Origin of the sequence: Citrobacter sp. wls717 (genome assembly GCF_005280955.1) — a bacterium.
In the GTDB taxonomy this organism is placed as follows: domain Bacteria; phylum Pseudomonadota; class Gammaproteobacteria; order Enterobacterales; family Enterobacteriaceae; genus Citrobacter; species Citrobacter werkmanii.
This window is the reverse complement of the sequence record NZ_SZWW01000038.1, coordinates 57,672-173,014: the sequence shown is the minus strand read 5'-3', so window position 1 is coordinate 173,014 and position 115,343 is coordinate 57,672. Positions and strand designations below refer to the sequence as shown.

The window sequence follows — 115,343 nt, the reverse complement described above, 5'->3', positions numbered from 1 at the left end:
AGCAAGGGTATTTTCGTAACAGTCAGTGATTATTCACTGTGTCTTAGCTCCCACTTTCTTTTCTCTCCGCTTGGCTAAATGTAAAAAATTGGTTAAGACTGTGATCAGGTCAGACCACTTATTTTTATTTTTTACAGGGGAGTGTTATGAGTCAGGCTTTACCGCTGGTTACCCGCCAGGGCGATCGCATCGCCATTGTAAGCGGATTGCGTACGCCATTTGCCCGTCAGGCAACCGCATTTCATGGCATTCCCGCCGTAGATTTGGGGAAAATGGTTGTTGGTGAACTGCTGGCGCGTAGCGAAATACCCGCTGATGTGATCGAGCAACTGGTCTTTGGCCAGGTGGTACAAATGCCTGAAGCCCCCAATATTGCTCGTGAAATCGTACTGGGAACCGGTATGAATGTGCACACGGATGCCTACAGCGTAAGCCGAGCCTGCGCTACCAGTTTCCAGGCAGTAGCGAATGTCGCGGAAAGCCTGATGGCGGGGACAATTCGCGCCGGAATTGCCGGCGGGGCGGACTCGTCGTCTGTCCTGCCGATTGGCGTCAGCAAAAAGCTGGCGCGCGTGCTGGTGGATGTCAATAAAGCCCGCACAACAGGGCAACGCCTGAAACTGTTTTCCCGGCTGCGTTTACGTGACCTGATGCCTGTACCCCCCGCTGTCGCTGAATATTCCACCGGCTTGCGCATGGGGGATACGGCCGAGCAAATGGCGAAAACCTATGGCATTACGCGCGAGCAGCAGGATGCCCTGGCGCATCGTTCTCACCAACGTGCCGCTCAGGCATGGGCTGAAGGAAAGCTCGCCGATGAGGTGATGACCACCTACGCGCCACCGTTTAAAGATCCTCTTTCCGAAGATAACAATATTCGCGGCAACTCTACGCTGGCCGATTACGCCAAACTGCGTCCGGCGTTTGACCGAAAGCACGGCACCGTCACTGCGGCGAACAGTACCCCGCTGACGGACGGCGCAGCCGCCGTGATATTGATGACGGAGTCGCGTGCGAAAGAGCTGGGACTGGTGCCGCTGGGGTATTTACGCAGCTATGCTTTCACCGCAATTGATGTCTGGCAGGACATGCTGCTGGGACCGGCGTGGTCAACACCGCTTGCGCTGGAGCGAGCTGGACTGACGATGACGGATTTAACCTTGATCGATATGCATGAAGCCTTTGCCGCACAAACGCTGGCGAATCTTCAGTTGCTGGGCAGCGAACGTTTTGCCCGCGAAGTGTTGGGTAGGGCACATGCCACTGGCGAGGTTGATGACAGTAAATTTAACGTGCTGGGTGGGTCTATTGCCTATGGACATCCTTTCGCTGCTACCGGTGCGCGAATGATCACGCAAACCCTCAATGAATTACGCCGGCGTGGCGGCGGCTTTGGTTTAGTCACCGCCTGTGCGGCAGGTGGTTTGGGGGCGGCAATGGTTCTGGAGGCGGAATAATGGAAATGACATCGGCTTTTACGCTAAACGTGCGTCTGGATAACATTGCTGTTGTCACTATTGATGTGCCCGGAGAGAAAATGAATACCCTGAAAGCGGAGTTTGCTTCTCAGGTTCGGGCCATCCTGAAACAAATTCGCGACAACAAAGCGCTGCGCGGTGTGGTGTTCATTTCAGCGAAACCCGATAATTTTATCGCCGGAGCAGATATCAACATGATTGGTAGCTGCCGCAGCGCGCAGGAAGCCGAAACGCTGGCCCGCCAGGGGCAGCAGATTATGGCGGAAATCCATGCGTTGCCGATCCCGGTTATCGCCGCGATTCATGGCGCATGTCTGGGTGGTGGCCTGGAGATGGCGCTGGCCTGCCATAACCGTATTTGTACCGATGATGCTAAAACCGTACTGGGTTTGCCGGAAGTCCAGCTTGGTCTGTTGCCCGGCTCCGGCGGCACGCAACGCTTGCCACGCCTTATTGGCGTCAGTACTGCGCTGGATATGATCCTCACAGGGAAACAATTGCGCGCAAAACAGGCGCTTAAAGTGGGGCTGGTGGATGAAGTCGTGCCGCAGTCCATATTGCTGGAAGCTGCCGTTGAACTGGCTAAAAAAGACAATTCCTCACATCGGAGTCTGCCCGTACGTGAGCGGGTATTAGCGGGGCCGCTGGGGCGAGCGCTGCTATTCCGTATGGCCAGTAAAAAGACGGCGCAAAAAACGCAGGGAAATTATCCCGCGACGGAACGTATCCTTGAGGTCATTGAAACCGGCCTTGCCCAGGGAAGCAGTAGCGGTTATGACGCAGAAGCCCGCGCATTTGGGGAATTGGCGATGACATCCCAGTCTCAGGCGCTGCGACACATCTTTTTTGCCAATACCGACGTGAAAAAGGATCCTGGTAGTGATGCAAAGCCCGGTCCGCTAAACAGTGTCGGCATTCTGGGTGGCGGTCTGATGGGCGGAGGTATCGCCTATGTGACGGCCTGTAAAGGTGGCTTGCCAGTACGTATCAAGGATATTACTGCTAAGGGAATCAACCACGCGCTGAAGTACAGTTGGGATCAGCTTGAAATGAAAGTTCGTCGCCGTCATATCAAAGCCAGCGAGCGCGATAAACAGCTGGCGTTAATTTCTGGATCTACCGATTATCGCGGTTTTGCGCATCGCGATCTGGTTATTGAAGCCGTGTTCGAAGATCTGGCGTTAAAACAACAGATGGTGGCAGAAGTTGAACAAAATTGCGCACCTCACACTATTTTTGCTTCCAACACCTCATCTTTACCAATTAGTGATATTGCGGCTAAGGCTGCCAGACCTGAACAAGTGATTGGTTTGCACTTTTTTAGCCCGGTGGAAAAAATGCCGCTGGTTGAGGTCATTCCGCATGCAACGACCTCTGAGCAAACTATTGCAACAACCGTCAAGTTGGCGAAAAAACAGGGTAAAACACCGATAGTCGTCAGGGATAAGGCCGGATTTTACGTTAACCGCATTTTAGCGCCTTACATCAATGAAGCTATACGCCTGTTAACCGAAGGCGAGCGGGTTGAAGCCATTGACGCCGCGCTGGTTAAGTTTGGTTTTCCGGTTGGGCCAATCCAACTTTTGGATGAGGTTGGAATTGATACGGGCACTAAAATTATACCTGTGCTTGAAGCGGCGTATGGAGAACGTTTTAGCGCGCCTGCAAATGTTGTTGCTTCAATTTTGAATGACGATCGCAAAGGTAGAAAAAATGGTCGTGGTTTCTATCTTTATGGGGCGAAAGGGCGTAAAAGCAAAAAACAGGTCGACCCTGCAATTTATACGCTTATTGGCGCTCAGGGCCAGGCTCGACTCACCGCCACGCAAATTGCTGAGCGGTGTGTCATGTTAATGCTCAATGAAGCAGCTCGCTGTTTCGACGAGAAGGTCGTCCGCAGCGCGCGCGATGGCGATATCGGTGCTGTATTTGGTATTGGTTTTCCGCCATTCCTCGGCGGTCCGTTCCGGTATATGGATTCCCTCGGCGCGGGTGAAGTAGTTGCGGTTCTGCAACGGCTATCAACACAATATGGCTCGCGGTTTACGCCGTGTGAGCAGTTATTGCTGATGGCGGAACGCGGTGAAAGATTCTGGAATAGTAGGGAAACTGACCTGAATTCATGAGGTCAAAGGTAGGATGAATCCGCACTGAATGTATGGCTCATGCTCAAAATGTAAACAGAGATTGACTATACTTACGCCGTTGAGGTAAAAAACAGCGTTTCATTCGGTGAATGGATAAGGCACAATGCCGGCCACCATATCGTTACCACGGTCAATAGGGGCCGTGATTAACTGGTGTTGGTGATTCTGGTTAACAAAAGCGGTGCAATATGCAAGTTTTTATCATGCGTCACGGCGACGCGGCCCTCGATGCCGCCAGTGATTCGGTTCGTCCTTTAACCTCTTGTGGTTGTGACGAATCTCGCCTGATGGCGAACTGGCTGAAAGGTCAAAAAGTGGATATCGAACGTGTTCTGGTGAGCCCGTTCCTGCGAGCCGAACAAACGCTGGATGTGGTGGGGGAATGCATGAACCTGCCAAGCGGCGTGGATGTTTTGCCGGAGCTGACTCCCTGCGGCGATGTTGGTCTGGTCAGCGCCTATTTACAGGCTCTGGCCAATGAAGGTATCACCACGGCGCTGGTGATTTCTCACTTACCTTTAGTGGGGTATCTGGTGTCTGAGCTTTGCCCAGGCGAAACTCCGCCGATGTTTACCACGTCAGCGATTGCCAGCGTTACGCTTGATGAAAGCGGAAAAGGGGTTTTCAACTGGCAGATGAGCCCGTGTAATCTCAAAATGGCGAAAGCGATATAATTAGGCCGGATAAGGCACAACCGCCATCCGGAAAATAAAAGAGCCGCAAACGCGGCTCTTTCTGTTTTTCTGCATCAGGGAAGTTCTGGCGGCAGCCACTCTTCCACTTCAATCAGCACCAGCAGTGCGGCGTCGCCACCATACTCTTTCGGTGCCTGATGAAAGGCCATCACGTGCGGATGCTGTGCCAGCCAGAGAGGCGTTTGCTGTTTAAGAATATGCTTTCCGTGGCCATGCATAACGCAGGCGCAAAACACATGCTCACGACGACAGGCGGCGATCAGCGCGCCTAATTCCTGTTTGGCCTGTTGCTGGGTCAGTCCATGCAAATCAAGAAACAGCTCCGGGGAGTAGTCGCCACGGCGCATTTTCTTGAGTTCGAAATGGCTGACGTCGGCACGTAGATATCTTACCGGGCCGTCTGTGTTCAGCAACGGCTGAAATTCGTCAGAAAAATAGTGGCTGGCATCAGCCTGTTCCTGCAACAGCCTTTTAACCGGAACCTCGGTGATTTTTTTACGTAGCGGTCGGTGAACAATAGTGTCTTGCTTAATTTTACGCGTGCCGGTCATCAGCTGGCGAAACAGCGTCTGATCCTCCTCGCTGAGCGATGTTTTCTTTTTCATTCGAGAGTCTCATCTTTTATTTTCCGTTAGTTTAACCCGACTCGACGGGCATCCGATCGCTTAAAACGCAATTTTCGCGTTCAGGCCCGGTGTGGATGCTGATTTATCGCCGTCTTCGTGGCAAACTAGCCGCCGAAATTAATACGAGCATGCCCTGGAGGAATACGTGGATAAAATTTTCGTCGATGAAGCAGTGAGTGAACTGCATACCATTCAGGACATGTTGCGTTGGGCGGTCAGCCGTTTTAGCGCGGCGAATATCTGGTATGGCCATGGCACGGATAACCCATGGGACGAGGCCGTACAACTGGTGCTGCCGTCGCTCTATTTGCCGCTGGATATACCTGAAGATATGCGCACCGCGCGTCTGACCTCCAGCGAGCGCCATCGTATTGTTGAACGCGTGATTCGCCGCGTCAACGAGCGTATCCCGGTTGCTTATCTGACCAATAAAGCCTGGTTCTGCGGGCATGAGTTTTATGTTGATGAACGCGTGCTGGTTCCACGCTCACCGATTGGCGAACTGATCAATAATCGTTTTGCGGGCCTCATCAATGAGCAGCCGCAGCATATCCTCGATATGTGTACCGGCAGCGGCTGCATCGCTATTGCCTGCGCGTATGCTTTCCCGGAAGCCGAAGTGGATGCGGTGGATATTTCCACTGACGCGCTGGCGGTGACTGAGCACAATATTGAAGAACATGGTCTGATCCATCACGTGACGCCGATCCGCTCCGATCTGTTCCGCGATCTGCTGAAAGTGCAGTATGACCTGATTGTGACCAACCCGCCGTATGTCGATGCGGAAGATATGTCCGATCTGCCAAACGAATATCGTCATGAACCTGAGCTGGGTCTGGCGTCCGGTAGCGATGGGCTGAAACTGACTCGCCGCATTCTGGGGAACGCTCCAGATTACCTGGCAGATAACGGTATTCTGATTTGTGAAGTCGGAAACAGCATGGTACATCTGATAGAGCAATACCCGGATGTACCGTTTACCTGGCTGGAGTTTGACAACGGCGGTGACGGTGTATTCATGCTGACCAAAGAACAGTTAGTTGCTGCTCGCGAGCACTTCAGCATTTATAAAGACTAAATACACGCGCACAAACACAACACTCATAACGGAGCCGTGATGGCAGGAAACACAATTGGGCAACTCTTTCGCGTAACCACATTCGGCGAATCACACGGGCTGGCGCTCGGTTGTATTGTCGATGGTGTTCCGCCGGGCATTTCTCTGACAGAAGCTGACCTGCAGCACGATCTCGACAGACGTCGCCCAGGTACGTCGCGTTACACTACGCAGCGCCGTGAACCGGATCAGGTGAAAATCCTCTCAGGTGTGTTCGAAGGCGTGACCACCGGTACCAGCATTGGTCTGCTGATCGAAAATACCGATCAGCGTTCACAGGATTACAGCGCGATTAAGGATGTTTTTCGTCCTGGTCACGCCGACTATACCTATGAGCAAAAATACGGTCTGCGCGACTATCGTGGCGGTGGACGCTCATCCGCACGTGAAACAGCAATGCGCGTGGCGGCCGGGGCGATTGCCAAAAAATATCTGGCGGAAAAATTCGGCGTTGAAATTCGCGGCTGTCTGACGCAGATGGGCGATATCCCGCTGGAGATTAAAGACTGGTCTCAGGTAGAGCTTAACCCGTTCTTTTGCCCGGACCCGGATAAAATCGAGGCGCTCGATGAACTGATGCGCGGCCTGAAAAAAGAGGGCGATTCCATCGGAGCAAAGGTCAGCGTGGTGGCAAGCGGCGTACCTGCGGGTCTCGGTGAACCTGTCTTTGACCGCCTGGATGCCGACATTGCCCATGCGCTGATGAGCATTAACGCCGTTAAGGGCGTAGAGATTGGCGACGGGTTTGACGTTGTCGCGCTGCGCGGCAGCCAAAACCGTGATGAAATCACCAAAGACGGTTTCCAGAGTAACCATGCGGGCGGCATTCTGGGCGGGATCAGCAGCGGGCAGCAAATTGTTGCACATATGGCGCTGAAACCGACGTCCAGTATTACCGTTCCTGGACGCACGATTAACCGCTTTGGCGAAGAAGTCGACATGATCACGAAAGGACGCCACGATCCGTGCGTTGGGATCCGCGCCGTGCCGATCGCAGAGGCTATGCTGGCGATCGTATTAATGGATCACCTGCTGCGTCAGCGGGCACAAAACGCGGACGTGAAGACTGACATTCCACGCTGGTAATACATGAAAAAAACGGCACTTGCGGCGCTGGCTCTTTTTGCCAGCACCGCCTGCCTGGCGGCGACGCCCTGGCAGAAAATTACCCATCCGGTGGCGGGCAGCCCGCAGTCTATCGGCGCATTCGCCAATGGCTGTATTGTTGGCGCCGAGACGCTGCCTGTACAGTCTGAACACTATCAGGTGATGCGCACCGATCAGCGACGTTATTTTGGTCATCCGGATCTGGTGATGTTTATCCAGCGTCTGAGTAATCAGGCGAATAATCTGGGGCTGGGCACGGTGTTAATCGGCGATATGGGTATGCCGGCCGGTGGGCGGTTCAATGGCGGTCACGCCAGCCACCAGACGGGACTGGATGTCGATATTTTCCTGCAGTTGCCGAAAACGCGCTGGACCCAGTCACAACTGCTGCGTCCTCAGGCGTTAGATCTGGTCTCACGGGATGGCAAACATGTCGTGCCGTCGCTGTGGAAGCCGGAGATTTTCAGCCTGATTAGGCTGGCGGCAAAAGATAATGAAGTCACGCGCATTTTTGTGAATCCGGCGATTAAGCAGCAGCTGTGTCTGGATGCAGGGACTGACAGGGACTGGTTGCGTAAAGTGCGACCGTGGTTCCAGCATCGTGCGCATATGCACGTACGATTACGTTGTCCTGCTGACAGCCTTGAGTGCGAAGATCAACCGTTGCCTCCTCCAGGCGATGGCTGTGGCGCAGAGCTGCAAAGCTGGTTCGAACCTCCTAAACCTGGAACCACCAAGCCTGAGAAGAAGACACCGCCGCCGTTGCCGCCTTCCTGCCAGGCGCTACTGGATGAGCATGTACTCTAATGGATCATTTTGTCTCTCTGTTTATGGTGTCGCCACTGCTGTTAGGTGTGCTTTTTTTTGTGGCAATGCTGGCAGGTTTTATTGACTCTCTGGCCGGAGGCGGCGGTTTACTCACCATCCCGGCATTGATGGCGGCCGGAATGCCGCCCGCGCAAGCGTTGGCCACCAATAAGCTACAGGCCTGCGGGGGATCCATCTCTTCCTCGATCTATTTTATTCGCCGGGGCGTGGTGAATCTGGCGGATCAGAAGCTCAACATCTTCATGACTTTTGTCGGTTCCATGAGCGGCGCGTTGTTGGTCCAGCATGTGCAGTCCGACATATTACGCCAGATCCTGCCGGTGCTGGTTATCTGTATTGGCCTCTACTTTCTGTTGATGCCCAGAGTGGGCGAAGAAGACCTGCAGCGTCGGCTGCACGGTTTGCCTTTCGCGCTGGTGGCCGGGGGCTGTGTTGGGTTTTACGATGGCTTTTTTGGCCCGGCGGCGGGTTCGTTCTACGCGCTGGCTTTTGTCATGCTGTGCGGCTATAACCTGGCAAAATCGACGGCCCACGCCAAAGTATTAAATGCCACCTCGAATATCGGTGGACTGTTGCTGTTTGCCCTCGGCGGCAAAGTGATTTGGGCGACCGGGTTTGTGATGCTCATTGGCCAGTTCATTGGCGCACGGATGGGATCGCGACTGGTGCTCAGCAAAGGACAAAAACTCATTCGGCCAATGATCGTCATTGTCTCCGCCGTGATGAGCGCCAAGCTACTTTACGATAATCATGGACAGGAGATTCTCCACTGGCTGGGGATGAACTAATGAATAACACCCATCACTACGAACAGTTAATTGAGATTTTTAACGGCTGCTTTGCCGATGAATTTAATACCCGTCTGATTAAAGGCGATGACGAACCGATCTATCTTCCTGCTGATGCGGAAGTACCGTATCACCGTATCGTTTTTGCGCATGGTTATTACGCCAGCGCGTTACATGAAATTTCGCACTGGTGTATTGCGGGTAAAGCGCGTCGTGAACTGGTTGACTTTGGTTACTGGTACTGCCCGGACGGACGCGACGCGAACACGCAATGCCAGTTTGAAGATGTGGAAGTGAAGCCGCAGGCGTTTGACTGGCTGTTCTGCATGGCGGCGGGCTACCCGTTTAACGTCAGTTGCGACAATCTGAACGGCGACTTTGAACCGGATCGCGTGGTATTCCAGCGTCGTGTTCATGCCCAGGTGATGGAATATCTGGAAAAGGGGATCCCGGAGCGTCCAGCGCGCTTTATTAACGCGTTACAGAATTATTATCACACGCCTGAACTTAAGGCGGAACAATTCCCGTGGCCCGAAGCGCTCAACTGAAGCCGCCGCCACGTTTACAATGAGGAAAGAAGATGATCGCGGAGTTTGAATCACGCATTCTGGCATTAATCGACGATATGGTAGAGCACGCCAGCGATGATGAGTTGTTTGCCAGTGGCTATTTGCGTGGGCACCTGACGCTGGCCGTAGCAGAGCTGGACGCTGGCGAGGACCATTCCGCTGAGGCATTGTACACCAATGTGACCAGCAGCCTGGAAAAAGCGATTAGCGCAGGCGAACTTTCGCCGCGTGACCAGGCGTTAGTGAAAGAGATGTGGGACGCTTTATTTCAAAAGGCAACGCAATAATAATTACAGTGGATTGTGCCGGATGGCGACGCTAAGGCGTCTTATCCGGCCTACGTGGACTGACGATTCGGGTTCAGTTTGTAGGCCTGATAAGCGCAGCGCATCAGGCAATGATGAGAGAGTATTTTATTTCACCGCTTTACCCTTCAATAACTTCCTGACCCACAACCGATTCGGGTTCAGTGCCGCCAGCGTATTGGCATCCATAGGAATGGGTTCATCGCTCATTTGCGCTGCCAGAATTTCTGCACACAGCGGGGCTGAGCACAACCCGCGTGACCCCAGCGCGCCCAGCATAAATAGATCGGCATACACCGGGGCGCTTACCGCGTGCGCTTTGTTTTCGGCAAGCGTGGCGTACTGGCTGAGCGTGGCGTCAAAATCCGCGACATTGCCTACCATCGGGATGTGATCGCGCGTAGCGCAGCGGACCCCGCAGCGGGCGGCATGCGCACTGACATCCACCTCTTTTGCCCATGCGGCGTGCGGGAAGCAGTCGATTAAACGCTGACGATTTTGCTGCTGGTCGTCCTCGCGATACTCAGTCTCCTCACACCCGCGATGATAGCTGGCGCCAATGCAGTGTTGCTGGTTTTGCGGGTCATGCGGCGTGAGGTAACCGTCGTAGCACAACACCTGGCGCAGCGCTGACAGCGTAGGCGTGGTGGGGATATGACTCACCTGACCGCCAACGGAATAGACCGGTAACGACTGCGTCTGCTCAAAGCGGTTAATGCGATGGCCGTTAGCCAGAACCACCGCTTCGTGAGTGGCGGTTTCTCCACAGGCAAACTGCAATTGCCAGCTTGCTGTCTGGCGCGTCAGTGAGACCAACGTATGTTGGTAGCGGGTACGTAATCCCAGCGTTGTGGCATAGTCCAGTACGGCGGCGGTTAACTGCGCCGGGCACAGCCATCCACCGGCAGGATACTGAATCCCGCCGCACCCGGTTTCCACGCCTGTCGTTTGCAACACCTGCTGTGCGTCTACGCCGACGGCGAGTGCATCGGGCAGTTCAAGAGACAGCATTTGAGTGATTTTCTGCTGGCTTTTTTCATCCCAGGCGAGCTGCGTCACGCCGCACCAGTCATGTGCGAACTCAACCGGAAGGGCGTCATACAGTCGGCGGGCGAAGGTAAACGCGGTGGGGAAAAAGAGATTAATGGCCGCATCATGCTTGCTGAGTAACGGATAGAGCGCGCCCTGACGATTACCTGATGCGCCTGCGGCAGGTTTTGCGTCCGCGCAATAGAGCGTGACCTGCCAGCCGCGGCGCAGTAGCGCCAGCGACAGCAATGCGCTGGCGATGCCACCGCCAATAATAGCGGCGTCGCGCTTATCTGTGCCCATGCGCGTGAACCACGGAGCCGATGAAGGGAGCGCCAGAGTTTGTTCCATGACGCCACAAAGCATTTCGCGTTTGCGGCCAAAGCCTTTGCGTTTTTGCATTGTAAACCCGGCTTCCTGCAACCCCCGTCGCACAAAGCCTGCCGATGTGAAGGTGGCCAGCGTGCCGCCGGGGCGAGCCAGTCGGGCCATCGCGTTAAACAGCGTTGGTGTCCACATGTCCGGATTTTTCGCCGGTGCGAAACCGTCCAGGAACCAGGCGTCCACTTTTTGATTCAAAGAGTCATCCAGTTTACTGGTCAGTTCATTAATATCGCCAAACCACAGATCCAGCGTGACGCGCCCATCATCAAGAAGCAGACGATGGCATCCCGCCAGCGGCAGCGGCCACTGCTCTTGCAGTGCCGTGGCCCACGGAGCAAGCTGCGGCCAGTGCTGATGGGCCAGGGTCAGATCTTCACGCGTCAGCGGATATTTTTCGAAACTGATGAAATGTAATCTTTCCAGGGTAGCGTCAGGGTAGGTATCGCGAAAATCGGCAAATGCCTGCCAGAGCGTCAGGAAGTTAAGCCCGGTGCCAAACCCGCTTTCAGCCACCACGAAAAGGGGACGTGAATGCGCAGGAAATCGCTGTGCGAGATGATTCCCGCCGAGGAAGACGTAACGTGTCTCTTCCAGCCCGTTATCATTGGAAAAATAGACATCATCAAAATCTCGGGAAACAGGTGTACCCTCAGCGTTGAATTCAAGGTTGGCAGGTTGTATAGCGTATTGTTTCACGTAAGTTACTCGTCTGGCAGGCTGTGCCCCGATCTTAGCGATGAGTGCCTGGCTGCGCAAATTTCCACATTAAATGGCTGATCGGACTTGTTCGGCGTACAAGTGTACGCTATTGTGCCACTCGAAACTTTAAAATAGTGCGACTTACAGAGGTATTGAATGAAACGTGCAGTGATTACTGGCTTGGGCATCGTTTCCAGCATCGGTAATAACCAGCAGGAAGTCCTGGCATCTCTGCGTGAAGGACGTTCAGGGATCACTTTCTCTCAGGAGCTGAAGGACTCCGGCATGCGTAGCCACGTATGGGGCAACGTAAAACTGGATACCACTGGCCTCATTGACCGCAAAGTAGTGCGCTTCATGAGCGACGCATCCATCTATGCATTCCTTTCCATGGAGCAGGCTGTGGCGGATGCCGGTCTTGCTGCAGAAGATTACCAGAATAACCCGCGCGTTGGCCTGATTGCAGGTTCCGGCGGCGGCTCCCCGCGTTTTCAGGTGTTCGGCGCTGACGCAATGCGTAGCCCGCGTGGTCTGAAAGCGGTTGGCCCGTATGTGGTCACCAAAGCGATGGCGTCCGGCGTTTCTGCCTGCCTCGCAACGCCGTTTAAAATTCACGGCGTAAACTACTCCATCAGCTCTGCCTGTGCGACTTCTGCGCACTGTATCGGCAACGCAGTGGAACAAATTCAACTGGGCAAACAAGACATCGTGTTTGCTGGCGGCGGCGAAGAACTGTGCTGGGAAATGGCGTGTGAATTCGACGCCATGGGCGCGCTGTCTACCAAATATAACGATGACCCGTCGAAAGCTTCCCGTACCTATGACGCAAACCGTGACGGTTTTGTTATCGCGGGCGGCGGCGGTATGGTTGTGGTCGAAGAGCTGGAACACGCTCTGGCCCGTGGCGCGCACATCTACGCGGAAATCGTCGGTTACGGCGCGACCTCTGATGGCGCAGACATGGTTGCACCGTCAGGCGAAGGCGCAGTACGTTGCATGCAGATGGCGATGCACGGTGTAGACACCCCGATCGACTACCTGAACTCTCACGGTACTTCTACTCCGGTAGGCGACGTGAAAGAGCTGGGCGCAATCCGTGAAGTGTTTGGCGACAACAGCCCGGCCATTTCTGCAACCAAAGCGATGACTGGTCACTCACTGGGTGCGGCTGGCGTGCAGGAAGCTATCTACTCTCTGCTGATGCTGGAACACGGCTTTATCGCGCCGAGCATCAACATTGAAGAGCTGGACGAGCAGGCGGCAGGTCTGAACATCGTGACCAAACCGACCGAGCAGGCGCTGACCACCGTGATGTCCAACAGCTTCGGCTTTGGCGGCACTAACGCGACGCTGGTCATGCGTAAGCTGAAAGCGTAAGTCTGCAAGATGATGTAAAGGGGAGCCTGATGGCTCCCTTTTTTATTTATTCATTTTTTCGTACTCCGGCGCGATTTCTGCCGACCAGGCTTTGGCTCGTGTGATATCACCAGTGCTGTAGATTGGCTGTTCAAATTGATTATCCAGATCCCGCACGCGATAAATTTTCCAGCGACCTTCTTCCCAACGCGTATACACTTCCAGTTGCATGGGTGCTTCGCCTGCCGGCCCACCTAATTGTACTTCCACCTTTTCACCACCGAGAAAGGGCTGAGCCGCTCCAACCCGTAACAGCGGGATCCATTTGGGGTCGTAATCCTGCACGTACATAAAGTAGTCAGAATTTATTATTTCCTGCTCGTAAAGGCTGTCAATCAGCGCCAGACGGTCGATAACGTCTTTCGCCACATAACGTTGCATGAGCGCGGACGTATCTCGATCTTGTGTGTAGGCGGACATCCACGCGAGATAGAATTGTTTAACATCCTCAGTGCTGTCTTGATGAGGCGCATAGCAGCCGCAAAGCATCAGGATGAGAGCAATAAGCGAAAATGCTTTCATTACCGTGTCCCTAAAAATATATTCCGGCAAAAAAGATCGTTGAGTGTCCCCCTGATTGAAAACTATTTCCTCATTGTTAGTGCTTTTCTTCGATAATATAACCCTCTGTTTTGTGGATGCCTTCGGTGATTTCGATGTTGACAAGTTTAGCCCCTCACAGGCAGACTCCAGCTTCAACATTATCCTCTTGATAATGCGTAAGCGTTTAACGTTATCCAACGCACCTTAATCCTGAAAGTCAGGTAGAGGGGGCGTGGGCATTCCTCGCCTTACTCTGCATTTTGGAGTAACGCATGACAGCAGTAACCCAACAAGAAAAAACACCGTCGGCGAACTTTTCGCTGTTTCGTATCGCTTTTGCGGTTTTCCTGACCTACATGACGGTCGGTCTGCCTTTACCCGTCATTCCTCTGTTTGTGCACCACGAGCTGGGCTATGGCAATACCATGGTCGGTATCGCCGTAGGCGTACAGTTTCTGGCAACGGTCTTAACGCGTGGTTATGCCGGGCGCTTAGCCGATCAATATGGCGCTAAACGTTCGGCGCTACAGGGAATGTTTGCCTGTGCGCTGGCGGGCGCGGCGTGGCTTTTAGCCGCGCTATTACCTGTCTCTGTCCCGGTGAAATTTGCGTTGTTGATTGTCGGACGTCTGATCCTTGGCTTTGGCGAAAGCCAACTGCTCACCGGAACGCTGACCTGGGGGCTGGGGCTGGTTGGCCCAACGCGTTCCGGTAAGGTGATGTCGTGGAACGGGATGGCGATTTACGGTGCGCTGGCTGCCGGGGCGCCGTTGGGCTTGCTGATCCATAGCCACTTCGGCTTCGCGGCGCTGGCGGGAACCACGATGGTATTACCGCTGCTGGCCTGGGCATTCAACGGCACCGTTCGTAAAGTGCCTGCGCATGCCGGGGAGCGACCTTCACTGTGGAGTGTGGTCGGGCTTATCTGGAAACCGGGCCTGGGTCTGGCATTGCAGGGCGTGGGTTTCGCCGTCATCGGTACGTTTATTTCGCTTTATTTTGTCAGCAATGGCTGGACGATGGCGGGATTCACCCTGACCGCGTTTGGCGGGGCATTTGTGCTGATGCGCATTCTGTTTGGCTGGATGCCGGACCGGTTCGGCGGCGTGCAGGTCGCTGTTGTTTCATTGCTGGTTGAAACTGCGGGTCTGATCCTGCTGTGGCAGGCTCCCTCTGCCTGGGTTGCTCTGCTCGGGGCGGCATTAACCGGGGCCGGATGTTCGCTTATCTTCCCGGCATTGGGCGTTGAGGTTGTGAAGCGAGTGCCCGCGCAGGTTCGCGGTACGGCGCTGGGCGGTTACGCCGCATTTCAGGATATCTCCTACGGCGTAAGCGGCCCTGTCGCCGGGGTGCTGGCCACCGCGTACGGCTATCCCTCGGTATTCCTTGCCGGGGCGATATCCGCCGTGGTGGGAATTGTTGTGACGTTGCTGACTTTGCGAAAAGGCTAAGCGACCAGCCAGAAAATGGCTAACGCAATCATCAAGGCAATAAATATCAGTCCCGGTCGTGTCGACAGTGATTTAACCGTTTCAATCATCGGCGCGAATGGGCTGTAAATGGGCTGAGGATGGCGCGGATCGTTTAATTCCTGCTCCCGGTCACGTTCCACGCGGCGCAGGAAGATTTGGTTCAGCAAGTCCAGCACCTGAACCGTGGTCAGAATCGATTGTGGCTGGATCTGATACGTCTGCTGCGCGTACTCTTTGATTGACGTCAGCTCATTCGGCTCTAACGGCAGCTTCAGCGCCGCCTGCAGTGTTTGTAAGGTCGGGGCAGTTTGCAGACTGAGCGTCTGGCGCGCCTGCAGCCAGGTGACCAGATGCGAAAATTGTTTGGCGGGGATTAACTCTCCGCTTTTTACCCCAGACAGCTCCAGCATAGACTGCCAGATCATCTTACCGGATTCGCCTGTGGCCGCCGCCAGTTTGGTCACCAACTGGTTCAGCGTATTGTGCTCTGCGGGGAGTAACGGACGATCGGTAGCCGGACGCTGCTGCGGCTGCGGTATCGAAAGCTGACCCTGTTGCAACAGGGTCAGCACGTTCTTCAATTGCTCAGGCGTGAGTTGGCTAAGCGCCGTCTGCCCGTACTGCTGGCGGATAAAATCACTCACCGCCTGACGGTTATTTCCCTGACTCAATAGCTCCGTGAGCTGCGACAGCACCTGACGATTAGCATGGTTCTGTTGTGCGACTTCCAGCCGCTGGTTCAAATTTTGTTCGGCGGCGGGAAAGTGACGTGACTGCAACGGTGTATCACTTTTGACGCCCAGATCGTGTTTCATTCCGGCCCACACCTCAGCGCTTTGCTGCTGAGTGAGCGAAATCAAACGGGTAATCAGTCGTTCCAGCACGGTACGTTGTATCGTGGATAACGGTTGCTCACCTGCAACGGAGGGGGCATTTTGGCCTTCGCCGGGAGGGCGAGCGGGCGTACCTGAAATGGGCTGCATCGTCTCTGTTCCTTAAATCTGTGCTGACCAGGTCTCGCAGTATGCCTGGCGGCGAGATTATGGCACACTTGCCCGGTTAACTCTCGTTCTCAAACAGGTGCGAAAGACGTGAAAATCCTCGTTGATGAAAATATGCCCTATGCCCGCGAACTGTTCAGTCGTTTGGGGGAGGTCAAAGCGGTTCCTGGTCGTCCGATTCCCGTTGCCGAACTGGATGATGCGGATGCCTTAATGGTGCGCTCGGTGACGAAAGTCAATGAATCACTGCTCAGCGGAAAACCGGTTAAATTTGTCGGTACGGCAACCGCAGGCACGGACCATGTGGATGAAGCCTGGCTTGCGCAGTCGGGAATCGGTTTTTCCGCAGCGCCCGGATGTAATGCGATTGCGGTCGTAGAATATGTTTTTTCAGCGTTGCTGATGCTGGCGGAGCGCGACGGTTTTGCGTTACGCGATCGTACCGTGGGCATCGTCGGTGTTGGCAACGTGGGCGGACGTTTGCAGGCGCGACTGGAAGCGCTGGGGATCCGTACCTTGCTGTGCGATCCGCCGCGGGCCGATCGCGGTGACGAGGGCGATTTCCGCTCGCTGGACGAACTGGTACAGCAGGCCGATGTACTGACTTTCCATACGCCATTATTTAAAGACGGTCCGTATAAAACGTTGCACCTGGCGGATGACGCGCTGATTAGTCAGCTGAAGCCGGGCACCATTCTGATCAACGCCTGCCGGGGGCCGGTTATCGACAATACGGCATTACTGAATCGGCTTAACGCCGGGCAGGCGCTGAGCGTGGTGTTGGATGTCTGGGAAGGCGAGCCGGATCTCAATGTGGCGTTGCTGGAGAAAGCCGATATCGGCACGGCGCACATTGCCGGGTATACCCTGGAAGGAAAAGCGCGTGGGACCACGCAGGTCTTTGAGGCCTATAGTAAGTTTATTGGTCGCGAACAGCACGTTGCGCTGAACACTCTGTTACCTGCGCCGGAATTTGGGCGTATCACGTTGCATGGCCCGTTAGATCAGCCAACGCTGAAAAGGCTGGCGCATTTAGTGTATGATGTGCGCCGCGATGATGCGCCGCTGCGTAAAGTCGCTGGAATTCCGGGTGAGTTTGATAAACTGCGTAAAAATTATCTTGAGCGCCGTGAATGGTCGTCTTTATACGTGATGTGTGACGACGCAACGGCTGCCGCCTTGCTGTGTAAGCTGGGTTTTAACGCGGTTCATCACCCGGCACATTAATGTCTTCTTAATGCTCCCTGTCGAATAATGCGACAGGGACGCTTATGTATTTCTGGAGTAAATCACCATGTCTGAAGGCTGGAACATTGCCATTCTGGGCGCAACGGGCGCCGTAGGCGAAGCCCTGCTCGATACGCTGGCTGAACGCCAGTTCCCGGTCGGTGAAATTTATGCGCTGGCGCGTAACGAAAGCGCTGGCGAGCACCTGCGTTTTAACGGTAAATCGGTCATTGTTCAGGATGTTGCAGACTTTGACTGGACGCAGGCACAACTGGCATTTTTTGTCGCTGGCGCTGAGGCCACCGCTGCATGGGTGGAAGAAGCAACCAATGCCGGTTGCCTGGTTATCGACAGCAGTGGTCTGTTCGCACTTGAGCCTGACGTTCCGCTGGTGGTTCCGGACGTTAACCCGTTCGTGTTGGCAGATTATCGCAACCGCAATGTGATTGCAGTCCCTAATAGCCTGACCAGTCAACTGCTGTCTGCGTTGAAACCGCTGATTGATGACGGTGGTCTTTCACGTATTACGGTGACCAATATTCTGTCGGCCTCCGCGCACGGTAAAAAAGCGGTGGATGCGTTGGCAGGGCAAAGTGCGAAACTGCTCAATGGTATCCCGATTGACGAAGACGATTTCTTTGGTCGCCAGTTGGCATTCAATATGCTGCCGCTGCTGCCAGATCGCGAAGGTAGCGTGCGCGAAGAGCGTCGTATCGTCGATGAAGTGCGCAAAATTATGCAGGATGACGGTCTGCTTATCTCCGCTAGCATCGTACAGTCACCGGTATTCTACGGTCACGCGCAGATGGTGAATTTTGAAGCCCTGCGTCCGTTGGCGGCGGAAGAAGCGCGCGATGCGTTTTCTCGCGCTGAAGACGTGGTGTTGTCGGAAGAGACCGATTTCCCGACTCAGGTTGGCGATGCGTCTGGTACCCCACATCTTTCCATCGGCTGTGTACATAACGATTACGGTATGCCGGAGCAGGTTCAGTTCTGGTCCGTGGCAGACAACGTACGCTTTGGCGGCGCGTTGATGGCGGTGAAAATTGCGGAAAAACTTGTGCAGGAGTATCTGTACTAATGTCGGACCTGCAACAGCCGCTACCCCATAAAATTGCGCTGGGCATTGAGTATGACGGCAGCAAATATTATGGCTGGCAGCGCCAGAACGAAGTGCGTAGCGTTCAGGAAAAGCTGGAAAAAGCGCTTTCTCAGGTCGCGAATGAGCGTATCAATGTCTTTTGTGCGGGGCGCACGGATGCGGGCGTTCATGGCACAGGCCAGGTCGTACATTTTGAAACGCACGCTGTGCGTAAAGATGCCGCCTGGACGTTGGGCGTAAATGCGAATTTACCTGGTGACATCGCCGTGCGCTGGGTGAAAGCTGTACCTGATGATTTTCATGCCCGATTCAGCGCCACGGCTCGCCGTTATCGCTACATCATCTACAATCATCGGTTGCGCCCTGCGGTTTTGGGCAAAGGGGTAACCCATTACTATGAGCCGCTGGATGCTGAACGTATGCATCGTGCAGCCCAATGTCTGATAGGCGAAAATGATTTTACCTCGTTTCGTGCGGTGCAGTGCCAGTCGCGCACGCCGTGGCGTAACGTGATGCACATTAACGTTGAACGTTTTGGCGCATATGTGGTGGTGGATATTAAAGCGAATGCCTTTGTACATCATATGGTCAGGAATATTGTCGGTAGCCTGATGGAAGTAGGCGCCAACAACCAGCCGGAGAGCTGGATAGCAGAACTGTTAGCGGCGAAGGACAGAACGCTGGCAGCGGCAACGGCGAAAGCGGAAGGACTGTATTTGGTCGCGGTAGATTACCCGGACCGGTTCGACCTGCCAAAACCGCCAATGGGCCCGCTATTTCTGGCGGACTAATTTGAGTCGTATAAAGGCAAAACTATGGATCTGATTTACTTTCTTATTGATTTTATTCTGCACATTGATGTGCACCTGGCGGAGCTGGTCGCGGAATACGGTATCTGGGTATACGCGATTCTGTTTCTGATCCTGTTCTGTGAAACCGGGCTGGTAGTGACGCCGTTCCTGCCGGGGGACTCGCTGCTGTTTGTTGCCGGCGCGCTTTCTGCGCTGCCAACTAACGATCTCAATGTTCATCTGATGGTGGCGTTGATGATTGTGGCTGCGATTGTCGGCGATGCGGTGAACTACACGATTGGCCGGTTGTTCGGTGAGAAACTCTTTAGTAACCCGAACTCCAAAATTTTTCGTCGCAGCTACCTGGATAAAACCCATGCGTTCTACGAGCGTCATGGCGGGAAAACGATTATCCTGGCGCGTTTCGTGCCTATCGTGCGTACATTTGCGCCATTTGTTGCCGGTATGGGACACATGTCCTACCGCCACTTTGCGATGTATAACGTTGTAGGCGCGCTGCTGTGGGTATTGCTGTTCACCTACGCAGGCTATCTGTTTGGCGATCTGCCAATAGTTCAGGAAAACCTGAAATTATTGATTGTGGCGATTATCGTCCTTTCCGTATTGCCGGGCGTGATAGAAGTGATTCGTCATAAACGGGCTGCGTCACGGGCTGCAAAATAGAAAGTAACTCAGCGGTTCGACCACTTTTTTATCCAAAGTTTCGGGCTGTTATGTTTTAATGTGCAACATTCATGGTCTGTTAGGGGCAAAAATGGCATTATGCGCCCCTTATAACAAAGCTGACTAGGGTTCAGGCAGAAAGGTCACCAATGAGCTGGATTGAACGAATTAAAAGCAACATTACTCCCACCCGCAAGGCAAGCATTCCTGAAGGGGTGTGGACCAAGTGTGATAGCTGCGGTCAGGTTTTATACCGTGCTGAGCTGGAACGTAATCTTGAGGTCTGTCCGAAGTGTGACCATCATATGCGCATGTCGGCGCGCAATCGCCTGCATAGCCTGTTAGATGAAGGTACTCTTGTGGAACTGGGTAGCGAACTTGAGCCGAAAGACGTGCTGAAGTTTCGTGACTCCAAAAAGTACAAAGACAGACTGGCCTCAGCACAGAAAGAAACCGGCGAGAAAGATGCGCTGGTGGTGATGAAAGGCACCCTTCACGGCATGCCGGTCGTTGCGGCTGCATTCGAGTTCGCGTTTATGGGCGGCTCCATGGGGTCTGTCGTTGGCGCGCGTTTTGTCCGTGCCGTTGAGCAGGCGCTGGAAGACAACTGCCCGCTGATCTGCTTCTCCGCTTCTGGCGGGGCGCGTATGCAGGAAGCGCTGATGTCTCTGATGCAGATGGCAAAAACGTCTGCTGCGCTGGCGAAAATGCAGGAACGCGGTTTACCGTACATTTCTGTACTGACCGACCCAACGATGGGCGGTGTTTCCGCAAGCTTCGCGATGCTGGGCGATCTCAACATTGCCGAACCGAAAGCGCTGATTGGCTTTGCGGGTCCGCGTGTTATTGAGCAAACCGTACGTGAGAAACTGCCGCCGGGATTCCAGCGCAGCGAGTTCCTGATTGAAAAAGGCGCTATCGATATGATCGTCCGCCGTCCGGAAATGCGCCTGAAACTGGCAAGCATTCTGGCGAAGCTGATGAATCTTCCGGCGCCGAATCCGGATGAGCCGCGTGAAGGCGAAGTGGTACCTCCGGTACCCGATCAGGAATCAGAGTCCTGATAATATACTCTATGGATTTCGAGTTGCAGGTAGGCGTCAAGAGAGTTCATCCCGATGAGCTTGCACAGGCAAGTGATTCGGGTGAACGAGAGCAGCCAACAAGCCTGCAGCTTGAAAGACGACGAGTACAAAAGGGCAGGGCCAGTTGGCGCTGCCTTTTGCTTTTCTCAACGTAAAGAATCTACAGGCATCATGGACAATAAACGTATTCCTCAAGCCGCGTCGCCTCTGGCGTCGTGGCTTTCTTATCTGGAAAACCTGCACAGTAAAACCATCGATCTGGGCCTCGAACGCGTCAGTCAGGTGGCGCGTAAATTGGGCGTGTTGAAACCCGCGCCATTTGTCTTTACGGTGGCGGGCACCAACGGAAAAGGCACGACCTGCCGTACGCTGGAATCGGTGCTGACCGCAGCAGGTTATAAAGTCGGAGTATACAGTTCGCCGCATCTGGTGCGTTACACGGAACGCGTGCGCGTGCAGGGGGGGGAACTGCCGGAATCCGCGCATACTGCCTCGTTTGCTGAGATTGAAGACGCACGTGGCGATATTTCATTGACCTATTTTGAATACGGTACGCTATCGGCGCTCTGGTTGTTTAAACAGGCTCAGTTGGACGTAGTCATTCTGGAAGTGGGGTTAGGCGGTCGCCTTGACGCGACGAATATCGTCGATGCCGATGTTGCGGTCGTCACCAGTATTGCGCTTGATCATACCGACTGGCTGGGCCCGGATCGCGAGAGCATTGGTCGTGAGAAAGCGGGGATTTTCCGCGCAGAGAAACCGGCCATCGTTGGTGAACCTGAAATGCCATACACTATTGCGGATGTGGCGCAAGAGTGCGGGGCGATTTTGCAACGCTGTGGTGTGGACTGGCGCTATACGGTAACGGATAACGACTGGTCCTTTACGGACACTCACGGCACGTTGGCGCATCTGCCATTGCCACAGGTTCCACAACCGAACGCCGCGACCGCACTGGCTGCGCTGCGTGCCAGTGGTCTTGACGTCAGCGAGCAGGCAATTCGTGACGGAATCAAACAGGCGATTTTACCGGGGCGCTTCCAGATTGTGAGCGAGTCGCCGCGGGTGATTTTTGATGTTGCCCATAACCCGCATGCGGCGGAATATCTGACCGGACGTCTGAAAAAGTTAGTGAAAAGCGGGCGTGTACTTGCAGTTATCGGTATGCTACATGATAAAGATATTGCCGGTACGTTGGCCTGGTTAAAAAGCGTAGTCGATGCCTGGTACTGCGCGCCACTGGAAGGGCCGCGTGGCGCAACGGCAGAACAGCTGTTAGAACATCTGGGCAAAGGTGAAGCCTATGACAGCGTGGCGCAGGCATGGTCTGCGGCACTGGCCGAGGCGAAGCCAGAAGATACCGTGTTGGTGTGTGGATCGTTTCACACTGTCGCACATGTCATGGAAGTGATAGACGTGGGGAGAAGCGGTGGCGAGTAAGTTTCAGAATCGATTAGTTGGCACAATTGTGCTGGTCGCGCTTGGGGTGATTGTGCTCCCCGGGCTGCTTGACGGGCAAAAAAAACATTATCAGGATGAGTTTGCTGCGATCCCTCTGGTGCCCAAACCGGGCGATCGCGACGAGCCGGACATGATGCCTGCGGCAACGCAGGCGCTGCCAACGCAACCGCCTGAAGGGGCGGCAGAAGAGGTGCGCGCGGGCGATGCCGCCGCGCCATCGTTGGATCCGTCGCGTATGACAACGGCAAGTAGTGCGGAGTTAGATCCAGTCCCCGTACCTGTTGAACCGCCGAAACCTAAACCGAAGCCGCAACCCGTTGTCGCCACACCGGCGCCAGCGCCTGCGCCAGCTCCAGCGCCGAAACCGGTCGCTGAAGACGCGCCAGCCCCGACCGGCAAAGCGTATGTTGTGCAGCTCGGCGCGCTGAAAAATGCGGATAAGGTCAATGAGATCGTGGGTAAACTTCGTGGCGCGGGCTTCCGGGTATATACTTCCCCGTCAACGCCGGTACAGGGTAAAATAACCCGCATTCTCGTCGGCCCTGACGCCTCCAGAGATAAGCTGAAGAATTCGCTGGGCGAGCTACAGAAGATCTCCGGTCTGAGTGGGGTTGTGATGGGATATACCCCTAATTAAGGGGCTGTTTCATGCAGGCCGGATACGGTGTTTTCACCGTTTCCGGCCAGTGCCCGAAGAGGCATAAAACCGTATGGCGTTGAAGATTTTTTCAGCGCCATTTTTATTTACGCGTGGAAAGGAAATCCCTACGCAAACGTTTTCTTTTTCTGTTAGAATGCGCCCCGAACAGGACGACAGGGCGTAAAATCGTGGGACACTTATGGTCTGGATTGATTACGCCATTATCGCGGTGATTGGTTTTTCCTGTCTGGTTAGCCTGATCCGTGGCTTTGTTCGTGAAGCATTATCGTTGGTGACTTGGGGTTGTGCTTTCTTTGTCGCCAGCCATTACTACACTTACCTGTCTGTCTGGTTTACGGGCTTTGAAGACGAACTGGTTCGAAATGGGATTGCTATCGCGATACTGTTTATCGCGACACTTATCGTCGGCGCTATCGTTAACTTTGTGATAGGCCAACTGGTAGAGAAAACAGGTCTGTCGGGTACCGACAGGGTGTTGGGGATTTGCTTCGGTGCTCTGCGAGGAGCGCTGATCGTCGCCGCCATACTGTTCTTTCTCGATACGTTTACCGGTCTGTCGAAAAGTGAAGACTGGAGTAAGTCGCAGCTGATCCCGCAGTTCAGTTTCATCATCAGATGGTTCTTTGACTATCTGCAAAGCTCGTCAAGTTTCTTGCCCAAAGTATAAACTTTGGGTCGTTGCTGAACGAGGAAAAGACGTATGTGCGGTATTGTCGGTATCGCCGGTGTTATGCCGGTAAACCAGTCGATTTATGACGCGTTAACGGTGCTCCAGCATCGTGGTCAGGATGCTGCGGGCATCATCACTATTGATGCCAACAACTGCTTCCGCTTGCGTAAAGCAAACGGAATGGTGAGCGATATTTTTGAAGCGCGCCATATGCAGCGTTTGCAGGGCAATATGGGCATCGGTCATGTGCGTTACCCAACGGCTGGCAGCTCCAGCGCCTCCGAAGCTCAACCTTTTTACGTCAACTCACCGTATGGCATCACGCTTGCCCACAATGGCAACCTGACCAATGCGCATGAGCTGCGGAAAAAGCTGTTTGAAGAAAAGCGCCGCCACATCAATACCACTTCAGATTCTGAAATCCTGCTGAATATTTTCGCCAGCGAGCTGGATAACTTCCGCCATTACCCGCTGGAAGCAGACAATATTTTTGCTGCTATTGCGGCAACTAACCGCCAGATCCGCGGGGCCTATGCCTGCGTGGCGATGATTATCGGTCACGGCATGGTCGCCTTCCGCGATCCTAACGGCATTCGTCCGCTGGTGCTGGGGAAACGTGATATCGGTGATGGTCGCACCGAGTATATGGTCGCCTCCGAGAGCGTGGCGCTGGATACGCTGGGCTTTGAATTCCTGCGCGACGTTGCGCCTGGCGAAGCGGTATACATCACCGAAAAAGGCCAGCTGTTTACCCGCCAGTGCGCCGATAACCCGGTCAGCAATCCGTGCCTGTTCGAATACGTTTACTTTGCGCGTCCTGACTCCTTTATCGACAAGATTTCCGTCTACAGCGCGCGTGTGAATATGGGAACTAAGCTCGGCGAAAAAATTGCCCGCGAGTGGGAAGATCTGGACATCGACGTGGTGATCCCGATTCCGGAAACCTCATGCGATATCGCGCTGGAAATCGCCCGTATTCTCGGCAAGCCGTATCGTCAGGGGTTTGTGAAAAACCGCTACGTAGGGCGTACCTTTATCATGCCGGGCCAGCAGCTGCGTCGTAAATCCGTGCGCCGTAAACTGAACGCCAACCGTGCGGAGTTCCGTGATAAGAACGTGCTACTGGTGGATGACTCTATTGTACGTGGCACCACTTCAGAACAGATTATCGAGATGGCGCGTGAAGCCGGAGCGAAGAAAGTGTATCTGGCCTCTGCCGCACCGGAAATCCGCTTCCCGAACGTTTATGGCATCGATATGCCTACCGCGACGGAGCTGATTGCCCACGGTCGCGAAGTGGACGAGATCCGCCAGATAATCGGCGCAGACGGGCTTATCTTCCAGGATCTCAACGATCTGATTGAAGCCGTTCGCGCTGAGAACCCGGATATTCAGCAGTTTGAATGTTCAGTGTTTAACGGCGTCTATGTCACCAAAGACGTTGACCAGCAGTATCTCGATTTCCTTGACTCCCTGCGTAATGACGATGCCAAAGCGATATTGCGTCAGAATGAAGCGGAAAACCTTGAGATGCACAACGAAGGTTAATGTTTGCTCGCAAGCAAGGGCGCAACCCGCACCCTTGCTTGCAACTCCCCGTAAATTCCTGCAAAGTCGGCCCTGAAGCAAGCAAGGGCGATTAAACATGAAACGACTCATCATTGGTATTTCTGGCGCAAGTGGAGCGATTTACGGCGTGCGCCTGCTGCAGGTTTTGCGTGACGTTACTGATGTGGAAACCCATCTGGTGATGAGCGCCGCTGCCCGGCAGACGCTGGCGCTGGAAACGGATCTCTCTGTGCGCGACGTGCAGGCTCTGGCGAATGTGACTCACGATACGCGCGATATCGCCGCCAGTATATCCTCTGGCTCTTTTCAGACCGCCGGGATGGTTATCCTGCCCTGTTCAATTAAAACCCTTTCTGGCATCGTGCATAGCTATACCGATGGGCTGCTCACTCGTGCGGCTGACGTGGTATTGAAAGAACGTCGCCCGCTGGTGCTGTGCGTGCGCGAAACGCCATTGCATCTGGGGCATTTGCGGCTGATGACGCAGGCGGCAGAAATTGGAGCGGTGATTATGCCGCCTGTCCCGGCGTTTTATCATCGCCCGCAAACGTTAGATGATGTGATTAATCAAACGGTTAATCGTGTCCTTGACCAGTTTGATATTTCCCTTCCTCAGGACCTCTTCACCCGCTGGCAAGGGGCGTAAGCCGTTCCATCAGCGTGCAAAGAAACATCCGTTGCCCTGTTTCAGGGCAATTTTGTAACCGCGATCATATCCTCAACATTTAATTCGTCAAAACTCAACGAAACGCTGCGTTTCAACCGTCAGACCTGCTATCTTCAAAATCAGGACAATATTGCAACGTTTTATTAACATATTTAACGTCGAATATCCTCAACGACGCGAAAATGGCATAAGACCTGCATGAAAAAGTCTGCAAACACAACACAACGTAAAACATAATAAAATTACGCCACTTGAGGGTTATGTATGAAGAAGACGGTTCTTGCTTTGTCTTTGCTGGTAGGACTTTCCGCAACCGCGGCCAGTTACGCAGCACTTCCGCAGACAGTTCGTATTGGTACAGATACCACCTACGCGCCTTTTTCCTCTAAAGATGCCAAGGGCGACTTTGTCGGCTTTGATATCGATTTAGGAAATGAGATGTGTAAACGCATGCAGATCAAATGCACCTGGGTTGCCAGCGACTTTGATGCGCTGATCCCGTCGCTGAAAGCGAAAAAAATTGATGCCATCATCTCCTCGCTTTCTATCACCGAGAAGCGCCAGCAAGAGATTGCCTTCTCAGACAAACTTTACGCCGCAGATTCTCGTTTGATCGCCGCGAAAGGTTCCCCGATTCAACCGACTCTGGACTCCCTCAAAGGTAAACACGTAGGCGTACTACAAGGCTCAACTCAGGAAGCCTATGCCAATGATAACTGGCGCAGCAAAGGCGTGGATGTGGTGGCCTACGCGAACCAGGACCTGATCTATTCTGACCTGACGGCGGGCCGTCTGGATGCGGCATTGCAGGATGAAGTCGCGGCCAGTGAAGGTTTTCTTAAACAGCCGGCAGGCAAAGACTACGCTTTTGCCGGTCCTTCAGTTAAAGATAAAAAATACTTTGGCGACGGAACCGGGATTGGCTTGCGCAAAGATGATGCGGAGCTGAAAGCGGCTTTCGATAAAGCGCTGGGCGAACTGCGCAAAGACGGCACCTACGACAAGATGGCGAGTAAGTATTTTAACTTTAATGTCTACGGCGATTAATTCATCGACGTGGGGAGTTGGCTGCACCATGGCGGGTAACCATTATGGTGCATCATAAATTCAGTGCACTGTTTTGGTGCCTTTATCGCTGACTTAATAAGCATGAGTGCATACTTAAGCGCTTTTCATGCAAATAAATACCGCCGACAAGGTAGAATGCTTTGCCTTGTCGGCCTGATTAATGGCACGATAACTGCACCTGGTCCTGTAAAGATCCCCTATAAAAGACAGTCTGTTGAGGATAGTTATGAAAAAACTGGTGTTGTCTCTTTCTCTGGTCCTGGCTTTCTCCAGTGCTACCGCAGCATTTGCAGCCATTCCGCAAAAAATTCGTATCGGCACCGATCCTACTTATGCGCCGTTCGAATCGAAAAATGCGCAGGGTGAATTAGTCGGTTTTGATATCGATCTGGCTAAAGAGCTATGCAAACGTATTAATACACAATGTACCTTCGTGGAAAACCCGCTGGACGCGCTGATCCCTTCGCTAAAAGCGAAGAAAATCGATGCGATTATGTCTTCGCTTTCCATTACTGAAAAACGTCAGCAGGAAATCGCGTTTACCGACAAACTTTATGCAGCCGACTCGCGTCTGGTTGTCGCTAAGGATTCTGCTATTCAGCCGACCATTGAGTCGCTGAAAGGCAAACGTGTCGGCGTGCTGCAGGGCACCACTCAGGAAACGTTCGGCAACGAACACTGGGCGCCAAAAGGTATTGAAATTGTCTCCTATCAGGGACAAGACAACATCTATTCTGACCTGACTGCCGGGCGTATTGACGCCGCATTCCAGGACGAAGTCGCTGCCAGCGAAGGCTTCCTGAAACAGCCAGTTGGTAAGGATTACAAATTCGGCGGCCCGTCTGTGAAAGACGAGAAATTGTTTGGCGTGGGTACCGGTATGGGGCTGCGTAAAGATGATAACGAGCTGCGCGAAGCACTGAATAAAGCCTTTGCGGAGATGCGCGCTGACGGCACTTACGAGAAGCTGGCTAAAAAGTACTTCGATTTTGATGTTTATGGCGGTTAATCACCGCAGGTGCTGATAAAGCCCGTAGATTTTTGACGCGTTGAATTTATGTCTGATGGCGCTGTGCTCATCCGGCCTACGTTGATTTTGTAGGCCGGATAAGGCAACGCCGCCATCCGGCATTTAACGGTGAGTCTGAAATCAAAAGAGGCTTATTACTCCACCACACACGACAGGACAGGCAGCATGTTGTATGGCTTTTCAGGTGTTATTTTACAGGGCGCAATTGTTACGCTTGAGCTGGCTCTCAGCTCAGTGGTGCTGGCGGTTCTGATAGGCCTTGTCGGCGCGGCAGCAAAACTGTCGCAAAGCCGGGCGTTGGGGCTTATTTTCGAAGCGTACACCACGCTTATCCGCGGCGTGCCCGATCTGGTCTTAATGTTGCTCATCTTCTATGGATTACAAATCGCGCTGAATACCATTACCGATGCAATGGGGGTCAGCCAGATTGATATCGATCCGATGGTAGCAGGGATAATCACGCTCGGATTTATCTACGGGGCTTACTTTACCGAAACGTTCCGCGGCGCGTTTATGGCTGTGCCCAAAGGCCATATTGAAGCTGCGACGGCATTCGGCTTTACCAGTTCACAAATATTTCGCCGCATTATGTTCCCGGCGATGATGCGCTATGCCTTACCGGGAATTGGTAATAACTGGCAGGTTATTCTCAAAGCCACGGCGTTGGTATCACTGCTCGGTCTGGAAGATGTGGTGAAAGCCACTCAGCTTGCCGGGAAGAGCACCTGGGAGCCGTTCTATTTTGCCGTGGTGTGCGGGGTCATCTATCTGGTGTTTACCACAGTTTCTAATGGTGTGCTGCTGTACCTTGAGCGCCGTTACTCCGTGGGTGTGAAGAGGGCTGACCTGTGATTGAGATAATTCAGGAGTACTGGAAATCCCTGCTGTGGACGGACGGTTACCGCTTTACCGGTGTGGCAATTACTTTGTGGTTGTTGATCTCGTCGGTGGTGATGGGCGGCATACTGGCGCTGTTTTTGGCGATTGGTCGCGTTTCCAGCAATAAATTTATCCAGTTCCCGATCTGGTTATTTACCTATGTTTTTCGTGGCACGCCGCTGTATGTACAGCTGCTGGTGTTTTATTCCGGGATGTATACGCTGGAGATAGTCAAAGGAACGGACTTCCTCAACGCGTTTTTCCGCAGCGGATTGAATTGCACCGTACTGGCGTTGACGCTGAATACCTGTGCCTATACGACGGAGATTTTCGCCGGGGCGATTCGTTCTGTGCCACATGGTGAGATTGAAGCCGCGCGCGCTTACGGTTTCTCGTCATTCAAACTGTATCGCTGCATAATTTTGCCTTCCGCGCTGCGTATTGCGCTGCCGGCATACAGCAATGAAGTGATTTTAATGCTGCACTCCACGGCGCTGGCGTTTACCGCCACGGTGCCTGATTTGTTGAAAATCGCCCGCGATATCAACTCGGCAACGTATCAACCGTTTACCGCTTTTGGTATTGCCGCGGTGCTGTATTTGATTATTTCGTATGTCCTGATCAGTCTGTTCCGTAAAGCGGAAAAACGCTGGTTGCAGCATGTATCCTCTAAATAATTCGAGTAACACGATGTCTGAGAATAAATTAAACGTTATCGATTTACATAAGCACTACGGCGAACATGAAGTGCTGAAAGGGGTATCGCTGCAAGCTAATGCGGGTGATGTTATCAGTATTATTGGTTCGTCTGGTTCCGGTAAAAGTACCTTTCTGCGCTGCATTAACTTTCTTGAAAAACCGAGCGCTGGTTCTATTGTCGTCAGTGGGCAGAACATTGGACTGGTGCGTGACAAAGACGGCCAGCTCAAGGTTGCGGACAAAAATCAACTGCGTTTGCTGCGCACAAGACTAACCATGGTCTTTCAGCACTTTAATCTGTGGAGCCACATGACGGTGCTGGAAAACGTCATGGAAGCGCCGATTCAGGTATTAGGATTGAGCAAGCAGGAAGCCCGCGCTCGTGCGGTGAAGTATCTGGCTAAAGTGGGCATTGATGAGCGAGCGCAGGGTAAATATCCGGTGCATTTGTCTGGTGGTCAGCAGCAGCGCGTTTCTATTGCGCGAGCGCTGGCGATGGAACCGGAGGTGTTGCTGTTTGATGAACCCACCTCGGCGCTTGACCCAGAGCTGGTCGGCGAAGTGCTGCGCATTATGCAGCAACTGGCCGAAGAGGGGAAAACCATGGTGGTCGTGACCCATGAAATGGGGTTTGCCCGAAATGTCTCCACGCATGTGATCTTTCTGCATCAGGGGAAAATTGAAGAAGAGGGCGACCCGGAGCAGGTATTCGGCAACCCGCAAAGCCCACGCTTGCAGCAGTTCCTCAAAGGATCGCTGAAGTAATTCAGTTGCCCGGAGGCGCTATGCTTTCCGGGCCTACCGCTTTAACGCATCGCACTCCAGGCGATAAACCCAGTCGTCGTGCGCGACCCCATTAATTTCATACGCTTTTTCCAGCACCTGCGTTCGTACAAAGCCCGTCTTTTCCAGAACACGTATCGACCCCTTATTCTCTGCCAGCACGTAAGCATTTATCGCCGTGACGCCAGCCTGCTCCAGGGCATACTGACACACCGCGCGCACGGCTTCGCTGGCAATACCTTTCCCCTGCGCATGCGGCATGAGGGCGTAACCGAGGTCGGCCTCATGCGGATAAAGATGACTGATTTGCAGACCAATATCGCCGAGCGGCGTCGGGTTGTTATGCTCGCGAATAACAAATGTGTGCTGTGCGGCAAGGCGTCTGGCGAATAACAGACGCGTATCCTTTGCTGGGGCGATGTCGCCCATATAGCGCATGACTTCAGGGCTTTCACGCAGTCTCTGGAAAAATGACCAGTCAGAAAATTGAAACAAAGAGAGGGTAAGACGGGGAGTCGATATTTTTGCCATAACGTCGCCATTGCGGAAGTCAGATCTATAACCTTACCATCGCAACGGCGAATGTGAATAGCGCTTAGCAACTATCGGATAACATCCGCTAGCGCCTCTTCTAAATCGTACCAACGAAACGCAAAACCGGACGCTTCCAGGCGTTTGGGTAACGCCCGCTGTCCGCCGAGAACCAGCACGGAAGACTCGCCCATCAGTAGACGTATTACGCTGGCGGGAACGCGCAGAATGGCTGGGCGGTTTAATGCATGACCCAGTGCGTGGGCAAACTGCTCATTGTGTACCGGGTACGGTGAAACCATATTGAAGGGGCCACGCAGATCGTTATCCAGCAGCCAGATAATACCGTTGACCATATCATCAATATGGATCCAGGCCAGATACTGGCGTCCGTTACCAATCGGGCCGCCTAAACCAAGACGGAATGGCGGGACCATTTTCCCCAGAATCCCGCCAGCAGAGGCCAATACCACGCCGGTACGCAACATACACACGCGGGTTTTGTCACTTTGCGCTGTGCTGGCAATTTGCTCCCAGCGGGCGCACAGCTTATGGGTAAATTCGTTATGCGGCGGCTCTTCTTCCGTGACGACAACTTCGCCCAGATCGCCGTAGTAACCGGTAGCGGAACCGGATATTAACACCGCGGGCGGCGTCTCGCTGGCGTTGATTAAATCGACCAGTTTCTGCGTGATGCCCCAACGACTCTGGCATAGGCGCTCTTTTTGCTCAGCGCTCCAGCGCTTATCTGCAATAGGCTCTCCGGCAAGGTTAATCACGGCATCAATGCCATCGAGATTTTGCTGCTCTGCCAGCCCCTTCCATAACGTGACCCGAGAGTCGAGAATCTGACGCGCCTTATCAGGGGTACGTGTCACTACGGTTATCTGATGCCCCAGTTCGAGCAGGCGGGGGATCAGATGACGTCCAATCAGGCCAGTACCGCCGGTAATCAGAATCTGCATGTCGCCTCCCGGGTTACGTTTAGCGCTGCCAGCTCAGCGTCATGGATACTGAGTCGGCGTAACGCAATGCGTGAAGTTTATCGATCTCCACTTCAGCATAAGTGACCCAGTGATGTTCGCGTGCGATATCGAGCACATCTTGAGTTAATTTTTCTAATAGTGAGAAGCGGTTACTCTCCACGTGCGCAATGATGCTTTTGGTGATAGTGCGATAATTCAGCGCATCGTTGATATCTTCGCTGATACGGGCTTTGTCTGCCGGATAATGAATGGCAATGTTGATGACGATATCCTGGCGGTTAAGGATCTCCTCTTCTTTGATGCCGATAAAGGTGCGCAGACGAAGGTTTTTTATACGAATAATCGCGTCAGGTTGTGACATTGCAGGTTTCCTCCATGTATGAACCTATTCATGATACACGAGAATCGAACCGTGTTACCGCTTCTCACTCTGCGCTTGCTGCATGGCGCGTTCTGTAGCGGGCCGCGTACGGATGCGCTCATGCCAGTTATTAACCGCCGGGTAATTGTCGAGGTCGATACGCTGACGCTGGTGGGCATGAATCCATGGCCAGCAGGCTATGTCCGCAATGCTGTAGTGATCGCCCCCCAGCCAGGGGGAGGTTTCCAGACGTTTATTCATCACGTTGTACAGGCGCTGGGTTTCAACCTGGTATCTTTCAATGGCGTAGGGAATAGTCTGCGGGGCGTAATGACTGAAATGGTGATTCTGACCGAGCATGGGGCCCAGGCCGCTGACCTGCCAGAACAGCCATTGCAGCGTGGTGTGGCGCTCACGCAACTCACCGCTCAGCAGCTTGCCGCTCTTTTCCGCCAGATAGAGTAAAATTTCTCCGGACTCAAACAGGCTGATCGGGCTTCCACCATCCTGCGGCGCATTGTCGATAATGGCCGGGATTTTATTGTTCGGCGAGATCTGCAGAAAATCAGGACGAAACTGGCTACCTTTGCTGATATCGACATGAATCAGACGGTATTGCAGCTGCGCTTCTTCAAGAAACAGCGTGATTTTGTGACCGTTTGGCGATGGCGTGTAATAGAGATCGATCATTTTCAGCGTCCGTTTTGTCATGAACCGGGTCATTACAAGTATAGAGCCTGTTGGCGTGCGTGAGTTTTCATCAAGTGACAGCGAGAGAAAGACTCTATATTTTGAAGGCAAGCCAATACACTTCAGAGGACGTTATGAGCAAACCTGCAATTACGCTGTGGTCAGATGCCAATTTTTTCTCCCCTTACGTGCTGTCTGTTTATGTCGCTCTGCAAGAGAAAGGGCTACCTTTTACGCTGAAAACTGTTGATCTCAACAGCGGTGAACACTTGCAACCTTCATGGCAAGGTTATGCGTTGACGCGCCGCGTGCCGGTCCTGGAGATTGACGATTTCGAGCTGAGCGAATCATCAGCAATTACTGAGTTTCTGGAAGAGAGCTTTGCCCCGCCGCAGTGGGAGCGCATCTACCCACATGATGTGCAAAAGCGCGCGCGGGCTCGCCAGGTGCAGGCGTGGATCCGCAGCGATCTGATGCCTATTCGTGAAGAGCGCTCAACGGATGTGGTTTTTGCTGGCGTGAAAAAAGCGCCGCTGAGCGACGCCGGAAAAGCCAGTGCGGAAAAACTGTTCGCCACTGCGAGCAGTTTACTGAGCCATGGTAAACAGAATTTATTTGGCGAATGGTGTATCGCTGATTGCGATTTAGCGCTAATGCTTAATCGTCTGGTCCTTAACGGCGATGAGGTGCCAGAAGCGCTTGCAGAATATGCCACCTTCCAGTGGCAGCGCGCTTCAGTTCAGCGTTTTATCGCGCTTTCAGCGAAGCGTTCCTGCTGACCATCGGAGCGTAATCCAGTATCATTACAAGGTAATTTTCAACGAGGAGTGAGTGATGAAACTGATGTTCGCATCGGACATTCATGGTTCGTTGCCAGCCACGGAACGCGTACTCGAACTGTTTAGCGCAAGCGGTGCGCAATGGCTGGTGATATTGGGTGATGTTTTAAATCACGGACCGCGTAATGCGTTGCCGGAAGGCTATGCGCCCGCGCAGGTTGCAGAGCGGTTGAATGAACTGGCAGCGCGGATTATTGCGGTGCGTGGCAATTGCGACAGCGAAGTGGATCAGATGCTCCTGCATTTTCCGATAACCGCGCCGTGGCAGCAAATTCTGACAGAAAACCAGCGACTCTTTTTGACGCACGGGCATCTTTTTGGCCCGCAAAATATGCCAGCGCTCAGCGCGGGAGATGTACTGGTTTATGGCCATACTCATCTGCCGGTTGCCGAGTTGCAAGGGGATGTCTATCACTTTAACCCTGGCTCGGTAAGCATCCCGAAAGGAGGCTTTGCGGCAAGCTACGGGATTCTGGATGATAATGTTCTCAGCGTAATGGCACTCAATGATCAAAGTGTTATTGCGCAGATCGAGATTAATCCGTAATTTACCCCACAAACATAAACGCGCCGTAAGAGCGCCAGAAAAAAGAAGGTTTCCTGATGGTGGAACAGCGTCGTTTGGCAAGTACGGAATGGGTGGATATTGTGAATGAAGACAACGAAGTCATCGCACAGTCCAGCCGGGAACAAATGCGGGCGCAGCGCTTACGCCATCGTGCGACGTATATCGTGGTGCACGATGGTATGGGCAAAATTCTGGTTCAGCGTAGGACTGAGACAAAAGATTTTTTGCCCGGAATGCTGGATGCCACCGCTGGCGGTGTTGTTCAGGCTGACGAGCAGCTACTGGACTCAGCGCGCCGTGAAGCGGAAGAGGAGTTGGGGATTGCGGGCGTGCCGTTTGCCGAGCACGGTCAGTTTTATTTTGAAGACCAGAACTGTCGCGTCTGGGGCGGGCTGTTTAGCTGCGTTTCCCACGGGCCGTTTGCGCTTCAGGAAGAAGAGGTCAGTGAAGTTTGCTGGCTGACGCCGGAAGAAATCACCGCACGCTGCGACGAATTTACGCCGGACTCACTGAAAGCGCTGGCGCTGTGGATGACCCGCAACGCCAAGAATGAAGGGGCGAAAGCCGAAAAGCAGGAAGAAGCCGAGTAACGTCTGCTCATCCGGCCTACAGCGTCGAGAAATCATGTAGGCCGGGCAATCATTTTTTAATGGTAACCCATTATCTGCGCCCCAATCACCACCACGCTGGACATAATAAACAGCAGGCCCAACAGCGTGGCGCCTACTTTCAGCCAGTTACGAAAATCCACCCGACAAACGCCTAACGTTGCCATCAATGATGCCGACGTCGGATAGATAATGTGACTGAATCCGTCGCCAAACTGGAAGGCCAGTACGGTGACCTGACGGTTTACGCCAACCAGATCGCCCAGCGGCGCTAATAGCGGCATGGTCAATGCAGCCTGGCCAGAACCGGACGTGACGAAGAAATTAAATACCGCCTGGAACAGCAGCATAAACCATGCAGCGATAGCGTTATCCAGCCCGCTGATACCGTTGGCAATGCTGTGCAGCAGGGTATTTAATACGCTGGCTTCGCCCGCCTCTCCGTTACCGACCAGCAATAATATGCCCTTGGCGAAACCGACCAGCAGAGCGGGAGCAATCATCATTCGCGCGCCTTCAGTGAATGAAGATGCCATAACGTTGACCGTCATACCGTTGAGACGGAACACGACGCCGATGATGCCAATCACCAGTCCCATCGTGAAGAACTGGCTGGCGATCTCAGGAATAAACCACGCGTTGACGATAACGCCCCAGACGACCCAAATCATCACCGCCGTCAGTACCAGCAGCACCAACCAGTCGCCCAGCGTGAAGCGGCGTTCTACAACCTCGTCCTGCTGCTCGCGAAAAAAACGGTCTGACTCATGTACCCGGGAGAGAAGCGGATTTTTTTTGATGCGCGCTGCGTAGACCAGGGTGAAGGTCAGCCCTATCAGGGTCGCAACGACCCACACGACGATACGCAGACCGGAACCAGAGAGCACCGGGACGCCTGCAATACCCTGTGCGACCACTACGCAGAACGGGTTCATCCACGAACTGGCAAAACCAATCTGGGTAGCGATATAAGTGACCAGAACGGTGGTGATACTGTCGTAACCTAAGCGTACCATCAAAGGCGCGATAATAATGGCAAAGGCGACCGCCTCTTCGCCCATGCCAAACACCGCGCCGCCTAATGAGAAGAGAACAAACAGCACCGGGATAAACAGGACCTCGTTACCTCGCGTATGGCGAATGAGCGCCAGGATACCGTTATCAATGGTTCCGGTACGCATAACGATGCCGAATGCGCCGCCAATCACCAGCATAAACATAATAATGCCGACGGCGGTGCCGAATTTAGAGCCGGAGGTTAATCCTTCAAACGGAAAATTCATCAGGCCAGGGCGTTCATCTCCGGTGGTGAAAAACTGCACCCGGTGATACTGCTCTTCACCCGCATCGTTGGTCAGAATACGAAAAGAGTGGGGGTCGACAACATTACGGGTTTTGGTTTGCCCATCAACCTGATACTGCACTTCCTGGCTGTCGAACATCCCGACCGGAACAACCCATGTCGCCAGGCTGGTTAAAATGGCGACGAAAAAAATAATCACCAGCGTATCGGGCATCGCCCATTTTTTGGCTGGCTGTGATTCTGTGACTGCTGACATGAAAGACTATCCCTGTTGCAATGCAAAAGAGAGTAAGTATGCAAACAGAAGAATAGTTATTCATTGATGCAGCGCATCCTGGCAAATATTTCAGAATGTACCAAAGAAAGAACAGATATAAAAAAACCGGAAATATCAGCTATTTCCGGTTTGATAAGCAGAGGTGTTGCCGGATAAGAGATCCGGCACACCGCAGCAAATTACTTCTGCTGCTGGGATGACTGGATCGCGGTCAGGGCGATGGTATAGACGATATCGTCTACCAGCGCACCACGGGACAGGTCGTTCACCGGCTTGCGCATACCCTGCAGCATTGGCCCGATGGAGATCAGGTCGGCAGAACGCTGTACCGCTTTGTAGGTGGTGTTACCGGTGTTCAGATCCGGGAAGATGAACACGGTAGCGCGACCTGCAACCGGCGAGTTCGGCGCTTTGGATTTCGCTACGTCAGCCATAACCGCGGCGTCGTACTGCAGCGGACCATCGATCATCAGGTCAGGACGTTTTTCCTGCGCCAGACGAGTCGCTTCGCGAACTTTCTCTACATCGCTACCTGCACCAGAGGTACCGGTGGAGTAGGAAAGCATCGCAACGCGCGGTTCGATACCGAAGGCGATGGCGGATTCAGCGGACTGAATGGCGATTTCTGCCAGTTGTTCAGCAGTCGGATCCGGGTTGATCGCGCAGTCACCGTAAACGTAAACCTGTTCCGGCAGCAGCATGAAGAACACGGAAGACACCAGCGAGCTACCCGGCGCAGTTTTGATCAACTGCAGCGGTGGACGAATGGTGTTTGCGGTAGTGTGAACGGCACCAGAAACCAGACCGTCAACGTCGTCCTGCTCCAGCATCAGGGTACCGAGAACCACGTTGTCTTCCAGCTGTTCGCGGGCAACGGTTTCGGTCATGCCTTTGTTCTTACGCAGCTCAACCAGGCGAGCAACGTAGCTTTCGCGAACCACATCGGGATCAACGATTTCTACGCCAGCGCCCAGCTCAACGCCCTGAGAGGCCGCAACGCGGGTGATCTCATCCGGGTTACCCAACAGAACGCAGGTAGCAATACCGCGTTCAGCACAGATAGCAGCCGCTTTAACGGTACGCGGTTCGTCGCCTTCCGGCAGAACAACACGTTTGCCCGCTTTACGCGCCAGCTCGGTCAGCTGATAACGGAACGCCGGTGGAGACAGACGACGGCTGCGTTCAGAAGTCGCGGTCAGAGATTCAATCCAGTCAGCGTTGATGTAGTTAGCAACGTATTCCTGAACTTTTTCGATGCGCTCGTGATCGTCAACCGGAACTTCCAGGTTGAAGCTCTGCAGGCTCAGAGAGGTCTGCCAGGTATTGGTGTTCACCATGAATACCGGCAGGCCGGTAGCGAATGCACGTTCGCACAGTTTGTTGATGCGCGCGTCCATTTCGTAGCCGCCAGTCAGCAGCAGAGCACCGATTTCTACGCCGTTCATAGCAGCCAGACATGCTGCAACCAGCACGTCAGGACGGTCGGCAGACGTCACCAGCAGAGAACCTGCGCGGAAGTGCTCCAGCATGTGCGGAATGCTACGTGCGCAGAAAGTCACAGACTTCACGCGACGGGTGTTGATATCGCCTTCGTTAACGATGGTAGCGTTCAGGTGACGCGCCATATCGATTGCACGGGTAGCGATCAGATCGAAGCTCCATGGCACCGCGCCCAGAACCGGCAGCGGGCTGGATTCTTGCAGTTTAGCCGGATCAACTTTGATCACCTGCGCTTTGGAAGAGTCGTCGAAAATCTCGGACAGATCCGGGCGAGTACGGCCCTGGTCATCAACCGGCGCGTTCAGTTTGTTAACGATAACGCCAGTGATGTTGGTGTTTTTCGCGCCGCCGAAGCTGCTGCGAGTCAGTTCAATACGCTCGTTCAGCTGTTCCGGGGTATCGGTACCCTGAGACATCACGAAGACGATTTCCGCATTCAGCGTTTTCGCGATTTCGTAGTTCAGAGACTGCGCGAACTGATGCTTACGTGTTGGGACCAGGCCTTCAACCAGTACAACTTCAGCATCTTTGGTGTTCGCGTGATAATTCGCGATGATCTCTTCCATCAGCACATCTTTCTGATTGCTGGACAGCAGAGATTCAACGTGGCTCATCTTCAGCGGCTCAGCAGCTGGCAGGTTAGAGTTCGCACGAACGATAGTGGTAGTCTGGTCTGGCGCATCGCCACCGGCACGAGGCTGAGCGATGGGTTTAAAGACGCTCAGACGAACGCCTTTGCGTTCCATAGCACGGATCACGCCGAGGCTGACGCTGGTCAGGCCGACGCTGGTTCCGGTAGGGATCAGCATAATAATACGGGACACGGTTTATCCTCTTTCGTTACCGCCCATTTCAGGCGGGTTACAAAACAGCACCGCCAGCTAGGCTGGCGGTGTGAAATCAGGCAGTCAGACGGCTCGCGTCTTGCGCGATAACCAGTTCTTCGTTGGTTGGGATAACCACCGCAGGACGGGTACCTTCTTTGTTGATGAAACCAGATTTGCCGAAACGTGCGGCCAGGTTACGCTCGTGGTCAACTTCAAAGCCCAGAACGCCCAGTTTGCCCAGAGACAGTTCACGAACCATCGCTGCGTTTTCACCAATACCACCAGTGAAGACAACCGCATCCAGACGACCATCCATCAGCGCAGTGTAAGAACCGATGTACTTCGCCAGACGGTGGCAGTAAACGTCCATTGCACGTTTAGCGTCTTCTTTGGTTGTGTAGTTATCTTCAACATAACGGCAGTCGCTGGTGACTTCGGTCAGACCCAGCAGACCGGATTCTTTGGTCAGCATTTTGTTGATCTGGTCAACGCTCATGCCCAGGGTGTCGTGCAGGTGGAAGATGATCGCCGGGTCGATGTCACCGGAACGTGTACCCATCACCAGACCTTCCAGCGGGGTCAGACCCATGGAGGTATCAACACATTTACCGTTACGGATAGCAGATACAGAACCGCCGTTGCCCAGGTGGCAAGTGATGATGTTCAGTTCATCAACCGGTTTGTTCAGCATTTTTGCCGCTTCCTGAGTAACAAAGAAGTGGCTGGTGCCGTGCGCGCCGTAACGACGAACGCCGTGTTCTTTGTACAGGCTGTACGGCAGAGCATAGAGGTAAGACTCTTCCGGCATAGTCTGATGGAACGCGGTGTCGAATACAGCCACGTTTTTGTCTTTCAGGCTTGGGAAGGATTTCAGCGCTTCTGCGATACCGATCAGGTGAGCAGGGTTATGCAGCGGTGCGAAAGAGGCAGAATCTTTGATGCCCTGGATAACGGAATCATCGATAACCACAGAGCTGGTATACTTCTCGCCGCCGTGTACGATACGGTGACCGATAGCGGTCAATTGCGCAGACAATTCTGGTTTTTGTGCCAGAATAGTGTTAACGATAAAGTTCAGCGCTTCACTGTGAGCGGCGCCTGCACCTAAAGCCGCTTCTTGTTTACCGCCGTCCATTTTCCACTTGATGCGTGCTTCTGGGAGATGGAAACATTCGGCTAAACCAGAGAGGTATTCTTCACCGTTTACTGCATCGATGATGGCAAATTTCAGTGAGGAGCTACCGCAGTTCAGAACCAGTACTAACTTACTCGACATGGAAGTACCTATTTATGATACGTGGCTAAAAAAACGTCAGGGAGTCATAGAGCGTAGCGCATGATGATACCGACGTTTATGATTAACATCATGCGCCAGAGTCTTTTTGGGCACGATGGAATAAATACCTTTGAGTCTATGTCATTTTGCGTATTTTTCAGCCAGTGGCATACTGTATGCCAATTTGACGACTCAATGATTTTGGACTAAAGGCCTTACAGGCCGGCACAGGATACCTGAATGTGGGTATCAAAGACAAAATGTTTTGAACGATGTCCTTTATAGTTGTTGTTTTGCACAAATTTTTTAATTTTTATATGTGAAGTTGAGGTAACCGCCATGTCGACACCGGATAATCGTTCCGTCAATTTTTTTAGTTTGTTTCGCCGGGGGCAGCACTATGCGAAGACGTGGCCAATGGAAAAGCGCCTCGCGCCCGTATTTGTTGAGAACCGCGTCATCCGTATGACGCGTTACGCAATCCGTTTTATGCCGCCCATCGCTGTTTTCACCTTATGCTGGCAAATTGCTTTAGGCGGGCAGTTGGGACCCGCCGTGGCGACGGCGCTGTTTGCGCTCAGTCTGCCGATGCAGGGCATGTGGTGGCTGGGTAAGCGTTCTGTCACGCCGCTGCCGCCTTCAATACTCAACTGGTTCTACGAAGTTCGGGGTAAATTGCAAGAGGCCGGGCAGGCGCTCGCTCCGGTAGAAGGAAAGCCTGATTATCAGGCGCTGGCTGACACGCTTAAGCGCGCCTTCAAACAACTGGATAAAACTTTCCTTGATGATTTGTAATTGACCCCTGATTACGCATATAAAAGAAGGCACAAGATGCCTTCTTTTTTTTCATCGTAGTAGTAGTGATACAGGAGTCCCAAATGGAAATGACCAACGCTCAACGTCTGATTTTGTCTAACCAGTACAAAATGATGACTATGCTCGATCCCACTAACGCCGAGCGTTATCGTCGTTTGCAGACGATTATTGAACGCGGTTACGGCTTGCAGATGCGCGAGCTGGATCGTGAGTTTGGTGAGCTGACGGAAGAAACCTGTCGTACGGTTATCGATATTATGGAGATGTATCACGCATTACATGTGTCCTGGACTAATCTAAAAGACGCGCAGTCTATTGATGAGCGCCGCGTGACCTTCCTCGGCTTTGACGCTGCAACGGAAGCCCGTTTCCTCGGGTATGTACGGTTTATGGTCAATGTGGAAGGGCGTTATACCCACTTTGATGCGGGTACGCATGGCTTCAACGCCCAGACCCCGATGTGGGAAAAATATCAGCGTATGCTGAATGTCTGGCACTCTTGCCCGCGTCAGTATCACCTGAGCGCGAATGAAATTAACCAAATCATTAATGCCTGAGGGGGCGAGCGTGCAGTGCAAAGGTTTTCTGTTTGATCTGGATGGAACGCTGGTCGATTCCTTACCCGCAGTAGAGCGCGCGTGGTGCAACTGGGCCGATCGTTTTGGCCTCGATCACGCCGAGGTGCTCGGCTTTATTCATGGTAAGCAGGCCATTACTTCCCTGCGACACTTTATGGTGGGCAAGTCCGAGGCGGAGATTGCTGCGGAGTTCACCCGCCTGGAGCAGATCGAAGCGACGGAAACCGCGGGGATCACCGCGCTGCCAGGGGCGGTTGACTTGCTCAACCATCTCAACAAAGCGGGCATTCCATGGGCGATTGTGACTTCCGGTTCAATGCCGGTCGCACGGGCGCGTCATCGTGTCGCAGGACTTCCTGCTCCTGAAGTGTTTGTCACTGCCGAACGGGTAAAAAGAGGTAAGCCAGAGCCAGACGCCTATCTGTTAGGCGCTCAGCTACTGGGCCTGGCGCCACAGGAATGCGCGGTAGTCGAGGATGCGCCCGCTGGGGTGCTCTCGGGACTGGCGGCAGGGTGCCATGTAATAGCGGTAAATGCGCCAGCGGACACGCCGCGTCTGGATGAGGTCGATTTTTCGCTGACCAGTCTGGAACATATTTCTGTGACCAAGCAGCCCAACGGAAATGTGGTCGTTGTAAGAAATACCTGATCATGATTTAGCCCCAGATTGTTGGGGCTTTTTTATGGCAGAATCGCTCCATCCCTCTCATTTAACAAGGATATGTTGTGAACGGTGAATTGATATGGGTTCTCTCATTGCTGGCGATTGCCGTCGTCTTGTTTGCAACTGGCAGAGTGCGTATGGACGCGATCGCTTTGCTGGTCATTATTGCCTTTGTTCTGAGTGGAACATTGAGCATCACAGAAGCTTTTTCCGGGTTCAGCGATCCTAACGTTATTTTGATCGCGGCTTTATTTATTATCGGCGACGGTCTGGTGCGTACCGGGGTGGCGACGGTGATGGGGGCCTGGCTGGTGAAGGTCGCCGGCAGCAGTGAAGTCAAAATGCTGGTGTTGCTGATGATAACCGTGGCCGGGCTCGGTGCGTTTATGAGTTCGACCGGCGTGGTTGCTATCTTTATACCGGTTGTCTTAAGCGTTTCCATGCGCATGCAAATTTCTCCCTCACGTCTGATGATGCCGCTGAGCTTTGCCGGATTGATAAGCGGTATGATGACGCTGGTGGCGACACCGCCAAACCTGGTCGTCAACAGTGAGTTGTTACGCGAAGGACTTAACGGCTTCAGCTTTTTTAGCGTCACTCCGCTGGGGCTGGTGGTTCTGGTGCTTGGCATAATTTATATGCTGCTGATGCGCTTTATGCTGAAGGGTGAAGACTCCGGGCAGCCGGGAGACGGTTGGAAACGCCGGACTTTTCGCGATTTAATCAAAGAGTATCGCCTCACGGGGCGTGCCCGCCGTCTGGCGATTCGCCCTGGTTCACCGATGATTGGCCAGCGTCTGGACGACCTGAAACTGCGTGAGCGTTACGGAGCAAACGTGATTGGCGTGGAGCGCTGGCGGCGCTTTCGTCGCGTGATTGTTGATGTTAACGGGGTTTCTGAATTTCGCGCCCGTGACGTGCTGCTGATTGATATGTCTGCAGCGGATGTCGATCTGCGAGAATTTTGCAGTGAGCAACTGCTGGAGCCGATGGTGCTGCGCGGGGAATATTTCTCCGAGCAGGCGCTTGATGTGGGCATGGCCGAGATCTCACTGATCCCTGAATCGGAACTGATTGGCAAAACGGTACGGGAGATAGCCTTTCGTACGCGTTACGGTCTGAATGTGGTCGGCCTGAAACGCGATGGTACGGCGCTGGCAGGCGCGGTGGTGGATGAACCGTTGCTGATGGGGGATATCATTCTGGTGGTGGGTAACTGGAAGCTCATCACACTGCTGGGACAAAAAGGGCGCGACTTCGTGGTGTTGAACATGCCAGCTGAGGTCAGTGAAGCCTCCCCGGCGCACAGTCAGGCGCCGCATGCCATTTTCTGCCTGGTGCTGATGGTGGCCCTGATGCTTACCGATGAAATTCCTAATACGGTTGCCGCAATTATCGCCTGCCTGCTGATGGGGAAATTCCGCTGTATCGATGCCGAAAGCGCCTATAAAGCGATTCACTGGCCGAGCATTATTTTGATCGTCGGGATGATGCCCTTTGCACTGGCGCTACAAAAAACCGGCGGTGTCGATCTGGTAGTAAAAGGACTGATGGACGTCGGCGGCGGGTATGGCCCGTACATGATGTTGGGTTGCCTGTTCGTCCTGTGCGCGAGCATCGGGTTATTTATCTCAAATACTGCGACGGCGGTACTCATGGCGCCAATTGCTCTGGCGGCGGCAAAGTCGATGGGGGTTTCGCCGTATCCTTTTGCAATGGTGATTGCAATGGCAGCATCCGCAGCCTTTATGACACCGGTCTCTTCGCCGGTGAACACGCTGGTGCTGGGGCCGGGTAACTACAGCTTTAGCGATTTCGTGAAAATTGGCGTGCCGTTTACGGTGATCGTGATGGCGGTGTGCGTGGTGATGATCCCGATGCTGTTCCCATTTTGATTTTTATGTGCCGGATAAGACGTTGACGTCGCCATCCGGCAACATCGTTTAAAGCGGTGAATCCTGGCTGATCTCATCTAATGAGAGGTGAAAACTCGGGACAAACACCTCCATAAAATAGTCCATCTCTTCGCTGCGCCGCGACTCCAGCGTTTTTTCCAGCCGCGTTTTCGCCAACAAGAACTCATTATTGCCCGCCGAAAGCTCTTCCAGACACTTCAGATAAGCGCACAGCGCATCGGCCTGTTTGACGATAGATTTCTCTTCTTCGCTGTAAGCATGTTCATCAATCAGCGGAGCAAATATATCTCGTAGCTCGTCGGGCACCATATCGACCAGCTTTTGCTGGGCAATTTTCTCTATCGCTTTATATTCCTGGGCGATTTGTGAGTTGAAGTATTTTACCGGGGTAGGGAGGTCACCGGTCAGCACCTCTGAAGCGTCATGGTACATTGCCAACAGGGCAATGCGCTCTGCATTAAGCTGACCACCAAATTTACGGTTTTTGATCGCCGCCAGCGCATGAGCGACCATGGCGACTTGCAAACTATGCTCGGACACATTTTCGGTGCGCACGTTGCGCATCAGCGGCCAGCGGTTAATGAGCTTCAGACGGGAGAGGTGGGCAAAAAAATGGCTCTGCTTCATAACGACCCTTATATGATGGCAACCTAAGAGTCATTGTGCGCAGAGAAGGCTGTCAGATGCAAATACTCGTCATACTGATCCAACAGCCCGTGTTTTATTACAACTGGTGATACCCTGACAGGAAGCGCTCAAATTTACTCAGCGACATTTCGATATCGTCAATGCGCGGGAGCGTGACGATGCGGAAATGATCCGGCCACGGCCAGTTGAACGCCGTCCCCTGAACCAGCAGCACTTTTTCCTGCAACAGGAAGTCGAGCACCATTTTCTGGTCGTCATGAATGTTGAAGCGTTTAGCGTCGATTTTCGGGAACATATACAGCGCGCCGCGCGGTTTCACGCAGGAGACGCCGGGAATATCATTGAGTAACTCCCAGGCGCGGTTGCGTTGTTCATACAGGCGCCCGCCAGGCATGATAAATTCACTGATGCTCTGGTATCCGCCCAGCGCGGTCTGAATCGCATGTTGCGCCGGAACGTTAGCACATAAGCGCATAGAGGCCAGCATCTCAAGACCTTCGATGTACCCCTTGGCATGTTTCTTCGGCCCGTTCAGCACCATCCAGCCCTGACGGAAACCGGCAACGCGATAGGTTTTTGACAGGCCGTTGAAGGTAATAGTCAGCAGGTCCGGCGCCATCGCGGCGATCGAGTGGTGTTCAGCATCATCGTAGAGAATTTTGTCGTAAATCTCATCCGCAAAAATGATGAGGTTGTTCTGGCGAGCAATTTCAACAATCTCCATCAGCAGCTCTTTGGAATACACAGCGCCGGTTGGGTTGTTGGGGTTAATGATGACGATCCCACGCGTACGCGGGGTAATTTTGGCGCGAATGTCGTCAAGGTCCGGGAACCAGTCAGATGATTCGTCACACAGGTAATGCACGGCGTTACCGCCGGAGAGCGATACCGCTGCCGTCCACAGTGGATAATCAGGTGCCGGAACGAGCATTTCGTCCCCACTGTTCAGCAATGCCTGCATGGCCTGCACAATCAATTCGGAAACGCCGTTACCGATATAGATATCTTCCACGGTCACATCGCGCATCCCGCGGGCCTGGTAATGCTGCATGATCGCTTTACGGGCTGAATAAAGACCTTTGGAGTCGCAATATCCTTGCGCTGTTGGCAAATTGCGGATCACATCAACCAGAATTTCGTCTGGCGCTTCAAACCCGAATGGCGCCGGGTTGCCGATGTTAAGTTTCAGAACTTTATTGCCTTCTTCTTCCAGGCGCTTTGCTTCCTTCAGAACCGGGCCGCGAATGTCATAACAGACGTTTTCTAATTTGCTGGATTTTTCAATGGGGGACATGAACGTTGACCTTTTTAGCTGTGAATGCCACTCCCTGCCGTGGAAGTCAGCCCAGCACAATGTACTCCCACGACGGTAAGTTTTGAAGGGTCTTTAGTAGAAGATTTTGAAAATCCATGAAGTTATAATTAACTGTTAATAACTAAATAACGCAATTATCATGAAATAATGATCTGGTGAATTGTATAATGTTGGTGATATGTTTTGTAGTGTTGGTTTAGGTGTGGTGGTTTGTCTGGTCAAAAAAACTTAACTCTGTAAAGCAAAAGATCGCCGACACATAAGCGGTATGACGTCATTCGAAAATACTGAGGTTTTATCTGCGAGGGCTGTTATCGGCCTGATCCGTGCGTGGTACGGTGTGAATTCATTGTTAAGTATAATTAATGAATTGAAGGATTCTTAATTAATTATTATTTAATATTTAAATCGCATTAAATTGAATGGCCTAATAATACGAAAACCGCAGGTCAGACATAACCTCAGGTAGACTCGAATTATTCGCGATAACACTTATAAATATAGTGGTTTTAGGTTAAGATAAGTCTCATGAAATGGTGCGTAGTACGAATTTTACGATAATTCAAATGTTTGTTGGTTGTTCCTAACGTACTGAAAAGTTAGTTTTTAATGTGTAAATTATTGTTCGTTAAGTTTTTTTTAAATTTACAAAATTTACATGTTTTCCATTAGTCAGAATCATCCAGCAGCTAAAAATATGGCCCTTTCTCGTTGCTATATTCCGATGAGTGTCACGGTTATTATATAGCGTAGAAAGAGAATTGTTTCGTTTGTTAAACCAAATACATCCTTATTTTCACTTGGTTACACTAAGCGAAACTGCAAGGAAGGCAGATAACAAATGGAGTGGTTTGATTCTGAATGCACAGCATTAACCCGGTATGACCCGCGAGTAAGTGAAAAACTATGATAAATGCAAATCGTCCGATAATTAACCTCGACCTCGATCTGCTGAGAACCTTCGTTGCTGTTGCCGACCTGAATACCTTCGCGGCTGCGGCAGCTGCGGTATGTCGCACTCAGTCTGCGGTGAGTCAGCAAATGCAGCGTCTTGAGCAACTCGTGGGGAAAGAGTTGTTCGCGCGTCATGGACGCAACAAACTGCTGACCGAACATGGTATACAGCTGTTGGGTTACGCCAGAAAAATATTGCGTTTTAATGATGAGGCATGCTCATCATTAATGTTTAACAATCTTCAGGGAGTGTTAACTATTGGCGCTTCTGATGAATCCGCCGATACGATACTGCCTTTCCTGCTCAACCGTATAAGTTCGGTTTATCCGAAGCTTGCATTGGATGTAAGGGTCAAGCGCAACGCCTATATGGTGGATATGCTGAAGTCGCAAGAAGTGGATTTGGTGGTAACGACTAACCGTCCGGGCGATTTTGAATGCCTGAATCTGCGCACTTCGCCGACGCACTGGTATTGTGCGGCCGAATATATCCTGCAAAAAGGTGAGCCGGTCCCGTTGGTGCTGTTGGACGATCCGAGCCCGTTCCGCGATATGGTGTTGGCAACGCTGAATGCTGCGCAGATCCCGTGGCGCTTAGCGTATGTTGCTTCAACATTGCCTGCGGTTCGTGCTGCGGTCAAAGCCGGTCTGGGCGTTACTGCGCGTCCCGTTGAAATGATGAGCCCTGATTTACGCGTACTGGGGGCGGCGGACGGATTACCGCCATTGCCTGATACCGAGTATCTGTTGTGCTGCGATCCGGCTACGCAAAATGATTTAGCTCAGGTGATCTTTAACTCGATGCAGACATATCAAAACCCTTGGCAATACAATCAGTTTACCCCCGAAGGGGGAGATGATTCGCTCCTTATTGAAGGCGACTTCGAGTAACGCGTCACAAAAAACGTTTTAAAATGTAAGTGTAAAAAAAGAGCCGCTAATGATGAAAAAACATCCAGCGGCTCTTTTTTTGTGCAAATAACATTGGTTTATGTCATTTGCTATACTAAAACTTAACAAAATCAGCGGGTAAAAAAACAGCCTGCAAATAGGGTGAAAAATAATCAGCAGAAGTGTTAATTGTTTTCATGTTAAAAAACTAGAGAAATTGTTGCTGTTTTTTATGGTGAATTAACAAAAGCGTGTCACAGATCAAGAAAATACTCCCATTTAGGGGGAGGCATTAGTGTGAATTCCTGTCAAAATAGACGAGTATTATCTTTTTTACTTCACTACGGACACGATTCAACAACATTAAAAAAGACCGATGATGCAACCGAAATGGGTGTAAACAGCACTTTATGTTAATGAGGTTGGAGTAGTGTAAAATAATGTGAGGAAACTTTTGTTAAAGTTGACAAAAGGTTATAGAAAGGAGTAAAAAACCCCATCAATTGGCTGTATAAAATGGTTTTCTACAGTGATTGTAAGGTTTTTTTTATTCCTCCCCATGAATCGATGTGGCGTTCATCTGCCGAAAAGAGCAGAGAATTTGGCGCTACTTTTGATGAGTAAGCAATGAGTATGTCAACATCCACTGAAATCATCGCTCATCACTGGGCATTCGCTATCTTTCTTATTGTCGCCATTGGCCTGTGCTGCCTGATGCTTGTCGGCGGCTGGTTTTTAGGTGGTCGCGCGCGCGCGAGATCTAAAAACGTGCCGTTTGAATCAGGTATCGACTCGGTCGGCACCGCCCGCTTGCGCCTGTCTGCCAAGTTTTATCTGGTAGCCATGTTCTTCGTTATCTTCGACGTTGAAGCGCTGTATCTGTTCGCATGGTCAACATCTATCCGTGAAAGCGGTTGGATTGGCTTTGTGGAAGCTGCAATTTTTATTTTTGTGTTACTGGCTGGTCTGGTTTATCTGGTGCGTATTGGCGCGCTGGACTGGACGCCCGCGCGTTCACGCCGCGAGCGTATGAACCCGGAAACGAACAGTATCGCTAATCGTCAACGCTAACCGCGAGGCATTAAGATGGATTATACGCTCACCCGCATAGATCCTAACGGTGAGAACGACCGTTACCCCCTGCAAAAACAGGAGATCGTAACCGACCCCCTGGAGCAAGAAGTTAATAAAAACGTGTTCATGGGCAAGCTCCATGACATGGTTAACTGGGGCCGTAAAAACTCAATTTGGCCATATAACTTTGGCCTTTCCTGCTGCTACGTTGAGATGGTGACCTCGTTTACCGCTGTGCACGATGTGGCCCGTTTTGGTGCGGAAGTACTGCGTGCATCGCCGCGTCAGGCTGACCTGATGGTCGTGGCTGGAACCTGCTTTACCAAAATGGCACCGGTTATTCAGCGCCTCTACGATCAGATGCTGGAACCAAAATGGGTTATTTCCATGGGCGCATGCGCCAACTCCGGCGGTATGTACGACATCTATTCTGTGGTGCAGGGCGTTGATAAATTTATTCCGGTCGATGTGTACATCCCGGGATGCCCGCCGCGTCCAGAAGCGTATATGCAGGCTCTGATGCTGCTGCAGGATTCCATTGGCAAAGAACGCCGTCCGCTCTCCTGGGTGGTTGGGGATCAGGGCGTTTATCGCGCCAATATGCAGTCAGAACGCGAGCGTAAACGCGGTGAACGTATTGCTGTAACGAATCTTCGTACACCAGACGAGATTTAATTTGCGCCTGTCGGCAGCCGCACTTCCTTCGCTTATCACTACATAAATAGCGCGAAGCACTGCCGACTACCACGGACCATTTACAATGGTGAACAATATGACCGACTTAACCGCGCAAGATGCTGTATGGCAAACACGGGATCACCTTGATGACCCGGTCATTGGCGAACTGCGCAACCGTTTTGGGCCGGATGCCTTTACCGTTCAGGCGACTCGCACCGGGGTACCCGTTGTTTGGGTCAAGCGTGAACAATTACTGGAAGTTGGCGATTTCTTAAAGAGACTGCCGAAACCTTACGTCATGCTGTTTGACTTACATGGCATGGACGAACGTCTGCGTACGCACCGCGAAGGGTTACCTGCCGCGGATTTTTCCGTTTTCTATCACCTGATTTCTATTGAACGCAATCGCGATATCATGCTCAAGGTGGCGTTGTCTGAAAACGATCTGCGTGTACCGACTTTTACCAAACTGTTCCCCAACGCCAACTGGTATGAGCGTGAAACCTGGGAAATGTTTGGTATCGATATCGAAGGCCACCCGCATCTGACGCGTCTGCTGATGCCGCATACCTGGCAAGGCCACCCGCTGCGTAAAGATTACCCGGCACGTGCGACCGAATTCGATCCGTTTGAGCTGACCAAAGCCAAACAGGATCTGGAAATGGAAGCGCTGACCTTCAAACCCGAAGACTGGGGCATGAAGCGTGGTACCGAAAACGAGGACTTCATGTTCCTCAACCTCGGCCCTAACCACCCGTCTTCTCACGGCGCGTTCCGTATTGTGCTGCAGCTTGATGGCGAAGAAATCGTCGACTGCGTGCCTGACATCGGCTATCACCACCGTGGCGCTGAAAAGATGGGTGAACGTCAGTCCTGGCACAGCTACATTCCGTACACCGACCGTATCGAATACCTCGGCGGCTGCGTCAACGAAATGCCTTACGTACTGGCGGTTGAGAAACTGGCGGGCATCACCACGCCGGATCGCGTCAACGTGATTCGCGTTATGTTGTCTGAACTGTTCCGTATCAACAGCCACCTGCTGTACATCTCCACGTTCATTCAGGACGTCGGCGCGATGACGCCGGTTTTCTTCGCCTTTACCGATCGTCAGAAAATTTATGACGTGGTGGAAGCGATCACCGGTTACCGTATGCACCCGGCCTGGTTCCGTATCGGCGGTGTCGCACACGATCTGCCGCGCGGTTGGGACAAGCTGCTGCGTGACTTCCTCGACTGGATGCCAAAACGTCTGGATTCCTACGAGAAAGCTGCACTGCGTAACACCATCCTGAAGGGTCGTTCCCAGGGCGTTGCCGCCTATGGCAAGAAAGAAGCGCTGGACTGGGGTTGTACCGGTGCTGCGCTGCGTGCGACCGGTATTGATTTCGACGTGCGTAAAGCCCGTCCATACTCTGGCTACGAAAACTTTGACTTTGAAGTTCCGGTTGGCGGCGGCGTGTCTGACTGCTATACCCGCGTAATGCTGAAAGTTGAAGAGCTGCGCCAGAGTCTGCGCATCCTTGAGCAGTGCCTCAACAACATGCCGGAAGGCCCGTTCAAAGCGGATCACCCGCTGACTACGCCGCCGCCGAAAGAGCGCACGCTGCAACATATCGAAACCCTGATCACCCACTTCCTGCAGGTTTCGTGGGGACCGGTTATGCCGGCAAACGAGTCCTTCCAGATGGTGGAAGCGACCAAGGGTATCAACAGTTACTACCTGACCAGCGATGGCAGCACCATGAGTTACCGTACTCGTATCCGTACCCCGAGCTATGCGCACCTGCAGCAGATCCCGGTAGCGGTACGCGGCAGCCTGGTGTCCGACCTTATCGTCCATCTGGGTAGTATTGATTTTGTTATGTCAGATGTGGACCGCTAATTATGCACGAGAATCAACAACCACAAACCGAGGCTTTTGAGCTGAGTGCGGCTGAGCGTGAAGCGATTGAGCACGAGAAGCACCACTACGAAGACCCGCGTGCGGCGTCCATTGAAGCGCTGAAAATCGTTCAGAAGCAGCGTGGCTGGGTGCCGGACGGGGCGATCTATGCGATCGCGGATGTGCTGGGTATCCCGGCAAGCGACGTAGAAGGTGTTGCCACGTTCTATAGCCAGATCTTTCGCCAGCCGGTAGGTCGCCACGTGATCCGCTATTGCGATAGCGTGGTGTGCCATATCAATGGTTATCAGGGGATCCAGGCTGCGCTTGAGAAAAAACTCAACATCAAGCCGGGGCAGACGACCTTTGATGGTCGCTTTACGCTGCTGCCGACCTGCTGCCTGGGGAACTGTGATAAAGGGCCGAACATGATGATCGATGACGACACTCATGCTCACCTGACCCCGGAAGGCATTCCTGAACTGCTGGAGCGGTATAAATGAAAGATATTATCCGTACTCCCGAAACACATCCGCTGACCTGGCGTCTGCGTGATGACAAACAGCCAGTCTGGCTGGACGAATACCGTAGCAAAAACGGTTACGAAGGTGCGCGTAAGGCCCTGACCGGCCTGTCACCGGACGAAATCGTCAATCAGGTAAAAGACGCTGGCCTGAAAGGGCGCGGCGGCGCGGGCTTTTCCACCGGTCTGAAGTGGAGCCTGATGCCGAAAGACGAATCCATGAACATCCGTTACCTGCTGTGTAACGCCGATGAAATGGAACCGGGCACCTATAAAGACCGCCTGCTGATGGAACAACTGCCGCACCTGCTGGTGGAAGGCATGCTGATTTCCGCGTTTGCGCTGAAAGCGTACCGTGGTTACATCTTCCTGCGCGGTGAATATATCGAGGCGGCTGTGCATCTGCGCCGCGCGATTGCCGAAGCAACCGAAGCCGGTCTGCTTGGCAAAAACATCATGGGCACCGGTTTCGACTTCGAACTGTTTGTCCATACCGGGGCAGGGCGTTACATCTGCGGTGAAGAAACCGCGCTGATCAACTCCCTCGAAGGTCGTCGCGCTAACCCGCGTTCCAAGCCGCCGTTCCCGGCAAGCTCTGGCGCATGGGGTAAGCCGACCTGCGTTAACAACGTCGAAACCCTGTGTAACGTACCGGCCATCCTCGCCAACGGCGTGGAGTGGTATCAGAACATCTCGAAGAGCAAAGATGCGGGCACCAAGCTGATGGGCTTCTCCGGTCGTGTGAAGAACCCTGGCCTGTGGGAACTGCCGTTTGGCACCACCGCGCGTGAGATCCTCGAAGACTACGCGGGCGGTATGCGTGATGGCCTGAAATTCAAGGCCTGGCAGCCGGGCGGCGCGGGAACCGACTTCCTGACCGAGGCGCATCTTGACCTGCCGATGGAGTTCGAAAGCATCGGTAAAGCAGGCAGCCGTCTGGGTACTGCGCTGGCAATGGCCGTTGACCACGAGATTGGCATGGTACCGCTGGTGCGTAACCTCGAAGAGTTCTTCGCCCGCGAGTCCTGCGGCTGGTGTACGCCGTGCCGTGACGGTCTGCCGTGGAGCGTAAAAATTCTGCGTGCGCTGGAGCGTGGCGAAGGCCAGCCTGGGGATATCGAGACACTTGAGCAACTGTGTCGTTTCCTCGGCCCGGGTAAAACCTTCTGTGCACACGCACCGGGCGCGGTGGAGCCGCTGCAGAGCGCCATTAAATATTTCCGCGAAGAATTCGAAGCTGGCATCAAGCAGACCTTCAGCAATACCCACGCTATTGGTGGTATTCAGCCGAACCTGCTGAAAGAGCGCTGGTAATTGCAGGTTACCCCCTGCATCGCGATAAGTAATTCGATTAACGCTTAGTCCCTGACTAAGCCAACTGGAAGCATGCTGACTATGGCTACGATTCATGTAGACGGCAAAGAATATGAGGTCAACGGAGCGGACAACCTGCTGGAAGCTTGTCTGTCTCTCGGCCTTGATATTCCGTACTTTTGCTGGCACCCGGCGCTGGGCAGCGTCGGTGCTTGCCGCCAGTGTGCGGTGAAGCAATATCAAAACGCGGAAGATACGCGTGGTCGCCTGGTGATGTCTTGTATGACACCAGCCACCGAAGGCACCTTTATTTCTATTGATGACGAAGAAGCGAAACAGTTCCGCGAAAGCGTTGTTGAGTGGTTGATGACCAACCACCCGCACGACTGTCCGGTCTGCGAAGAGGGCGGTAACTGCCACCTGCAGGATATGACCGTCATGACCGGTCATAGCTTCCGTCGCTATCGCTTCACGAAGCGTACGCACCGCAACCAGGATCTGGGGCCGTTCATCTCTCACGAAATGAACCGCTGTATCGCCTGCTATCGCTGCGTACGTTACTACAAAGATTACGCCGATGGCGCGGATCTGGGCGTGTATGGCGCGCATGACAACGTCTACTTCGGTCGCCCGGAAGACGGTACGCTGGAAAGCGAATTCTCCGGTAACCTGGTCGAGATTTGCCCGACCGGCGTGTTCACCGATAAAACGCACTCCGAGCGCTACAACCGTAAGTGGGACATGCAGTTTGCGCCGAGCATCTGCCAGCAGTGTTCCATTGGCTGTAACACCAGCCCGGGCGAGCGCTACGGTGAACTGCGTCGTATCGAAAACCGCTACAACGGTACCGTTAACCACTACTTCCTCTGCGACCGTGGTCGTTTTGGCTATGGTTACGTGAACCTGAAAGACCGTCCGCGTCAGCCGGTACAGCGTCGTGGCGATGATCTGATCACGCTCAACGCCGAACAGGCGATGCAGGGCGCGGCAGATATTCTGCGCCAGTCGAAGAAAGTGATTGGTATCGGCTCCCCGCGTGCCAGCGTTGAAAGCAACTTCGCGCTGCGTGAACTGGTCGGCGCGGATAACTTCTATACCGGTATCGCCCAGGGTGAGCAGGAACGTCTGCAACTGGCGCTGAGCGTGCTGCGTGACGGCGGTATTCATACCCCGGCACTGCGTGAAATCGAGTCTTACGATGCGGTTCTGGTGCTGGGCGAAGACGTCACCCAGACCGGCGCGCGCGTTGCTCTGGCGGTGCGTCAGGCGGTGAAAGGTAAAGCACGCGAAATGGCGGCGGCGCAGAAAGTGGCCGACTGGCAGATTGCGGCAATCCTTAACATCGGTCAGCGCGCTAAGCACCCGCTGTTTGTGACTAACGTCGATAATACCCGTCTGGATGATATCGCTGCATGGACCTACCGTGCGCCGGTTGAAGATCAGGCGCGTTTAGGTTTCGCTATCGCCCACGCGCTGGATAACAACGCCCCGGCGGTTGACGGTATCGATCGTGACCTGCAGAACAAAATTGACGTGATCGTTCAGGCATTAGCCGGAGCGAAGAAACCACTGATTATTTCCGGCACCAACGCCGGTAGCGCCGAAGTAATTCAGGCTGCTGCCAACGTGGCGAAGGCGCTGAAAGGTCGTGGCGCTGACGTCGGCATTACCATGATTGCGCGCTCTGTTAACAGCATGGGTCTGGGTATGATTGGCGGTGGTTCTCTTGACGATGCGCTGACCGAGCTGGAAACAGGTCGTGCTGACGCCGTTGTGGTGCTGGAAAATGACCTGCATCGCCATGCTTCAGCAACGCGTGTTAATGCCGCGCTGGCGAAAGCGCCGCTGGTACTGGTTGTTGACCATCAGCGTACAGCAATTATGGAAAACGCCCATCTGGTGCTTTCCGCCGCGAGCTTTGCCGAAAGCGATGGGACGGTGATTAACAACGAAGGCCGCGCGCAGCGCTTCTTCCAGGTCTATGACCCTTCCTACTACGACAGCAACACCGTGATGCTAGAAAGCTGGCGCTGGCTGCACTCGCTGCACAGCACCGTGCAGAGCCGTGAAGTGGACTGGACGCAGCTCGACCATGTTATCGACGCGGTTGTTGAGAAGCTGCCGCAATTGGCTGGGATCAAAGATGCCGCGCCGGATGCAAGCTTCCGTATCCGTGGACAGAAACTGGCGCGTGAGCCGCACCGCTACAGCGGTCGTACCGCGATGCGGGCTAACATCAGCGTCCATGAACCTCGTCAGCCGCAGGATAAAGACACCATGTTCGCCTTCTCGATGGAAGGGAACAACCAGCCGTCTGCGCCGCGTTCACAAATTCCGTTTGCCTGGGCTCCGGGCTGGAACTCCCCACAGGCGTGGAACAAGTTCCAGGATGAAGTGGGCGGTAAACTGCGTCATGGCGATCCGGGCGTGCGTCTGATTGAAGCCTCTGCGGGCGGTATGGATTACTTCACTACCGTTCCGGCGAGCTTCGAAGCTCAGGATGGTCAGTGGCGTATCGCGCCGTACTACCATCTGTTTGGTAGCGACGAATTGTCCCAGCGTGCGCCGGTCTTCCAGACTCGTATGCCGCAGCCGTACATCAAACTTAACCCGGCAGACGCCGCGAAGTTGGGTGTTAATACCGGTACCCGTGTTTCTTTCAGCTACGATGGCAATACGGTCACGCTGCCGGTTGAAATCGCTGAAGGATTAACGGCAGGGCAGGTTGGTTTACCGATGGGTATGCCTGGCATCGCGCCGGTTCTGGCAGGTGCGCGTCTTGAGGATCTGCAGGAGGCACAGCAATGAGTTGGATTACACCCGATCTGATTGAGATCCTGCTGAGCATTCTCAAAGCGGTGGTGATTCTGCTGGTGGTGGTCACCTGCGGGGCATTCATGAGCTTTGGCGAACGTCGTCTGCTGGGTCTGTTCCAGAACCGTTACGGGCCGAACCGTGTTGGCTGGGGCGGTTCGCTCCAGCTGGTTGCGGACATGATCAAGATGTTCTTTAAAGAAGACTGGATCCCGAAATTTTCGGATCGCGTCATCTTTACCCTGGCGCCGATGATCGCCTTTACCTCGCTGCTGCTGGCTTTCGCCATCGTGCCGGTGAGCCCAAACTGGGTCGTTGCTGACCTGAACATCGGCATCCTGTTCTTCCTGATGATGGCAGGTCTCGCGGTATACGCGGTACTGTTCGCTGGTTGGTCGAGCAACAACAAATACTCGCTGCTGGGGGCGATGCGTGCTTCTGCGCAGACGCTGAGCTACGAAGTGTTCCTCGGACTGTCCCTGATGGGCGTGGTGGCGCAAGCCGGTTCATTCAACATGACCGACATTGTCAATAACCAGGCTGATATCTGGAACGTTATTCCGCAGTTCTTTGGTTTTGTCACCTTTGCCATCGCGGGCGTGGCGGTATGTCACCGTCACCCGTTTGACCAGCCAGAAGCCGAGCAGGAACTGGCCGACGGTTACCACATTGAATATTCCGGTATGAAATTCGGTCTGTTCTTCGTGGGCGAGTACATCGGTATCGTCACCATTTCTGCACTGATGGTTACCCTGTTCTTCGGTGGCTGGCATGGCCCGTTCTTACCGCCATTCGTCTGGTTCGCGCTGAAAACCGCGTTCTTCATGATGATGTTCATTTTGATTCGTGCGTCGTTACCGCGTCCTCGTTATGACCAGGTAATGTCCTTCGGCTGGAAAGTCTGTCTGCCGCTGACGCTCGTCAACTTGTTGGTAACGGCGGCTGTCATTCTGTGGCAGGCGCAATAAGGGACACAAAGACCATGACCTTAAAAGAATTGTTCGTAGGTTTCGGCACCCAGGTACGCAGTATCTGGATGATCGGCCTGCATGCGTTCGCGAAACGCGAAACGCAGATGTACCCGGAAGAGCCGGTCTATCTCCCGCCCCGTTTTCGTGGTCGTATCGTTTTGACCCGCGACCCGGACGGTGAAGAGCGCTGCGTTGCCTGTAACCTGTGCGCGGTAGCATGTCCGGTAGGCTGTATCTCTCTGCAAAAAGCAGAGACCAAAGACGGCCGCTGGTATCCGGAGTTTTTCCGCATTAACTTCTCACGCTGCATTTTCTGCGGTCTGTGCGAAGAAGCCTGTCCGACAACGGCTATTCAGCTGACTCCAGATTTCGAGCTGGGTGAGTACAAGCGCCAGGACCTGGTTTACGAGAAAGAGGATCTGCTGATCTCCGGTCCGGGCAAATACCCGGAATATAACTTCTACCGGATGGCAGGTATGGCAATCGACGGCAAAGATAAGGGCGAAGCAGAGAACGAAGCCAAGCCTATCGACGTCAAGAGCCTGTTACCGTAAGGAGAGGGGCAATGGAGTTCGCTTTTTATATCTGTGGCCTGATAGCCATTCTCGCAACCTTGCGGGTGATCACCCACACCAATCCGGTACACGCACTGCTGTATCTGATTATTTCGCTGCTGGCGATTTCCGGGGTGTTCTTCTCGTTAGGCGCTTACTTCGCCGGTGCGCTGGAAATTATCGTCTACGCGGGCGCCATCATGGTGCTGTTCGTGTTCGTGGTAATGATGCTCAACCTCGGTGGTTCTGAAATTGAACAGGAACGCCAATGGCTGAAACCGCAGGTGTGGATTGGTCCGGCGATTCTGTCGGCCATCATGCTGGTCGTGATTGTGTACGCCATTCTGGGCGTTAACGATCAGGGCATCGACGGTACGCCAATTAGCGCGAAAGCGGTCGGTATTTCCCTGTTCGGACCGTATGTACTGGCGGTCGAACTGGCTTCGATGCTGCTGCTGGCGGGCCTGGTTGTGGCCTTCCACGTGGGTCGCGAAGAGCGTTCAGGTGAAGTACTGAGCAATCGCACCGATGACCGTGCGAAAAGAAAAACGGAGGAGCACGCATGATCCCCTTACAACATGGACTGATCCTCGCGGCTGTCTTATTCGTGCTGGGCTTAACCGGTCTGGTTATCCGCCGCAATCTGCTGTTTATGCTGATTGGGCTGGAAATCATGATTAACGCCTCCGCGCTGGCCTTTGTGGTCGCCGGAAGCTACTGGGGCCAGACCGATGGTCAGGTGATGTACATTCTCGCCATCAGCCTCGCGGCTGCGGAAGCGAGCATTGGACTTGCGCTGTTGCTGCAACTTCATCGCCGTCGCCAGAACCTGAACATCGATTCAGTAAGTGAGATGCGTGGATGAACATGCTTGCCTTAACCATTATTCTGCCATTTATTGGCTTTGTATTACTGGCGTTCTCTCGCGGTCGTTGGTCAGAAAATCTGTCCGCTACCGTGGGCGTTGGCTCTATTGGCCTGGCTGCGCTGGTGACGGCGTTTGTTGGCGTTGACTTCTTTGCTAATGGTCAACAAGCCTACAGTCAGCCGCTGTGGACGTGGATGTCTGTCGGTGACTTCAACATCGGTTTTAACCTGGTGCTGGATGGCCTGTCGCTGACTATGCTCAGCGTGGTGACCGGCGTCGGTTTCCTGATCCACATGTTCGCCTCCTGGTATATGCGTGGAGAAGAGGGCTACTCTCGTTTCTTCGCTTACACCAACCTGTTTATCGCCAGCATGGTGGTTCTGGTACTGGCGGATAACCTGCTGCTGATGTATCTCGGTTGGGAAGGCGTGGGCCTGTGTTCCTATCTGCTGATCGGTTTCTACTACAGCGATCCGAAGAATGGCGCTGCGGCAATGAAAGCCTTCGTGGTGACCCGTGTCGGTGACGTGTTCCTCGCCTTCGCGCTGTTCATCCTCTACAACGAGCTGGGCACGCTGAACTTCCGCGAAATGGTCGAACTGGCGCCTGCGCACTTTGCCGACGGCAACAACATGCTGATGTGGGCGACCTTGATGCTGCTGGGTGGTGCGGTAGGTAAATCCGCGCAGCTGCCGTTGCAGACCTGGCTTGCTGACGCGATGGCCGGCCCGACGCCTGTCTCCGCGCTGATCCACGCCGCGACGATGGTTACCGCTGGTGTCTACCTGATTGCACGTACCCATGGTCTGTTCCTGATGACCCCGGAAATCCTGCATCTGGTGGGGATTATCGGTGCGATCACGCTGGTGCTGGCAGGTTTTGCCGCGCTGGTACAGACCGACATCAAACGCGTTCTCGCTTACTCCACCATGAGCCAGATTGGCTACATGTTCCTGGCGCTCGGCGTTCAGGCATGGGATGCGGCGATTTTCCACTTGATGACTCACGCCTTCTTTAAAGCGCTGCTGTTCCTGGCGTCCGGCTCGGTTATCCTGGCCTGTCATCACGAACAGAACATCTTCAAGATGGGCGGCCTGCGTAAATCTATTCCGCTGGTGTATCTCTGCTTCCTGGTGGGCGGCGCGGCGCTGTCGGCTCTGCCGCTGATTACCGCAGGCTTCTTCAGTAAGGATGAGATTCTGGCCGGTGCGATGGCGAACGGTCATATCAATCTGATGGTTGCAGGACTGGTCGGTGCGTTTATGACCTCGCTGTACACCTTCCGAATGATTTTCATCGTATTCCACGGTAAAGAACAAATTCACGCTCACGCCGGGAAGGGGATTACCCATCATCTGCCGCTGATTGTGCTGATGATCCTGTCCACCTTTGTTGGCGCGCTGATCGTACCGCCGCTGCAGGGAGTGCTGCCTGCAACGACCGAACTTGAGCATGGTCGCGTCATGACGCTGGAAATTACCTCTGGTATCGTCGCGATTGCGGGCATCCTGATCGCAGCATGGCTGTGGCTGGGTAAACGTACGCTTGTGACGTCGATTGCCAACAGTGCGCCGGGCCGTCTGCTGGGTACCTGGTGGTATAACGCCTGGGGCTTTGACTGGTTGTACGACAAAGTATTCGTTAAGCCGTTCCTGGGCATTGCCTGGCTGCTGAAACGCGACCCGCTGAACTCAATGATGAACATTCCGGCTGTCCTTTCCCGCTTTGCAGGTAAAGGCCTGTTGTTAAGCGAGAACGGTTATCTGCGCTGGTATGTGGCATCAATGAGCATCGGCGCCGTCGTTGTGCTGGCACTGTTGATGGTACTGCGTTGAGTTTGAGGGTTGGTATTGTGCCCGACACAACAAACCCAAAGAGAATTTTTAAAATTCGTTGAAAATCAGGTCCAAAAGGACAGGCGTTATCGGCAAAGTCAGAGTGGACACCGCCTGCGCACAGCAACCGGAGCGTACTGAAGTACGTGAGGGTTGCGAGCACAGCCGGGGTTCGCTATGACGAGTGAGATAGCCTGAACGGGACTTAAACAAGGAACAAAGATCACCATGTTATTACCTTGGTTGATATTAATCCCTTTCATCGGTGGCTTCCTGTGCTGGCAGACCGAACGCTTTGGCGTGAAGGTGCCGCGCTGGATCGCGCTGATTACCATGGGACTGACGCTGGCGCTTGGCCTGCAACTGTGGTTGCAGGGCGGCTATTCACTGACGCAATCTGCGGGTATTCCGCAGTGGCAGTCTGAGTTTGTCCTGCCGTGGATCCCACGTTTTGGCATCTCTATCCATTTAGCAATCGACGGCTTGTCGCTGCTGATGGTAGTGCTGACCGGTCTGCTCGGCGTTCTGGCGGTCCTTTGCTCCTGGAATGAAATCGAAAAATACCAGGGCTTCTTCCACCTGAACCTGATGTGGATCTTAGGCGGCGTGATCGGCGTGTTCCTGGCCATCGACATGTTCCTGTTCTTCTTCTTCTGGGAAATGATGCTGGTGCCGATGTACTTCCTGATCGCGCTGTGGGGGCATAAAGCCTCTGACGGGAAAACGCGTATCACGGCGGCGACCAAGTTCTTCATTTATACCCAGGCGAGTGGTCTGGTGATGTTGATTGCCATCCTGGCGCTGGTGTTTGTGCACTACAAAGCGACCGGCGTGTGGACCTTCAACTATGAAGAGCTGCTGAATACCCCGATGTCTCATGGCGTGGAATACCTGCTGATGCTGGGCTTCTTCATCGCCTTTGCGGTGAAAATGCCAGTGGTTCCGCTGCATGGCTGGTTGCCGGACGCGCACTCCCAGGCTCCGACCGCAGGTTCCGTTGACCTGGCGGGGATCTTGCTGAAAACCGCAGCCTACGGTCTGCTGCGTTTCTCTCTGCCGCTGTTCCCGAACGCGTCGGCGGAGTTTGCGCCTATCGCCATGTGGCTTGGCGTAATTGGTATCTTCTACGGCGCGTGGATGGCCTTTAATCAGTACGACATCAAACGTCTGATTGCCTATACCTCCGTATCCCACATGGGCTTCGTGCTGATTGCTATCTACACCGGCAGCCAACTGGCCTACCAGGGCGCGGTAATTCAGATGATTGCGCACGGTCTGTCCGCAGCCGGTCTGTTCATCCTGTGTGGTCAGCTGTACGAACGTCTGCACACGCGTGACATGCGTATGATGGGTGGTCTGTGGGGCAAAATGAAATGGTTGCCTGCGCTGTCCATGTTCTTCGCAGTCTGTACGCTGGGTATGCCGGGTACAGGTAACTTCGTTGGCGAATTTATGATTCTGTTCGGCAGCTACCAGGTGGTTCCGGTTATTACCGTGATCTCGACCTTTGGTCTGGTGTTTGCCTCTGTATACTCGCTGGCGATGCTGCATCGCGCTTACTTTGGTAAGGCGAAGAGCCAGATTGCCAGTGTAGAACTGCCAGGGATGTCGCTGCGTGAGCTGTTTATCATCCTGTTGCTGGTCGTGCTTCTGGTACTGCTTGGCTTCTATCCGCAGCCGATTCTGGATACCTCGCATTCTGCGATGAGCAACATCCAGCAGTGGTTTGTTAATTCCGTTACTACTACAAGGCCGTAAATCGCCATGACAATAACTCCACAACACCTGATTGCGCTGCTACCGCTGCTGATCGTCGGCTTGACGGTGGTGGTTGTGATGCTCTCCATTGCGTGGCGACGCAATCACTTCCTCAATGCCACGCTGTCGGTCATTGGGCTTAACGCCGCGTTGGTTTCGCTCTGGTTTGTTGGCCAGGCGGGCGCCATGGACGTCACCCCGCTGATGCGGGTTGACGGTTTCGCCATGCTCTATACCGGGCTGGTGCTGCTGGCGAGTCTTGCCACCTGTACCTTTGCTTACCCGTGGCTGGAAGGTTACGACGACAACCGGGAAGAGTTCTACCTGCTGGTGCTGATTGCTGCACTCGGCGGTATTCTGCTGGCAAATGCTAACCATCTGGCGGCGCTGTTCCTCGGTATCGAACTGATTTCTCTGCCGCTGTTTGGTCTGGTTGGCTATGCGTTCCGTCAGAAACGTTCTCTGGAAGCCAGTATCAAATACACCATTCTGTCTGCCGCAGCGTCTTCCTTCCTGCTGTTCGGTATGGCGCTGGTGTACGCGCAGTCTGGCAACCTGTCGTTTGTAGCGCTCGGTAAGAGCCTTGGCGACGGCATGCTGCACGAACCGCTGCTGCTGGCGGGCTTCGGTCTGATGATTGTTGGCCTCGGCTTTAAACTCTCGCTGGTTCCGTTCCACCTGTGGACGCCAGACGTATACCAGGGCGCTCCGGCTCCGGTTTCCACCTTCCTGGCGACGGCGAGCAAAATCGCTATCTTCGGCGTAGTGATGCGTCTGTTCCTGTATGCGCCGGTTGGCGACAGCGAAGCGGTACGTACCGTGCTGGGCGTGATCGCCTTTGCTTCCATCATCTTCGGTAACCTGATGGCGCTGAGCCAGACCAACATCAAGCGTCTGCTCGGTTACTCCTCCATCTCTCACCTCGGCTATCTGCTGGTGGCGTTGATTGCCCTGCAGAGCGGCGAGATGTCGATGGAAGCGGTTGGCGTTTACCTGGCCGGTTACCTGTTCAGCAGCCTCGGCGCGTTCGGTGTGGTCAGCCTGATGTCCAGCCCGTACCGTGGCCCGGATGCCGATTCTCTGTTCTCCTACCGTGGTCTGTTCTGGCATCGCCCGATCCTCGCAGCAGTGATGACGGTAATGATGCTGTCTCTGGCGGGTATCCCGATGACGCTGGGCTTTATCGGTAAGTTCTACGTGTTGGCGGTCGGTGTGCAGGCTAACCTGTGGTGGCTGGTTGCTGCCGTGGTGGTCGGTTCCGCGATTGGTCTGTACTACTACCTGCGTGTTGCCGTGAGCCTGTACCTGAGCGCGCCGCAACAGCTGAACCGCGATGCGCCGTCTAACTGGCAGTATAGCGCGGGCGGGATTGTGGTGCTGATTTCGGCTCTGTTGGTGCTGGTGCTGGGTATCTGGCCGCAACCGCTGATCAGCATTGTGCAGTTAGCGGCACCGCTGATGTAATACATCATGCTGTAAACAAAAAAGAGTCTGGGCAATGTCCAGACTCTTTTTTTTATCTATATTGTGATGCCATAGGTCTGAAGTTTCTGTATAAATTTAATCGCACCCTTAAAGTTTAAGTGGTCGCCATCCTGAAAGTCGTGACGAGTAAAGTCCGGGTCACCACTCATATCGATAAGTACAATATTTTCCTTATTTAATGTGATTTTTTGGTAAAATGAAAAAGCCTCATTGAACATTTCTTTATCAATGTTTTCTATATATTTCTGTGGCTGAGGGGGGAATACTATATACATAGCGTATTTATTCTTCTCAGCATTGTGGACCATTTTCTCAACATTACGAGAATTCGAACTCAATGATTCCTTATGACGAAAAAGTTTGGAGTGATTGCTGCCGCGCTGTATGCTGAGTTTGTCCATTTCTTCTTCGCACATTGAACTTTCATTTCTTTGCTCATCAATTAACATATGAAAGTCAAAGCTGAGATATTTATTGTTAACAATGTCTGTTATTGCAGCTATCAACTTTGCTTCGGATATAAATAAACTTAACAGGTTTTTTTCAATGCTACTGCTAATTGACGCTGGTTGATATATCTCATCATGATTGCTGGTGAAAATTTCTTCATCATATTGAATGTATGGGATATTATTTTTTTTGGCGAAAAATTTAAGCTCCTTAAATACGCCACTGTTAAAGGTGCCTTTACTTCTGGCCAATTCATGGTGTAAATCAAAAAAACTCGTGATATGAATATGGTTTTTTAACTTGCCACTCTGAGACAGATGTTCAGTGATAGCCAGGGCAAAGGCAGTATCACCACTTTTAACGGACATATTGGCTGTACAGGTAGCCAATTGCGTTGGTACACCCCACCAGGCATATGACGACCCGGTAACGACATTATCAATAATCTGTGTATTATATTTTTTGTATTCATGTTCCAGATACATGGCATATTTTTTGTTAGTCCCACAAGTCACACGTAGAGGACTATAGTAGATGTAAGAGAAGACATTCGCGCAGTCGAATTTTCTTCTTAAAATATGGCTTCCTTCATCATCATAGATGAGAATTTTAGTTGCATTATCGGGTGACGGATGATTGATGGACTGGATACAGTGTTCAACGTCTGCGGTGATGTCCAGATGTACAAGTTGTGACTGAAAACAATCCGCGATAATGGTACTAAAACTGAGATAATGACTATGGGTGCCATAAAAGAAAATCTTATATTGCGCGGAGCGCAGGAGCGTCATCCAGTATTCTGAAATTATAGGAAGAATAATGTCTACGTCTTTTTCAGTGATATCTCTTGTCGTGAGCGGTATGAGGTTATTGATTAAGGTGACAGATTGTTCATTCTCCTCTATATGTTGCTGGCCTGCGATTAAAGTATTCTTGATATTGTCGATGTCTAAATTAAGTTTGTATTTGGCCAGGGATTTTGCATGTTTTTGGAGATCTTTTATGAAACGGTGTTTATCCACGTCACTGCCTGCTTAGAAATGTGAAAATCATGTAGGATAATTGTTGAGGCTATTTTTTGACTCAACGGCTGATATCTAAAAGCGGCAATTTTTAATGATAATTAAAGGGAGGGTATGGTAAAGAGATTTTTTTGTGGGGGAACGACTCCCTTACTCGTTGGAGAACCGCAGAGTAAGGGGGGCTGGTTGGGCGTCAGGCTGAAAGCTGACGGCTCACCAGTGGACCGCTAATGTCTTTCGCTGCGCGCTCCATGACTTCCTGAATCACAGAAGAGAGCTCATTGACCTCAAATTTTGCCACATAACCATCAGCTTTAACCCGGCGAACGTGATCTTCATTGGCGCTACCGGAAAGCGAGGAGTGGATAACGACCGGGATTTTCTTCAGGCGTTCATCGGTCTTGATTTTACGGGTAAGCGTAAAACCGTCCATCTCCGGCATTTCCAGGTCGGTGAGCACCAGGGCTATCTTCTCAGTGATTGGCTTACCTTCCGCCTGCGCTTCTGCGGAAAGCTGCTGGATTTTTTCCCACGCATCCTTACCTGTCACATGCATCTGATGCGGGATTTCCATGGCGTTAAGCCCTTTCTCCAGCATCGCGCGCGCGACTTTCGAATCTTCTGCCACAATCGCCACCGCACCCGGCGTGATGTTGAATTTACTGGTTTTCAGGTCTGTCGCGCGTAAATCGTGATTGGACGGTACGATGTCGTAAAGAATTTGTTCAACATCGAGTACCAGCGCCAGGTTGTTGGTCTCTTTGTCGTCATCCAGGCAGGCGATACTGGTGATGTAGCGACCGTTGACGGCTTTCTCGGCGGTATGTACCTGTTGCCAGTCCAGACGCATAATGTTTTCCACTGACTCCACCGCAAACGCCTGTACGCTGCGGGCGTATTCCGTAATGAGCAGGATGTTGAGCCCGGTCTCTGGTTTACAGCCCGCCACCGCCGGCAGGTCAATCACCGGGATCACTTGATCGCGAATGTTCACCATACCTAACAGTGGAGCTTTCATTCCCGCCGGACGCGTAAACGTCGGCATCGGCACGATTTCACGCAGTTTGAATACGTTGATGCCAAACAGCTCTGATTTCTGCTCCTCGATGGATTTGCCGAGGCGAAACAGCAGCAGTTCAAAACGGTTAGACAGGGTTAGATTGGTCCTGTCATCAATATCTTTCTGGAAATTGTTCATCCTGTCCTCAGTGTGAAAGCCAGCCTTTTCTCTGTTATCGGCACTGAGGCGAAAAAATAGAGCGTTAAACGGTGAAAATGGCGAAATCGTGAGCCAGTTCTGTTGCCGGGAATAGCGTTCTGCACTCTTCGAGTAATCGCTGACAGCCTTTTTCATCGTAGCGTGAGCTAACGTGGGTCATGATCAAGCGTCCGACACCCGCTTTAAGCGCCAGTTGCGCGGCTTGTCGGGTTGAACTGTGTCCACGGCTATTGGCCTTCTCCTCCATTGACGCGTCCAGTGTAGTTTCATGCACCATCACATCCACGCCATTTGCCAGTTCGAAGGCACTTGCGCAAGGGCCTGTATCGCCGAAAATCGCCACGGATTTTCCCCTGGTGGCCGGGGCAAGAAAGTCGGCACCGTTAATTACGCGACCATCTTCCAGGACGATGGTTTTCCCGGCTTTCAGCTCCTGGAACCACGGACCGGATTTAACACCAGCCGCCTTCAGCGCACTGGCGTTTAGCGCACCTGGTTTGTCGTGTTCTTCAATGCGAAAACCATAGCATTCCAGCGGATGTTCCAGTGGATATGCCGTTACCTTACGCAGGCCGTCATCGACGATTTCACCCGCGGTGATTTCCACAATATCCAGAGGATAGTCAGTCCATGAACCGCTCAGACGCAAAGCGGTTTCGGTAAATTCCCGTAATCCTTTTGGGCCGTAAAGTGTCAGTGGCTTGACGTTCCCGGCCATCGAACGACTACACAGCAATCCAGGTAAACCAAACAGGTGGTCGCCATGCAGGTGGCTGATAAAGATACGGTCGAGTTTTCCCGGATTGAACGGTGTGGCGAGCATTTGATGCTGTGTTCCTTCGCCACAATCGAAAAGCCACAGCCCCGGCTGAGTCGGGTGTTGCAGATTGAGTAAAATTGCCGTTACATTGCGTGAGCGGGTAGGAACTCCCGCTGACGTGCCTAAAAATAGTAATTCCATCTTTGCGTTACACTTTTCGCCATCGCTAAGGCAGGGTGTTCAGGTTATCACAACAAAGGGGCAGACAATGATTCACTGGCAAGATCTCCACCATGCAAAGCTGAGTACACAAGAACTGTATGCCATTCTTCAGCTTCGCTGCGCGGTGTTTGTTGTTGAACAACAGTGTCCATATCAGGATGTAGATGGCGACGATCTGGTTGGCGAAAATCGGCACATTCTGGGCTGGCACAATGATGAGCTGGTGGCGTATGCGAGGATTCTGAAAAGCGATGACGATCTGGAGCCGGTGGTCATTGGCCGGGTGATAGTCAGCGAAGCGCTACGCGGCGCAAAACTGGGGCAACAGTTGATGACCCAGACGCTGGCGTCCTGTGCGCAACACTGGCCGCACAAGGCGCTGTATCTGGGCGCGCAGGCGCATCTGCAACCGTTTTATGCGCGCTTTGGTTTTATGCCGGTGACGGATATTTATGACGAAGACGGGATTCCGCACATCGGAATGGCGCGAGAGGCACATCAGGCTTAAACAGGCGCAAACGGTCCAGGTTGTCTATAGTTAGCGGATACGTCAATAGAAAGGGAGAATACAATGTCTTTTCAATCTTATGAATCACGTATCGATGATGATCTGGAACTCTTGAGCGAAACGCTGGAAGAGGTGTTGCGTTCTTCCGGCGATCCGGCCGATCAAAAATATCTTGAGTTAAAAGCGCGGGCGGAGCGGGCGTTAGAAGAGGTGAGAAATCGCGTCAGCCATGCTTCTGACAATTATTATTTCCGCGCGAAAAAGGCCGTTTGCCGGGCGGATGACTATGTGCATGAAAAACCCTGGCGCGGAATTGGCGTTGGCGCCACGGTCGGTTTAGTGATGGGATTATTGTTAGCGCGGCGATAAATTCCGCTCCGTCATCGCATTTGTTCGTACTCCCTAACTCGGGGTACTGCTTTTTCTGTTCAGTACCCCGTATAATGAGAGGTTTTTAACAGGGAGAGGTCCGCGTGCAATCAATCACTACTGCGCTGGAAGGTCTGATGCGTCATTTGTCGCAAGAGATACCGGCAGCACCTGGAATTCGTATTTACGACATACCTTTCCCTCTGAACGATGCGTTTGACGCTTTAGGATGGCTGGCCAGTCAACCCGTCTGGCCCCAGTTTTACTGGCAGCAGCGTAACGGCGACGAAGAAGCCGCTGTGCTGGGGGCTGTCGCCACGTTTTCCTCGCTGGCATCCGCTCAGCAGTTTTTACGTCAGCACGACAATCAACCTGACCTGCGTATCTGGGGCCTCAATGCGTTCGAGCCCCGGCACGGCAATTTGTTGTTACCGCGACTGGAATGGCGACGCTGCGCCGGAGTGGCGAGCTTACGGTTACACCTTTACAGTGATGTTTCGCTGCGTGAAGACGCCGCACGCGCGGTTGAATTTATTTCCACGCTGGCCAATGTTAAACCATTGCCCGCGCTGCGTTTGAGTTTGGCGGGAGAACAGCACTGGCCTGATAAAGCCGGTTGGATAGATCTGATAAAGCTTGCCACGCACACCATTAATGGGGAAGAACTCGACAAAGTTGTGCTGGCGCGAGCGACAGATTTACAGTTTTCACAGTCGGTGAATGCCGCTGCGGTAATGGCTTCCAGCCGTCGCCTGAACCTTAACTGCTACCATTTCTTTATGGCATTCTCTGCCGACTCCGCTTTTCTTGGCTCTTCCCCTGAACGTTTGTATCGGCGGCGCGACACGGCGTTGCGCACCGAAGCGCTGGCCGGAACCGTTGCCAATCACGCCGAGGATCATCGCGCCTGGCAGTTAGGCGACTGGTTGATGAAAGATGATAAAAACCAGCGCGAGAATATGCTGGTGGTCGAGGATATTTGCCAGCGGCTGCAAGGCTGTACGCAAACCCTTGATGTGCTCCCCCCGCAGGTGCTCAGACTGCGCAAGGTGCAGCATCTACGCCGTTGTATCTGGACGGAACTGAATCAGGCCGACGATACGCTCTGCCTGATGCAACTCCAGCCTACGGCGGCAGTTGCAGGCATTCCGCGTGAGCTGGCGCGCGAATTCATCCGGCAAAATGAACCCTTTGAGCGCGAGTGGTATGCCGGTTCTGCGGGTTATCTTTCTCTGCGCCAAAGTGAATTCTGCGTGTCATTACGTTCGGCGAAAATTAACGCCAACGTGGTCCGCCTGTATGCCGGCGCGGGGATCGTGCGTGGTTCAGATCCTGAGCAAGAATGGCAAGAAATAGACAATAAAGCGGCAGGGTTACGTACCTTATTACAGATGGAAGGATAGTGATTTCGTGTATATTTCCGATTCATATCAAAAATCCATTTATTCGATTCTCTATACTGTGTCGCAATATTGATACCGGACAATCTCATGTCAGTAAGCGCATTTAACCGACGCTGGGCGGCGGTCATACTGGAAGCACTCACTCGCCACGGCGTCAGGCATATCTGCATTGCCCCTGGCTCTCGTTCTACACCGTTGACGCTGGCAGCAGCGGAAAATCCTGCTTTTATCCACCATACCCATTTTGATGAGCGTGGTCTTGGGCATCTGGCTTTAGGTCTGGCAAAAGTGAGTCGCCAGCCAGTCACCGTGATTGTCACGTCCGGTACGGCAGTGGCGAACCTGTATCCCGCATTGATTGAAGCGGGCCTGACCGGTGAAAAACTGATTTTACTCACGGCTGACCGACCGCCAGAACTTATCGACTGTGGCGCTAATCAGGCGATTCGTCAGGCCGGCATGTTTGCTTCTCATCCGTCGCAAACGCTCTCTTTACCGCGCCCGACGCAGGACATTCCGGCGAGCTGGCTGGTGTCCACCATTGATAATGCCCTGGCCGCGCTGCATAGCGGGGCGGTTCATATTAATTGCCCCTTTGCGGAACCGCTGTATGGCGACATGGACGAAACGGGTATTGCCTGGCAGCAACGCCTCGGCGACTGGTGGCAGGACGACAAGCCCTGGCTACGTGAAGCGCGTCGGCTGGAAAGCGACAAACAACGTGACTGGTTTTTCTGGCGACAAAAGCGCGGCGTAGTCATCGCGGGTCGTATGAGCGCGGAAGAGGGCAAGAAAGTTGCGCAATGGGCGCAGATGCTCGGTTGGCCGCTGATTGGCGATGTCTTGTCGCAAACCGGACAACCCCTGCCGTGTGCTGACCTGTGGTTGGGGAATGCGAAGGCGGTGACTGAGTTACAGCAGGCGCAGATAGTGGTGCAGCTTGGCAGTAGCCTGACCGGAAAACGACTCCTGCAATGGCAGGCCAGCTGCGATCCGCAGGAATACTGGATTGTCGATAATATCGAAGGTCGCCTCGATCCGGCGCATCATCGTGGGCGCAGGCTGGTGGCGAAGGTGGGTGACTGGCTGGATCTACACCCGGCGGAAAAACGCCAACCCTGGTGCGTGGAAATCCCGCGCCTGGCGCAACTGGCATGGCAGGCGGTGGAAGCCCGTCGCGACGTGTTTGGTGAAGCGCAATTAGCCCATCGTATTCACGAGTATCTGCCCGAACAAGGGCAACTGTTCGTGGGTAACAGTCTGGTCGTGCGCCTGATTGATGCGCTGTCGCAGCTTCCGGCTGGTTTTCCAGTTTATAGCAACCGCGGCGCGAGCGGCATTGACGGTCTGCTGTCAACGGCGGCGGGCGTACAGCGCGCCAGCGCAAAATCAACGTTGGCTATCGTCGGTGATTTATCTGCACTGTATGACCTCAATGCGCTGGCGTTATTGCGTCAGGTTTCCGCGCCGTTTGTCCTGATAGTGGTCAATAATAACGGTGGGCAGATATTTTCCCTGCTGCCGACGCCGGCAAGTGAACGTGAACGGTTCTATCTGATGCCGCAGAACGTGCACTTTGAGCATGCCGCGGCCATGTTTAACCTCAAATATCAGCGCCCAGAAAACTGGGAGCAACTGGAGAGCGCGTTGACAAATGCCTGGCGTACTCCTGCGGCAACGGTTATTGAGCTGGTGGTGAACGAAACTGACGGGGCGCAAACCCTGCAGCAACTGCTGGCGCAGGTAAGCCATCTATGATCCTGCACGCCCAGGCGAGCGTTAGCCAGAGTGGATCACCCTGGCTGGTTTTCCTGCACGGGTTCTCCGGCGACTGTCGGGAATGGCAGACGGTCGGCGAAGCGTTTCAGGATTATTCGCGGCTGTATATCGACCTGCCGGGACACGGCAGTTCCGCCGACATCAAGGTGAGCGGGTTCAATGATGTTTGTATGCTATTGCGTAGCACCTTGCTTAGTTACAACATACTTAGCTACTGGCTGGTGGGATACTCTCTTGGCGGCAGAGTCGCGATGATGGCCGCCTGTCAGGAGATGCCCGGACTTTGCGGTCTGGTCGTTGAAGGTGGACATCCTGGTTTGCAAAGCGAGGAGGCGCGCGTTCAACGTCGCCTTTCAGATGGCCGCTGGGCCGCGCGTTTTCGCGCTGAACCGCTGCGTGAGGTATTTAATGACTGGTATCAACAGCCGGTATTTTCCTCGCTGAATGCGGCGCAAAGAGAGACGCTGGTCGATCTGCGTAGCCAGAATAACGGGCATACACTGGCGGCGATGCTGGAGGCCACCTCGCTTGCCGTACAACCTGATTTACGTGCGCGACTCACTGCGCGCACATTTCCGTTTTATTATTTATGTGGTGAACGTGACGATAAATTCCGCGCGCTGGCGACGGAAATGTCAGTACCAAACCATGTGATTCGTAATGCTGGACACAACGCGCATCGGGACAACCCCGCTGGCGTGGTGGACTGTCTGGCTCAGATTCTGCGTCGCTGACTATAGGACATTTTATGATCTATCCTGATGAAACAATGCTTTACGCACCGGTAGAATGGCACGATTGCTCTGCAGGCTATACCGACATTCTCTACGAGAAATCCACCGACGGTATCGCCAAAATCACCATTAATCGTCCGCAGGTACGCAATGCTTTCCGTCCTGTTACCGTAAAAGAGATGATCCAGGCGCTGGCGGATGCCCGCTATGACGATAACATCGGCGTGATCATTTTGACCGGTGCGGGTGACAAAGCGTTCTGCTCAGGTGGCGATCAGAAAGTGCGTGGCGACTACGGCGGATATCAGGATGACTCCGGTGTGCATCACCTGAACGTGCTGGACTTCCAGCGTCAGATTCGTACCTGCCCGAAACCGGTCGTGGCGATGGTGGCAGGGTACTCCATTGGCGGCGGCCATGTGCTGCATATGATGTGTGACCTGACCATTGCGGCGGAAAACGCCATCTTTGGTCAGACCGGCCCGAAAGTGGGTTCCTTCGACGGCGGTTGGGGTGCCTCTTATATGGCCCGTATCGTTGGTCAGAAAAAAGCGCGTGAGATCTGGTTCCTGTGCCGTCAGTACGATGCGCAACAGGCGCTGGATATGGGCCTGGTCAACACCGTGGTTCCGCTGGCGGATCTGGAGAAAGAGACCGTACGCTGGTGCCGTGAGATGCTGCAAAACAGCCCGATGGCGCTGCGTTGCCTGAAAGCGGCGCTGAACGCCGACTGCGATGGGCAGGCAGGCCTGCAAGAGCTGGCCGGTAACGCCACCATGCTGTTCTACATGACGGAAGAAGGTCAGGAAGGCCGTAACGCCTTTAACCAGAAACGTCAGCCTGACTTCAGCAAATTCAAACGGAATCCGTAATGCGTAGCGCGCAGGTATACCGCTGGCAGATCCCCATGGACGCGGGGGTGATTCTGCGCGACAGGCGGTTAAAAACGCGTGATGGGTTGTATGTTTGTCTGCGTGACGGCGAGCGTGAAGGGTGGGGAGAGATCTCCCCGCTGCCAGGCTTCAGTCAGGAAAGCTGGGAAGAGGCGCAAACCGAGCTGCTGGCCTGGGTGAAAGGCTGGCTGCAAGGGGATGCTTCTTTACCACAACTGCCTTCTGTCGCTTTTGGCGCAAGCTGTGCGCTGGCCGAACTGGCAGACGCTCTGCCGGAGGCTGCAGACTATCGTGCTGCGCCTCTGTGTACGGGCGATCCTGACGATCTGGTGCTGCAACTGGCGGATATGCCGGGCGAAAAAGTCGCCAAGATCAAGGTTGGGCTGTATGAAGCGGTTCGCGACGGGATGGTAGCCAATCTGCTGCTGGAGGCGATTCCGGAGCTGCATCTGCGACTTGACGCCAACCGTGCCTGGACGCCGTTGAAAGCCCAACAGTTCGCGAAATACGTCAATCCAGAGTATCGTGGACGCATTGCCTTCCTTGAAGAGCCATGTAAAACCCGCGATGACTCACGCGCATTCGCGCGTGAAACCGGCATCGCTATCGCCTGGGACGAAAGTCTGCGCGAAGCGGATTTCACCTTTGAAGCCGAAGAGGGTGTCAAGGCTGTGGTTATCAAACCGACGCTGACCGGTAGTCTCGACAAAGTGCGTGAACAGGTTGCGGCAGCGCATGCGCTTGGTCTCACCGCCGTTATCAGTTCATCTATTGAGTCGAGTCTTGGCTTAACCCAACTGGCGAGAATTGCCGCCTGGCTGACGCCGCAGACCATTCCGGGTCTGGACACGCTGAGTCTGATGCAGTGCCAGCAGGTACGCGCCTGGCCGGGTAGCGCGTTGCCGTGTATTGCCGTTGATGCGCTGGAACGCCTGCTATGACCTCATGGGAAACGCCTGCTAGCGCGAGCTTAGCGGGCACTGACTGGCCCTGGCGCGACTGGCGACAGGTTCGTGCGCAGGCGCCAGCCCTGCGCCTCAACGATGAAGTATTAAGCTGGAGTGAGCTTTGCACGCGCGTCGATCATCTGGCCTGCGGGTTTGCCGCTCAGGGCGTGGAAGAGGGCGATGGCGTCCTGCTCCGCGCATGGAATCATCCGCGAGCCTTACTGGCCTGGCTCGCGCTGCTGCAATGTGGGGCGCGGGTTTTACCTGTGAACCCGCAGTTGCCACAGTCGTTGCTTGACGCGCTGGTTCCGGACTTAACGCTACGTTTTGCGTTGGATCTGGAGGCGGCTACCGCGTTCCCGGGGCTGAATCCGTTGCAGATGCAGGCGCTACCTGGCGCACATGCCGCCGCCTGGTTGCCTCAGCGCTTGAGCACAATGACGTTAACCTCAGGTTCCACCGGATTGCCGAAAGCGGCGGTTCACACCTGTCAGGCGCATCTGGCAAGCGCGCAGGGGGTGCTGTCATTAATGCCGTTTGGCGCTGAAGATGACTGGCTGCTTTCATTGCCGCTGTTTCATGTCTCCGGCCAGGGTATTTTATGGCGCTGGTTGTTTGCCGGAGCGCGAATGACCGTGCGCGACAAGCAGCCGCTGGAACAAATGCTGATCGGCTGCACCCATGCCTCGCTGGTCCCTACTCAGTTGTGGCGCTTGTTGGTCAATAAAACACCGTTCACGCTCAAAGCGGTGCTGCTGGGCGGCGCGGCTATTCCTGTTGAGTTGACGGAGCAGGCGCGCGATCAGGGGATTCGCTGCTGGTGCGGTTATGGACTGACGGAATTCGCTTCCACCGTCTGTGCGAAAGAGGCGGATGGTCTGGCAGATGTCGGTTCAGCCTTAGCGGGCAGAGAAGTCAGAATCGTGGATGACGAAGTCTGGCTGCGTGCGGCCAGCATGGCGCAAGGCTACTGGCGCAACGGGCAGCTTACCCCTCTGGTTAACGCGGAAGGCTGGTTTGCCACCCGCGATCGTGGGGTGTTAAAGGACGGCAAATTAACCATTATCGGTCGCATGGACAATCTGTTTTTTAGCGGCGGGGAAGGCATACAGCCAGAAGAAGTGGAACGCGTGATTGCAGCGCATCCGCAGGTTCTGCAGGCCTTTATTGTCCCGTTAGAAGATAAAGAGTTTGGTCATCGTCCGGTGGCGGTCGTTGAGTATGACAGCAATGCTGGCGATGCCAATCTTGCAGAGTGGGTTAAAGATAAGCTGGCCCGTTTTCAGCAACCGGTATGTTGGCTGACGTTGCCGCCCGAGCTCAAAGCCGGAGGGATTAAAATCTCTCGTCGCGCGTTGGCGGATTGGGTAAGTGCTTCATCATTAACATTAAGAAAACATTAATTACATTTCTCATTTTTGCCATTCCGCAGCTATTGTCCTTTTGTTTATCTGCTAAAGTGTAACCTGATGTGAAATTCATTAACAAAAGGTGCGCAATGGAATAGCATGTTAAGAAGTCTTGCTGTCACAAGAAAGCAGGGAGGCTCTATATCGTACTTTGCGATAGCGGTGGTTCACTTAAGATGCTTGCTGAGGCGCAATCTTCCGAGCAGGTTAAACCCGGCGATCTTCTTTCACCGCTGAAAGACGCCCAGTATTGTGTTAATCGTGATGTATCTCGCGTGATTAAAATAATCGATGCCAGACAGTACATTTGTGACGAATGGGAGCGCCTGGTACGACTGTCGGCAGATAAATGAGCTCAGCGCTGGTGCTGGTCAGCAGGCAGAAAAATCGTCATTAAACCCGCCATGATGCACAGTACCCCAACCAGCGCCTTCACTGAAAATGTGCCCTGCCAGCCGGGCAGAATCATGGATGCGATCCAAACCAGAACATAGCTCAGGCTGAGCAGGGCATAAGCCTTGCTCAGGGCGAGCTGATGCAGGGCCTTATGCCAGCAAATTACCGACAGTAAATATCCCGCCAGCCCACTAAAAAGAGCAGCTGCGCCAACGTTAAGAGCGAATACGGCGGATAGAAATTTCAACGGTTGCAGCATCGGCGGCAAGTTATCCATCGCAAAGCCGAGACTCAGTTGGGCGGCCGAGGTGATAATAACGCTACATAATCCCCAAAATATGCCCATTACACCGCGCTCCCAAGAATGAATATGCCGGCGATTATCAGCCCCACCCCCAGCCAGTGGCGCGTTGCGACCGGTTCGCGCCAGATTTTCCAGGCGGCCAGCGTCACCCAGACAAAATTCAGGCTCAGCATGGGATAGGCGATGCCAACAGGGATATTCTGCAACACCACCAGCCACAGCAGCATAGCCAGGCCGAGGCTTGCCAGGGCCAGCCCAATCCATTGCGTAATATGGCGTTTTCGCCTGCCTGATGGTACCGGACGGGTTGCCTGCTTCTGGCATAACTGTCCGCATACGCTGAGCAGGCTGGCGAAAATTAAGACTATCCAGATCATTTCGGTCGATACTGAATCAGGACCAGGCGCCCCTGATTATCGATATAATCAGCGGGAGGAATGGCTAGTTGATTAATATCTTCATTCTTATCAATCGAGAGCACGAGGGTAATATTTCCTTGCTGACGGTGTTGGGCTAACCAGTCGACAAAGTCCGTCCGACTGACAAAGCGCCCCTGGGCATCCGGATAGTTGAGGCCGTATTTCAACTCGCCTGTTTGTCCGTATAGCATGATGTCGTCACGCTTCAGGCTCCAGGCCAGCCCCGCGGCGACGCCAACGCTGTCGGTGAGAATATAGCGGCTGGATTCCAGCGACTCTTTGGTCATCTCGACAAAAAACTGCGGTTGTTTAGATTCCATGACCCGATCGGGAATGGAGAAGCCAAACAACAGTGCCAGTCCTAATGGGCAAAACGCGGCAAATTGCCAGTTCTTCTCGCGGTTATTTAACGTATACCAGCCAAAGAGCGTCCAGGTGAGAAAAATACCCCATGCGCAAAAAACCTTATAGGTTTCGATATGCGACCAGATAGGCGTTTTCAACGGTCCCAGCGTGGAAACAATAAACGTGGCGATAATGCCCGCCACACCAAACAGAACGTTAATCCAGCCATTCACACGCAGCGCGGCTGAACCTTTTTGCGCGGCCTGCAGGCCGAACCGCGCCGTTAATATCGCCAACGGCGCGAAGCAGGAAAGAATATAGGTCGGCAGTTTTCCTTTTGCGATGCTGAAAAACAGGATCGGCATGATAATCCAGCTTAGCAGGTATAGTGTGCTGCGCGAAACATCGCGTTCCCGCCAGCCCGTGCGTAGCGCGCCGGGAAGCAGCCCGAGCCACGGTAACGCGCCAGCCAAAAGCACGGGAATGTAGTACCAGACAGGGGCTTTATGTTGGGCATCATCCTGGGCGAAGCGTTGAATGTGTTCGACCCAAAAGAAATAATGCCAGAAGTCCGGCTCACGCTGAGCAATCGCTACACCCCACGGCAGCACAATCACGACGCAGCCGACGACTGCCAGCAGGCCGTAGATGATCAGGTCTTTCCAGCGTTTTTGCACGAAAACCCACGGCAGTACGCTGAGCACAGGAACGGCAAGCGCCAGGAAACCCTTGGTCATCACGCCCATACCGCAGGTTAACCCTAACAGCAGAAAGGCGAGAATTTTGCGTGTTCTGGTAGTCGCTTGCATCCCCTCCCAAAAGCAGCACATGCCCGCCATCAGCCAGAGTGCGATCATAGGATCGAGTACCGCGTAGGTGCCGATGCCATAGACCGAAAAAAAGGTTAAAAAGATGACTGAAGAGAGTACTGCGGTACGCTTATCCTGCCATATTCGCATAGCAAGCCAGGCTACCAGTAGCGCAGTCAGCAAGGTGGCAAAAATCGCCCCCGCTCTGACGCCAAAATTATTGGCGCCAAACAGCCATTGCCCGATGCTGTTCAACCAGTATCCGGCAATCGGTTTTTCAAAATAACGCAGCCCTAAAAAGTGCGGAACGATCCAGTCGCCAGAGGTCAGCATCTCCCGACTGATTTCGGCATAGCGCGTTTCATCAGGCTGCCACAGCAGACGACTATTAATAGGTAAAATAAAATACAGCGCGATAAAAGCGATAAATGCCAGGGCGTTACGTACCGATTTCATTGTGTCATATCCACGGGTTGCTGACAGCCAAGCCATCCCTCTCTGCCGGGAATTTTCCCACGCACGATCCGCCCTGTTGGCAGCGTACTGATATCGTCCGGTAGCAGCTCCCCGAGCGGGCAAAACGTAATCCCCATGTCGGCAGCGCGAGTAAGCAGCTCGTCAAAATTCTGCTGAAAGGCGATACCTTCCACTTCTGCATGAATGGTGTACACCGGCGTCCCTCTGCTCATCCGGATGTGGGAGAGAATATAAGCGTTAAAGTCCACCGCCTGAACCTCCTGACCCACCACTTCATCCCATGTGGGTAATGTGACAGGAATTTGCGGCGTACCTGCTTTCCCGGACGCCAGCACAGGACGGAATAACGACGTTCCCCGACAGTCGCTGTTATAGCGCAGATGGAACGTTTCTTTGGCATGGACGACGCGGTCGTCGGCACGCCATCCCGCAACGGCGGAGCAGGTAACGGGCTGATTGATGATAGCTTCAAGGGCGGTAATGCCACGTGAAATATCGTCAATCAGCTCTTTGTCATTCCAGTTTCCGCTTCGCGCCTGCCAGGCATGGTGATCCCAGGCATGCAAACCGGTTTCATGAAGCAGGGCGGTTTGCGCAATAATTGCCGCATTGGCCTGGCCGATCTCTTTTCCCGGCCATGCTGTACCCGCCAGCAAAATATCCCACCCGTAGAGCGATGCTGCGTTTGAGCGCAGCATCTTCCACAGAAATTGTGGCTTCACAAGACGCCAGAGATGGCGTCCCATGTTGTCAGGTCCCACGCTAAAGAAAAAACTTGCCCGAACGTTATGTCGGTTCAATGTCTCCAGCAGGCGGGGCACGCCTTCGCGCGTCCCCCTGAACGTGTCGACATCAATGCGCAAGCCAACTTTGGTCATGATGTGTGTTCCGTGATATCCACACTGCGTAAGAAGAAGTCCAGCGTCTCTTCTACCGTTTCCTGCATCTCAATGGTGGGTTCCCAGTTCAGGCAACGTTTTGCGTTGCGAATATTGGGCTTACGATGCTCAACGTCCTGATAACCTTTACCATAGTAGCTGCTGCTTTCGACGTCGCGGAAACCGGCAAACGGCGGAAAATGCTGACGTAATGGATGTTTTTCAAAGCAGGAAAGCAGCATTTCTGCCAGTTCCTGAATACTCGCTTCGTTCTCCGGGTTACCGATATTGATAATCTCGCCGTCACAACGTCCGCCTTCATTTTCAATAATGCGGTACAGGGCTTCGATACCATCGCGAATGTCGGTAAAGCAGCGTTTTTGCTTGCCGCCTTCAATCAGCTTAATCGGTGAGCCTTCCACCAGATTGAGAATCAATTGGGTAATGGCGCGTGAGCTGCCGATTCGCGCGGCATTCAGACTGTCCAGACGCGGTCCCATCCAGTTAAACGGACGGAACAGGGTGAAGCGCAATCCCTCTTTTTCGCCGTATGCCCAGATCACGCGGTCCAGCAACTGTTTGGAAACGGAGTAGATCCAACGCGGTTTATTCACCGGACCGACGATCAGATTCGAGCTGTCCTCATCGAAGACTTTATCGGTACACATGCCGTAAACTTCGGACGTTGACGGGAAAATGATGCGCTTACGGTACTTCACGCAGTAGCGAATGATTTTCAGGTTCTCTTCAAAATCAAGCTCAAACACGCGCAGTGGGTTACGGGTATATTCGATTGGCGTGGCGATCGCGACCAGCGGCAATACGACGTCGCATTTTTTCACATGATATTCAATCCATTCGGAGTGAATACTGATGTCGCCTTCAACGAAATGGAAACGCGGATGTTGCAGGAAACGCCCAATGGCGTCGCTACCAATATCGAGTCCATATACTTCGTAATTGTCTTCTTGCAGCAGGCGCTCGGTCAGATGGTTACCAATGAAGCCATTAACGCCGAGGATCAGCACGCGAGTACGACGTTTGCTGGTGGTAACTGACTGGCTGTTCAGACGAGAACCGGGTACGAGGCCCAGAACCTGCGCCAGCTGTGAGCCCTGCATTGCAATACCATCGCCAGCTTGCCCGGTAATAATCTCCAGTGCGCCATCGACACAGGCGATCAGCAAAGGCGACACGGAGATGACGGTGCCAGGTTGGGCTGCAAGGCTATTTGTGCAAACACGCGATGACCAGACGGTGAACTTTTGCGTGCCGACATAGCTAAATGCGCCCGGCCACGGATCGCTGACAGCGCGGACCTGGTTATGCAGCTCCGCGGCGGGTTTGTTCCAGTCAAGGAAGCTATCTTCCGGTGTGCGGCGGCCAAAACAGGTAGCCTCTGCTTCCTGTTGAGGGCGTTCTGCGTAATCCCCCGTTTTAATCGCGGGCAGCGCCTGTTCCAGCAGGTGACGCGCAGCCTGGCACAATTTATGGTGCAGCGTTAACGCCACATCATCCGGAGAGATAGCGACAGACTGCTGGGCGATAATAGCGCCCGCATCCACGCGTTTGATCATGCGATGAAGCGTGACGCCGGTTTCGGTTTCGCCATTGACCAATACCCAGTTCAGCGGCGCGCGGCCGCGGTATTTCGGCAGCAGCGAGCCGTGCAGATTAAATGCTCCCTTAGGCGCAAGACTGAGGATCTCCTCACTCAGTAAATGGCGATAGTAGAACGAGAAGATAACATCGGGTGCCAGTTGGCTAATGCGCTCGATCCACAAAGGATGATTAACCTCGTCCGGGGCGTAAACCGGAATACCGGCGCTGGCGGCGAGGCGGGAAACAGAGCCAAAAAACGCTTTTTCACCCGGGTTGTCGGTGTGGGTAAAAATTGCGGCGATTTCATAACCTGCATCCAACAAGGCCTGGACACCCTGACATCCCATATCGTGATAGGCAAATACGACGGCTTTCATGCGCGGTTTTCCTCGGTTGACTGCGTGGTTTGTGGGCGGATAACGTGTTGAACAAAATAGCGGGGGCGGGCGCGGACATCGTTATAGATGCGACCGATATATTCGCCGAGTAAACCCATGCCGATGAACTGTGCGCCGATAAAGGTAAACAGGACGGCAAACAGCATGAATACCCCTTCCGCGGCCCACTGCGGGCCGAGCGTCAGGCGCAACACAACAAGCAGAACGGACAACGTAAAGCCCGTGGCGGCAATCACGCTGCCGAGCAGGCTCAACATACGTAACGGTGTGGTGGTCAGACAGGTCACCAGGTCATACATCAGGTTGATAAGACGCATGAAGCTGTATTTAGAATCACCAAATTCACGCTCTGCATGGTGTACCGGGATCTCCGTAGCGCGACGGGCAAAAATGTTGGCCAGAATCGGAATAAAGGTGCTGCGCTCCTGACAATGCAGCATGGCATCGACAATATGGCGACGATAGGCGCGTAGCATGCAGCCGTAGTCGCCCATTGCTTTACCGGTAGTACGCTGAATCAGGTGGTTGATCATGCGCGAAGCGGTCTTACGAAATACGCTGTCCTGTCGGTTCTGGCGTACCGTTCCGACCACATCGAAGCCTTCATCTGCGGTGGCGACCAGTCGTGGGATCTCCTCCGGCGGGTTTTGTAAATCGGCATCCAGCGTGATGATCAAGTCACCGCTGACATGGCTGAAACCGGCCATGATCGCCGAGTGCTGGCCGTAATTGCGGTTCAGCAGAATAGAAACAATATGGCTGTTCGGCGCCTGAGACGCGTCTATCATCAGTTGCGCGGAATGGTCGCTGCTGCCGTCATCGATCAGCAAGATTTCATACTCTTTGCCCAATTTTTCGCAGGCGGCGCTGGTACGTCTGATTAGCTCTGGCAGGCTTTCCTGTTCATTAAAAACGGGAATGACCACCGAGACTTTTTTGATCGGTGTTGCTTCAAACATGGTTATTGTCCTGCAATCTCGCGAAGTGCCGTAATAACTCGCTGGGTGTCAGTGGCGGTCATATCGGGGAACAACGGCAGCGAGCAGATGCGTGCGCTATTCCACTCTGTATTGGGCAGCGAAAGCGTGGTGAAGCGTTCGCGATAATATTTTTGCGTATGGGCCGCACGAAAATGCAGACCGGTGCCGATATTTCTGGCCTTCAGCGCTTCCATTAAGGCATCTCTGTTCAGGCCACAGCGCGCTTCATCAACACGAATGATAAACAGATGCCAGGCGTGAACGTGAGACCACTGGGGCAGGCTCAACGGTTGAAATGGCGTATCGGCCAGCGCCTGTTGATACTCCCGGGCAATTTGTGCGCGGCGTGAGTTCAGTTGCTCCAGTTTCTTCAGCTGTACCAGCGCGATGGCGGCATTGATATCCGTGAGGTTGTATTTGTATCCTGGCGCCAGCACTTCAGCCTGCGGCGCGCGGCCGTAGGTTTGTCGATCAAAAGCATCAACGCCCAGGCCGTGAAACTTCAGACTGCGAAGCCGCTGGGCAAGCTGGCCGTCGTCGGTAACAATCAGCCCACCTTCCGCACAGGTAATATTTTTGATGGCGTGAAACGAGAAAATAGCGGTGCCGTGCGCGCCGACATGACGATTCTTATATAACGTCCCTACGGCGTGCGCCGCATCTTCGATGATCGGAATGCCATAGCGCTCGCCAATGGCATAAATCGCGTCAAGATCGGCCGGGGCGCCTGCGTAATGTACCGGAACAATCGCTTTGGTTCGTGGTGTGATGGCCGCTTCAATCTGCTCTGGCGTGACCATGAGCGTATCACGATCAACGTCGACCATGACCGGCGTCGCACCCAGCAGGACAATCATATTGAGGGTAGAAACCCACGTCATCGATGGCGTGATGACCTCATCGCCCGCACCGATGCCCAGCGCCATTAGCGTGATGTGCATTCCAGCTGTGGCGGAGCAGACGGCGACGGCATGCTGATTTCCCGTGAGCTGGCAGAAGGCTTGTTCCAACTGCTGATTTTGCGGGCCGGTGGTTATCCATCCCGAGTCCAGAACCGCCTTCACTGCGGCAAGCTCTTCAGCTCCCATCGCCGGGCGAGAGAAAGGCAAAAAGTCAGACATCATTATTCCTTCAAGCCATTTAACGCACCGACGTTTTATTTTTCGCGATAAACAGGCGCGTCGTTAATTATTTATCAGGCTTCAAAGGTTAATGACTGAAGGTTAATTTATCCTTAAGAGTTTAAGGTTCGAGATATAAAGGAAAATAACGGTGTTTTTAATTTATTATTTTGAAATTAAATGAATTTTACAGAAATGGCGTGGCGTAAACGGCATTGCTGGTTGCTGTAGCCAGGTCAATGCAATGCCGCAATTCAGGAAGGTATTTTATGCCGCTATTAGAATGATAATTTACAGTAATCCTTTCAGGGTTAACGTTTTACGCGTGGCGACATTTAAGTCGTACGTGCCGAGATCTTCCGGTTTAACCCAGGCGAATGCCTGAAACTCTTCGTTAATGTTCACTTCACGATTCGCCGCGACACAATCAAAGATGAGGTAAATCATGTAAATCTCTTCCTGGCTGCCATCGGCATAGGTTTTGGTGCGAATATCATCACTGAAGGTCCAGGGGGTAATTTCTGACAACACGAGCTGTTCGCCCAGTTCTTCCCTTACTTCCCGACGCAAAGCCTCTTCAATGCGTTCGCCCGCTTCAACACCGCCGCCAGAAAGCGCCCACTGGCCGGGAAAAACGCCACGGTCATCAGCCATTTTGCACAGTAAATAACAGCCATTATTTTGAATTAATGGACAAACAATCGTTCTTTGGCGCATAGGTTGGGTCCTTGTAGGGGGATGCTGAGAATTCCATTGTGTACCCATCTTACCTTTTGCTGGCGGCAGAAAAAACGCTTCCGTGACGTTTAACCCTGCTTTATCAGGGGAGAAGGGGATGTTTGTTGAAAACGGGGGCCTGCTATGTCGATTCTGCAAATAGCCCTGGAATTTAACCTTAACTCAAACTTGTAAGTAGTATTTGGTTACAATATGCCATTGCATCGCTTTTTTAGCTCATTGATTCCTTGTCATCTGGCAGTACAATTCCTCGGTTTTGGGGCTATGTTTTGATTCTTGCTGGAAAGGATAGAAAATGAAAAAAACTTTAATGTTGGGTTTTGCCGGAATGCTGTTTGTTTCCGCGTCGGCGAGCGCAATTAGCATTAGTGGCCAGGCGGGCGAAGATTATACCAACCTTGGGTTTGGTATGGGGACTGAATCTACCGGACTGGCGGTCAGCGGTAACTGGATGCATAACGATGACGACGGCGATGCAGCCGGTCTGGGACTGGGTCTGAATATTCCACTTGGTCCGTTGCTGGCAACCGTCGGAGGGAAAGGTATTTATACTAACCCTAATGATGGTGATGAAGGCTACGCGGCGGCAGTTGGTGGCGGTTTGCAGTGGCCGATTGGCGATAGTTTCCGCCTGTTTGGCGAGTACTATTACTCTCCTGATTCGCTTTCCAGCGGTATCGACAGCTATGAAGAAGCCAATGCCGGTGCGCGTCTGACAATTATGCGCCCGCTGAGCATTGAAGCCGGTTATCGCTACCTGAACCTGGCGGGTAAAGATGGCAACCGCGATAACGCGATTGCTGATGGTCCGTACGTTGGGGTTAACGCCAGCTTCTGACATTTCTGGCGCGGCGTTCAGTCGCGCCTTCCCCCCTCCATGCGCTATAGTGTTTTCATCATAAAAGCAGGAGAACACGATGTTAAACGTGGAGATGCTATCCACCGGGGATGAAGTGTTGCACGGACAAATCGTCGACACCAATGCCGCCTGGCTGGCTGATTTTTTCTTTAATCAGGGATTACCGTTAACCCGCCGCAATACGGTAGGGGACAATCTTGACGATTTGGTCGCTATTCTACGTGAGCGTAGCGAACACGCCGATGTGTTGATCGTTAATGGCGGTCTGGGGCCGACCAGCGATGATTTAAGCGCGCAGGCGGCGGCAACGGCAAAAGGCGAGGGGCTGGTATTGCATGAAGCCTGGCTGGCCGAGATGGAGCGTTATTTCCGCGACCGTGGCCGCGTGATGGCGCCGAGCAACCGCAAACAGGCTGAGCTTCCTGCCAGCGCTGAATTTATCAATAATCCTGTCGGCACCGCGTGCGGGTTCGCCGTGAAGCTAAACCGCTGCCTGATGTTCTTTACGCCTGGCGTGCCATCGGAATTTAAAGTCATGGTTGAGCATGAGATTCTGCCGCGTTTGCGTGAGCGTTTTTCTCTGCCTCAACCACCTCTCTGCCTGCGATTAACCACCTTTGGCCGTTCCGAAAGCGATCTGGCGCAGAGTCTGGATCCGCTGCCTTTGCCGCCGGGAGTGACAATGGGTTACCGCTCGTCGATGCCGATTATTGAGCTGAAGCTGACCGGGCCTGATTCCCAACGAGACGCCATGCTGGCGCTGTGGCCTGAAGTGAAGCGGGTTGCCGGGCAGAATATGATATTCGAAGGTACGGAAGGTTTGCCGGCGCAAATCGCCCGCACGTTGCAGGAGCGACAATACAGTCTGACGCTGAGCGAACAGTTCACCGGTGGCTTAGTTGCACTCCAGCTCTCTCGCGCTAATGCTCCTCTGCTAGCGAGTGAAGTGGTTCCGTCTCAGGAAGAAACGCTGGCGCAAACGGCGCACTGGATTACCGAGCGACGCGCCAAACACTATGCCGGGCTGGCGCTGGCAGTATCGGCATTCGAAAGCGAACATATTAACTTTGCGCTGGCAACACCGGATGGGACACATGCCTTGCGCGTAAGGCTTAGCGCTAATCGCTACAGTTTGCCGATTCGTCAGGAAGTTTGCGCGATGATGGCGCTGAATATGCTGCGTCGTTGGCTAAACGGCCAGGATATCGCCAGCGAACACGGCTGGATAGAAGTGGTTGAATCGCTGACGATTTAAACATTGATTGGGAAGGCTACAAACCTTCCCAACCTGACTCACTCTGTAACATCGCCAGGCAATAGCCCGGTAATTAACTGAACCAAATTATGATCAATTCCATTTTCCAGCATCATGCGAGCGATACGTAAGGCTTCTTCTTGCGTACCTTTTTGCACTCCCTGTTCTAATCCTTGCTGTATCCCTTCTTGTAGGCCATGGTGGTGGCCTTCTTGTCTTAGCCTCTCTGCGATCGTCATCAACCTCTCCTTGTGATGGGGGGAACGTTCGGCAACCTCATGAATAAATGCGCTGACGTGAGAAACATTGCCGTATCGTAGCAGGTAATTTAATAGCGTTTGCAGTTGGCTGTCATTAGCGGTGCTTGTAACTAAAAGCGAGACCAGACGGTCCGCCATCCCCATCAAATCACGATCGCGAATATGTTTTTGCATTAATTCAAGCAACGCGACGCGCCGATGCTGCGCAATCTCATCGTCCGGTATTACGGTGATGTCCACCAGCGGGAAAGCCTCTGAATACAGTTGTCGTGCCAGCTTCAGCGTTTGCAAATCGCACATTTCACGTAATGCTGGAGGAAGGTGAATATCCAGAAAATCCCGAGCCATCTCAGGGTAAGACATTATCTTCTTAAAAACGGCATCATGCGGTGTAGCGGTGGTTGATTCATCCATGGTAGTCCGTCACCTGAAGGAGAAGATGGCATGACGGTACTCACTTTTAATCAGAGCTGCATTGGGGGATTTGGCTATTTGCGTGAGTGAATCAGAGATAAATACGCCCGATTGCAACGTATTCAGATAGGCGGAACAGAGTACGCAAAAATGCCCGGTAACAAACGCCACCGGGCAACAGAGTTAACCTAATGCTTTGGCAAGCAGGGTGATCGGATGTTCACAGCGAAGGCTTGTAGACATCTCTATCTGCCATTTACAGGTTTCACAGTCGGTGACAACGATATCGGCACCGCTTTCTTCAATCTGGCGGAATAACGGTGCGCCAATCGATTGTGACGTCGGGTAGTTTTCCTTTTTAAAGCCGTATGTTCCGGCGATTCCGCAACACTGAGAATCTAATACCGTCAGCTCCAGTCCCGGAATTTGGCGCAGCAGCTCCAGCGTGTAGAGCGTCCAGCCCATTTTCTCCATATGGCAAGGCGTGTGATAGACCACTTTCAGCGGTAGCGTCTTCAGCGGCAACGTTTTGCCTTCATCCAGCTTGCGCCACAGCCAGCGGGTCGCCAGCTCAATATGTTCGCGCAGGCCGGTGTTGTCGACGTCCAGCACTTCCGGGTACTCATCGCGGAGTGCAAAGGTACAGGTTGATGAGGTGGCGATCACCGGAATACCTTTCCCGTCAATTGCTTCCCTGAGCGAGGCCACGTTGCTGACCGCCTGCTTGCGCGCTTTATCGGTAAAGCCGTTGGCGATCAGCGGTACGCCGCAGCATTTCTCTTTGCTCAGCAGCTGTACGCCGGTTCCCATGGCGTTCAGGACCTTGATCAGGTCTTTGCCGAGTTGCGGATGGTTGTAATTAACAAAACAGCCGTGGAAAAAGGCGACCTGCTCCGGATACTGTGCCTGCTGTGCGGCAACGCTGCGATACCAGCGACGGAACGTACCAAAGGAGTATTTCGGCAGCGTACGGCGATGGTCGATTTTCAGCGCGTAGTCCAGCAACTGGCGTACCGGTTTCAGCGAGGTGGCGGTATTCACTATCGGCGCGAACGGGGTGGATACACTTCCCATTAAATCCGTATGGCTTAAAACAAAATTACGCAGCGATGGACGCGTAGTGTCATATTTGGCGCGCGCACGCTGGATGATATCGCCAATTTTCACATCTGACGGACATGCTACTTCGCAGCGCTTACAGTTGATGCAGTATTTCAGCGCATCGTCGTATAACGCGCCATCTTTCAGACGCAGACGCTCGCCGTCCGGTCCGGCCTGTTTTGGGCCAGGGTAGCCCGGATTGACGCGGCTTACCGGGCAGGCGGTGGTGCACACCGTGCACTTGATACAACTTTCAAAACGTGTGTCGCTCATTGCTGTCCTCCTGCACGTTTCGCAATGTCATGTGCGGCGTGTAAGGCGCTGACTGCACATACGCCGCCTCCGCAACCCTCGGCAATAGGGTCAAAACCACCGAGAACAGAACCGATGGCATACATGTTCTCTACCGTTTTCCCCGCCAGCGACGGGCGCAAAGTGGCATCGGTTGTGACGCCAAACTGTTGCCACGGTTGCGGATCGAAGACATCACGCTGATACCACTCGGCGCGGGTGGCGGTTTGCTGTACATCCAGTCCGAGGATCGGTTCGTGAATGGCCTCGCGCGTGGCGACCAGACCGCTGCTAAAAAAGCTGCCGCTGGCGAGCACGGCGAAGCGTGGACGCAACGGGATATCGGCATGGTTACGGGTCCAGACTTCACTGACGACGCCATCCTGACAGGTGATTTTCTTCACTTCATCACCCGGCATCCAGACACCGCCCTGGCGTACAAACTGGCGCTGTAATTTGTTGTGCAGACGCATACCCAGTACCGAAGGCGGTAGAGTCGGTAACAGCGTCAACGAGCAGGGAAGGCGCTCGTGAAGCCAGTGCCAAAGGCGCTCATCCGCCAGGCCGAAACAGGCTGGCATAATAATCATGTCGCAGGTTTTTGCCAGTGGCAGTAAAGCATCATAGAGCAGCGACCATTTATCTTCGTTGTCCAGCAGGCGCGCAATATTGACAGCGCGAAACTCGGTTGGATTATCACGCAGGACATCCAGTTCAGGCAGATCGATTTCCGCCGTCTCGACGCTGAGATTGCGCTGGCGCAGCGAGGCCGCGGCGAGATGCGCCTGAAAATCCAGTAAACCGCTGATACCGACAACGCAGATACGCTGTGCGGACAGTGGCCACACCGGAACTTCTGGGGAACTTAACCAGGTTGAGCGCAGGGTTCCCAACGGGGTTACGCGTTGATGTGACTGGTGTACTTTGCCCTGCAAATGCGTTCTGCATTCTTCCAGCAGATCCTGCGCCTGCTGGGCAAGATCCAGCACGTTCTGTGTTCCGATGATGCTATACGGATGCGTGGGCGCCTGAGTACGCAGCGCATTCAGACCGGCTTCTATCTCCATCACCGGTTGACCATCGGGCAAGTTGCTGAGCAAATCCAGTGAGCCGGAGGAAAAATGCAAGGCGCTTTGGCCGCGCGTGACAATCGTACAGCGCAACCCGCTTTTTTGCAGTTGCAGGCCGCACAGCAGTCCTGCCAGGCCGCCGCCGATAATGACGGTATCAAATTTCATCCTGGTGCTCCTTTTCCAGACCGCACAATCCCTGATAGACCCAGCGCGTGAATTCGCTTTCGCGCAGCGCGTCGCCCCAGGCGATAGGCTGCACGCCTTTCCAGCGCTCGTTGAGGAAATCGGAAAGCTGGGTAATAGATTGCGCAGCGGTGGTGACATTAAAACGTTGCAGCAAACCTGCGGCGCGGCAGGCGCACAATTCGCCCTGGCAGGTCCCCATACCAACGCGGGTACGGCGACGCAAATCCAGCAGGCTGTTGACGGTTAAATTCTCGACGGCGTATTGCACTTCGCCCGCAGTGACCGCTTCACATTCACAGACCAGGCTACGGTGCTGACGACCTTCGCTAAGCCACGCCGGGGTGCGATCGCCGTGACGGTAGACCGCCGAACCGCGCAACGGCGCGGGCAACGAAATTACGCGTTTCAGCGTGTGCTCGGTGGATTCCTGCGAGCCGGGCAGCGCGGTGTCTGCGGTGGTGCAAGGTTGAGAATTGCCCAGCTTACGGCAAACGGCATCGGTGGCCCATTCCGCCATCAGACGGTAGGTCATCAGTTTGCCGCCGGTAATGGTGATAAACCCATCCAGTCCGTCACGTTCAGCGTGATCGAACAGCACAATACCGCGGCTGACGTTACGACCGCTTGGATCGTCGTCGCTGGCGACCAGCGGTCGCACACCGGAGTAGGCGCGTAAAATGCGTGTTTTCGCCATAATCGGCGCCAGTTTCTCACCTTCGCGCAGCAGAATATCGACCTCTTCTGCGGTGACGCGGTTGCTGTCGATATCGTCGTAATCAATGTGCTGCGAGGTGGTGCCAATGAGCGAAATGGTATCGCCAGGCACCAGAATATCGGCGTCAGAGGGTTTACGGCAGCGGTTAATGACATGCTGGTTTATGCGATGATCCATAATCAGCAGCGATCCTTTGGCCGGGAACATCCGGATACTCAGATCGGCATATTCGGCAATGCGCTGGCCCCAGATCCCGGCGGCATTCACCACCACCGGCGCATGCAGGGACTGCATCTCACCCGTCAGATGATTGCGCACGTTAACGCCGCAAACCGTTGTCCCTTCGCGAATCAGCCCCGTCACTTCATGGGCCGTTAAGATAACTGCGCCATGCTCACGCGCATCCAGCATGTTGGCGGCGGTTAAGCGGAAGGGATCGACCGTACCGTCCGGCACTTTGACCGCGCCAATCAGCTGTGGGTTGACGGAGGGTTCGATAATGCGCGCCTGCTGAGGGTCAATCGCTTCTGCGCGAATACCGGCCTCTTCACAGGCGCGAATGAAGGTAGCCTGGAAGGAGAGCTCATCCTCCGGCAGGGTAATAAACAGACCGTCCGTCGGCTCAACGCAATGACGGGCGATACGTTTCAGAATCTGGTTTTCGCTGATGCACTCACGGGCAGATTCAGCGTCGGTGACGGCGTAGCGCGCACCGCTGTGCAGCAGGCCATGGTTACGTCCGGTCGCGCCCGTGGCGATATCGTGGCGTTCCACTAAGATGACGCGCAACCCGCGCAGCGCACAGTCGCGTGCGATCCCTGCACCTGTTGCTCCTCCGCCAATGATAATCACGTCACTAGTTTGCGAGTCGCGAGTTTTCATTGTTTTTCCTCACAGTTCGTTTTTTATCATTTAGCCACATAAAAAACATGAATTGTTTGATTTCGCGCATAATCGCTCATTATTCGAAAATGAAACGTGATTTCGTGCGCCTTTATGAACATTTGTCATAAATCTGTAACAATTTGTGCTGCGTTTCACATTTTTGTTAGGTATCTTTCCTTAACATCGCGGCCACACTGGAAGCGGTAGGGTAGTAATGACGAACTGCAGTGTTTACTTCGAATGAAAGACGGCCACGGAGGCTACGCTATGTTGAGTATTTTTAAACCAGCGCCACATAAGGCGCGTTTGCCTGCTACGGAGATCGATCCGACATATCGTCGATTGCGTTGGCAGATTTTCCTGGGGATTTTCTTTGGTTATGCCGCGTACTATCTGGTACGTAAGAACTTTGCCCTGGCGATGCCATATCTGGTTGAGCAGGGTTTCTCTCGCGGCGATCTGGGTTTTGCCTTGTCCGGTATCTCCATTGCTTACGGATTTTCGAAATTCATCATGGGGTCCGTTTCGGATCGCTCGAATCCGCGCGTTTTCCTGCCAGCAGGTTTGATTCTGGCTGCCGCAGTGATGTTGTTTATGGGCTTTGTGCCGTGGGCGACATCGAGCATTGCGATTATGTTTGTGCTGCTGTTCCTCTGCGGATGGTTCCAGGGGATGGGGTGGCCGCCGTGTGGCCGTACCATGGTGCACTGGTGGTCGCAGAAAGAACGTGGCGGCATTGTTTCCGTCTGGAACTGTGCGCACAACGTGGGCGGCGGTCTGCCTCCTCTGCTGTTCCTGCTCGGTATGGCCTGGTTCAATGACTGGAAAGCGGCGCTGTATATGCCTGCTTTCGGTGCGATTGTGGTTGCGCTGTTCGCCTTTGCGATGATGCGCGATACGCCGCAGTCTTGCGGTCTGCCGCCTATCGAAGAGTATAAGAACGACTACCCGGACGATTACAACGAGAAAGCCGAAGAAGAGCTGACCGCCAAGCAGATCTTCATGCAGTACGTACTGCCAAACAAACTGTTGTGGTACATCGCTATCGCCAACGTGTTCGTTTATCTGCTGCGCTACGGCATCCTGGACTGGTCACCAACCTACCTGAAAGAAGTGAAGCATTTCGCACTCGATAAATCATCCTGGGCCTACTTCCTGTATGAATACGCGGGTATTCCAGGCACGCTGCTGTGTGGTTGGATGTCGGATAAAGTCTTCCGTGGCAACCGTGGCGCGACCGGCGTGTTCTTTATGACGCTGGTGACTATCGCGACCATCGTTTACTGGATGAACCCGGCAGGTAACCCGAACGTTGATATGGCTTGTATGATTATCATCGGCTTCCTGATCTACGGCCCGGTCATGTTGATCGGTCTGCACGCGCTGGAACTGGCGCCGAAAAAAGCGGCGGGCACGGCGGCAGGCTTTACCGGACTGTTCGGTTATCTCGGCGGTTCTGTGGCGGCGAGCGCCATTGTCGGCTACACCGTTGACTTCTTCGGCTGGGACGGCGGCTTTATGGTGATGATTGGCGGTAGCGTGCTGGCGGTCATTCTGCTGGTGGTCGTCATGATTGGCGAAAAACGTCACCACGAAGAAGTACAGCTGAAACGTAACGGGGGCTAATTAATGAAAACCACATTGAAAAGTCTCAGCGTGGCGCTGATGCTGGCTGGTATGGTCGTTAGCAGTGCGGCGGTCGCCGCCGATAAAATCGTGATTGCGCATCGTGGGGCAAGCGGTTATTTACCGGAGCATACGCTGCCCGCGAAAGCGATGGCCTATGCTCAGGGCGCGGATTATCTGGAGCAGGATTTGGTAATGACCAAGGATGACCATCTGGTCGTCCTGCATGACCACTATCTGGACCGCGTCACCGATGTCGCTGAGCGTTTTCCGAATCGTGCGCGTAAAGATGGACGTTATTACGCCATCGACTTTACGCTGGACGAGATCAAATCGCTGAAATTTACCGAAGGCTTTGATATCGAGAATGGCAAAAAGGTACAGACTTACCCTGGGCGCTTCCCGATGGGTAAATCTGATTTCCGCGTGCACACTTTCGAAGAAGAGATTGAGTTCGTTCAGGGACTGAATCATTCAACCGGTAAAAACATCGGCATTTACCCGGAAATGAAGGCGCCGTGGTTCCATCACCAGGAAGGGAAAGACATCGCAGCGAAAACGCTGGAAGTGCTGAAAAAGTATGGGTATACCAGCAAAAACGACAAGGTTTACCTACAGTGTTTTGATGTCGCGGAGTTAAAGCGCATTAAAAACGAACTGGAACCAAAGATGGGGATGGATCTCAATCTGGTGCAGTTGATTGCGTACACTGACTGGAATGAAACCCAGGAGAAAAAGCCGGACGGTAGTTGGGTTAATTACAACTATGACTGGATGTTTAAACCGGGTGCCATGAAGCAGGTGGCGCAGTATGCGGACGGCATTGGGCCGGACTACCACATGCTGGTTGATGAGAAGTCGAAAAAAGGCAATATCTCGTTAACTGGCATGGTTCAGGACGCGCATCAGAACAAGATGGTGGTGCATCCTTATACTGTTCGTGCCGATCAGCTACCGGATTACACCACTGACGTAAACCAGCTGTATGACATTCTGTATAACAAGGCGGGCGTTGACGGGTTGTTCACCGACTTCCCCGACAAAGCAGTGAAATTCCTGAATAAAGAGTAATGGCACAAGGCCTGTGATGCACCTCCGGTCACAGGCCTTATTGGATAACGTTATAAACTGTTAGATAAGGCCGTCTGCTGTCAACATTTCCATACAAGCCTGCAGGAGAAATAAAGGGCTGCCGTCCACCGGCGGCTCTTTTGCCAGTAACGATATCTGTCGATAGAACGTCGGCTCCAGCGCCACCGAGCGTATCTCCCCGCCAACGGCTTTCAGCGTTAACTCCGGTAATAACGCAATACCCAGCCCCTGACGAATAAAACTCATCGCGGTATCCGGATGGTTAAATTCGTATTTAATAACCGGCTCGATACCTTTCTCTTTAAATAGCGTCATGATGCTTAATTCATAGCGACCTTTACTGATAATCAGCGGTTCTCCCACCAGTTGTTCAACCGTAACCGCGGTATGGGCTGCCAGAGGATGGCTTTCGGGAACTACAACGGTAAATTTATCGCGATAGACCGGTACGCAGTACATGCCGCTCACCGGAAAATGCACAAATCCGGCATCAATGTCCCCACTGCGCAGGGAATCAACGATCGCCGTGCTGTTCTCTTCGAAGGGAATGATTTTGATGTGCGGATGATGCTGCTCGAAGTGGTGGATAATGCCCGGTAAAATGCAGGCGCAGGCACTGGGAAAGCAGCCGATGCGCAGGGTTCGGGCTGGGTTTTTTCGCTCCTGCTCGGCAATTTCTTTCACCGCGTTGGTTTCTGCAACGATCATGCGCAGGTGCGGAACGATCCGCCTTCCAACCGGGGTGAGCTGAATGTCTTTACGGCGCTCGCGGATAAGACATTCGACTCCCAACTCTTCTTCAAGCGCCGAAATGGCCTGGCTTACAGCGGATTGGGTCATATACAACCGCTTACTGGCTTCGGTAAAACCGCCGCATTCAAGCACGGTAAGCAGGGCGTGGATCTGGGTTAATGTCATTAGCTCCCTCTAATTAACAATATTAAAACGATTAATTTCTCTAATATGATGAATCTGTTTACACTTGCGGTCTACCGTATAAATCACATTTTGACGCACCTCTCCGTTGCTCAGTTGAGCTGAGCGTTGCCTGCGTGCGCCGTCTGGACAGGCTGTCGAATATGAAAGAAAAACTGTGGACGAAAGATTTTTGGGCAATCACGATAATTAGCTTCATTATATTCTTTGTGTTTTATGTCCTGCTCACGTTATTACCGATCTATATTTCGGATCGCCTGCACGCCACGCCAGATAAAGCCGGCTTATTGGTCACCTTCTTTTTAGGTGCCGCAATTGTTGTGCGTCCGTTCGCCGGGCAATGGGTGGGGAAATATTCGAATAAAACGATTCTGGTGCTCTCTTCTCTGGCCTTTTTGGTTGTCACTGCGCTGTATCCTGTTTGCCACTCAATTGAATCGCTGCTGTTTATTCGGGTGCTTCATGGAGTGACGTTTGGCGTCATTACCACGGTAAAAGGAACGATTTCCGCGCGGCTGATACCGGCCTCCCGACGTGGGGAGGGCATCAGTTTTTTCTCGTTGGCCATGGGGCTGGCAATGGTTGTGGGGCCGTGGGTAGGGCTGAATATGGCACGCTGGGAAGCTTTTACCACCGCATTCTGGCTGTGTAGCGCGGTTGCCGTACTGGGTATTATCCTGTCATTGATCGTCGCCGTACCGCCGGTCATCCGTCATGCCGACGGCTCAAAACCGAAGCTGGGATTTGCGGCAATGTTTGATCGCGCAGCGCTGCCTTTCGCGATGGTGACGTTTTTCATGACTTTCTCCTATGCGGGTGTTTCTGCTTTTCTTGCGCTGTATGCGCGCGAGTTGGATCTGATGGCCGCCGCCAGTAATTTCCTGTTGTGCTACGCCATTTGTCTGATGATCTGTCGAACCTTTACCGGCAATATTTGTGATAAAAAGGGGCCGAAATACGTGGTATATCCGTGTTTGCTGGCCTTTACCATCGGACTGGTGGCGCTTGGCTACACCAACGGCAGTATCATGATGATTATTGCCGGGGGATTAATCGGCATTGGTTACGGTTCCGTCACGCCGGTATTCCAGACACAAATTATTAGCTCGGTGGAGCCGCATAAAATTGGCATCGCCAATTCGCTTTTCTTCAATGCGATGGATGCGGGAATGGCGATCGGCGCGTTCATTATGGGGATGATGGTCGAGGGCGTGGGCTATCGGGCGATTTATCTGGTAGGGGCGCTGCTGGTGGTTTTAGCCGGGGCGCTGTACATTGCGCAGATGAAGCGCCGCGGGGCGATGCCGTTAGTTAGCGCACACGAAGTGCACTAACCGTTACAGCTCGATTTCAATATCGCCTTTTGCCCGGCAACAGCAGGGCAATATTTCGCCCGGCTGAATAAAGGCCAGAGGCTCGGCGATCCAGTCCACCTGTCCCGCCACCAGGCGGGTACGGCAGGAACCACAGTAACCCTCACGACACTGGTATTCGACTTCAACATTGTGCGATTCGAGTGCGGCAAGCAGGGAGGGGTGTTCATCCTGGCACAGCAGCTGTGTGCCAGAGATGCGCAGAGTAACGCGGCCCATTAGAGCTGGAAGTTACTCAGATCGTCGGTATCAACCTCGGAGTCGATCTGGCCGACCAGATAAGAGCTGACTTCCACTTCCTGCGGCGCAACCTGTACGTTATCGGACACCAGCCAGGTGTTGATCCATGGGATCGGGTTAGAACGCGTCCGGAACGGCAGATCCAGCCCAACAGCCTGCATACGAATGTTGGTGATGTACTCAACGTACTGGCACAGAATATCTTTGTTCAGACCGATCATCGAACCGTCACGGAACAGATAGTCCGCCCACTCTTTCTCTTGCAGCGCGGCCTGCACGAACAGGTCATAGCACTCTTGCTTACACTCTTCTGCGATTTCCGCCATCTCTGGGTCGTCTACACCGCTGCGCAGCAGGTTCAGCATGTGCTGTGTACCGGTCAGATGCAGGGCTTCGTCGCGGGCGATCAGACGAATAATTTTCGCGTTGCCTTCCATCAGTTCACGTTCGGCGAAGGCGAAGGAGCAGGCGAAGCTGACGTAGAAGCGAATGGCTTCCAGCGCGTTCACGCTCATCAGGCACAGGTACAGCTTTTTCTTCAGCTCACGCAGATTCACGACAACCGTTTTGCCATTAACGCTATGGGTGCCTTCGCCGAGAAGATGCCAATAGCTGGTCATCTCGATCAATTCGTCATAGTAGCTGGAAATGCCTTCCGCGCGCTTCTGGATCTGCTCGTTGGTGACGATATCGTCAAACACCACCGCCGGATCGTTGACGATGTTACGGATGATATGGGTGTAAGAACGCGAGTGGATCGTTTCAGAAAACGCCCACGTTTCGACCCAGGTTTCCAGTTCAGGAATCGAGATTAACGGCAGCAGCGCGACGTTCGGGCTACGTCCCTGAATGGAGTCCAGCAGCGTCTGATACTTCAGGTTGCTGATGAATATATGCTTTTCATGCTCCGGCAGCGCCTGGAAGTCGATGCGATCGCGGGAAACATCGACCTCTTCCGGACGCCAGAAGAAAGAGAGCTGCTTTTCGATCAGTTTTTCGAAGATGTCATATTTTTGCTGATCGTAGCGGGCGACGTTCACCGGCTGGCCGAAGAACATCGGTTCCAGAAGCTGATCATTTTTCGTCTGTGAAAAAGTGGTGTATGCCATTAATGTGAATCCTTTGTGGGATGAGCGCCGGATGCGGTACAAACACCTTATCCGGCCTACAAACCGTGCAATCGTAGGCCGGGTAAGCGTAGCGCCACCCGGCAATATTCATCAGATCTTACATGCGCCGCTTTCGCAGCCATCGTCCTGAATGGACGGCACCAGATCGTCCTGAGTATCTTCCGCGCCATCGCGGGTGTTCTGATAATACAGCGTTTTGACGCCAAATTTGTAGGCGGTGAGCAGGTCTTTCAGCAACTGCTGCATCGGCACTTTTCCTGATGGGAAACGCGTCGGATCATAGTTGGTGTTGGCGGAAATCGACTGATCGATAAACTTCTGCATGATACCTACCAGTTGCAGATAACCGTCGTTGCTCGGCATTTCCCACAGCAGTTCGTAGGCGTCGTGCAAGTGTTCGTAGTCCGGCACGACCTGACGCAGAATCCCATCTTTAGACGCTTTGATGCTCACGTAGCCGCGCGGTGGTTCAATACCGTTGGTCGCATTAGAGATCTGCGAAGAGGTTTCCGACGGCATCAGCGCAGAGAGCGTGGAGTTACGCAGGCCGTGCGTCTTGATGGACTCGCGAAGCTGCTCCCAGTCCAGATGCAGCGGCTCGTCAGAGATAGCATCAAGGTCTTTTTTATAGGTATCGATCGGTAAAATACCCTGGGAGTAAGTGGTTTCGTTAAACCACGGGCACGCGCCTTGCTCTTTTGCCAGCTCGTTAGAGGCTTTCAGCAGGTAATACTGAATGGCTTCGAAGGTTTGGTGAGTCAGGTTATTGGCGCTACCGTCAGAATAACGCTTACCGTTTTTCGCCAGCCAGTAGGCGTAGTTGATGACGCCAATACCCAGCGTACGACGGCCCATTGCGCCGCGTTTGGCGGCCGGGATTGGGTAATCCTGATAATCCAGCAGCGCATCCAGCGCGCGTACCGCCAGTACGGCCAGCTCTTCCAGCTCGTCCAGACTGTTGATAGCACCCAGGTTAAATGCGGATAGCGTACACAGCGCAATTTCGCCGTTTTCGTCGTTCACGTCGGTCAGTGGTTTGGTCGGCAGGGCGATTTCCAGACACAGGTTGGACTGGCGCACCGGCGCAACAACCGGATCAAACGGGCTGTGGGTGTTGCAGTGGTCAACGTTCTGAATGTAGATACGGCCGGTAGAGGCACGTTCCTGCATCATCAGGGAGAAAAGTTCAACCGCTTTCACGCGCTGTTTACGGATGCTGTCGTCGTTTTCATATTGGGTGTACAGTCGTTCGAACTCGTCCTGGTCGGCGAAGAACGCATCATACAGGCCCGGGACGTCGGACGGGCTGAACAGGGTGATGTCGCCGCCTTTCAGCAGACGGGTATACATCAGCTTGTTGATCTGCACGCCGTAGTCCATATGACGCACGCGGTTGCCTTCAACGCCGCGGTTGTTTTTCAGCACCAGCAGGCTTTCGACTTCCAGATGCCACATCGGGTAGAACAGGGTGGCCGCACCGCCGCGCACGCCGCCTTGCGAGCAGGATTTCACCGCGGTCTGGAAGTGCTTGTAGAACGGAATACAGCCAGTGTGGAACGCTTCACCGCCACGAATCGGGCTACCCAGCGCACGGATGCGGCCGGCGTTGATACCGATACCGGCGCGCTGAGAAACATATTTCACGATAGCGCTGGAGGTGGCGTTGATGGAATCCAGGCTGTCGCCGCACTCGATCAGTACGCAGGAGCTGAACTGGCGGGTTGGGGTACGCACGCCGGACATAATTGGCGTCGGCAGAGAAATTTTGAACGTTGAAACGGCATCGTAGAAACGTTTTACATATTGCAGACGCGTTTCACGTGGATAGTTAGAGAACAGGCAGGCCGCTACCAGAATGTAGAGGAACTGCGCGCTTTCATAAATCTCACCGGTGACACGGTTTTGCACCAGATATTTACCTTCTAACTGCTTCACCGCTGCATAGGAGAAGGTCATATCACGGTCGTGTACGATGAACGAGTCCATCTGCTTGAACTCTTCTTCCGTGTAGTCTTCCAGCAGATGATTGTCGTATTTGCCCATTTCAACCATTTTCACGACATGGTCGTAAAGTGCAGGCGGTTCAAACTCGCCGTAGGCTTTTTTACGCAGGTGGAAAATGGCCAGGCGGGCAGCCAGGTACTGATAATCCGGTGCCTCGCGGGAGATCAGGTCGGCGGCTGCTTTGATGATCGTCTCATGGATATCGGACGTTTTGATACCGTCATAAAACTGAATATGAGAGCGCAGCTCGACCTGAGAAATCGATACGTTATTCAGTCCTTCTGCCGCCCAATCCAGAACTCGGTGGATTTTGTCGAGATTGATGCGCTCTGTACTACCATCACGCTTTGTCACCAGCAGACTCTGATTCATGTGGTTTTTTACCTGTCCGTGAAAGAAAAAATATCCCCCATATTATCCACAGAGTCATGTTGTGACTAAGTCTGTGGATAAATACTATATGTAGGGGTTGTTTGATAAAATAGACGCTATATGGTGAGTATTCTAGTAGGGATTCTTTTCAGCACAAGAGTTGATTTTGACGTTAAATTGAGGTTGCAAAAGGGTAAGAATCGCTAAGTGCGCGTCTTATAAGGCCTGGCGGGGATGTCAATAATTGAGAAAAAAAATAGAAAATTTGATCGAGTGCTGATTTCTTCATCTAAGGCGAAGAAAGTTCTTATGATCTGGCACAGGAATTGTAGGCCTGATAAGCGAAGCGCCATCAGGCCCTGTTCCTGTCAGCATGCCGAATAGCAGCGTTGGACGCCTTATCCGGCCTACAGGAAGCGGTTAATCAACGCTGGCAGTGGTATGGACCATATAGTTCACATCTACGCCCGGACCGAGTTTAAAGCTGTTGGTGATCGGGTTGTAGTGCAGGCCGGTCATATGACGCTCTTTCAGCACGGTCTGATCTACCCACTGTAATAACTCTGCAGGCTTAATAAATTTTTTCACATCATGCGTGCCTTTCGGCACCATGCGCAAAATATATTCCGCTCCGACCACGGCCATCAGCCAGGATTTGCCGTTGCGGTTAAGCGTGGAGAAAAACACTTCGCCGCCCGGTTTGACCAGCCTGGCGCAGGCGCTGACCACCGACTGCGGGTCCGGCACGTGCTCCAGCATTTCCATGCAGGTCACCACGTCATACTGGTGCGCATGTTTTTCCGCATGCTCTTCGACGGTTTCCTGGACGTACTCGACCTGGATACCGCTCTCCAGCGCATGCAGTTTTGCTACCTGTAACGGTTCAAAGCCCATATCCAGGCCCGTGACGGTTGCGCCTTCGCGCGCCATACTTTCCGCCAGAATGCCGCCGCCGCAGCCAACGTCGAGTACCTTTTTACCAAACAGACCGCCTGAGCGCTCAGTGATGTAGCCCAGACGCAGCGGGTTAATGCGGTGCAGTGGCTTAAATTCCCCCTCAAGGTCCCACCAGCGTGACGCGACTGCTTCAAACTTGGCAATTTCTTCATGGTCAACGTTGTGGCTTACCGGGGGTTTTTCGGCATTCATTGGGGCTTCTACTCCTAAATTTGCGATGCAAATGAGTATATCAGCCTGACGGGATGAATAAAGCCTCTGTCAGGGGGAATCCATTTACCTGAATCTGTGCGAATGTGTTATAATTTGCGACCTTTGAATCCGGGATACAGTAGAGGGATAGCGGTTAGATGAGCGACCTTGCGAGAGAAATTACACCGGTCAACATTGAGGAAGAGCTGAAGAGCTCATATCTGGATTATGCGATGTCGGTCATTGTTGGCCGTGCGCTGCCAGACGTCCGAGATGGCCTGAAACCGGTTCACCGTCGCGTACTTTACGCCATGAACGTATTGGGCAACGACTGGAATAAAGCCTATAAAAAATCTGCCCGTGTCGTTGGTGACGTAATCGGTAAATACCACCCTCATGGTGATACCGCCGTTTACGACACCATTGTTCGTATGGCGCAGCCATTCTCCTTGCGTTACATGCTGGTAGATGGTCAGGGTAACTTTGGTTCTGTCGATGGCGACTCCGCAGCGGCGATGCGTTATACGGAAATCCGTATGTCGAAAATCGCCCATGAGCTGATGGCTGACCTGGAAAAAGAAACGGTTGATTTCGTCGATAACTACGACGGCACCGAACAAATTCCTGACGTCATGCCGACCAAAATTCCTAACCTGCTGGTGAACGGTTCGTCCGGTATCGCGGTAGGTATGGCAACCAACATTCCGCCGCACAACCTGACGGAAGTGATCAACGGCTGTCTGGCATACATTGACGATGAAGACATCAGCATTGAAGGGCTGATGGAGCATATTCCGGGTCCGGACTTCCCGACCGCCGCGATCATTAACGGTCGTCGTGGTATCGAAGAAGCCTACCGTACCGGTCGTGGCAAAGTGTACATTCGCGCCCGCGCGGAAGTCGAAGCCGACGCCAAAACCGGCCGTGAAACCATCATCGTCCATGAAATTCCGTATCAGGTGAACAAAGCGCGCCTGATCGAGAAAATCGCCGAGCTGGTAAAAGACAAACGCGTTGAAGGCATCAGCGCGCTGCGTGACGAGTCTGATAAAGACGGTATGCGCATCGTGATTGAAGTGAAACGCGATGCGGTCGGGGAAGTGGTTCTGAACAACCTTTATTCCCAGACCCAACTGCAGGTTTCTTTCGGTATCAACATGGTTGCGCTGCACCATGGTCAGCCGAAGATCATGAACCTGAAAGATATTATTGCCGCGTTTGTACGTCACCGTCGTGAAGTCGTAACGCGTCGTACTATCTTTGAACTGCGTAAAGCCCGCGACCGTGCGCATATCCTTGAAGCGCTGGCGATTGCGCTGGCGAACATTGACCCAATCATTGAACTGATCCGTCGCGCGCCGACCCCGGCAGAAGCGAAAGCTGCGTTGGTTGCACGTTCGTGGGAACTGGGTAACGTGTCCGCCATGCTGGAACGTGCCGGTGATGACGCCGCGCGTCCTGAATGGCTGGAGCCGGAATTTGGCGTGCGTGACGGTCAGTACTACCTGACTGAACAGCAGGCCCAGGCGATCCTGGATCTGCGTTTGCAGAAACTGACCGGCCTTGAGCATGAAAAACTGCTCGACGAATACAAAGAGCTGCTGGAGCAGATCGCTGAACTGCTGCATATTCTGGGCAGCGCAGATCGTCTGATGGAAGTTATCCGTGAAGAGATGGAGCTGATTCGCGAGCAGTTCGGCGACGAACGTCGTACCGAAATCACCGCCAACAGCGCTGACATCAATATCGAAGATCTGATTAGCCAGGAAGATGTTGTCGTGACCTTGTCTCATCAGGGCTACGTGAAATATCAGCCGTTAACCGATTACGAAGCACAGCGTCGTGGCGGTAAAGGCAAATCAGCAGCACGTATTAAAGAAGAAGACTTTATTGACCGCCTGCTGGTGGCCAACACCCATGACACGATCCTCTGCTTCTCCAGCCGTGGTCGTTTGTACTGGATGAAGGTTTATCAGTTGCCGGAAGCCAGCCGTGGCGCGCGTGGACGTCCAATCGTCAACCTGCTGCCATTGGAAGCGAACGAACGTATCACCGCTATTTTGCCGGTACGCGAGTACGAAGAAGGTGTGAACGTCTTTATGGCGACTGCCAGCGGTACCGTGAAGAAAACCGCGCTGACCGAGTTCAGCCGTCCGCGTTCCGCCGGTATCATTGCGGTTAACCTGAACGAAGGCGACGAGCTGATTGGTGTTGACCTGACGTCCGGTAGTGATGAAGTCATGCTGTTCTCTGCCGCGGGTAAAGTAGTGCGCTTTAAAGAAGATGCCGTTCGTGCGATGGGTCGTACCGCGACCGGCGTACGCGGTATCAAGCTGGCAGGCGAAGACAAAGTCGTTTCTCTGATTATTCCGCGCGGCGAAGGCGCTATCCTGACCGTGACGCAAAACGGCTACGGTAAGCGTACCGCGGCAGAAGAGTATCCGACCAAGTCTCGTGCGACTCAGGGCGTTATCTCCATCAAAGTGACCGAGCGCAACGGCTCTGTTGTTGGCGCAGTACAGGTTGAAGATACCGACCAGATCATGATGATCACCGATGCAGGTACGCTGGTGCGTACTCGCGTGTCGGAAATCAGCGTAGTAGGGCGTAACACCCAGGGCGTGATCCTCATCCGTACTGCGGAAGATGAAAACGTCGTGGGTCTGCAACGCGTTGCTGAGCCGGTTGATGATGAAGAACTCGACTCCATCGACGGAAGTGCCGCTGAGGGCGACGAGGATATCGCGCCTGAAGCAGAAACCGATGATGATGCAGCGGATGACGCTGACGAGTAATTGAGATGTTATGAAAAGGGCCGGAGAAATCCGGCCCTTTTTTTAATTCATGCGTTCCACAATCATTGCGATTCCCTGACCGCCACCAATGCACAGCGTGGCAAGCCCAAGCGTTTGATCGTGTGCCTGTAGCGCATGCAGCAGCGTAACCAGAATTCGTGCGCCGCTGGCGCCAATAGGATGTCCCAGCGCAATGGCCCCGCCGTTGATGTTAACCTTTTGCGGATCGAACCCCAGCGTTTTGCCGACGGCAAGAAACTGCGCGGCAAATGCCTCGTTGGCTTCGATAAGATCGATATCGGACAGCTGCAGCCCGCTCAGCTGTAGCGCTTTTTGCGTGGCCGGAACCGGCCCCATCCCCATCATCGCCGGTGCCACGCCGCCGCTGGCCCAGGCTTTGATCCGCGCCAGCGGTTTCAGCCCTGCCGCCAGTGCCGCAGACTCTTCCATTACCACTAATGCCGCCGCACCGTCGTTGATCCCCGAAGCGTTGCCTGCGGTGACGGTTCCTGTTTTATCAAAGGCCGGGCGTAAGGCGGCGAGCCCTTCCGCCGTTGAGTCAGCTTTGGGGAACTCGTCGCGCTCAAAGATGATGGTTTTTTTACGGGACGACACGCTGACGGGCACGATTTCAGCCTCGAATGCGCCGGATGTGATGGCAGCCACGGCTTTACGTTGTGACTGCAGTGCCAGTTCATCCTGCATTTCGCGGCTGATGCCGTACTCTTTGGCGACATTTTCTGCGGTGATCCCCATGTGGTACCCATGCTCGGCGCAGATCAGGCCGTCGCGCAGAATAACGTCTGACAATTGCCCATCACCAAGACGATATCCCCAGCGGGCCTTTGCGTCTAACAGGTAGGGGGCCTGGCTCATGTTTTCCATCCCTCCCGCCACGATCGCCTGAGCTTGTCCTGCCTTAATTGCGAGGGCGGCAAGCGCTACGCTTTTCAGGCCCGAGCCGCACACTTTGTTGACGGTAAAGCCGCAAACGGTGTCGGACAGGCCGCTTTTTAACAATGCCTGACGCGCCGGATTTTGTCCGAGTCCTGACTGCAACACGTTGCCCATAATCACCTCGTCCACGCGTTGAGGGTCAAGGTGAGCACGCTCAAGTGCGGCTCTAATGACGGTGGCTCCAAGCTCGACGGCACCCGTTGTTGCCAGTGCGCCGTTAAAACTGCCGATTGCGGTACGTGCCGCGCTGACGATGACACAGTTTTTCATTTTTCAGTTCCTTTTAATAAGTTGTTGCCGTCAGAACAGGGTCAATCCAATAACAAAAATGACGCCGGAGAAGAGCAGGGCGGTGATGCAGTACCCCATAATGTCGCGCACGCCCAGCCCGGCGATGGCCAGAGCCGGTAGCGCCCAGAATGGTTGTGCCATGTTCATCCACTGCTCCCCGTAGGCGATGGCCATCACTGATTTGCCAAGATCGGCACCCAGCGCCTGCGCCGCAGGCATGACGAACGGTCCCTGAATAACCCAATGGCCGCCGCCGGACGGCACGGCAAAGTTAATCAGCGCTGAACTGAAGAAGGTCATCAGCGGGAAGGTATCTTTGTTGGCGACGTTAATGAAAAACTCGGTAATAAGCCCGCCGAGACCGGAGTGCTCCATCATCAACTGAATACCGGCGTAGAAGGGGAATTGCACCAGAATCCCGGCGGTGCTACGTGCGGCAGCGCTGACGGCGCGCATATAGGCCATCGGTGTTTTATGCAGCAGCAGACCGGCAATCATAAACATCAGGTTGACGGTATTGATAGTGATGTTGAAACCTTTCTCGGCAAAGTAGATGCCCAGATAGGCAATACCTAATGCACCGATGATCAGTGCCAGAATGCGGCTTTCTTCCAGTTTTTCCGACGGCGGCGCGTCTGGCGGTAGCTTCTTCTGAAAATCAGCTTCTTCCAGTAATAGTTTCGGATCGATGCTCACCACATCTGCAGGTTTTGGCGTCATCATGCGCGTGATGAACGGCATTACCACAATCAGCGCCACGGTGATGAAGATATTGAAGCCGGTGAACAGGGTGTCCGCGACGGGAATTAATCCCGCTATGTGCTCGACCGGGTTGCCAGGCGTTGCCGCCAATAAAGGCATTGAGCCGGAAAAACCACCGCCCCAGGTCAGGAAGCCGATGTAGGCGCAGGCAATCAGTAACGGATAATCGGAACCCGGTACCCGACGAGCGACTTCGCGGGCGAACATCGCCCCGACCACCAGACCGAATCCCCAGTTGATAACGCAGGCAACCGAACCAAAAAAAGTGACCAGCATTACGCCCTGAGCGGGGGTTTTGGCAGCGGATGCCGCCGTACGCAGCAGGCTTTTCACCGGCCCGGAACTGGCTAACGCATGGCCGGTCACGATGATTAGCGCCATCTGCATGCCAAACGCCAGCAGGTTCCAGAAACCGTCACCCCAGAATTTCACCATGCTGATGGGCGTCTGTGGCGTTAACCATAGCGCGATGCCGAAGGTCAGCAATGTTAACAACATGGCAAAAATCAGCGGGTCGGGCAGCCAGCGGCTGACCACCCGTGTCATAAAGCGAGCGATGCGGCCAATCATGCGTCACCTCGCAGGATGAGCAGATCGTCGGCAATAGCAAACTGCGCTTCGGTTTTTTCACGCAGCGTGGCGATATCACATCCTTCGACAATTTCAGTCAGCCACATTTTGCCGTCAATAAAGCGGAATACGGCAAGTTCAGTGACCAGCATGTGCACAGCATGCTGCGCGGTGAGCGGCATGGTGCATTGCCGCAGGATTTTTGCTGAGCCGTCTTTCGCGCAATGCTCCATGGCAATAATGACTTTCCGTGCACCGGTCACCAGATCCATAGCGCCCCCCATGCCGGGCACCATCTTGCCGGGAACCACCCAGTTGGCAAGGTTTGCCTGCTCATCGACCTGTAACCCACCCAATACACAGGCATCAACGTGACCGCCGCGAATCAACGCGAACGACATGGCGCTATCAAACATCGCCGCGCCTGGCAAAATACCGCACGGTTGGCCGCCCGCGTTTACCAGGTCAGGATGCGCGGTGGTCACTGGGCCCAGTCCCAGAAAACCATTCTCAGATTGCAGCGTAATGTGAATATCTGCAGGCAAGTAGTTGGCTACCATGGTTGGCAGGCCAATACCTAAGTTGACGATATCGCCATCGCGAAGCTCTTGCGCCACCCGGCGCGCAATACGTTGTTTAGCATCCATGATTAGCTCTCCTGTGGAATGACGATATGGTCGATAACGGCGCCGGGGGTAACAATCTGGTCAGGCTGCAGCTCGCCTGTTTCAACCATTTCATCCGGTTCAACCAGCGTGATGTCAGCGGCGAGAGCAATCAGAGGGTTAAAGTTTCGGGCGCTGAGCTGGTAGGTGAGGTTGCCAAGCATGTCAGAGCGATGGGCGCGAATAAGCGCTAAATCGGCGCGCAATGGGCGTTCAAGAAGCCAGGTTTTGCCCTCGAGCGTGATGGTCTGCTTACCATCTTCCACGATGGTGCCAACGCCGGTAGGCGTCAGAAAACCACCAAGACCCGCGCCGCCGCAGCGAATTTGCTCGATCAGGGTACCTTGTGGAACCAACTGTACGTCCATCTCGCCGGCAATCATGCGACGACCGGTTTCCGGGTTGGTGCCAATGTGCGAGGCAATGACTTTGCTCACCCGCCCATTGACGATCAGTGGCCCGATACCGGTATCGACAAATGCAGTATCGTTAGCAATCAGCGTCAGATCTCTGACGCCGGATTCCAGCAGGGCTTCAACCAGGCGAGGCGGTGTGCCTACCCCCATAAAACCACCGACCATGATGGTCATGCCGTCACGAAAGAAGCCTGTAGCGTCTTGTAAGGTAATCAGTTTTGTTTTCATTATGTTTCCCTTTTGCATACTCCATTTTGGGTACGCTCAGGGAAGTGCAAGCAGAATGCCAGGATGCTTTAAAAGACGTATTAATCTTTAATCGTTTGAATTTATTAATGTATTTCTATATTTCTAACGGGGAGGTAAAGCGAGGGGCTATGCAGAATTTTGCGCAGTGTGCAAAATTCTGCATAGCAAATTTGCGTATCAGGAACCCGAAGGGTCGATGCCGTACTCTTGTAATTTATACATCAGGGCGCGTCGGCTAATCCCCAGCATCAACGCCGTGCGGGTGCGGTTGCCGTCCTGACTGTCGAGGACTTCGAGTATAATGCGTTTTTCCTCACGCTTAATCTCTTCTTTCAGATTGCGCTCCCCGGAGTGAGTCGGTTTTGTCTCTGTCGTGGCGCTCACCGGGTTGCGGAAAGCGTCGGGGAGATCGTCGGCAAAAATTATCGCGCCAGTATTCATAATGACGGCACGTTCGATGACGTTTGACAGTTCACGAATGTTACCCGGCCAGGACCAGGCGGCGAGCATCGACATTGCCGTCGGGTCGATCTCGATAATATCGCGCTGATTTTCAGCGCTGAATTTTTGTAAAAAGTGGTTGGCGAGTAAGGCAATGTCTTCACGACGCTCGCGTAAGGGAGGCAAAGTTAAATGGATAACGTTGAGCCGGTAAAACAGGTCTTCGCGAAACGTTCCTTCCTTCACCATGGTTTGCAGGCAGCGGTTGGTGGCGGCGACGATACGAATATCAACGCGAATGGTCTGGTGCCCGCCGATGCGTTCAAACTCTCTCTCCTGCAAAATACGCAGCAGTTTGGCTTGTAACACCAGCGGCATCTCACCAATTTCATCAAGCAACAGCGTTCCCTGATGAGCGCGCTCGAATAACCCCTGACGCAACGCCTGTGCCCCGGTAAAAGCGCCTTTTTCGTGACCAAATAGCTCGCTTTCCAGCAGCGACTCCGGCAGAGCCGCGCAGTTAACTTTGATAAATGGGCCATTGGCGCGTTTGCTGTTGTAGTGAATGGCGCGGGCGATCAGCTCTTTTCCTGTGCCGCTTTCACCGCTTATCAGGACATTGGCCTGTGAGAGGGCGATTTTCGCTGTGTCTTTACAGATATCCATCATACGCGGACTGTTGGTCAGAATATGCCCCCACTGCCAGCTGGTGCTCAACGCTTTGTGCAGATTGCGGATTTCCTGTTTCATCTCCTGCAGTTGCAATGCGCGTTGAATCACCATGCTAAGCTCGTCGAGATCAAAGGGCTTAATCACGTAATCAAATGCGCCGCTACGTAGCGCTTCTACGGCGGTTTCGACTTCGGCATACGCGGTCATCAGAATGACAGGGATACGTGGTTGCTGGGCGCGCATCACTTTCAGCGCGTCGATGCCGTCCATCTCCGGCATGCGAATATCCATCAGCACGACGTCTGGCTGCGTTTCGCTAAACAGGCTCAGCGCGGCTTTCCCGTCGCTGGCGCAATGCGTTTCATGCCCTTGCAGGGAAAATGCGGTGGCAAGCATACGGCGAACATTTTCTTCATCATCAACGATGAGAATACGGTATGTCGTTTTCATTCTGACGGATTTCCCAGCGGGTTAAGAGGTAAAATCAGAGTGAATATCGCCCCACAGCCAGGCTGGCTGGTTACGTGGATATCCCCCTGATGCGCATTGATAATGCGCTGGCTCAGCGCCAGTCCAAGACCAGTGCCTGATGCTTTCGTCGTAAAAAAGGGATCGAATATTTTCTTCTGAATGGCGAGATCGATACCATTGCCATTATCTTCAATCATCACGGCCTGTTGTGAGGCCGAGTATTGCCAGGTGCGAATGCGAATTTCGCCTCGCGCAGCGATCGCCTGTACTGCATTGATTAAAATGTTGAGGATCACCTGCTTGAGGAGTTCGCGATCGGCGACGATCGGCGGCAGGCTAGGATCTAATTCCGTGGTAAAACCAATCCGTGCCTGAAGGCCGGCGGTTTGCACCAGGATTAGCGTCTCTTCAATCAACGCATTGAGCTGAATCTGCTGCCACTGGCTTTGTCGCGGACGTGAAAAATCTAACAGCTGTTGAATAACTTTATTGATGGAATCAATTTCGTTAAGCACAACAGATAAATACTCCTGATGTTCCGGCAGGGAGGTTTGCTGGCGGATGATCTGGACGTAGCCACGGATTGCGGTCAGCGGGTTTCTCACTTCATGCGCGACCCCGGCCATCAGTTCACCCAGAGTGGCGAGCCTTTCGGTTTGCGCCAACCGTCGCTGAGTCTCTTTCCGGGCGGTTAAATCGGAGAAAATAACCAGCGCGCCAATCAGTTCGCCGTGTGCGTTATGGATCCGGCTGGTGGTAACACTTATCTCAATGGTGCGTTCACGTCCCGGAAAGCTAATCTCCTGAGCCACGTGCTCAGTACCGTGCTCGAGAGTATCCAGTACCGGGCTATGAAACTGCGTGTTGGCAAACAGCGTCGCATAAGATTGACCCACCAGCTCATGCAGCGAGTAGCCCGTTATCTGCTCTGCCGCCGGGTTCATGGTGGTGACGTCACCTTGTCTGTCGATGGCGATCACACCATCTGCGGCATTTTCAATAATCAGATCGTTGAGGGTTTTGGTGTCCCGTAGCGTTTGCGCCAGCGCATTAACGCTACGGCTGATTTGTCCCAACTCGCCGGGGAGTTCAGGCAGTCGGGCGGGCGTTTTTTGTGCCAGCGTTGAGAGTCCATCAGTGATAATGTCGATATTCGCACTGAGTCGGCGTGAAAAATGCACGATCAACAGCAGGCTAAAGATGAGCCCGGTAACCAGTACGGCAATTATCCTGACGTCCATTCTCCAGGCCTGCTGGCGAATATCTTGGGTTAGCTCATTGGCCCAGATGTACCCAATAACCTCTCCCTGGCGCTCTATTGGGATCATGGAGTTGAGTATGTCGCCACGAACCTGTCGCCCTGAATAGACCACTGGCGCATTGCTACTCATCACTTCGCGTCCCGGATGATCGTCGGTGATAGTGATACCTACATTGCTCTGATACAGCGCAGAGGGCGCGTAGGTGATAATGGCATCCAGCGCTTTGTGGTAATACCCTGCGCCAACGCCGGGAAACGCCCGGGTAATTCGCTCGGTAACAGGAGCTAACTCATGATTCAGCGCCCGAATGCGCTCTTCGCGCGGCAGGTTATCGTAGTCGTTAAAGCTGTCGCCCAGTGCATCATTTAGCAGCGCTATGACTGATGACAGTTTTTTCTCTTTTTCAGATAAGACTGCTGAACGGCCTTCAGTTTCTACGATATAACCTATGGATATCGTCGGAATGATGACCATCAGAATGGCCATCATGATCATTTGGTTGCGTAATCGTCGTGGATATAACCGACGAGCCAGCCATCTCAGGTCGCGCATTCTGACATCCGTGCAGTGTGTTTCAGGCAAACGACGATTATCACGGGTTAAGACAACGGTTTCAGAGCGGTGTATCATATTCCCGTAAAGAGAGGGCATTGCGACGCCGGACATTTACCGCTACCTTAACCACACTCTATTAATGCCCTGAGGCGGAGCTTCGCCCCTTTGAAATACCTTGCTTCCGTTCATTCAACCCTAAAAGTCTCACGCTACCTGTTCAGAGCGTTGGCGCTCCTGATCTGGTGTCTGATCGCTTTTGCCTCCGTGTTCTACATTGTGAACGCGCTGCACCAGAGAGAGTCTGAGATCCATCAGGAACTTAACCTCAGCTCCGATCAGGCCCAGCGTTATATCCAGCGCACATCGGATGTTATTAAAGAGCTGAAATATATTGCCGAGAATCGCTTAACGGCGGAAAACGGCGTGATGTCGCTGCGGGCGCGGGATGACAAAACCGTCGTACCTAATTTTGAGCCGCTGTTTGCCGACTCCGACTGTTCGGTGATGGGCAACGCCTGGCGAGGTTCTCTGGAGTCGCTGGCGTGGTTTATGCGCTACTGGCGCGACAATTTTTCTGCTGCCTATGATTTGAATCGCGTATTCCTGATCGGCAGCGATAATCTCTGTATGGCGAACTTTGGTCTGCGTGAGATGCCCGTCGAACGTGACCAGGCCCTGAAAGCGCTGCATGAGCGCATTATTAAGTATCGCAATGCGCCGCAGGATGAAAACGGTAATAACCTGTTCTGGATTAGCCAGGGGCCGCGTCCTGGAGTGGGCTATTTCTATGCGCTGACGCCGGTTTATCTTGCCAACCGTCTGCAGGCGCTGCTGGGCGTGGAACAACCTATTCGCATGGAGAACTTCTTCACGCCGGGCAGTTTGCCGATGGGGGTGACCATTCTCGATGAAAATGGTCATGCGCTGATTTCGCTCACCGGCCCTGAGGGGAATATTAAGGCTGAACCACGCTGGATGCAGGAGCGTTCCTGGTTTGGCTATACGCCGGGTTTTCGCGATCTGGTGCTGAAGAAAAATCTCCCGCCGTCATCGCTGAGCATTGTGTACTCTGTTCCGGTTGATCTGGTGCTGGAGCGGATCCGCATGATGATCCTGAACGCTATTCTGCTGAATGTGCTGGTCGGCGCGGCATTGTTTATGCTTACGCGTATGTATGAGCGGCGTATTTTTATTCCTGCGGAAAGCGATGCTCAGCGCCTGGAGGAACACGAGCAATTTAACCGTAAAATCGTGGCTTCCGCGCCGGTGGGGATTTGTATTTTGCGCACGCTGGATGGCATTAACATCCTGAGTAATGAACTGGCGCATACCTATCTGAACATGCTGACGCATGAAGACCGGCAACGGTTAACGCAAATCATCTGCGGCCAGCAGGTTAATTTTGTCGATGTGCTGACCAGTAACAATACCAATCTGCAAATCAGCTTTGTGCATTCGCGCTATCGCAATGAAAACGTGGCAATTTGCGTCCTGGTTGACGTCAGTGCGCGCGTTAAAATGGAAGAGTCGTTGCAGGAGATGGCCCAGGCGGCGGAACAGGCGAGTCAGTCCAAATCGATGTTCCTTGCGACAGTGAGCCATGAGCTGCGTACGCCGCTGTATGGCATTATCGGTAACCTCGATTTGTTGCAAACCAAAGAGTTACCCAACGGGGTGGATCGCCTGGTGACGGCGATGAATAACTCTTCCAGCCTGCTGTTGAAAATTATCAGCGATATTCTCGATTTCTCGAAAATTGAATCTGAACAGTTGAAGATTGAACCGCGCGAGTTCTCACCGCGTGAAGTGATGAGCCATATTACGGCAAACTATCTGCCGCTGGTGGTGCGTAAGCAGTTGGGATTGTACTGTTTTATCGACCCGGATGTGCCCGTCGCGTTGAATGGCGATCCTATGCGTTTACAGCAGGTGATCTCCAATCTGCTGAGTAACGCGATCAAGTTTACCGATACCGGCTGCATTGTGCTGCATGTGCAGTGTGACGGTGATTACCTCAGTATCCGTGTGCGTGATACCGGGGTGGGTATCCCCGCCAAAGAAGTGGTCCGTTTGTTCGATCCTTTCTTCCAGGTGGGCACTGGCGTACAGCGTAATTTCCAGGGAACCGGGCTCGGTTTGGCTATCTGTGAAAAACTGATCAGCATGATGGATGGCGACATTTCCGTTGATTCAGAACCGGGAATGGGCAGCCAGTTTACGCTCCGTATTCCTCTTTATGGCGCCCAGTATCCGCAGAAAAAAGGCGTAGAAGGACTGGCTGGCACCCGTTGCTGGCTGGCGGTGCGCAACGCATCGCTGTATCGCTTTGTCGAATCCAGTCTGATGCGTAACGGGGTGACCGTGCTGCGTTATGAGGGGCAGCGCCCGGATGCTGATGACTTGTTGGTTGCCGACGATGTGCTGGAACAGGCGTGGCAAGGACGTGCCGCGGTGATTTTCTGCCGTCGCCATATTGGGATTCCGTTGGAAAGGGGGCCAGGGGAGTGGGTGCACAGCGTGGCGTCACCGCACGAACTGCCCGCGCTGCTGGCGCATATTTACAGCGTTGATCTGGGGAGTGAAGAACTCTCGACGGCGTTACCCGCTCCGGATAAAGTCGGCGCTACCAACGATGACATGATGATACTGGTGGTCGACGATCATCCTATCAACCGGCGTTTACTTGCCGATCAACTGGGATCGTTGGGATATCAGTGTAAAACGGCAAATGACGGTGTCGATGCCCTCAATGTACTGAGTAAAAACCATATCGACATCGTGCTGAGCGACGTCAACATGCCAAACATGGATGGTTATCGCCTGACTCAGCGCATCCGCCAGTTAGGTTTAACGTTGCCGGTTGTGGGCGTGACGGCAAACGCGCTGGCTGAAGAGAAGCAGCGGTGTCTGGAATCCGGTATGGATAGCTGTCTTTCCAAGCCAGTGACATTAGATGTATTGAAGCAAACGCTGACGGTCTATGCGGAAAGAGTGAGGAAGGCGCGGGGATAAAGATGCCGGATAGCGGGGTTTGCCTTACCAGGCCTACGGAACAAACTGTTCGTAGGCCTGATAAACGCAGTGCCATCAGGCAGTTAATTACTCTTTATCTGAAGGACTCAGCGTCACGGAAGAGAGGTAATTCAACAGCGCGATATCGTTTTCCACACCGAGTTTCATCATCGCCGATTTTTTCTGGCTGCTGATGGTTTTAATACTGCGGTTGAGCTTTTTGGCAATTTCAGTCACCAGGAAACCTTCGGCAAACAGGCGCAGAACTTCGCTCTCTTTCGGTGACAGGCGTTTGTCGCCATAGCCACTGGCGCTGATTTTTTCCAGCAGACGAGAAACGCTTTCCGGAGTAAATTTCTTCCCCTTTTGCAGCGCGGCCAGCGCTTTCGGCAGGTCTGTTGGCGCGCCTTGCTTCAGGACAATCCCTTCAATATCGAGATCCAGCACCGCGCTCAGGATGGCCGGGTTATTGTTCATGGTCAGTACAATAATCGACAGGCTCGGGAAATGGCGCTTGATGTATTTTATTAACGTGATCCCATCACCGTATTTATCTCCCGGCATGGAGAGGTCGGTAATCAACACATGAGCATCTAACTTAGGCAAATTGTTGATCAGTGCTGTGGAGTCTTCAAATTCGCCGACAACATTAACCCACTCGATCTGTTCAAGTGATTTACGAATACCGAACAGTACAATCGGGTGGTCATCGGCAATAATTACGTTCATAGTGTTCATGTATTGGGCTACCTTGCTACAGCAAGCTCTTGACGTATGCGTCAATGTCGCTGATGTATTTTTCTATACCTGGAGCATCTTTCTCTTGAATAAGATGTTCCAGCGCTTCACATAACTGCTTGCCGGGTACCAGATTAAGCATGGCAAACACGCCTTTCAGGCGATGAGCCGTTTGGGCTAACGCAGCGAAATCACTGATTGCTGCCTCAGTATACAACCTCTTAACATCATCCGGTACTGTGTCTACAAAGAGTGCATAGTAACCGCTGGCATGAAGTTCGGCGTTTGCATCTCCGCCGAGGGGGAGCTCCTGGAGCTCTTCTTGTGCCAACTGCTCTTCTATCAGCTCGAGGACAGCTTCCTGCATAGCATTGCTCATATTAAAGTTGACGCGCAGCTGGCCGGGGCCAATTTTCCGTACGCCAGACTCATCATCGCTTAAAAGCAAGCCCGAGGC

The 115,343-nt window shown here is 53.4% G+C and carries 103 protein-coding genes and 1 pseudogene (1 of these 104 only partly in view); 63 read left to right on the top strand and 41 right to left on the bottom strand.

Annotated features, from left to right (window positions below; translation table 11 throughout):
* Positions 1–146 precede the first annotated feature (146 nt).
* The 3 genes from fadI (at position 147) to sixA (ending at position 4,299) form a co-directional block, all read left to right on the top strand.
* Positions 147–1,457: an acetyl-CoA C-acyltransferase FadI gene (gene fadI, locus FDX09_RS19095; RefSeq protein WP_069323371.1), complete on the top strand. Its 1,311-nt coding sequence runs from the start codon at positions 147–149 to the stop codon at positions 1,455–1,457.
* Positions 1,457–3,604: a fatty acid oxidation complex subunit alpha FadJ gene (gene fadJ, locus FDX09_RS19090; RefSeq protein WP_137347702.1), complete on the top strand. Its 2,148-nt coding sequence runs from the start codon at positions 1,457–1,459 to the stop codon at positions 3,602–3,604. The genes fadI and fadJ overlap by 1 nt, the downstream gene beginning before the upstream one ends.
* 209 nt (positions 3,605–3,813) lie before the next feature.
* Complete coding sequence (sixA, locus tag FDX09_RS19085; protein ID WP_038642383.1) at positions 3,814–4,299, top strand: phosphohistidine phosphatase SixA; 486 nt, start codon at positions 3,814–3,816, stop codon at positions 4,297–4,299.
* A 74-nt stretch (positions 4,300–4,373) separates the two neighbouring features.
* On the opposite strand, the gene smrB is transcribed toward sixA, so the two are convergent.
* Positions 4,374–4,925: an endonuclease SmrB gene (gene smrB, locus FDX09_RS19080; protein ID WP_006683613.1), complete on the bottom strand. Its 552-nt coding sequence runs from the start codon at positions 4,923–4,925 to the stop codon at positions 4,374–4,376.
* Between the two features lie 166 nt (positions 4,926–5,091).
* On the opposite strand from smrB, the gene prmB reads away from it, so the two are divergent.
* The 6 genes from prmB to FDX09_RS19050 are packed head-to-tail and all read left to right on the top strand — an operon-like array spanning position 5,092 to position 9,642.
* The gene (gene prmB, locus FDX09_RS19075; protein ID WP_038642381.1) at positions 5,092–6,024 is read left to right on the top strand and encodes a 50S ribosomal protein L3 N(5)-glutamine methyltransferase; all 933 of its coding nucleotides are present in this window, start codon (positions 5,092–5,094) and stop codon (positions 6,022–6,024) included.
* A gap of 39 nt (positions 6,025–6,063) precedes the next feature.
* Positions 6,064–7,149 (top strand): chorismate synthase, encoded by a 1,086-nt coding sequence (gene aroC / locus FDX09_RS19070; protein WP_038642369.1) that lies wholly within the window; start codon positions 6,064–6,066, stop codon positions 7,147–7,149.
* Positions 7,150–7,152: 3 nt separating this feature from the next.
* On the top strand, positions 7,153–7,977 hold the full coding sequence (gene mepA, locus FDX09_RS19065) for a penicillin-insensitive murein endopeptidase (protein ID WP_038642368.1): 825 nt from the start codon (positions 7,153–7,155) through the stop codon (positions 7,975–7,977).
* Positions 7,977–8,786, top strand: coding sequence for a sulfite exporter TauE/SafE family protein (locus FDX09_RS19060; RefSeq protein WP_137347701.1), 810 nt, complete (start codon positions 7,977–7,979; stop codon positions 8,784–8,786). Before mepA ends, FDX09_RS19060 begins: the two co-directional genes overlap by 1 nt.
* Positions 8,786–9,334, top strand: coding sequence for an elongation factor P hydroxylase (locus FDX09_RS19055; protein ID WP_038642365.1), 549 nt, complete (start codon positions 8,786–8,788; stop codon positions 9,332–9,334). Before FDX09_RS19060 ends, FDX09_RS19055 begins: the two co-directional genes overlap by 1 nt.
* A gap of 32 nt (positions 9,335–9,366) precedes the next feature.
* On the top strand, positions 9,367–9,642 hold the full coding sequence (locus FDX09_RS19050; protein ID WP_038642363.1) for a YfcL family protein: 276 nt from the start codon (positions 9,367–9,369) through the stop codon (positions 9,640–9,642).
* Between the two features lie 126 nt (positions 9,643–9,768).
* Here the strand turns inward: FDX09_RS19050 and mnmC are convergent, their stop codons facing one another.
* Positions 9,769–11,769 carry a bifunctional tRNA (5-methylaminomethyl-2-thiouridine)(34)-methyltransferase MnmD/FAD-dependent 5-carboxymethylaminomethyl-2-thiouridine(34) oxidoreductase MnmC gene (mnmC, locus tag FDX09_RS19045; RefSeq protein WP_170973251.1) on the bottom strand — a complete coding sequence of 667 codons (2,001 nt, stop codon included), beginning with the start codon at positions 11,767–11,769 and terminating at the stop codon, positions 9,769–9,771.
* Positions 11,770–11,928: 159 nt separating this feature from the next.
* On the opposite strand from mnmC, the gene fabB reads away from it, so the two are divergent.
* Positions 11,929–13,149, top strand: a complete 1,221-nt coding sequence (fabB, locus tag FDX09_RS19040) for a beta-ketoacyl-ACP synthase I (RefSeq protein ID WP_038642358.1) — start codon at positions 11,929–11,931, stop codon at positions 13,147–13,149.
* 42 nt (positions 13,150–13,191) lie between these two features.
* Here fabB and FDX09_RS19035 read toward each other — a convergent pair whose 3' ends face one another.
* Positions 13,192–13,710 carry a YbjP/YqhG family protein gene (locus tag FDX09_RS19035; RefSeq protein ID WP_137347699.1) on the bottom strand — a complete coding sequence of 173 codons (519 nt, stop codon included), beginning with the start codon at positions 13,708–13,710 and terminating at the stop codon, positions 13,192–13,194.
* Between the two features lie 293 nt (positions 13,711–14,003).
* Here FDX09_RS19035 and FDX09_RS19030 point away from each other — a divergent pair, with 293 nt between their 5' ends.
* A complete protein-coding gene (locus FDX09_RS19030) occupies positions 14,004–15,182 on the top strand; it encodes an MFS transporter (protein ID WP_038642354.1) in 1,179 nt (392 codons plus the stop codon).
* Here the strand turns inward: FDX09_RS19030 and flk are convergent.
* Positions 15,179–16,186, bottom strand: a complete 1,008-nt coding sequence (gene flk / locus FDX09_RS19025) for a flagella biosynthesis regulator Flk (protein WP_137347698.1) — start codon at positions 16,184–16,186, stop codon at positions 15,179–15,181. The genes FDX09_RS19030 and flk overlap by 4 nt on opposite strands.
* A gap of 108 nt (positions 16,187–16,294) precedes the next feature.
* Between flk and pdxB the strand changes: the two genes are divergently transcribed.
* The 15 genes from pdxB to hisP all read left to right on the top strand — a co-directional run bounded on the left by pdxB (position 16,295) and on the right by hisP (position 30,562).
* Positions 16,295–17,431, top strand: coding sequence for a 4-phosphoerythronate dehydrogenase PdxB (gene pdxB / locus FDX09_RS19020; protein WP_137347697.1), 1,137 nt, complete (start codon positions 16,295–16,297; stop codon positions 17,429–17,431).
* Between the two features lie 67 nt (positions 17,432–17,498).
* Positions 17,499–18,512 carry an aspartate-semialdehyde dehydrogenase gene (locus FDX09_RS19015; protein ID WP_087857354.1) on the top strand — a complete coding sequence of 338 codons (1,014 nt, stop codon included), beginning with the start codon at positions 17,499–17,501 and terminating at the stop codon, positions 18,510–18,512.
* Positions 18,512–19,324, top strand: a complete 813-nt coding sequence (gene truA / locus FDX09_RS19010; protein WP_038642347.1) for a tRNA pseudouridine(38-40) synthase TruA — start codon at positions 18,512–18,514, stop codon at positions 19,322–19,324. Before FDX09_RS19015 ends, truA begins: the two co-directional genes overlap by 1 nt.
* A 24-nt stretch (positions 19,325–19,348) precedes the next feature.
* Complete coding sequence (locus tag FDX09_RS19005) at positions 19,349–20,008, top strand: DedA family protein (protein ID WP_003028140.1); 660 nt, start codon at positions 19,349–19,351, stop codon at positions 20,006–20,008.
* A 149-nt stretch (positions 20,009–20,157) separates the two neighbouring features.
* Positions 20,158–21,072 (top strand): acetyl-CoA carboxylase, carboxyltransferase subunit beta, encoded by a 915-nt coding sequence (accD, locus tag FDX09_RS19000; protein WP_038642345.1) that lies wholly within the window; start codon positions 20,158–20,160, stop codon positions 21,070–21,072.
* A gap of 192 nt (positions 21,073–21,264) precedes the next feature.
* Entirely contained in the window at positions 21,265–22,533 is a 1,269-nt protein-coding gene (folC, locus tag FDX09_RS18995; protein WP_085047807.1) for a bifunctional tetrahydrofolate synthase/dihydrofolate synthase, read from the top strand.
* Entirely contained in the window at positions 22,523–23,191 is a 669-nt protein-coding gene (gene dedD / locus FDX09_RS18990; RefSeq protein ID WP_137347696.1) for a cell division protein DedD, read from the top strand. Before folC ends, dedD begins: the two co-directional genes overlap by 11 nt.
* Before the next feature lie 202 nt (positions 23,192–23,393).
* Positions 23,394–23,882: a colicin V production protein gene (gene cvpA, locus FDX09_RS18985; protein ID WP_005129678.1), complete on the top strand. Its 489-nt coding sequence runs from the start codon at positions 23,394–23,396 to the stop codon at positions 23,880–23,882.
* 33 nt (positions 23,883–23,915) lie between these two features.
* Positions 23,916–25,433: an amidophosphoribosyltransferase gene (gene purF / locus FDX09_RS18980; protein ID WP_005129677.1), complete on the top strand. Its 1,518-nt coding sequence runs from the start codon at positions 23,916–23,918 to the stop codon at positions 25,431–25,433.
* Positions 25,434–25,530: 97 nt separating this feature from the next.
* The gene (locus FDX09_RS18975) at positions 25,531–26,100 is read left to right on the top strand and encodes a UbiX family flavin prenyltransferase (protein ID WP_038642336.1); all 570 of its coding nucleotides are present in this window, start codon (positions 25,531–25,533) and stop codon (positions 26,098–26,100) included.
* Between the two features lie 285 nt (positions 26,101–26,385).
* Entirely contained in the window at positions 26,386–27,168 is a 783-nt protein-coding gene (gene argT, locus FDX09_RS18970) for a lysine/arginine/ornithine ABC transporter substrate-binding protein ArgT (RefSeq protein WP_006683634.1), read from the top strand.
* A gap of 247 nt (positions 27,169–27,415) precedes the next feature.
* Positions 27,416–28,198, top strand: a complete 783-nt coding sequence (gene hisJ / locus FDX09_RS18965; RefSeq protein ID WP_003028120.1) for a histidine ABC transporter substrate-binding protein HisJ — start codon at positions 27,416–27,418, stop codon at positions 28,196–28,198.
* Between the two features lie 186 nt (positions 28,199–28,384).
* Positions 28,385–29,071: a histidine ABC transporter permease HisQ gene (locus FDX09_RS18960; RefSeq protein WP_038642334.1), complete on the top strand. Its 687-nt coding sequence runs from the start codon at positions 28,385–28,387 to the stop codon at positions 29,069–29,071.
* Positions 29,068–29,775: a histidine ABC transporter permease HisM gene (hisM, locus tag FDX09_RS18955; RefSeq protein WP_038642332.1), complete on the top strand. Its 708-nt coding sequence runs from the start codon at positions 29,068–29,070 to the stop codon at positions 29,773–29,775. The genes FDX09_RS18960 and hisM overlap by 4 nt, the downstream gene beginning before the upstream one ends.
* A gap of 13 nt (positions 29,776–29,788) precedes the next feature.
* Positions 29,789–30,562: a histidine ABC transporter ATP-binding protein HisP gene (gene hisP / locus FDX09_RS18950; protein WP_038642330.1), complete on the top strand. Its 774-nt coding sequence runs from the start codon at positions 29,789–29,791 to the stop codon at positions 30,560–30,562.
* 33 nt (positions 30,563–30,595) lie between these two features.
* On the opposite strand, the gene FDX09_RS18945 is transcribed toward hisP, so the two are convergent.
* From FDX09_RS18945 to yfcG, 4 genes are all read right to left on the bottom strand, one after another.
* Positions 30,596–31,111, bottom strand: coding sequence for a GNAT family N-acetyltransferase (locus FDX09_RS18945; protein ID WP_074458484.1), 516 nt, complete (start codon positions 31,109–31,111; stop codon positions 30,596–30,598).
* A gap of 71 nt (positions 31,112–31,182) precedes the next feature.
* Complete coding sequence (locus FDX09_RS18940) at positions 31,183–32,076, bottom strand: TIGR01777 family oxidoreductase (RefSeq protein WP_085047810.1); 894 nt, start codon at positions 32,074–32,076, stop codon at positions 31,183–31,185.
* Positions 32,077–32,095: 19 nt separating this feature from the next.
* On the bottom strand, positions 32,096–32,458 hold the full coding sequence (folX, locus tag FDX09_RS18935; protein ID WP_038642324.1) for a dihydroneopterin triphosphate 2'-epimerase: 363 nt from the start codon (positions 32,456–32,458) through the stop codon (positions 32,096–32,098).
* A 54-nt stretch (positions 32,459–32,512) separates the two neighbouring features.
* Positions 32,513–33,148, bottom strand: a complete 636-nt coding sequence (gene yfcG, locus FDX09_RS18930; RefSeq protein WP_069323632.1) for a GSH-dependent disulfide bond oxidoreductase — start codon at positions 33,146–33,148, stop codon at positions 32,513–32,515.
* A gap of 134 nt (positions 33,149–33,282) precedes the next feature.
* On the opposite strand from yfcG, the gene yfcF reads away from it, so the two are divergent.
* Genes yfcF through yfcD form a run of 3 tightly spaced genes read left to right on the top strand, consistent with a single transcriptional unit; the run spans position 33,283 to position 35,145 of the window.
* Positions 33,283–33,927: a glutathione transferase gene (gene yfcF, locus FDX09_RS18925; protein WP_085047811.1), complete on the top strand. Its 645-nt coding sequence runs from the start codon at positions 33,283–33,285 to the stop codon at positions 33,925–33,927.
* Between the two features lie 55 nt (positions 33,928–33,982).
* Positions 33,983–34,534, top strand: coding sequence for a phosphodiesterase (gene yfcE / locus FDX09_RS18920; RefSeq protein WP_069323380.1), 552 nt, complete (start codon positions 33,983–33,985; stop codon positions 34,532–34,534).
* A gap of 56 nt (positions 34,535–34,590) precedes the next feature.
* Positions 34,591–35,145, top strand: coding sequence for an NUDIX hydrolase YfcD (yfcD, locus tag FDX09_RS18915; protein WP_006683645.1), 555 nt, complete (start codon positions 34,591–34,593; stop codon positions 35,143–35,145).
* Between the two features lie 56 nt (positions 35,146–35,201).
* On the opposite strand, the gene yfcC is transcribed toward yfcD, so the two are convergent.
* The 3 genes from yfcC to ackA all read right to left on the bottom strand — a co-directional run bounded on the left by yfcC (position 35,202) and on the right by ackA (position 40,346).
* Positions 35,202–36,722, bottom strand: coding sequence for a putative basic amino acid antiporter YfcC (gene yfcC, locus FDX09_RS18910; protein ID WP_137347695.1), 1,521 nt, complete (start codon positions 36,720–36,722; stop codon positions 35,202–35,204).
* A gap of 200 nt (positions 36,723–36,922) precedes the next feature.
* Positions 36,923–39,067: a phosphate acetyltransferase gene (pta, locus tag FDX09_RS18905; RefSeq protein WP_038642314.1), complete on the bottom strand. Its 2,145-nt coding sequence runs from the start codon at positions 39,065–39,067 to the stop codon at positions 36,923–36,925.
* A gap of 76 nt (positions 39,068–39,143) precedes the next feature.
* The gene (ackA, locus tag FDX09_RS18900; protein ID WP_006683648.1) at positions 39,144–40,346 is read right to left on the bottom strand and encodes an acetate kinase; all 1,203 of its coding nucleotides are present in this window, start codon (positions 40,344–40,346) and stop codon (positions 39,144–39,146) included.
* A 339-nt stretch (positions 40,347–40,685) separates the two neighbouring features.
* On the opposite strand from ackA, the gene yfbV reads away from it, so the two are divergent.
* From yfbV to FDX09_RS18880, 4 genes are all read left to right on the top strand, one after another.
* A complete protein-coding gene (yfbV, locus tag FDX09_RS18895) occupies positions 40,686–41,141 on the top strand; it encodes a terminus macrodomain insulation protein YfbV (RefSeq protein WP_038642312.1) in 456 nt (151 codons plus the stop codon).
* Between the two features lie 83 nt (positions 41,142–41,224).
* On the top strand, positions 41,225–41,719 hold the full coding sequence (locus FDX09_RS18890; RefSeq protein WP_038642310.1) for a YfbU family protein: 495 nt from the start codon (positions 41,225–41,227) through the stop codon (positions 41,717–41,719).
* Positions 41,712–42,389 (top strand): sugar phosphatase, encoded by a 678-nt coding sequence (locus FDX09_RS18885; protein WP_087051296.1) that lies wholly within the window; start codon positions 41,712–41,714, stop codon positions 42,387–42,389. Before FDX09_RS18890 ends, FDX09_RS18885 begins: the two co-directional genes overlap by 8 nt.
* Before the next feature lie 77 nt (positions 42,390–42,466).
* Entirely contained in the window at positions 42,467–44,299 is a 1,833-nt protein-coding gene (locus tag FDX09_RS18880; protein ID WP_038642308.1) for an SLC13 family permease, read from the top strand.
* A gap of 48 nt (positions 44,300–44,347) precedes the next feature.
* Here the strand turns inward: FDX09_RS18880 and yfbR are convergent, their stop codons facing one another.
* Positions 44,348–44,947, bottom strand: coding sequence for a 5'-deoxynucleotidase (yfbR, locus tag FDX09_RS18875; RefSeq protein ID WP_042307093.1), 600 nt, complete (start codon positions 44,945–44,947; stop codon positions 44,348–44,350).
* Between the two features lie 97 nt (positions 44,948–45,044).
* The gene (alaA, locus tag FDX09_RS18870) at positions 45,045–46,262 is read right to left on the bottom strand and encodes an alanine transaminase AlaA (protein ID WP_005129483.1); all 1,218 of its coding nucleotides are present in this window, start codon (positions 46,260–46,262) and stop codon (positions 45,045–45,047) included.
* Positions 46,263–47,189: 927 nt separating this feature from the next.
* On the opposite strand from alaA, the gene lrhA reads away from it, so the two are divergent.
* The 14 genes from lrhA to nuoN all read left to right on the top strand — a co-directional run bounded on the left by lrhA (position 47,190) and on the right by nuoN (position 63,866).
* Positions 47,190–48,128 carry a transcriptional regulator LrhA gene (gene lrhA / locus FDX09_RS18865; protein ID WP_038642304.1) on the top strand — a complete coding sequence of 313 codons (939 nt, stop codon included), beginning with the start codon at positions 47,190–47,192 and terminating at the stop codon, positions 48,126–48,128.
* A 627-nt stretch (positions 48,129–48,755) separates the two neighbouring features.
* A complete protein-coding gene (gene nuoA / locus FDX09_RS18860) occupies positions 48,756–49,199 on the top strand; it encodes an NADH-quinone oxidoreductase subunit NuoA (RefSeq protein WP_003028077.1) in 444 nt (147 codons plus the stop codon).
* A gap of 15 nt (positions 49,200–49,214) precedes the next feature.
* Positions 49,215–49,877, top strand: a complete 663-nt coding sequence (nuoB, locus tag FDX09_RS18855) for an NADH-quinone oxidoreductase subunit NuoB (protein ID WP_003028075.1) — start codon at positions 49,215–49,217, stop codon at positions 49,875–49,877.
* A gap of 85 nt (positions 49,878–49,962) precedes the next feature.
* Positions 49,963–51,765: an NADH-quinone oxidoreductase subunit C/D gene (nuoC, locus tag FDX09_RS18850; protein ID WP_006683659.1), complete on the top strand. Its 1,803-nt coding sequence runs from the start codon at positions 49,963–49,965 to the stop codon at positions 51,763–51,765.
* A 2-nt stretch (positions 51,766–51,767) separates the two neighbouring features.
* A complete protein-coding gene (gene nuoE / locus FDX09_RS18845; protein ID WP_006683660.1) occupies positions 51,768–52,268 on the top strand; it encodes an NADH-quinone oxidoreductase subunit NuoE in 501 nt (166 codons plus the stop codon).
* Entirely contained in the window at positions 52,265–53,602 is a 1,338-nt protein-coding gene (nuoF, locus tag FDX09_RS18840; protein ID WP_003839356.1) for an NADH-quinone oxidoreductase subunit NuoF, read from the top strand. Before nuoE ends, nuoF begins: the two co-directional genes overlap by 4 nt.
* A gap of 81 nt (positions 53,603–53,683) precedes the next feature.
* Positions 53,684–56,410, top strand: a complete 2,727-nt coding sequence (nuoG, locus tag FDX09_RS18835) for an NADH-quinone oxidoreductase subunit NuoG (RefSeq protein WP_137347694.1) — start codon at positions 53,684–53,686, stop codon at positions 56,408–56,410.
* Positions 56,407–57,384, top strand: a complete 978-nt coding sequence (gene nuoH, locus FDX09_RS18830; RefSeq protein ID WP_003028063.1) for an NADH-quinone oxidoreductase subunit NuoH — start codon at positions 56,407–56,409, stop codon at positions 57,382–57,384. Before nuoG ends, nuoH begins: the two co-directional genes overlap by 4 nt.
* A gap of 14 nt (positions 57,385–57,398) precedes the next feature.
* Positions 57,399–57,941: an NADH-quinone oxidoreductase subunit NuoI gene (gene nuoI / locus FDX09_RS18825; RefSeq protein WP_003028062.1), complete on the top strand. Its 543-nt coding sequence runs from the start codon at positions 57,399–57,401 to the stop codon at positions 57,939–57,941.
* 11 nt (positions 57,942–57,952) lie between these two features.
* Positions 57,953–58,507: an NADH-quinone oxidoreductase subunit J gene (gene nuoJ / locus FDX09_RS18820; RefSeq protein ID WP_003028059.1), complete on the top strand. Its 555-nt coding sequence runs from the start codon at positions 57,953–57,955 to the stop codon at positions 58,505–58,507.
* Positions 58,504–58,806: an NADH-quinone oxidoreductase subunit NuoK gene (gene nuoK / locus FDX09_RS18815; protein WP_006683663.1), complete on the top strand. Its 303-nt coding sequence runs from the start codon at positions 58,504–58,506 to the stop codon at positions 58,804–58,806. The genes nuoJ and nuoK overlap by 4 nt, the downstream gene beginning before the upstream one ends.
* Positions 58,803–60,644, top strand: coding sequence for an NADH-quinone oxidoreductase subunit L (gene nuoL / locus FDX09_RS18810; RefSeq protein WP_069323385.1), 1,842 nt, complete (start codon positions 58,803–58,805; stop codon positions 60,642–60,644). Before nuoK ends, nuoL begins: the two co-directional genes overlap by 4 nt.
* Positions 60,645–60,872: 228 nt before the next feature.
* Positions 60,873–62,402: an NADH-quinone oxidoreductase subunit M gene (gene nuoM, locus FDX09_RS18805; protein ID WP_003027692.1), complete on the top strand. Its 1,530-nt coding sequence runs from the start codon at positions 60,873–60,875 to the stop codon at positions 62,400–62,402.
* 6 nt (positions 62,403–62,408) lie between these two features.
* Positions 62,409–63,866, top strand: a complete 1,458-nt coding sequence (gene nuoN, locus FDX09_RS18800) for an NADH-quinone oxidoreductase subunit NuoN (protein WP_038642295.1) — start codon at positions 62,409–62,411, stop codon at positions 63,864–63,866.
* A 56-nt stretch (positions 63,867–63,922) separates the two neighbouring features.
* On the opposite strand, the gene FDX09_RS18795 is transcribed toward nuoN, so the two are convergent.
* From FDX09_RS18795 to rbn, 3 genes are all read right to left on the bottom strand, one after another.
* Positions 63,923–65,359 carry a hypothetical protein gene (locus FDX09_RS18795; RefSeq protein WP_137347693.1) on the bottom strand — a complete coding sequence of 479 codons (1,437 nt, stop codon included), beginning with the start codon at positions 65,357–65,359 and terminating at the stop codon, positions 63,923–63,925.
* Between the two features lie 193 nt (positions 65,360–65,552).
* Positions 65,553–66,557, bottom strand: coding sequence for a chemotaxis protein (locus FDX09_RS18790; RefSeq protein WP_038642291.1), 1,005 nt, complete (start codon positions 66,555–66,557; stop codon positions 65,553–65,555).
* A gap of 64 nt (positions 66,558–66,621) precedes the next feature.
* Complete coding sequence (gene rbn / locus FDX09_RS18785) at positions 66,622–67,539, bottom strand: ribonuclease BN (protein WP_085047815.1); 918 nt, start codon at positions 67,537–67,539, stop codon at positions 66,622–66,624.
* A 67-nt stretch (positions 67,540–67,606) separates the two neighbouring features.
* Here rbn and FDX09_RS18780 point away from each other — a divergent pair, with 67 nt between their 5' ends.
* The 9 genes and pseudogenes from FDX09_RS18780 to pmrD all read left to right on the top strand — a co-directional run bounded on the left by FDX09_RS18780 (position 67,607) and on the right by pmrD (position 75,955).
* On the top strand, positions 67,607–68,068 hold the full coding sequence (locus tag FDX09_RS18780; protein WP_038642287.1) for a GNAT family N-acetyltransferase: 462 nt from the start codon (positions 67,607–67,609) through the stop codon (positions 68,066–68,068).
* 63 nt (positions 68,069–68,131) lie between these two features.
* Positions 68,132–68,437: a stress response protein ElaB gene (gene elaB / locus FDX09_RS18775; RefSeq protein WP_006683669.1), complete on the top strand. Its 306-nt coding sequence runs from the start codon at positions 68,132–68,134 to the stop codon at positions 68,435–68,437.
* A gap of 104 nt (positions 68,438–68,541) precedes the next feature.
* On the top strand, positions 68,542–69,840 hold the full coding sequence (menF, locus tag FDX09_RS18770) for an isochorismate synthase MenF (RefSeq protein WP_085047816.1): 1,299 nt from the start codon (positions 68,542–68,544) through the stop codon (positions 69,838–69,840).
* 87 nt (positions 69,841–69,927) lie between these two features.
* On the top strand, positions 69,928–71,598 hold the full coding sequence (gene menD / locus FDX09_RS18765; RefSeq protein WP_137347692.1) for a 2-succinyl-5-enolpyruvyl-6-hydroxy-3-cyclohexene-1-carboxylic-acid synthase: 1,671 nt from the start codon (positions 69,928–69,930) through the stop codon (positions 71,596–71,598).
* Positions 71,595–72,353 (top strand): 2-succinyl-6-hydroxy-2,4-cyclohexadiene-1-carboxylate synthase, encoded by a 759-nt coding sequence (menH, locus tag FDX09_RS18760; RefSeq protein ID WP_137347691.1) that lies wholly within the window; start codon positions 71,595–71,597, stop codon positions 72,351–72,353. Before menD ends, menH begins: the two co-directional genes overlap by 4 nt.
* Positions 72,354–72,367: 14 nt before the next feature.
* Complete coding sequence (menB, locus tag FDX09_RS18755; protein WP_038642278.1) at positions 72,368–73,225, top strand: 1,4-dihydroxy-2-naphthoyl-CoA synthase; 858 nt, start codon at positions 72,368–72,370, stop codon at positions 73,223–73,225.
* Complete coding sequence (menC, locus tag FDX09_RS18750; protein WP_038642276.1) at positions 73,225–74,187, top strand: o-succinylbenzoate synthase; 963 nt, start codon at positions 73,225–73,227, stop codon at positions 74,185–74,187. The genes menB and menC overlap by 1 nt, the downstream gene beginning before the upstream one ends.
* A complete protein-coding gene (gene menE, locus FDX09_RS18745; RefSeq protein ID WP_137347690.1) occupies positions 74,184–75,596 on the top strand; it encodes an o-succinylbenzoate--CoA ligase in 1,413 nt (470 codons plus the stop codon). The genes menC and menE overlap by 4 nt, the downstream gene beginning before the upstream one ends.
* 95 nt (positions 75,597–75,691) lie before the next feature.
* A pseudogene (gene pmrD, locus FDX09_RS18740) lies at positions 75,692–75,955 on the top strand (signal transduction protein PmrD).
* Positions 75,956–75,957: 2 nt separating this feature from the next.
* Here pmrD and arnF read toward each other — a convergent pair.
* The 8 genes from arnF to nudI form a co-directional block, all read right to left on the bottom strand.
* Entirely contained in the window at positions 75,958–76,344 is a 387-nt protein-coding gene (gene arnF / locus FDX09_RS18735) for a 4-amino-4-deoxy-L-arabinose-phosphoundecaprenol flippase subunit ArnF (RefSeq protein ID WP_137347689.1), read from the bottom strand.
* Positions 76,344–76,679 (bottom strand): 4-amino-4-deoxy-L-arabinose-phosphoundecaprenol flippase subunit ArnE, encoded by a 336-nt coding sequence (arnE, locus tag FDX09_RS18730; protein ID WP_042307126.1) that lies wholly within the window; start codon positions 76,677–76,679, stop codon positions 76,344–76,346. Before arnE ends, arnF begins: the two co-directional genes overlap by 1 nt.
* Positions 76,676–78,331: a lipid IV(A) 4-amino-4-deoxy-L-arabinosyltransferase gene (gene arnT / locus FDX09_RS18725; RefSeq protein ID WP_137347688.1), complete on the bottom strand. Its 1,656-nt coding sequence runs from the start codon at positions 78,329–78,331 to the stop codon at positions 76,676–76,678. The genes arnE and arnT overlap by 4 nt, the downstream gene beginning before the upstream one ends.
* Positions 78,328–79,230: a 4-deoxy-4-formamido-L-arabinose-phosphoundecaprenol deformylase gene (gene arnD, locus FDX09_RS18720; protein WP_137347687.1), complete on the bottom strand. Its 903-nt coding sequence runs from the start codon at positions 79,228–79,230 to the stop codon at positions 78,328–78,330. Before arnD ends, arnT begins: the two co-directional genes overlap by 4 nt.
* Positions 79,227–81,209, bottom strand: a complete 1,983-nt coding sequence (arnA, locus tag FDX09_RS18715) for a bifunctional UDP-4-amino-4-deoxy-L-arabinose formyltransferase/UDP-glucuronic acid oxidase ArnA (protein WP_137347686.1) — start codon at positions 81,207–81,209, stop codon at positions 79,227–79,229. Before arnA ends, arnD begins: the two co-directional genes overlap by 4 nt.
* Positions 81,206–82,189 carry an undecaprenyl-phosphate 4-deoxy-4-formamido-L-arabinose transferase gene (gene arnC / locus FDX09_RS18710; protein ID WP_137347685.1) on the bottom strand — a complete coding sequence of 328 codons (984 nt, stop codon included), beginning with the start codon at positions 82,187–82,189 and terminating at the stop codon, positions 81,206–81,208. The genes arnA and arnC overlap by 4 nt, the downstream gene beginning before the upstream one ends.
* Positions 82,190–82,191: 2 nt before the next feature.
* A complete protein-coding gene (gene arnB, locus FDX09_RS18705; protein ID WP_087857372.1) occupies positions 82,192–83,331 on the bottom strand; it encodes a UDP-4-amino-4-deoxy-L-arabinose aminotransferase in 1,140 nt (379 codons plus the stop codon).
* Between the two features lie 291 nt (positions 83,332–83,622).
* Positions 83,623–84,048, bottom strand: coding sequence for a nucleoside triphosphatase NudI (gene nudI / locus FDX09_RS18700; protein ID WP_038642256.1), 426 nt, complete (start codon positions 84,046–84,048; stop codon positions 83,623–83,625).
* Positions 84,049–84,364: 316 nt separating this feature from the next.
* Between nudI and FDX09_RS18695 the strand changes: the two genes are divergently transcribed.
* Positions 84,365–84,907: a YfaZ family outer membrane protein gene (locus FDX09_RS18695; RefSeq protein WP_137347684.1), complete on the top strand. Its 543-nt coding sequence runs from the start codon at positions 84,365–84,367 to the stop codon at positions 84,905–84,907.
* A gap of 79 nt (positions 84,908–84,986) precedes the next feature.
* The gene (locus FDX09_RS18690) at positions 84,987–86,183 is read left to right on the top strand and encodes a nicotinamide mononucleotide deamidase-related protein YfaY (protein WP_085047831.1); all 1,197 of its coding nucleotides are present in this window, start codon (positions 84,987–84,989) and stop codon (positions 86,181–86,183) included.
* Positions 86,184–86,221: 38 nt separating this feature from the next.
* Here FDX09_RS18690 and FDX09_RS18685 read toward each other — a convergent pair whose 3' ends face one another.
* From FDX09_RS18685 to glpA, 4 genes are all read right to left on the bottom strand, one after another.
* Positions 86,222–86,857 (bottom strand): Rpn family recombination-promoting nuclease/putative transposase, encoded by a 636-nt coding sequence (locus tag FDX09_RS18685; RefSeq protein WP_137347683.1) that lies wholly within the window; start codon positions 86,855–86,857, stop codon positions 86,222–86,224.
* 183 nt (positions 86,858–87,040) lie between these two features.
* A complete protein-coding gene (glpC, locus tag FDX09_RS18680) occupies positions 87,041–88,231 on the bottom strand; it encodes an anaerobic glycerol-3-phosphate dehydrogenase subunit GlpC (RefSeq protein WP_038642250.1) in 1,191 nt (396 codons plus the stop codon).
* Positions 88,228–89,487: a glycerol-3-phosphate dehydrogenase subunit GlpB gene (gene glpB / locus FDX09_RS18675; protein ID WP_137347682.1), complete on the bottom strand. Its 1,260-nt coding sequence runs from the start codon at positions 89,485–89,487 to the stop codon at positions 88,228–88,230. The genes glpC and glpB overlap by 4 nt, the downstream gene beginning before the upstream one ends.
* Positions 89,477–91,105 (bottom strand): anaerobic glycerol-3-phosphate dehydrogenase subunit A, encoded by a 1,629-nt coding sequence (glpA, locus tag FDX09_RS18670; RefSeq protein WP_038642246.1) that lies wholly within the window; start codon positions 91,103–91,105, stop codon positions 89,477–89,479. Before glpA ends, glpB begins: the two co-directional genes overlap by 11 nt.
* Positions 91,106–91,375: 270 nt before the next feature.
* Between glpA and glpT the strand changes: the two genes are divergently transcribed.
* Together glpT and glpQ are read left to right on the top strand one after the other, a co-directional pair.
* Positions 91,376–92,734: a glycerol-3-phosphate transporter gene (glpT, locus tag FDX09_RS18665; protein ID WP_038642244.1), complete on the top strand. Its 1,359-nt coding sequence runs from the start codon at positions 91,376–91,378 to the stop codon at positions 92,732–92,734.
* A gap of 3 nt (positions 92,735–92,737) precedes the next feature.
* Positions 92,738–93,805, top strand: coding sequence for a glycerophosphodiester phosphodiesterase (gene glpQ, locus FDX09_RS18660; RefSeq protein ID WP_038642242.1), 1,068 nt, complete (start codon positions 92,738–92,740; stop codon positions 93,803–93,805).
* Between the two features lie 60 nt (positions 93,806–93,865).
* On the opposite strand, the gene FDX09_RS18655 is transcribed toward glpQ, so the two are convergent.
* Positions 93,866–94,744 (bottom strand): LysR family transcriptional regulator, encoded by an 879-nt coding sequence (locus FDX09_RS18655; protein WP_137347681.1) that lies wholly within the window; start codon positions 94,742–94,744, stop codon positions 93,866–93,868.
* A 161-nt stretch (positions 94,745–94,905) separates the two neighbouring features.
* Here FDX09_RS18655 and FDX09_RS18650 point away from each other — a divergent pair, with 161 nt between their 5' ends.
* Positions 94,906–96,096, top strand: coding sequence for an MFS transporter (locus FDX09_RS18650; RefSeq protein WP_038642238.1), 1,191 nt, complete (start codon positions 94,906–94,908; stop codon positions 96,094–96,096).
* 3 nt (positions 96,097–96,099) lie between these two features.
* Here the strand turns inward: FDX09_RS18650 and yfaE are convergent, their stop codons facing one another.
* The 4 genes from yfaE to ubiG all read right to left on the bottom strand — a co-directional run bounded on the left by yfaE (position 96,100) and on the right by ubiG (position 101,030).
* Positions 96,100–96,354, bottom strand: a complete 255-nt coding sequence (yfaE, locus tag FDX09_RS18645; protein WP_038642236.1) for a ferredoxin-like diferric-tyrosyl radical cofactor maintenance protein YfaE — start codon at positions 96,352–96,354, stop codon at positions 96,100–96,102.
* Complete coding sequence (gene nrdB / locus FDX09_RS18640; RefSeq protein ID WP_137347680.1) at positions 96,354–97,484, bottom strand: class Ia ribonucleoside-diphosphate reductase subunit beta; 1,131 nt, start codon at positions 97,482–97,484, stop codon at positions 96,354–96,356. Before nrdB ends, yfaE begins: the two co-directional genes overlap by 1 nt.
* A gap of 111 nt (positions 97,485–97,595) precedes the next feature.
* Positions 97,596–99,881, bottom strand: a complete 2,286-nt coding sequence (nrdA, locus tag FDX09_RS18635) for a class 1a ribonucleoside-diphosphate reductase subunit alpha (RefSeq protein WP_085047838.1) — start codon at positions 99,879–99,881, stop codon at positions 97,596–97,598.
* Between the two features lie 420 nt (positions 99,882–100,301).
* Positions 100,302–101,030 (bottom strand): bifunctional 2-polyprenyl-6-hydroxyphenol methylase/3-demethylubiquinol 3-O-methyltransferase UbiG, encoded by a 729-nt coding sequence (gene ubiG / locus FDX09_RS18630; protein ID WP_038642230.1) that lies wholly within the window; start codon positions 101,028–101,030, stop codon positions 100,302–100,304.
* 158 nt (positions 101,031–101,188) lie between these two features.
* Between ubiG and gyrA the strand changes: the two genes are divergently transcribed.
* On the top strand, positions 101,189–103,825 hold the full coding sequence (gene gyrA / locus FDX09_RS18625) for a DNA topoisomerase (ATP-hydrolyzing) subunit A (protein WP_087857376.1): 2,637 nt from the start codon (positions 101,189–101,191) through the stop codon (positions 103,823–103,825).
* Between the two features lie 42 nt (positions 103,826–103,867).
* On the opposite strand, the gene FDX09_RS18620 is transcribed toward gyrA, so the two are convergent.
* The 6 genes from FDX09_RS18620 to atoS all read right to left on the bottom strand — a co-directional run bounded on the left by FDX09_RS18620 (position 103,868) and on the right by atoS (position 111,133).
* Positions 103,868–105,052: an acetyl-CoA C-acetyltransferase gene (locus FDX09_RS18620; RefSeq protein WP_137347679.1), complete on the bottom strand. Its 1,185-nt coding sequence runs from the start codon at positions 105,050–105,052 to the stop codon at positions 103,868–103,870.
* A 30-nt stretch (positions 105,053–105,082) separates the two neighbouring features.
* Complete coding sequence (locus FDX09_RS18615) at positions 105,083–106,405, bottom strand: TIGR00366 family protein (protein ID WP_085047840.1); 1,323 nt, start codon at positions 106,403–106,405, stop codon at positions 105,083–105,085.
* Complete coding sequence (locus tag FDX09_RS18610; RefSeq protein WP_038642222.1) at positions 106,402–107,052, bottom strand: 3-oxoacid CoA-transferase subunit B; 651 nt, start codon at positions 107,050–107,052, stop codon at positions 106,402–106,404. The genes FDX09_RS18615 and FDX09_RS18610 overlap by 4 nt, the downstream gene beginning before the upstream one ends.
* 2 nt (positions 107,053–107,054) lie before the next feature.
* Positions 107,055–107,714 carry an acetate CoA-transferase subunit alpha gene (atoD, locus tag FDX09_RS18605; protein WP_069323408.1) on the bottom strand — a complete coding sequence of 220 codons (660 nt, stop codon included), beginning with the start codon at positions 107,712–107,714 and terminating at the stop codon, positions 107,055–107,057.
* Positions 107,715–107,912: 198 nt separating this feature from the next.
* Positions 107,913–109,298, bottom strand: a complete 1,386-nt coding sequence (atoC, locus tag FDX09_RS18600; protein ID WP_137347678.1) for an acetoacetate metabolism transcriptional regulator AtoC — start codon at positions 109,296–109,298, stop codon at positions 107,913–107,915.
* Positions 109,295–111,133 (bottom strand): two-component system sensor histidine kinase AtoS, encoded by a 1,839-nt coding sequence (atoS, locus tag FDX09_RS18595; protein ID WP_038643273.1) that lies wholly within the window; start codon positions 111,131–111,133, stop codon positions 109,295–109,297. The genes atoC and atoS overlap by 4 nt, the downstream gene beginning before the upstream one ends.
* A gap of 168 nt (positions 111,134–111,301) precedes the next feature.
* On the opposite strand from atoS, the gene rcsC reads away from it, so the two are divergent.
* Positions 111,302–114,148, top strand: coding sequence for a two-component system sensor histidine kinase RcsC (rcsC, locus tag FDX09_RS18590; RefSeq protein WP_069323410.1), 2,847 nt, complete (start codon positions 111,302–111,304; stop codon positions 114,146–114,148).
* Positions 114,149–114,235: 87 nt separating this feature from the next.
* On the opposite strand, the gene rcsB is transcribed toward rcsC, so the two are convergent.
* Together rcsB and rcsD are read right to left on the bottom strand one after the other, a co-directional pair.
* The gene (gene rcsB / locus FDX09_RS18585; protein WP_003027592.1) at positions 114,236–114,886 is read right to left on the bottom strand and encodes a response regulator transcription factor RcsB; all 651 of its coding nucleotides are present in this window, start codon (positions 114,884–114,886) and stop codon (positions 114,236–114,238) included.
* Positions 114,887–114,902: 16 nt separating this feature from the next.
* Positions 114,903–115,343, bottom strand: partial view of a phosphotransferase RcsD gene (gene rcsD / locus FDX09_RS18580; protein WP_137347677.1) — the 3' portion only. 2,229 nt of this gene lie beyond the right edge of the window; the window shows 441 of its 2,670 coding nt (coding positions 2,230–2,670); its start codon lies beyond the right edge, outside the window; the stop codon is at positions 114,903–114,905.

What these genes read in the sequence shown, in the direction of transcription:
- purF (WP_005129677.1), top strand. Translation starts at nt 23,916, where the DNA reads ATGTGCGGTATTGTCGGTATCGCCGGTGTTATGCCGGTAAACCAGTCG.
- truA (WP_038642347.1), top strand. Translation starts at nt 18,512, where the DNA reads ATGTCGGACCTGCAACAGCCGCTACCCCATAAAATTGCGCTGGGCATT.
- FDX09_RS18655 (WP_137347681.1), bottom strand. Translation starts at nt 94,744, where the DNA reads ATGACATTAACCCAGATCCACGCCCTGCTTACCGTGCTTGAATGCGGC.
- glpB (WP_137347682.1), bottom strand. Translation starts at nt 89,487, where the DNA reads ATGAAATTTGATACCGTCATTATCGGCGGCGGCCTGGCAGGACTGCTG.
- arnD (WP_137347687.1), bottom strand. Translation starts at nt 79,230, where the DNA reads ATGACCAAAGTTGGCTTGCGCATTGATGTCGACACGTTCAGGGGGACG.
- FDX09_RS18780 (WP_038642287.1), top strand. Translation starts at nt 67,607, where the DNA reads ATGATTCACTGGCAAGATCTCCACCATGCAAAGCTGAGTACACAAGAA.
- yfbR (WP_042307093.1), bottom strand. Translation starts at nt 44,947, where the DNA reads ATGAAGCAGAGCCATTTTTTTGCCCACCTCTCCCGTCTGAAGCTCATT.
- nuoF (WP_003839356.1), top strand. Translation starts at nt 52,265, where the DNA reads ATGAAAGATATTATCCGTACTCCCGAAACACATCCGCTGACCTGGCGT.
- fadI (WP_069323371.1), top strand. Translation starts at nt 147, where the DNA reads ATGAGTCAGGCTTTACCGCTGGTTACCCGCCAGGGCGATCGCATCGCC.
- FDX09_RS18975 (WP_038642336.1), top strand. Translation starts at nt 25,531, where the DNA reads ATGAAACGACTCATCATTGGTATTTCTGGCGCAAGTGGAGCGATTTAC.
- FDX09_RS18890 (WP_038642310.1), top strand. Translation starts at nt 41,225, where the DNA reads ATGGAAATGACCAACGCTCAACGTCTGATTTTGTCTAACCAGTACAAA.
- aroC (WP_038642369.1), top strand. Translation starts at nt 6,064, where the DNA reads ATGGCAGGAAACACAATTGGGCAACTCTTTCGCGTAACCACATTCGGC.
- yfaE (WP_038642236.1), bottom strand. Translation starts at nt 96,354, where the DNA reads ATGGGCCGCGTTACTCTGCGCATCTCTGGCACACAGCTGCTGTGCCAG.
- fabB (WP_038642358.1), top strand. Translation starts at nt 11,929, where the DNA reads ATGAAACGTGCAGTGATTACTGGCTTGGGCATCGTTTCCAGCATCGGT.
- ubiG (WP_038642230.1), bottom strand. Translation starts at nt 101,030, where the DNA reads ATGAATGCCGAAAAACCCCCGGTAAGCCACAACGTTGACCATGAAGAA.
- nuoC (WP_006683659.1), top strand. Translation starts at nt 49,963, where the DNA reads ATGGTGAACAATATGACCGACTTAACCGCGCAAGATGCTGTATGGCAA.
- alaA (WP_005129483.1), bottom strand. Translation starts at nt 46,262, where the DNA reads ATGTCCCCCATTGAAAAATCCAGCAAATTAGAAAACGTCTGTTATGAC.
- FDX09_RS19015 (WP_087857354.1), top strand. Translation starts at nt 17,499, where the DNA reads ATGTCTGAAGGCTGGAACATTGCCATTCTGGGCGCAACGGGCGCCGTA.
- gyrA (WP_087857376.1), top strand. Translation starts at nt 101,189, where the DNA reads ATGAGCGACCTTGCGAGAGAAATTACACCGGTCAACATTGAGGAAGAG.
- FDX09_RS18945 (WP_074458484.1), bottom strand. Translation starts at nt 31,111, where the DNA reads ATGGCAAAAATATCGACTCCCCGTCTTACCCTCTCTTTGTTTCAATTT.
- nuoG (WP_137347694.1), top strand. Translation starts at nt 53,684, where the DNA reads ATGGCTACGATTCATGTAGACGGCAAAGAATATGAGGTCAACGGAGCG.
- yfcF (WP_085047811.1), top strand. Translation starts at nt 33,283, where the DNA reads ATGAGCAAACCTGCAATTACGCTGTGGTCAGATGCCAATTTTTTCTCC.
- nuoL (WP_069323385.1), top strand. Translation starts at nt 58,803, where the DNA reads ATGAACATGCTTGCCTTAACCATTATTCTGCCATTTATTGGCTTTGTA.
- elaB (WP_006683669.1), top strand. Translation starts at nt 68,132, where the DNA reads ATGTCTTTTCAATCTTATGAATCACGTATCGATGATGATCTGGAACTC.
- hisP (WP_038642330.1), top strand. Translation starts at nt 29,789, where the DNA reads ATGTCTGAGAATAAATTAAACGTTATCGATTTACATAAGCACTACGGC.
- nuoK (WP_006683663.1), top strand. Translation starts at nt 58,504, where the DNA reads ATGATCCCCTTACAACATGGACTGATCCTCGCGGCTGTCTTATTCGTG.
- FDX09_RS18650 (WP_038642238.1), top strand. Translation starts at nt 94,906, where the DNA reads ATGAAAGAAAAACTGTGGACGAAAGATTTTTGGGCAATCACGATAATT.
- glpT (WP_038642244.1), top strand. Translation starts at nt 91,376, where the DNA reads ATGTTGAGTATTTTTAAACCAGCGCCACATAAGGCGCGTTTGCCTGCT.
- menD (WP_137347692.1), top strand. Translation starts at nt 69,928, where the DNA reads ATGTCAGTAAGCGCATTTAACCGACGCTGGGCGGCGGTCATACTGGAA.
- FDX09_RS18620 (WP_137347679.1), bottom strand. Translation starts at nt 105,052, where the DNA reads ATGAAAAACTGTGTCATCGTCAGCGCGGCACGTACCGCAATCGGCAGT.
- menE (WP_137347690.1), top strand. Translation starts at nt 74,184, where the DNA reads ATGACCTCATGGGAAACGCCTGCTAGCGCGAGCTTAGCGGGCACTGAC.
- FDX09_RS19005 (WP_003028140.1), top strand. Translation starts at nt 19,349, where the DNA reads ATGGATCTGATTTACTTTCTTATTGATTTTATTCTGCACATTGATGTG.
- nuoA (WP_003028077.1), top strand. Translation starts at nt 48,756, where the DNA reads ATGAGTATGTCAACATCCACTGAAATCATCGCTCATCACTGGGCATTC.
- FDX09_RS18685 (WP_137347683.1), bottom strand. Translation starts at nt 86,857, where the DNA reads ATGGATGAATCAACCACCGCTACACCGCATGATGCCGTTTTTAAGAAG.
- cvpA (WP_005129678.1), top strand. Translation starts at nt 23,394, where the DNA reads ATGGTCTGGATTGATTACGCCATTATCGCGGTGATTGGTTTTTCCTGT.
- folC (WP_085047807.1), top strand. Translation starts at nt 21,265, where the DNA reads ATGGACAATAAACGTATTCCTCAAGCCGCGTCGCCTCTGGCGTCGTGG.
- yfcD (WP_006683645.1), top strand. Translation starts at nt 34,591, where the DNA reads ATGGTGGAACAGCGTCGTTTGGCAAGTACGGAATGGGTGGATATTGTG.
- glpC (WP_038642250.1), bottom strand. Translation starts at nt 88,231, where the DNA reads ATGAGCGACACACGTTTTGAAAGTTGTATCAAGTGCACGGTGTGCACC.
- rcsB (WP_003027592.1), bottom strand. Translation starts at nt 114,886, where the DNA reads ATGAACACTATGAACGTAATTATTGCCGATGACCACCCGATTGTACTG.
- smrB (WP_006683613.1), bottom strand. Translation starts at nt 4,925, where the DNA reads ATGAAAAAGAAAACATCGCTCAGCGAGGAGGATCAGACGCTGTTTCGC.
- nuoI (WP_003028062.1), top strand. Translation starts at nt 57,399, where the DNA reads ATGACCTTAAAAGAATTGTTCGTAGGTTTCGGCACCCAGGTACGCAGT.
- glpA (WP_038642246.1), bottom strand. Translation starts at nt 91,105, where the DNA reads ATGAAAACTCGCGACTCGCAAACTAGTGACGTGATTATCATTGGCGGA.
- FDX09_RS18690 (WP_085047831.1), top strand. Translation starts at nt 84,987, where the DNA reads ATGTTAAACGTGGAGATGCTATCCACCGGGGATGAAGTGTTGCACGGA.
- hisJ (WP_003028120.1), top strand. Translation starts at nt 27,416, where the DNA reads ATGAAAAAACTGGTGTTGTCTCTTTCTCTGGTCCTGGCTTTCTCCAGT.
- nrdA (WP_085047838.1), bottom strand. Translation starts at nt 99,881, where the DNA reads ATGAATCAGAGTCTGCTGGTGACAAAGCGTGATGGTAGTACAGAGCGC.
- FDX09_RS19060 (WP_137347701.1), top strand. Translation starts at nt 7,977, where the DNA reads ATGGATCATTTTGTCTCTCTGTTTATGGTGTCGCCACTGCTGTTAGGT.
- arnC (WP_137347685.1), bottom strand. Translation starts at nt 82,189, where the DNA reads ATGTTTGAAGCAACACCGATCAAAAAAGTCTCGGTGGTCATTCCCGTT.
- nuoM (WP_003027692.1), top strand. Translation starts at nt 60,873, where the DNA reads ATGTTATTACCTTGGTTGATATTAATCCCTTTCATCGGTGGCTTCCTG.
- menC (WP_038642276.1), top strand. Translation starts at nt 73,225, where the DNA reads ATGCGTAGCGCGCAGGTATACCGCTGGCAGATCCCCATGGACGCGGGG.
- mepA (WP_038642368.1), top strand. Translation starts at nt 7,153, where the DNA reads ATGAAAAAAACGGCACTTGCGGCGCTGGCTCTTTTTGCCAGCACCGCC.
- yfcC (WP_137347695.1), bottom strand. Translation starts at nt 36,722, where the DNA reads ATGTCAGCAGTCACAGAATCACAGCCAGCCAAAAAATGGGCGATGCCC.
- lrhA (WP_038642304.1), top strand. Translation starts at nt 47,190, where the DNA reads ATGATAAATGCAAATCGTCCGATAATTAACCTCGACCTCGATCTGCTG.
- arnB (WP_087857372.1), bottom strand. Translation starts at nt 83,331, where the DNA reads ATGTCTGACTTTTTGCCTTTCTCTCGCCCGGCGATGGGAGCTGAAGAG.
- FDX09_RS18790 (WP_038642291.1), bottom strand. Translation starts at nt 66,557, where the DNA reads ATGAACAATTTCCAGAAAGATATTGATGACAGGACCAATCTAACCCTG.
- argT (WP_006683634.1), top strand. Translation starts at nt 26,386, where the DNA reads ATGAAGAAGACGGTTCTTGCTTTGTCTTTGCTGGTAGGACTTTCCGCA.
- FDX09_RS19030 (WP_038642354.1), top strand. Translation starts at nt 14,004, where the DNA reads ATGACAGCAGTAACCCAACAAGAAAAAACACCGTCGGCGAACTTTTCG.
- menH (WP_137347691.1), top strand. Translation starts at nt 71,595, where the DNA reads ATGATCCTGCACGCCCAGGCGAGCGTTAGCCAGAGTGGATCACCCTGG.
- glpQ (WP_038642242.1), top strand. Translation starts at nt 92,738, where the DNA reads ATGAAAACCACATTGAAAAGTCTCAGCGTGGCGCTGATGCTGGCTGGT.
- FDX09_RS18885 (WP_087051296.1), top strand. Translation starts at nt 41,712, where the DNA reads ATGCCTGAGGGGGCGAGCGTGCAGTGCAAAGGTTTTCTGTTTGATCTG.
- atoD (WP_069323408.1), bottom strand. Translation starts at nt 107,714, where the DNA reads ATGAAAACAAAACTGATTACCTTACAAGACGCTACAGGCTTCTTTCGT.
- folX (WP_038642324.1), bottom strand. Translation starts at nt 32,458, where the DNA reads ATGTCACAACCTGACGCGATTATTCGTATAAAAAACCTTCGTCTGCGC.
- arnE (WP_042307126.1), bottom strand. Translation starts at nt 76,679, where the DNA reads ATGATCTGGATAGTCTTAATTTTCGCCAGCCTGCTCAGCGTATGCGGA.
- arnF (WP_137347689.1), bottom strand. Translation starts at nt 76,344, where the DNA reads ATGGGCATATTTTGGGGATTATGTAGCGTTATTATCACCTCGGCCGCC.
- fadJ (WP_137347702.1), top strand. Translation starts at nt 1,457, where the DNA reads ATGGAAATGACATCGGCTTTTACGCTAAACGTGCGTCTGGATAACATT.
- yfcG (WP_069323632.1), bottom strand. Translation starts at nt 33,148, where the DNA reads ATGATCGATCTCTATTACACGCCATCGCCAAACGGTCACAAAATCACG.
- nudI (WP_038642256.1), bottom strand. Translation starts at nt 84,048, where the DNA reads ATGCGCCAAAGAACGATTGTTTGTCCATTAATTCAAAATAATGGCTGT.
- arnT (WP_137347688.1), bottom strand. Translation starts at nt 78,331, where the DNA reads ATGAAATCGGTACGTAACGCCCTGGCATTTATCGCTTTTATCGCGCTG.
- yfbV (WP_038642312.1), top strand. Translation starts at nt 40,686, where the DNA reads ATGTCGACACCGGATAATCGTTCCGTCAATTTTTTTAGTTTGTTTCGC.
- FDX09_RS18960 (WP_038642334.1), top strand. Translation starts at nt 28,385, where the DNA reads ATGTTGTATGGCTTTTCAGGTGTTATTTTACAGGGCGCAATTGTTACG.
- rbn (WP_085047815.1), bottom strand. Translation starts at nt 67,539, where the DNA reads ATGGAATTACTATTTTTAGGCACGTCAGCGGGAGTTCCTACCCGCTCA.
- accD (WP_038642345.1), top strand. Translation starts at nt 20,158, where the DNA reads ATGAGCTGGATTGAACGAATTAAAAGCAACATTACTCCCACCCGCAAG.
- arnA (WP_137347686.1), bottom strand. Translation starts at nt 81,209, where the DNA reads ATGAAAGCCGTCGTATTTGCCTATCACGATATGGGATGTCAGGGTGTC.
- menB (WP_038642278.1), top strand. Translation starts at nt 72,368, where the DNA reads ATGATCTATCCTGATGAAACAATGCTTTACGCACCGGTAGAATGGCAC.
- FDX09_RS18610 (WP_038642222.1), bottom strand. Translation starts at nt 107,052, where the DNA reads ATGGATGCTAAACAACGTATTGCGCGCCGGGTGGCGCAAGAGCTTCGC.
- nuoN (WP_038642295.1), top strand. Translation starts at nt 62,409, where the DNA reads ATGACAATAACTCCACAACACCTGATTGCGCTGCTACCGCTGCTGATC.
- flk (WP_137347698.1), bottom strand. Translation starts at nt 16,186, where the DNA reads ATGCAGCCCATTTCAGGTACGCCCGCTCGCCCTCCCGGCGAAGGCCAA.
- nuoJ (WP_003028059.1), top strand. Translation starts at nt 57,953, where the DNA reads ATGGAGTTCGCTTTTTATATCTGTGGCCTGATAGCCATTCTCGCAACC.
- nuoE (WP_006683660.1), top strand. Translation starts at nt 51,768, where the DNA reads ATGCACGAGAATCAACAACCACAAACCGAGGCTTTTGAGCTGAGTGCG.
- atoC (WP_137347678.1), bottom strand. Translation starts at nt 109,298, where the DNA reads ATGAAAACGACATACCGTATTCTCATCGTTGATGATGAAGAAAATGTT.
- atoS (WP_038643273.1), bottom strand. Translation starts at nt 111,133, where the DNA reads ATGCGCGACCTGAGATGGCTGGCTCGTCGGTTATATCCACGACGATTA.
- FDX09_RS18940 (WP_085047810.1), bottom strand. Translation starts at nt 32,076, where the DNA reads ATGCAGATTCTGATTACCGGCGGTACTGGCCTGATTGGACGTCATCTG.
- yfcE (WP_069323380.1), top strand. Translation starts at nt 33,983, where the DNA reads ATGAAACTGATGTTCGCATCGGACATTCATGGTTCGTTGCCAGCCACG.
- sixA (WP_038642383.1), top strand. Translation starts at nt 3,814, where the DNA reads ATGCAAGTTTTTATCATGCGTCACGGCGACGCGGCCCTCGATGCCGCC.
- nuoH (WP_003028063.1), top strand. Translation starts at nt 56,407, where the DNA reads ATGAGTTGGATTACACCCGATCTGATTGAGATCCTGCTGAGCATTCTC.
- FDX09_RS19050 (WP_038642363.1), top strand. Translation starts at nt 9,367, where the DNA reads ATGATCGCGGAGTTTGAATCACGCATTCTGGCATTAATCGACGATATG.
- nuoB (WP_003028075.1), top strand. Translation starts at nt 49,215, where the DNA reads ATGGATTATACGCTCACCCGCATAGATCCTAACGGTGAGAACGACCGT.
- FDX09_RS18695 (WP_137347684.1), top strand. Translation starts at nt 84,365, where the DNA reads ATGAAAAAAACTTTAATGTTGGGTTTTGCCGGAATGCTGTTTGTTTCC.
- FDX09_RS18615 (WP_085047840.1), bottom strand. Translation starts at nt 106,405, where the DNA reads ATGATTGGCCGCATCGCTCGCTTTATGACACGGGTGGTCAGCCGCTGG.
- FDX09_RS19055 (WP_038642365.1), top strand. Translation starts at nt 8,786, where the DNA reads ATGAATAACACCCATCACTACGAACAGTTAATTGAGATTTTTAACGGC.
- FDX09_RS19035 (WP_137347699.1), bottom strand. Translation starts at nt 13,710, where the DNA reads ATGAAAGCATTTTCGCTTATTGCTCTCATCCTGATGCTTTGCGGCTGC.
- nrdB (WP_137347680.1), bottom strand. Translation starts at nt 97,484, where the DNA reads ATGGCATACACCACTTTTTCACAGACGAAAAATGATCAGCTTCTGGAA.
- ackA (WP_006683648.1), bottom strand. Translation starts at nt 40,346, where the DNA reads ATGTCGAGTAAGTTAGTACTGGTTCTGAACTGCGGTAGCTCCTCACTG.